This window comes from Viridibacillus arenosi, assembly GCF_001955655.1.
GTDB classification, from domain to species: Bacteria; Bacillota; Bacilli; order Bacillales_A; family Planococcaceae; genus Viridibacillus; species Viridibacillus arenosi.
Window position 1 is genome coordinate 288,358 of sequence record NZ_MSPW01000002.1, and the last position, 115,343, is coordinate 403,700.

Below are 115,343 nucleotides of genomic sequence, written 5' to 3' on the forward strand. Positions count from 1 at the left end.
GACACTATTAAACCAATGATGATCCGTGATGTGCACCAAGATGACCGCCCAAGGGAACGATTAAAGCGACAAGGAGCAGAGAGTTTATCGAACCAGGAGCTTATCGCAATATTATTACGGACAGGAACGAAGGAAGAATCTGTTTTACATATTGCAAATCGAGTTTTAACTTCTTTCGAACAGCTTCACGAATTAAAGCATGCAGCCATTGAGGAAATCATGGCTGTTAAAGGAATCGGGGAGGCAAAAGCGATTCAACTGCTAGCTGCCATTGAGCTCGGCAGAAGAATTTCGCAACAGCGAATAGAAGATCGCTATACTATTCGATCTCCTCAAGATGCAGCTACATACTTAATGGCTGATATGACTGCTTTACTACAAGAGCATTTCGTAGTGTTGTTTTTGAATGTTAAAAATCAAATTATTCATAAGCAAACGATCTTCATTGGTAGTTTAAATGCTAGTATCGTTCACCCACGTGAAATTTTTCGTGAAGCTGTTAAACGCTCTGCTGCTTCGCTTGTTTGTGCGCATAATCATCCCTCAGGCAACCCCGCTCCTTCACCAGAAGATATTGAAGTTACAAAACGAATCCAGGAAGCCGGCTATATAATAGGTATAGAGCTTTTAGACCATGTCATAATTGGGGACCACCAATTTATAAGTTTAAAGGAGAAAGGGTACATGTAACACTGTAATTTTTCATTCCTTTCCGTTATAATAAAACTTATGATTTTATGACAGCTAAGAAAGTTATGGCTATAGAGAAAGGAAGAACATAATAGTGTTTGGATTAGGTGGGAAAGATGTCGGGATTGACCTCGGCACAGCAAATACATTGGTATTTATTAAAGGAAAAGGAATCGTACTCAGAGAGCCTTCTGTAGTTGCGAAAAATACAAAAACAGGTGAAATCGTAGCAGTAGGTAACGATGCAAAAAATATGATCGGACGTACTCCAGGTTCAATCGTAGCAATCCGCCCAATGAAAGATGGCGTAATTGCTGATTTTGATATTACTACTACTATGATTCAATATTATTTACGTGAGGCTATGAAATCTTCTGGTGGTAACTGGAAAAAGCCGAATGTGATGATTTGTGTACCTTATGGTATTACATCTGTTGAACAACGTGCTGTTATAGATGCATCTCGTCAAGCAGGCGCGAAAGATGCTTTCACAATTGAAGAACCATTTGCAGCGGCGATTGGTGCTAACTTACCAGTATGGGAACCAACAGGTAGTATGGTTGTTGATATCGGTGGTGGTACTACTGAGGTTGCTGTTATCTCATTAGGTGGTATTGTGACAAGTGAATCTGTACGTGTTGCGGGTGACGCAATGGATCAAGCCATTACAGCTTATATTCGTAAATCATATAATTTAACAATTGGTGAACGTACTTCTGAATCTATTAAAATGGAAATTGGTTCTGCAAGCACTGAAGGTCCAGAAGAGCGCATGGAAATTCGTGGTCGTGATTTAGTAACTGGTTTACCAAAAACAATTGAAATTTCTTCTATCGAAATTGCTGAAGCATTACGTGAATCTATCTCTGCTATTATCGACGGCGTGAAGAAAACATTAGAGCAAACTCCTCCAGAGCTTTCTGCTGATGTTATGGAACGCGGTATTGTATTAACTGGTGGTGGAGCTCTACTGAAAAGCTTAGATAAAGTTATCAGTAGCGAAACAAATATGCCGGTATTTATTGCTGAAAACCCGCTAGATTGTGTTGCGATTGGTACTGGTATGGCGTTAGATCATATTGATTTAGTACGTCGTCAACAAACGAAAGGTTAAGGAGGTTTAGGCAATGCCACAGTTTTTCTCGAATAAGCGATTAATTTTGCTGCTTGTCGGCGTAATTTTCCTAGTGGCATTGATTAGCTTCTCCTTACGCGATCGTCAAAACGCCTCGCTTCCTGAACAAATTATTAAAGATACAGTCGGTTTTGGACAATCTCTAGTGACCAAACCGGCTCACTACATAACAGGAATCTTTAATAATGTCGATGCATTATTAAACACGTATGATGAAAATAAAAGATTAAAATCGCGTTTGGAAGAATTTGCAGTACTGCAGGGCGAAGTCAATGATTTGAAGATTGAAAACGACAAGCTAAGAGCTATAATTGACAAAAAAGAGGATTTAAAGAAATTTAATCCGATTCAAGCAACTGTTATTGCACGAAATCCAGATCAATGGGAAGAAAAGTTAATTTTGGACCAAGGTACGATGGATGGGATTAAAGTCAACATGGCAGTTAGAACATCTGAAGGCTTAATTGGTAAAATCGTGCAAACGACACCGTATACATCAGAAGTAGAGTTATTGACTACCAATAATCCGAACTATCGTGTATCAGCGGTTGTTGCAAATAAAAAACAAGTATTTGGTCTAATAGAAGGTTTTGATGAGAAACGTAACGAATTAATACTAAAACGTATTGACTCTAGTTTGAAAGTGAAAAAGGGCGATAAAGTTATGACATCTGGTTTAGGTGGTATTTTCCCGAAAGGTATTTTAATTGGGGAAGTAACAAAAGTTACTACAGATGATTATGGTTTAACAAAACTTGCTTATGTGAAACCAGCTGCTAACTTTTCTATGCTTGATCATGTCATTATTGCGAAAAGAGATTCTATTAATATTGATGGTTCTGATGGTAATAGTACAAACAATGACGAAACAAATAAAACTACTACTAACACGACTGGGGATGGAGAATGATGGTACGTTTTCTAATTCCTCTAGTCGCTGTTGTTTTGTTCTTTTTGGAAACTGAATTCGCCCTATTCTCACCGATTAAATGGAATGGTGAATTAGCTTATTTAGTACCAAGATTTTTGATATTATATTTGATATTTCTTTCGATATACTACAATCGAAAACGAGCTATGCTATATGGATTAATTTTTGGCCTCTTGTATGATATCTTCTACATTGATATTATTGGATTATATTCATTTTTGTACCCATTTATTTGTTTTATAGCAGGTTCTACAGTAAAATATATCCATCAGCATTTGTTTGTAACAACAACATTATCGCTACTATTAGTCGCGTTATTAGAGATTATCTTACATCAATTTTTCTTATTAATTTCATTTACGACTATTCCATTTTCAGAATTTTTAAATCAGCGTTTAATACCAACAATGATAGCGAACTCGATTTTCCTAATTATGCTTGGTTGGACGTTTAGATATTTAATACAAGCGCGCGTATTGCAAAAAGCAAATCAATCCATTTTATAAAAAATCGTGAGGTGACGCATTTGTCGACAAAGCAGCTAGTCTATATTAAAGGTACGAAGGATGGACTTGTGCTTCGACTAGACGATCAATGCGCTTACTCAGAGTTAATCGATGAACTTAAGCGTAAGGTGTCCGAAGAAGGTATGGAAGGTCAAGCTGAAGTACAGATTCAATTAGGAAATCGTTATTGTGATGAAGAACAATTAAAAGAAATATTGCATATTGTTCAGAAATCCGAGCATTTAAAAGTTTCAAAGATTAAGAGCGATGTAATTTCTGTAGAGGAAAGTAATCGTAGAGTGGTAGAAAGCAGATCAGCTACTTATGTTGGTATCGTACGATCGGGACAAACGATTCGTGCAGAAGGTGACTTAGTAGTTGTTGGAGATGTTAATCCTAACGCTAGAGTTGAAGCAGGCGGTAGTATTTTCGTCTTAGGGCGTTTGAAAGGAATTGCTCATGCTGGTTCAAAAGGCAACCGCGAAGCAGTTATAGCAGCGTCTTGGCTTGAAGCAACCCATCTACTGATTGCTGACTTGATGGAACTTATGACAAATGAATTAGCCGTTTTGTCCGAAACACCTGAAATGGAATGTGCGTACATACATTCAAATGGTCATATTACGATTGACCGCTTGCAAGATTTGCGTTTATTTAGACCAAATCTGTCAACGTTTAAAGGAGGAAGCTAATGTGGGAGAAGCAATTGTAATAACTTCTGGTAAGGGAGGCGTTGGTAAAACAACGACTACTGCAAATCTAGGAACTGCATTGGCCCTTCAAGGAAAAAAAGTATGCTTAGTTGATACAGACATCGGTTTACGCAACCTTGATGTTATCCTTGGATTAGAAAACCGCATTATTTATGATTTAGTAGATGCTATTGAAGGACGATGTAAAATTCACCAAGCGCTTGTTAAAGATAAACGCTTTGATGAATTATTGTTTTTATTACCAGCTGCTCAAACGACAGACAAGACAGCAGTAACACCACAACAAATGAAGCAGTTAATTGGTGAATTAAAAAGAGATTATGATTTTGTGTTAATTGACTGTCCAGCTGGAATTGAACAAGGTTATAAAAACGCTGTTGCGGGTGCAGACAAAGCAATAGTTGTAACAACACCTGAGATTTCAGCGGTACGTGATGCAGATCGCATTATTGGTCTGTTAGAACAAGAAGAAATAGAACCGCCTAAATTAATTATTAATCGGATTCGTCCACATTTAATGAATCGAGGCGATACATTAGATGTGAACGAGATTACTACACACTTATCAATTGATTTGGTAGGAATTATCCCGGATGATGAAAATGTGATTAGCTCATCTAATAAAGGTGAGCCGATTGTGATGGAGCCAACTACGCAAGCGGCTTTAGCATATCGCAATATCGTGCGAAGAATCCTAGGTGAATCAGTTCCACTTATGACTTTAGAAGGTGAGAGTAAAGGCGTTTTCGCTAAACTCAAATCACTATTTTCTAAGTAAGTTCTGAAGATGCTCGTCCATAATAGACAAGCCTTGAAGCCTGGTAAATAATGTTCTCGATTAGTTAGACTACTCAACACATAAAATGTGATGAGTAGTCTTTTTGTTTGGTAGGGAATATGTAAGGTGGAAATAGAACTTGAATTTCAGAGATAGTACAAAAAAGTACTATTAATTTAATTTATTTCTCTCTCTAATTAAAGTTAATATATTACATGTAAATGAATGAAGTACCTTCTCTACTCATATATTGCAATAAAGAATACTATGAGGTGAAGCGTTTGAAGAATAAATTGAAGTGGATTTTGGCATTCCTCATTACACTTTGTGTTGTCATGATTTCAACACTTGAAAAAAACGGCACGATGCAGACGAATATTAAGCAAATTACAAGTACTGGTGAAGATTTTGTAGTGCTACGAAATTGGACAAAGGGTTTGCTTAATCCAGATGCTAAAGAAGTTGATTCAATAACTGTTACAGCTCCTTTATATGAGGGAGAGCTCGCTACATTTTCCACTTTACAGCCGTTCTCGAACGGTACTTTACTGTCTTATAAAGAGAATATAAGTATACGTGCCAAACAAGATGGACTTGTCATTTTCACTGGCCATACGCAATCACTTGGGAAAACGATGACAGTTATTTATGAGAATGGAGAAAATGTTACGTATGGCTTTTTAGACGAATTGACAATATTACCGTATACCTCAGTTAAGGAGGGAGAAACAATTTCGAATTTAACATCAGGGCGTCTTTATTTACAAGTTGAGAAAAAAGGAACTATGCTTGATTCAACCGCGATAAAAGAGTGGTTGAAGTGAGAGAGAAATTAAGCGTATTGAAATTTCGGATACATCCTACAATGATACCGATAATCATTATATTATTGTTATCAGGCAATGTAGCACATTATGCCATGATTCTCGGTTCATTGCTTTGGCATGAATGCGGACATTTAATAGCAGCTAACAAATATAAGCTTAAAATTGAAGGCTGCACGATCATGCCTTATGGAGGGGAAATTAGACTTGCAAAAACACAGCTGATTCGTAAAAAGTATAGGTTGGTTGTTGCGGCTGCAGGGCCGATAGCTACTTCTTTTCTCTTGATTTTAGCTCTGTTCATGCCAGGGGCGATTCAAGAACCGCTGGTATACATACAGTTCTTTATTTTATTTATTAATCTATTGCCTATTTGGCCGTTGGATGGTGGTCGTATAATCGAAATCTTATTAAGTGGAAAACGACCTCTATATGAAATACATGAGTTTTTTTTAAAGTATTCGATTATTACGTGTTTAGCGGTTTTACTGTGCTGTATATTATTATTACCAAAATCGGTATTTTTGCTCTTTTTATTTCTTTTTATTTTATTTCAAAATATAAAAGAATGGCGATATCGGAAATATACTAAAGCATTTGAAAAGTATGCGTTGAATATATTGACGTAATAGTTTCTATGTGGTAGTATTTTAATGTTATTGTTTGTAGCACCCGTGCTACTACAACCGCGCTGAAAAGGTTTTAAGTATCTTTCGGGATCACCTGATTGAGGGCGAGTCTGAGTTATAAGAGGAGGTGCAGATATGTACGCAATTATCGAAACTGGTGGTAAACAAATCAAAGTTGAAGCTGGCCAAGAAATCTACGTTGAGAAATTAAACGCAGAAGATGGTGAAGTGGTTACTTTTGACAAAGTTTTATTCGTAGGTGGCGAAGCAGTTAAAGTTGGTGCTCCATTCGTGGAAGGCGCTACTGTAACAGCTAAAGTTGAAAAACACGGTCGTCAAAAGAAAATCGTTGTTTTCAAACTTAAAGCTAAGAAAAACTACCGTCGTAAACAAGGTCACCGTCAACCTTATACTAAATTAGTAGTTGAAGCTATCAACGCTTAATAGTGAGGTGATTAAATGATCCAAGTAACGATTAATCACGATGAAAAAAGACATGTATCTTCATTTGAAATGAAAGGTCACGCAGATTTTGATGAATCAGGGAAAGATTTAGTGTGTGCAGGCGCATCAGCAATTGCTTTCGGCACTGTTAATGCCATGTACCAACTATTAAATGTGGAACCTACAATTCAGCAAGAGGGTGAAGGTGGATATCTCCACGTCACATTGCCAGCCAATCTAGATGAAGAATTAGACAGTCGCTTACAATTAGTTGTTCAAACAATGGTTGCACAGTTGTATACAATTGTGCAAAGTTACGGACAATATATTCAGATATCATATTCCCAAATGTAGGAGGTGGAACAGATGATGTTATTAACTTTAGATCTTCAGTTTTTCGCTTCGAAAAAAGGGGTAGGTTCTACTAAGAACGGTCGTGACTCTGAGTCAAAACGCCTTGGAGCTAAACGTGCCGATGGTCAATTCGTTTCTGGTGGATCAATTCTTTACCGTCAACGCGGTACTAAAATTTATCCAGGTGAAAACGTTGGCCGCGGTGGAGACGATACACTTTTCGCAAAAGTTGACGGCGTAGTTAAATTTGAACGCTACGGTCGCGACAAGAAAAAAGTAAGTGTATACCCTGTCGCTCAAGAAGCTTAATTTCAAAAGCTAAGGACTGCATTTATTGCAGTCCTTTTTTAAATGAATAAGCAAGTATATATCTTTTAATCATGTCCAGGCATTCGCGCCACCCTCGAGGTCGTTTCAATTCCTCTAATGAAAGTAGGAAAGACAATTTCGTTTTCGGGCGTTCCAACGCTTCTCGGAGGTGAACGGGCACGATTGCGCTTTTATTATTCACTGGTAAAAAGTATGTTTTTAGTAACCAGTTCCTGTTCTAAATCGGCTTTCGCTCAAGTTAGCGGAAGCCTTGTTTTTCTAATGCGAGAAAAACCGATGAAAAATTGGTATACTGAAGACTGAACATCTTATTGGAGGAGTGTGTACAATGACTGAAAAGCCTCTCACCGTAAATGAAGTGCTACGCTTTGCACACCATGATTTTTTAAATCAGCTTCAACTAATAAAGATTAATTTGGATATGGGTCGTGTAGAGGATTCGAAGGAAGTAATTTCTGGAGTGGCCGAACAATGTCGTATCTTTTTCAATATTAATCAATTAGGATTACCAAAAACGATTGAATGGTTACACACATTGAAATGGCGTTATCCGTCCTATCAAGTAACTATTCAAAGTAACGTTGATTCTGAGGTGGATATAGCATTAGATGGACCGATCAAAGAACATTTAGAGCGGACTGTCTCCTATGTATACTCTTCATTAAACCCATATATAGAGCAAAATCTATCACTTCATATCAACTCAACGCAAGAACAATTAGAAATTTCATTTCATTTAAAAGGCTTATGGGATATGGAGCCATTCAAAGAAAAATTAGATCATCAATCCATAATGATTAAAAATAATCATTATACAAATGAAGATTGGTGTTATTGCATAGAAGCAAGCAAGGAGGGTATTTAAATGTTTGTAGATCACGTTAAAGTGTTTGTTAAAGGTGGAGACGGCGGAGATGGTATGGTGGCTTTCCGTCGCGAAAAATTTATACCAAATGGTGGCCCAGCAGGTGGCGATGGTGGTAACGGTGGAGACTTAATCTTTATCGTTGAAGAAGGACTACGTACATTAATGGATTTCCGCTATAAACGTCATTTTAAAGCAGAACGCGGTAATCATGGTATGAGTAAAAACCAACACGGTAAAAATGCGGAAGATTATTATGTAAAAGTGCCACCTGGTACAATCGTAACTTCTGAAGAAGATGGTAGAGTAATTGCTGATTTAGTAGAGCATGGTCAAACGGCAGTTATTGCTCGTGGTGGACGTGGAGGACGAGGAAACTCTCGTTTTGCTACACCTTCAAATCCAGCGCCAGAACTTTCTGAAAAAGGCGAGCCAGGACAAGAACTTAATGTTATATTAGAGTTAAAGGTATTAGCAGATGTAGGTTTAGTCGGTTTCCCAAGTGTAGGTAAATCAACATTACTGTCAGTTGTTACTGCAGCAAAACCGAAAATTGGTGCATATCATTTCACAACAATTGTGCCGAACTTAGGTATGGTTGAAACAGAGGACGGCCGTAGTTTCGCTATGGCAGATTTACCAGGATTAATCGAAGGAGCTCATCAAGGTGTAGGATTAGGACATCAATTCTTACGTCATATTGAACGTACGCGCGTAATCGTGCATGTGATTGATATGTCTGGTATGGAAGGTCGCGATCCTTACGACGACTACTTAACGATTAACAAAGAATTAGAACAATATAATCTACGTTTAACAGAGCGTCCACAAATTATTGTTGCCAATAAAATGGACATGCCTGATGCGGAAGAAAACTTACAAGCTTTCCGTGAAAAAGTTGGAGAAGATGCGAGAATTTTCGCGATTTCTGCTGTTTCACGTAAAGGATTGAAAGAATTACTATTCGCTGTAGCAGACTTATTAGAAGTAACACCTGAATTTGCATTGAACGATGTGGAAGAAGAAGAAACGGATGCGACTGTTTTATACAAACATGAATCACAAGGTCCGGACTTCGAAGTTTCACGTGATGATGATGGTTCTTACGTATTAAGCGGCTCTTCTATCGAAAGATTATTCAAAATGACTGACTTTAGTCGTGAAGATTCAATTCGACGCTTTGCTCGTCAATTACGCGGAATGGGCGTTGACGAAGCATTAAGAGAACGTGGCGCTGAAAATGGCGATATTGTTCGATTACTTGAATTCGAATTTGAATTTATAGAGTAAGAATTTAGGGGGAAAAGAGATGAAAAATGTAGCAGATCAACGCTATTATTTAGTACGCGAAGATGTTCTAACAGATGCCATGCAAAAGACACTTGATGCAAAGTATTTATTACAGACAGGTGCCGTTTCATCAATATGGGATGCTGTTAAGCAAGTAGATTTATCTCGTAGTGCATTTTATAAATATCGAGATGCTGTTTTCCCCTTCCACTCTATCGTTCAAGAACGTATTTTAACTGTTTTTTTACAGCTAGAAGACCGTAAAGGGACATTAGCACGTCTATTATCGACTGTTACAGAAACACATTGTAATATCTTAACTATTCACCAAACGATTCCGATTCAAGGAAGAGCGAACGTGACATTATCGTTAGATGTGACAGCGATGGATATAGAGTTAGATGATTTAATACAGCAACTAAAAAAATTAGATTTTGTAGAGTCAGCAGAGGTAATTAGTTCAGGAGCATTATAAGGGGGCTTTTTTGAATTGACATCAAAAGAGTGGGAAAATAGAGTGGCTTATTTAGGCCCAACAGGCACGTTTACGTATTTAGCTACGCAAGAGTTATTTCCAAACGAATGGCTTATTCCTTACAAAACAATTCCAGAGTGCATTGAAGCGGTCGCATCCAATCAAGTGGATTTAGCAGTAGTACCTGTAGAAAATGCGCTTGAGGGATCTGTACCGTTAACGATTGACTATTTATATCATGAAGCGGATTTATATGTAGTTGGAGAAGTTTTATCTCCAATTGCACAACATTTAATGGTAAATCCAAAATTTGCTGATCATTGGGAAGGTATTGAGGGTATATATTCACACCCTCATGCACTTGCTCAATGTCATAAATATTTGTACTACAGATTTAGAGGAATTCAGTTAAATCCAACGACATCGACGGCAGCGGCAGCACAGTATATAGCTGAAAACCCAGATCAATGTATTGCTGCAATTGGTAACAGTTCGGCAGCAGAAACTTATGGCTTAAAAATTGTTCAAGATAATATTCATGATTTCCATTTTAATCATACACGCTTTTTTGTTTTATCTAGAACCAATCAACGGATTGAAAGAGATCATCGTGATGAACAGATAAAAACAACGGTAATGATTACATTACCTAATGACCGTTCAGGAGCATTACATCAAGTACTATCCGTATTTGCATGGCGTCAAATCAACTTAAGTAAAATCGAGTCAAGGCCGTTAAAAACAGGACTGGGTGACTATTTCTTTATCGTTGACGTGTTAGAAGATGAAAATGCACCAATGATGAGAGGTGCGATGGATGAGCTATCTGCATTAGGATGCTCAGTGAAATCACTCGGCACTTATTATACATACCAAAATAGCCATGACTGATATACGAGAAAAAACTCTTAGCATCTTTGCTAAGAGTTTTTTTGTATGCTGGTATTTAATTTGTCGTAATTAAAAAGCCTTTCGATTGTAATTGCTGTATAGCAAAATCTATTTTTTCTTCAGAGGAAGCAGAAATAAGATGGATATGAATTCCTTCTGTTAATTCCAATAGAAGATTCGAATTTGTATCGGCAAGCTTTTGCATAAATTGTTGAACGTCATGACGACTAGAGACCATAATGGAAGCGGTAATCTCTCCATATACGGCATGTTCTACAGTAACGTTTTTGACTGTGACTCCCGCATCGACAAATATATTTAATTCTTCTTCTGTATCGGCAGATGTATGACGACATGCAATCTGACGTTCACAGCAGGTTGTATCTTCATTAGAAGTAAATAGTATATACCCTTGGCTTGTCGCCATAATCGGTATGTTACGTGCTTTTAATAAGGCCATATCACTGACAATAACTTGTCTCGAAACGCTGGTGCGTTTAGCAAGTTCAGTACCCGTAATTGGTTGTCCCTCTTGCTTTAACATGTCTAAAAGAATATCTCTACGTTCTTCTCCTAATAATTTTTTCATCTAAATCACCTCGAATACAAGCATAAATTGCCCTTCTCAACTCATAGTGTAACATGAAAGGCACTCACTGAAATATAAAATCGGGTGACCAATTGTGAAAGCTTTTCATATGATAGAAAGACGGAAGGAGGAAAAAAATGCGCACTCATACGGTCCAAAAAGGCGATACTTTATGGAAAATCGCAAGACAGTATGGCATTTCTTTTGAAGATTTGAAACGCTTAAATGCTCATTTGGCGAATCCGGATTATATCGTACCGGGTATGGAAATTTTCTTGCCTGCTGTACCAAAGAAGGAAGCGCCGAATCACTCACATAAGGAGCACCCAGTGAAAGAAGCACCAATACATCAGCCAGTAAAAGAAGCACCGATACACCATCCGGTGAAAGAGGCACCGATACACCATCCAGTGAAAGAGGCACCGAAACATCACCCGGTGAAAGAAGCACCAAAACACCAACCGGTGAAGGAAGCACCAAAACATTATCCTGTAAAAGAAGCACCAAAACATGTACCAGTAAAAGAAGCGCCGAAACATGTACCAGTAAAAGAAGCACCTATTGTAGAGCCGGCACCAATTCCACATATGCATCCACATGTGCAACAACGTCCAGTCAAAACACGTATAGAGTTTGTTGAACAACATGAGGAGGAAATAATTATTCAACCGTTAGTAGAAACTAAACCAACAAAACCTATACAAACAAGCCCATCAGGGGAGATGCCACCAAGTCCACCACCACCAATTCCGCCAATGGGAATGCAGCCATGTCCACCGGAAATGCCGTCATGGCCACAGATGGGGATGCCACCATGTCCACCGGAAATGCCGTCATGGCCACAGATGGGGATGCCATCGTGTCCGCCGTCAGGAATGCCGCAGTGGGGTGGTGCAGAACAAATGCCGATGCCTATGCCAATGCCGCAAGTACCAAATTGGCAAAATCAACAGCCTTGGCCACCAATGGGAATGCAATCAAGCCCACCGATGGGAATGCAACCAAGCCCACCAATGGGAATGCAACCAAGCCCACCAATGGGAATGCAACCAAGCCCACCGATGGGAATGCAACCAAGCCCACCGATGGGAATGCAACCAAGCCCACCGATGGGAATGCAACCAAGCCCACCGATGGGAATGCAGCCAAGTCCCCCATCAGGTTGGCAAATGCCTGAATCAACTAGAGATTGTGGATTTGATGAGTCTCCATTTATGGGACATCATCATGGTCCGCTACAACCAATGCAGCCGCAATGGCAACAACCAATGCAACCAGAATGGCAGCAACCAATGCAGCCACAGTGGCAACAATCAATGCAACCGCAGTGGCCGGTTCAGGGACAACAATGGCAGCAACCTGACATGATGATGCCAAGTATGCCAATGCAATTCTATCCAACGCCAATGCCGATGCCGATGCCGATGCCAACGCCAATGCCAATGCCAATGCCAATGCCAAATTGGAATACTTCTCCGTGCGGTTGTCAGCAACCACAACCGTACCCGCAGCCGAGAACCTCTGTAGACTATAATTGATGTGAATCAAAGCGGTATTTTCAGGAGGGTTAAGCCAAACGTTTGGCAATGGACTATTAATGGGCATAATTATTCGATTAAACGCTACACGAATAAAGGGACGGCTGACAAGGTTCGTATTGTTCATCAACAATTAAAAAAGGCTAAATTTCCGAATATATTACCGGTTATTGCAAGTGATGATCCTACTGCTATTGTGCAACCGTGGGCATCTAATGTGCGAGCGGTAAAATTTAATCGTATGCAAGAACGTACTAAGACGTTAGAATTATTATATAAATTACATGCAACAAATAGTGACATTAATTGGCCTGAGTTTGGGGTATTTTTGCCACAATATGATTTACAGTTAAAATGGCAGGATCGTTTATCAAAATTCAAGGCTAAAAAAGAACAAATAGCCCAGTTTTTGGGCGTCCCAGCTGTAGATCAGCTTATTATTTATGCGGAACAAGCTTTAAAAAGTATGCAACTAGTAAAAAATAAAAAAACAACAATTTTGCATGGAGATGTTGTGCATCATAATTTTCTAATGACGGAGAAAGGCAAGGTGTATTTGATTGATTTTGATTTAGCAGCAGTTGGTCATGCTGAAGATGAAATCATCATGTGGATGCATCGTGTACTTCCTCATGTAGATTATAATTTGCCTAAACTTTTAGAGGAGCAGCCACTTTTGCAGGGATTTCCGAAAGAGCAATTACTGGCGATTCGTTATCCTAATGAGCTGTTAAGAGAATGGTTATATGTTGATGTCATTGCTACACAGCGCAAAGCGGCTTTCATCGAAGAACTTGTGGCATTTACGAATGTGGCGCTCTCATCTTGGCCAAAATTATGGTATGATAGTGGAAGTCTGGAATAGAATAGGTGTTTGTCTTTTTTGAGAAAAGAAAATGACAAATAAAGCTTCAGATAGGTCGTTTAGGCGATCTATCTTTTTCTACTGCCATTTGGACAAAGGTCCGACATCCTAATGTAACAAATAATATGCTATAATCATAGCGTTGAATATAAGGGGAATTGCCATGTATGACTACATAATTGGACAAGTAACAAGAGTTACTCCAGAATATATTGTCATGGAGCAGCAAGGGATTGGCTGGCAATTATATACGCCAAATCCGTTTGCGTTTCATGTTCAAGAGGAATCACTGCAAGTCTATACGCATCATCACGTAAGAGAAGATGCACATCTACTATTTGCTTTTAAATCGTTAGAGCAACGTGAACTATTCCGCAAACTGATACAAGTATCAGGTATTGGACCTAAAGGAGCAATGGCCATTTTAGCAAGTGGCAACCCATCTCAAGTTATCCAAGCAATTGAGCAAGAAGATGAAGTTTTCCTTGTAAAGTTCCCAGGTGTCGGAAAGAAAACTGCTCGCCAAATGATTCTAGATTTAAAAGGAAAACTAGATGCTTTACTTGAAAATGTTGAGTTACCAAGTGGAGAAGATGAATTGCCGCTATTCGGAGTGAATCCGAATAAACATGAATTAGAGGAAGCTTTACTAGCGTTAACGGCATTGGGATATTCGGAGCGTGAGTTAACGAAAATTCGACCGCAACTTGATGAAGATAATCAGCTTTCATCAACTGACGCCTATATGAAGAAAGCCTTACAACTATTATTAAAACAAAAATAAAAGAAAGGAGGAATAGTTATGGACGAGCGTGTTGTATCGAGTGAAGTATCCAATTTTGATGAACAATTTGAACAGTCATTAAGACCTCAAAATTTGGTTCAGTATATTGGTCAGCAAAAAGTAAAAGACAATTTGAAGATATTTATCGAAGCAGCGAGAATGCGGGAAGAAAGTCTTGATCATGTGCTTTTATACGGACCTCCAGGGCTCGGTAAAACGACTTTAGCGGCTGTTATTGCTAATGAGATGAATGTCCAAATTCGCATGACGAGCGGACCAGCAATTGAGCGTCCAGGAGATTTAGCTGCAATCGTCAGTTCTCTTGAGCCAGGGGATGTCCTATTTATCGATGAAATTCATCGTCTACCCCGAGCGATTGAGGAAGTATTGTACCCCGCAATGGAAGACTTTTGTTTAGATATTGTCGTAGGGAAAGGTCCTGCAGCGCGCTCTGTTCGACTTGACTTACCTCCTTTTACATTAGTAGGAGCAACTACAAGGGCAGGCGCATTATCAGCTCCCCTTCGAGATCGCTTCGGCGTGTTGTTAAGATTGGAATATTATGACGAGCTTTCATTAACAGAAATTGTTTGTAGAAGTGCTGTGCTATTTGATGTGAACATTGATAAAATAGCAGCAAGAGAAATTGCTCGCCGGTCCCGTGGGACACCCCGTGTCGCAAACCGATTACTAAAAAGAGTTAGAGACTATGCTCAAGTTATTGGAGACGGGGATATTACACTAGAAATGGCACAAGCTGCACTAGAGTTGTTACAAGTCGATCCGTTAGGTTTAGATCATATCGATCACAAATTAATTTCTACGATGATTGAACGTTTCCGAGGCGGTCCTGTTGGTTTAGATACGATTGCAGCAAGTATTGGGGAAGAATCAATGACAATTGAAGATGTCTATGAGCCCTATTTAATGCAGATTGGTTTCATCCAGCGAACACCAAGAGGACGCTTAGCGACTACATTAGCTTATGAGCATTTTGGCTATCCATTGCCATCACAAACATAAAACAAAAGGAAGTTAACAATGAAATTAGAAGACTTTGATTTTGAATTACCAGAAGAGTTAATCGCACAAACACCACTAGAAGACCGCACCTCAAGCCGTTTAATGGTAGTAGATCGTGATTCAGGTGAAGTGACACATCATACTTTCCGTGATATTATCGAAGAACTACACGAAGGTGATTGCCTTGTCTTAAATGATACACGTGTATTACCTGCACGTTTAATGGGTGTGAAAGAAGAAACAGGCGCGCATGTTGAAATATTACTATTAAAACAAACGTCAAATGAAGATGAATGGGAAACGCTAGTGAAACCTGCAAAACGTGTGAAAGTAGGAACTGAAATTACTTTCGGTGAGGGCCTGCTAAAAGCGACGTGTACAGGTGAGTTAGATCATGGTGGAAGACTATTTAAATTCAACTACGAAGGAATCTTCTATGAAATCTTAGACCAACTTGGAGAAATGCCTCTACCACCATATATTCGTGAAAAATTAGATGATCAAGATCGTTATCAAACGGTTTTTGCGAAAGAACGTGGTTCAGCAGCGGCTCCTACAGCAGGTTTACACTTCACAACAGACTTATTAGATGAAATTCGTGCAAAAGGTGTTAAAGTTGCTTTCTTAACATTGCATGTTGGATTAGGAACATTCCGTCCTGTTAATGTTGAGACGATAGAAACACATGCAATGCACTCTGAATTTTATAATCTAACAGAAGAAACAGCAACTATTATCAATGATACTAAAAGAAATGGTGGTCGTGTAATTGCAGTAGGTACAACATCTACTCGTACACTTGAAACAATAGCAGAACGCCATGATGGTAACATTGTAGCTGATAGTGGTTGGACTTCGATTTTCATCTACCCAGGTTTTGAATACAAATCAATTGATGGTTTAATCACAAACTTCCATTTACCAAAATCAACGCTAGTTATGTTAGTGAGTGCATTAACAACCCGTGAAATAATATTAAATGCTTACAATATCGCAGTACAAGAACGCTATCGCTTTTTTAGCTTTGGCGATGCGATGTTTATCCGTCCAAAAGCAAAGAAAGGAAATTAATCAATGTCTCAAGCAATCAGATATGAGCTAATTAAAACAGATAAGCAAACAGGCGCACGCCTTGGTATTGTGCATACTCCGCACGGTTCATTCGAGACACCAGCATTTATGCCGGTAGGTACTCAAGCTTCTGTTAAAACAATGTCTCCAGAAGAAGTAAAAGATATGGGAGCAGGAATTATTTTAAGCAATACGTACCATCTATGGCTTCGTCCAGGTCACGAAATTGTTCGTGAAGCAGGAGGTCTCCATAAATTTATGAACTGGGATCGTCCAATTTTGACAGATTCGGGTGGCTTCCAAGTATTTAGCTTAAGCCATATTCGTAAAATTGAAGAAGAAGGCGTTCATTTCCGTAATCACTTAAATGGTGATAAACTATTCTTAAGCCCTGAAAAAGCGATGGAAATTCAAAATGCACTGGGCGCAGATATTATGATGGCATTTGATGAATGTCCTCCGTTCCCAGCTACTTTTGAATATATGAAAGCTAGCGTGGAACGTACTTCTCGCTGGGCAGAGCGTTGTTTAGAAGCTCATGCCCGTCCACAAGACCAAGGTCTATTTGGTATCGTCCAGGGTGGAGAATTTGAAGAGCTACGTAAGCAATCTGCAAAGGATCTTGTATCTATGGATTTCCCGGGCTACGCTATCGGTGGTCTATCAGTAGGGGAACCAAAAGATATCATGAACCGTATGCTTGAATATACAACACCGTTATTACCGGCAGAAAAACCTCGTTATTTAATGGGAGTAGGTTCTCCTGACTCATTAATCGATGGTGCAATTCGCGGAATTGACATGTTTGACTGCGTATTACCAACACGTATTGCTCGTAATGGTACATGCATGACAAGCGAAGGTCGATTAGTGATCAAAAATGCGAAATTCGCAAGAGACTTTGGTCCACTTGATCCGAACTGTGATTGCTACACTTGTCGCAATTATTCACGTGCGTATATTCGTCACTTGTTGAAAGCGGAAGAAACATTTGGAATCCGATTAACTTCTTATCATAATTTATATTTCTTGCAAGATTTAATGAGAAACGTAAGACAAGCGATCCGTGAAGATCGACTTGGTGATTTCCGAGAAGAGTTTTTTGAAGCATATGGTTTCAACAAACCAAATGCAAAAAATTTCTGATTCTTGTATACTATTGAAAGAAATAGAAAGGGGGATTTTATTCAATGGAATTTTTAACAGGTATTGGCCCGATTATTCTTATGTTTGGTGTGATGTATTTACTATTAATCCGTCCAGCACAAAAACAACGTAAGAAAACATCTCAAATGCAAAATAGTTTATCACGTGGCAATCAAATCGTGACAATCGGTGGATTGCACGGTGAAGTTGACGCAGTTGACGATACAACAGTTGTCATCAAAGTTGCTGATGGCACAAAACTTCGTTTCGAGCGCGCGGCGGTAGGTCGCATCGTTGAAGATGCAACTAACTAATAAATGCGTTCAAAAGGACTATTCCACACTTATGTTGTGGAGTAGTCTTTTTTTATGCACAATATTTAAATAAGTATGTAACTGAAATTTGTAATAAGAGATTTTAAAGATAGTGTAGAACAATTAACTTTTTTAAATTAATTAGACGATAGTTTAAAAAGTAATATTTTAGATACTAATGTTTTTCGTATAAATCGTTCAATCTTACACATTCTATAATAAAAAAGGAGTCGTGTATGAACGATTTATTGATTATCGGATTTCGTACCGTCTTTTTATATTTTGTTATTTTGATTATTTTTCGCCTCATGGGAAAACGGGAGGTTGGCGAGCTAAGCATGATTGATCTCGTCATATTCGTACTCATCGCTGAAGTTGCAGCATTTGCTATTGATGACCCGCAACGTAAGTTATTTGAATCTGTTCTGCCGATGATTATGCTGCTCGTTATCCAAGTTGTTTTGTCATTTATAACTTTAAAAAATAAAAAGATTCGTGATTTAATTGATGGTGGCCCGGTTACGATTATTCGAGATGGCGTTATTATGGAAAAGGAAATGAGGAGGTTGCGATATAATCTAAATGATTTATTCCAACAGTTAAGAGAACAGCAGGTAGGATCTGTTCAGCAAGTTGCTTACGCATTTTTAGAGCCATCTGGTAATCTTTCTGTTTTCGTAAAAAATGAGGACACCCCTGTTCTACCATATATTGTTGATGGGGAAGTACAAAATCGCAATCTCCAGTTAACACAAAGAACGGAAGAATGGTTAAGGGAAAAACTATTAGAGCAAGGTATTACTGACATTACGGAAATATTTTATTGCTGTTTTGAGGAGAATGAATTGCACATACAAAAAAAGGAAGCGGCATCATAGCCGTTTCCTAATTGTTCTTGTTAAATACATAAAGTCACGCCATCTAATTTGATTGAAAAGCATTAAAAGTACAGAAAGTATACCTAAGGTTATAGCACTATTCCAGATAACAGAAAGACCTGCAGTAGGCATTAGAATGGTACGAAATACTACTACGAAAATGAATATGCCATATGGGACGACAAATAATCGGAAGCCGGTATGCAAATATTTCTTCTGACGAATAGTTGCGATATGTAAAAAGGATGTGACGAGAACGCCGAAACCAATCGCAATGACCGCACCTTTTTCCTGTAAACCTGATTGAGAAGCAAGGACGAACATAATAAACAATTTACCAATACCGCCATACACAGCATTCATCATAGCTGCATTCGCCTCATCTACTGCTTGTAAAATTGAATTTAGTGGACTTTGAATATAATAAAAGAAAAAGACAGGCGATAATAATTTCACATAGCCACGATTTTCTTGTAGGTGAAAAAGTTTCATCGCAAGTTCATCACCGTGAATGAAAAAATATGTAGCCGCAAAACAGCCTACAAGCGTCGATAATCGAAGTGAAATTTGGACACGATCTTTTAATAACCGGTGATTGCCACGAGCAACAGCATCACTTACAGCAGGAATGAGCACAACTGATAGAGCAAATGGTACAAAAGCTGGGAATAATAATAATGGAACAAGTACACCAGAAATGACCCCATATAATTTTGTTGCAACGACGGTTGTCATTCCGGCTAAGGTTAGCGCCTTTAAAAAGATAATGGGCTCTAAAAACCATGTAAATGTACCAAAAATTTTACTACCAGTTGAAGGAAGAGCTACTTTTAATATTGGATTTGGTGGATAATACTCTTTTGATGGCTGTAGAACATCAGAACGCTTTACTTTTCGATAATGCCAATACAGATAGAGGAAAGCGACGGCTTCAGCAATTGCTGTAATGACCATAGCAAACCCTGCAGTTAGTGCTGGCTCTTCTACATTTACACCATAAGGTAATAAAAAAGTAATAAGAATAATACGGATAACCTGTTCCATTGTTTGAGACCAAGCCGTTTCAGCAATGCGTGCTAGTCCTTGAAAGAAAGATTTGAGCAGTGCGGATGCTGCGGCAACTGGAACCGTTGCCAAGCCAACATATAAAATAAGCATGGTCTGTCCGTCATGAAGTAAATTGTTGGACAAATACGGAATGAAAAGCATTATCAAAGGAAATAAGATAATACCTGCAAGAAAGGTCAATAAAGTAGCTGTTCTCATTACAGCACTTAATTGTTCTTTCTTTTTTTTCGCGTGCAGTTCAGCGATGATTTTCGCTACAGCAATTGGAATGCCGAGTTGGACTAGGGATAGGAAGAAAATAAAAGCCGGATATGCAGCCATATATGTGCCCACTGCCTCTTCGCCCGCAACCCTCATAAATTGCATTCGATACAAGAAACCCAAGAGCTTAGATAAGAACACAGCACCCATTAATAAAAAAGTGCCATGAAAAAAAGAAGTCAATACTATCCCTTCCTTCTCAATTCAAGAAAATTCGTATACAATTATCCTATGCAAGAACAGAAGCGGATAAAACTACCATAAAGGAAGTGAAATGATGGCAATCGAGTACGAGGCTTTATTTCAAAAGTTTTTACCAGCTTTAATTAGTAAAAGAAATGAATTTATCATGCAAGGTTTTAAAACGGTAACAGTGGAGGATATATGGGATGTATGTGTAAAAAAGAAATGGCGCAAGCGCAATATTCAGACATTGCGTCCTTATGAAATGGTTGAGGATTTATTTTCTTTAAGTACTGCACAATATATGACCTATACTCAAATCGAAGAATCAAAGACATCTAATTGGTTCTCAGAATTAAATCAAGACGAATTACAACTGCTATTACATGGGAATGGTAGTGAAGAACCTTAAATAAAAGTAAGAAAAGTTTTAAATAAATAATAAAAGGGTCAATTTGACAGTGGAGTCTACCTGTTTCATAATAGACCTGTTAAGTTTTAAAATTTGATGTTGTACGAATGAAACAAATTTTTTTACTAAAAAGCATTTTACGATACTTTTTATATCAGTTTTCATAAGGTATGAGCATTTAGTCTCGAAGTTTTTACAAGCTTTATGAATAAATTCGTGTCATAATATAGATTATTAAGTAAAATGTTTTATAAGTCATACCGCTGTATTTGTTTGAGGAGGAAGTTTGAATGAAATTAAGAAGCCGTATCGTTGCTTTTTTACTACTAGTAGTTGTTTTAGGTGCAACGATGAGTACGACTGTTCAAGGAGTCTTGAACAATATTAAACTAGGCCTTGATTTACAAGGTGGTTTTGAAGTTCTTTATCAAGTTGAGCCGTTAAGTGGTGGTCCGGAAATTACAGAAAATGATGTAAAGGATACAGCACAAGCACTATCACGACGTGTAAACGCACTGGGTGTTAGTGAACCGAGCATTCAAATTGAAGGTAAGGACCGCATTCGTGTTCAGTTAGCAGGTGTGGACGATCAAGAATCTGCTCGTGAATTACTTTCAACTGAGGCTAATTTAACATTCCGTGATGTTAACGATAACATCTTGTTAGACGGAAATGATTTGAAACAAGGCGGTGCATCTGGTTCCTTTGACGATAAGAATCGTCCTATTGTTACTTTGAAATTAAAAGATCCAGCAAAATTTGCTGAAGTAACAGGGAAAATTGCAGCTATGGGAGAACCAAATAACTTATTAGTCATTTGGTTAGACTTTGAAGAAGGTAAAGACTCCTACGCAGAAGAAGTTAAAAAGGCAAAACCTAAATTTGTTTCTGCCCCAGGAGTATCGCAAGTCATCAATTCATCAGACGTTCAAATTTCAGGCGCATTTACTGTTCAGGAAACAAAAGATTTATCTGGTATTTTAAATGCTGGTGCATTACCTGTTAAATTAGTTGAGAAATATTCAACTTCAGTAGGAGCACAATTCGGTGACCAAGCGCTGAAAAGTACGGTTTTTGCAAGTCTAGTTGGTATTGGGTTAATCTTTATCTTTATGCTTGTATATTATCGTCTACCAGGATTGGTAGCGAATTTAACATTAGTTGTTTTCACATTTTTAGTACTTGTTATCTTTGACTGGATTAATGCAGTTCTTACGCTACCAGGTATCGCAGCAATTGTACTGGGGGTAGGTATGGCCGTAGATGCCAATATCTTAATGTACGAGCGTATTCGTGAGGAATTACGAGTTGGTAAGTCCATTAAGGCAGCGTTTAACTCAGGTTCGAAATCTTCATTCTCAGCTATTTTCGATGCCAATATTACAACGCTTCTTGCGGCAGCTGTATTATTTATCTTCGGGACAAGCTCTGTTAAAGGTTTCGCAACAACATTAATGATTAGTATTTTAGTCAGCTTTATCACAGCTGTTTGGGGAACTCGTATTTTACTAGGCTTACTAGTAAACAGCGGATACTTCGATGGGAAAACAGGTTGGTTTGGCGTAAGTAAAAAGAAAGTACACAAAATTGAAGAAGGCGTAGATACATTAGATTTAACAACACGCTTTGATAAATTAGATTTTGTTCATAATCGTAAAAAATATTACGCAGCTTCGTTAATCTTTATTATTGTAGGGTTTACCATTTTAGGAATCTTCAAGCTGAACTTAGGAATTGATTTCTCAAGTGGTACTCGTGTGGAAGTTAAAGCTGAGCAACAGTTAACGAAAGAAGAAGTTTCTGATTTCATCAAAAAAGCTGGATTTGAATCAGAGGATATTGTAATTTCTGGTGAAAACAAAGACATTGGTGTTATTCGATATAAAGAAGACTTCTCAAAAGAAGAAATTAAAACAGTTAAAGCTGAATTTAAAAAAGAATTTGGTCACGAACCAAGTATTAGCACAGTATCTCCAACAGTTGGACAAGAGTTAGTAAAAAGTGCAATCAAAGCATTATCAATTGCAGCTCTTGGAATCATCATATATGTTGCCTTCCGTTTCGAATGGCGTATGGGTGTAGGTGCGATTGTATCATTACTGCATGACGTATTCTTTATGGTCGCGTTATTTAGTTTCTTCCGTCTCGAAGTAGATATTACATTTATTGCGGCTGTATTAACGATTGTTGGTTATTCAATAAACGATACAATTGTAACGTTTGACCGTATTCGTGAAAACTTACATCGTGTTGGTAAAATTAAAGATTCTGAAGACCTTGCCAACATTGTTAATAAATCGCTTCGTCAAACTTTAGGACGATCTGTAAATACAGTATTAACAGTAATTATTGTAGTAGTTGCATTATTGTTCTTAGGTGCACCTTCAATCCAAAACTTCTCGATTGCATTACTAATCGGGTTAATTACAGGTATGTATTCGTCAATCTTTATCGCAGCTCAAGTTTGGTTCTCGTTGAAAAAACGCCAAATGAAAAAGCAAGGTAACTTAGACGTTGGTAAAAAGAAAAAACAATGGGGCACTGACGAACCAGTCGTATAATTGAATACGAAAATGTTCAGCTCACTTAAACTACTCTGCACTTTAAAAGTGTAGAGTAGTTTTTTTGGATTTATAGCTATAGTTAAAGCTTGTTTTATCAATATCGAAAGTAAATGATTTAATATGTTTGGACATGTAGGCTTAATTATTTCATCGACTAACCTAACAGCTTCTTTGTCTAAAGGTTTTTTTCGTAAGTTAAATTAGGTATAATGAAACGCGTGAGGAAGTGACGTAAATGGTAATGACAACAAAAAGATGGCGAATCGAAAGACCAGATGAAATGCTTGTAAAAACATTTCAAAATGAACTAGGTATACCTGCAATTTCAGCCAAAATATTAGTGGCACGTGGTTTTGATACAGTCGAATCTGCACGTGCTTTTTTAAATATTGACCATCAATCTTTAAACGATCCATTCCTAATGCATGGGATGCAACTAGCGGTCGATCGAATTCATAAAGCAATCAATAACGATGAGAAAATACTTGTTTACGGCGATTACGACGCTGATGGCATAACGAGTACAGCTGTTATGATGACCGTTTTGAGAGACTTAGGTGCAAAAGTAGAGCACAAAATTCCTAATCGATTTACTGATGGGTATGGACCTAGTGAACGATTATTCCGCGAAGCTCATGAGCAAGGTTTTAAGTTAATTATCACAGTTGATAATGGTATTTCAGGTAATCATGAAGTACAAGTGGCAAAAGAGCTTGGTATGGATGTCATTGTGACAGATCACCATGAAATTGGAGAGGAATTGCCCTCAGCCGATGTCATCATTCACCCGAGACATCCAGAAGGGGAGTATCCTTTTGGCGAGCTTGCAGGTGTTGGTGTAGCATTTAAAGTGGCACATGCTTTGTACGGTGAATTTCCAAAACATCTGCTGGAATTTGTAGCCATTGGAACAATAGCCGATTTAGTGCCTTTATTAGATGAAAACCGTTATTTAGTAAAGCAAGGTATTCAAGCCTTGCAGAAATCACCAAGACCTTCGATAAAGGCATTATGTACAGTAGCGGGAACAAAGCAAAATGACATTACAGAAGAGACTATTGGTTTTGGGTTTGGACCAAGATTAAATGCATTAGGACGCCTTGGTGATGCCAATCCTGGTGTGGATTTCTTACTTGAAGAAGACGAGGCAAGTGCAGCGACAATGGCGAGCCTTTTAAATGATAAAAACAAAGAGCGCCAAGGAATTGTTTCAGATATTACTGAGCAAGCAGTTGCTATGGTTGAAAATATAGATGAAATCCGTAATTCACAAGTACTTGTTATAGCCGAAGAAGGCTGGAATCCAGGAGTAGTTGGAATTGTAGCTTCAAGACTTGTAGAAAAATATTATAAGCCGACAATAATATTGTGCATTGATATTGAAAAAGGGATAGCAAAAGGCTCAGCACGTAGTATAGAAGGCTTTAATATGTATCAAGAGCTTGCAAAAAACCGTGACATCTTACCAGCATTCGGTGGGCATCCAATGGCAGCCGGTATGACATTAGCAATGGAAGATGTAGATGAATTGCGAGAACGATTAGATATACAAGCTAGAGAGTGCTTGACAGAAGAAGACCTAATTCCAATTCTTCAAGTAGATATTCCTCTGAAAATAGATGAGATAGATACCGATTCAATTGCAGAAGTAAGAGATTTAGCCCCGTTTGGAATGAGTTTTCCAAAACCCATTTATAGTATTGAAAATGAACACATTCAATCGATGCGAAAAATAGGTGCCAATGAAGATCATTTGAAGATGGAAATTGGCCAACCCGATGCTACCATCGATGCAGTTGGATTCCATAAAGGATACCTTGCTGATGAGCTAACATATGGTATAAATGTTTCTTTTGCTGGTGATTTACAAATTAATGAATGGAATGGAAGAAAGAAGCCGCAGTTTATGATTTCAGATGTACGTACGGATGAATGGCAGCTATTCGACTTAAGAGGAATACGACAAGTTGCTAGATGGTTGCAAACGATACCTGTAGAGGAATCTACATTTATAGCGTTTAAGCCTGATACAATGCAGTACTATGAATCTTTAATTCCGAAAAAAATAATGCCATACAATGAAGAACTTTCACTAGAACAGGTTAGCCCGTATGTCGTCTTATTAGATATGCCGCAAGATGTTCAAATGTTAGAGGACCTTTTAACGAAAGTGAAACCGACTCGAATATATGCTCATTTTTATATTCCAGATTCGCATTATTTTGATGGTATGCCAACGCGTGAACAATTTGGTTGGTACTATACGTTTTTAAATAAACGACGTGAATTCCATCTGAGACAGCATTTGAATGATTTAGCAAAGCATAAAGGATGGAGTCGTGATATGTTAATTTTCATGACCCAGGTGTTTTTTGAACTTGGATTTGTTACAATAGAAAACGGACTTGCAAAAATTGTAGAAGGTGCTCCTAAAAAACAATTATCAAGTGCAAATGTTTATAAAACACGCGCACAACAAATGGATTTGGAACAGACTTTGTTGTATGCACCATATAAAGATTTAAGACAGTGGTTTGATGCGAGATTATCCGCTCAAACAGTTTCTGAGGAGGAACAGTAATGGATTTAAAACAATATGTAACTATCGTTGAAAACTGGCCGAAAGAGGGCATTTCTTTCAAAGATATTACGACAATTATGGATAATGGAAAAGCATATAAATATGCAACAGATCAAATCGTGGAGTATGCAAAAAAAGTAGGCGCTGAATTAATCGTTGGTCCCGAAGCACGTGGGTTCATTACTGGATGCCCTGTTGCTTATGCTTTAGAAATCGGTTTTGCACCTGTTCGCAAACCAGGTAAATTACCTCGTGAAGTAATTAGTGCTGATTACGGTTTGGAATATGGTAAAGACACATTAACAATGCACAAAGATGCTGTTAAACCTGGTCAAAAAGTATTGATCGTGGATGATTTACTTGCAACTGGTGGAACTGTAGAAGCAGCTATCCAACTTATTGAAGAATTAGGCGGAGAAGTAGTAGGTTGTGCATTCTTAATCGAATTAGAAGAGCTTAACGGCCGTGATAAGATTAAAGGGCATGATATATTTACATTAATGCAATACTAATAAATTGACCTCTTTGTTTTTAACAAAGAGGTTTTTTATCATATAAATGGAGTTATTATGATTGCCAACCGCTTTTGACGCAAATAGCCTTTACAACAAGGCTGTTTTTTTTATACAATAAAAGTTAAATCTAATCGGAAAAATTATGGAATAGGGTGGCTAACATGGCGAAGGATCAAGTGATGACAGTAGAAGACGTTTTTGCAACTCTTTCTTCTTATATGAATACCGAACATGTTGCTTTTGTACAAAAAGCATATGAGGTTGCGAGAGAAGCGCATAAAGAACAGTTTCGAAGCTCGGGGGAGCCTTATATTTTACATCCCATTCAAGTAGCAGGTATTTTAGCTGAACTTCAAATGGATCCAGAAACAGTATCAGCAGGCTTTCTACATGACGTTGTAGAAGATACGCCCGTAACACGTGAAGATCTTGTAGAAGCGTTCAGTGAAGATGTTGCTATGCTTGTGGATGGTGTTACAAAGCTAGGTAAGATTAAATATAAATCGAAAGCAGAACAGCAAGCTGAAAATCATCGCAAAATGTTTGTCGCAATGGCGCAAGATATCCGTGTAATTTTAATTAAATTAGCGGATCGCTTACATAATATGCGTACATTAAAGCATTTACCTGTTGAAAAGCAGCGACGTATTGCAAAAGAAACGCTTGAAATTTTCGCTCCATTAGCTCATCGCTTAGGGATATCAGCTATTAAATGGGAGTTAGAAGATACTGCACTTCGTTATTTAAACCCACAGCAATATTACCGTATCGTTAACTTGATGAAGAAAAAGCGTGTAGAACGTGAAGCTTATTTATCATCTGTTATGGGGGAAATCCATACACAGCTAGATGATATTGAAATTAAGGCTGATCTATCAGGACGACCAAAACATATATATAGCATTTACCGTAAAATGGTTATGCAAAATAAGCAATTTAGTGAAATTTATGATTTGCTTGCTGTCCGTGTGATCGTCGATAGTATAAAAGACTGTTATGCTGTTTTAGGTATAGTGCATACTCTTTGGAAGCCGATGCCTGGTCGGTTTAAAGACTATATCGCAATGCCAAAACAAAACTTATATCAATCGTTGCATACGACAGTAATTGGACCTTACGGTGACCCATTAGAGGTGCAAATTCGTACGATGGACATGCATAATATTGCAGAATACGGGGTTGCTGCACACTGGGCTTATAAAGAAGGTAAGAATATCGATATGAGTAATTCGAATATCGATAGCAAACTAACATGGTTCCGAGAAATTTTAGAGTTCCAAAACGAATCTTCTGATGCAGAAGAATTTATGGAATCATTAAAATTTGATTTATTTTCTGATATGGTCTATGTTTTTTCTCCAAAAGGTGACGTCATGGAATTACCTGCAGGATCTGTACCGATTGACTTTGCGTATCGCGTACACTCTGAAATAGGTAATAAAACTATCGGATCAAAAGTAAATGGAAAAATGGTGCCGCTCGATACACCTTTAAAAACTGGCGATATTATTGAAATCATGACATCAAAGCAATCATTTGGTCCAAGCCGTGATTGGCTGAAAATTGCACAATCTTCACAAGCTAAGCATAAAATCAAACAGTTCTTTAAAAAGCAATTGCGTGAAGATAATGTTGTAAAAGGTCGCGAATTAATTGAAAAGGAAATTAAAGAGCAAAACTTTGATCCTAAGGAAGTCTTAACTACTGAAAACTTTAAACGCGTTTGTGAAAAGATGAATTTTGCCAGCGAAGACGATTTAGTTGCAGCAGTAGGCTTTAATGGTATGACGGCACAACAAGTTGTAAATCGTCTTGCGGAAAAAATTCGTAAACAGCGCGATCATGAAGAAGCGTTAGTTAAAATTAACAAGGAAATGAATTCACCTGAAAAGAGAAAATCTACGGAGTCAGGCGTCGTTGTAAAAGGGTTAGAGAATCTACTAATTCGTCTTTCACGTTGCTGTAGCCCAGTGCCAGGTGATGATATTGTTGGTTTTATCACAAAAGGTCGAGGTGTTTCTGTTCACCGTGCAGATTGTCCAAATGTGCAATCGAACGAAGAACAAGAGCGCTTAATCGATGTTGAATGGGACTCTGCTTTTGCTGATGAGAAGAAAGAGTATTCTGTTGATATCGAAGTATCAGGCTATGATCGTCCAGGCTTATTGAATGAAGTGATGCAAGTTGTGAATGAAGCTAAAACGAATATAAGCGCTGTGAGTGGTAGAGCTGATAGAGATAAACTAGCAACTATTAACTTAACAATTCGTATTCGTGATATTGCTCATTTATATAAAGTTGTAGATCGTATTAAACAAATTCCTGATATTTATTCTGTACAACGTGTGACAAACTAAGATAGGAGTTTTCATTTTGAAGGTAATACTGCAACGTAGTAAAAAAGCAACTGTCACTGTAGATGGACAAGTTACAGGTGCCATTGAGCAAGGATATGTATTGTTAGTTGGACTTACACATGGTGATACAAAAGCCGATGCTGACTATATCGCAAATAAAATTGCGAAAATGCGTCTATGGGAAGATACTGATGGCAAAATGAATCATTCAATTTTAGATCACGGTGGAGCTATTTTATCTGTATCGCAATTTACTTTGTATGCCGATATACGCAAAGGAAATCGTCCTAGCTTTATTGAAGCTGCACGACCTGAGGAAGCAGAGCCTTTGTGGGAGTATTTCAATGAAACACTTCGTAACTTAGGTTTACATGTTGAAACAGGGGTTTTTGGTGCTATGATGGATGTCCAATTAACAAACGATGGACCAGTTACGATAATCATTGAATCAAAATAATAATGGTCATAATATAAGAAATTATTCACTTAGAATATGGGGATGAAAGAATACACATCACATATTTTACTATTGTGAAAGTAATAAAACCTCGGATTCTCTCATACAATTTTGTATGGAAGCATCCGAGGTTTTTTTCAATTGAATGGATTAGTTAGATTTTGATTCAAAAAACAGCCTTACTCTAGTTTTCTTGCAAAAAACTAATAAGGCTGTTAATGGTTAATAGTTATTGCATTTGGAAGTAATTGTGGATACCTTGTGCAATGCTCCTGCTGACATTATTTTGGTGAGTAGCATTGATAAGTTTACTACGATCCTCAACATTTGAAATAAAGCCGACTTCTAAAAGAATAGAAGGAACAGTCGCCATTCTATTTACATAAAAGACATTCGTTTTAACGCCCCTATTGGTACTACCCATTGTAGGTTGATAAGCGTTATGAACAGCACTTGCTAATTGTCTGCTTCTTGTTGGATATGGATTACCTGAAGCAGCGTAATATGTTTCAGTTCCTTTTGCAGTAGAAGTTGCAGAGTTCATATGGATACTAACAAAAATATCTGCTTTTTTCGTTTTCGCAACATTTACTCGACATTGTAAATCTACTGTTTTATTAGTAGATGAAGAGCAAGCGGAATATTGACCACGTGTTGTATATACGGTATAGCCCATACTCTCAAGATGGCTCTTTGTCTTTAAAGTAAAAGCGTATGTGAGTGCGGCTTCATTGTAGCCTCCGCCACCTGAACCAGGGTCTGAACCGCCGTGCCCAGCATCTAATACAATCGTTTTATTTGATTCAGCAGGAGGATTAGTAGCTGGATTTGTTAATGTTATATAACTATTAGACGTATTATTTGAAACCCAACCTGTTTTTCCAGTAGCATACATTACTTCAACCCATTCATTTGATGGATAAGTTGCATATTGCAGCACCGTATAGTAATCTCCAGCAGAGGCTTCAGACAATATATTTCCTTTTGTATTTGGTTTTGAACGGATATTCAAGTAACCAGATTGTATAACGATATATTCTGTTTTTGAAGGTTTAGTATAAACGACATTATCTTCAGGCGTATCAGTTGGTTCCTCAGGTGTTGGATTTTCGGGCTCTGAAGGGTCCGGTGTCGGTTCAATTTCTGTATCTTCATCTTCTTCATCTGGTTTGTTTGGGTTTGATGTTTGTGAAGTATGTTTTTTTGAACTAATTTTCCCATATACTGACTTGGCAGAAACCCAACCTTTTTTAGTAGTCGTATATTGAATTTGTACCCATGTACCAGATTCCTTTAAAATTTTAAATTCATTACCTTTTTTTACTGTGCCAATAATAGCAGTGCTAGTTGATGAAGAGGCTTTTTCTCGTACATTTAAACTAGCAATTGTAATGTAGTAATATTTCCCAACATTACTAGCTGTATTGGAAGAAGTAGTTGATTTAAACGTTACATAACTTTTAGAAACCCAGCCTGTATATTTGGTTGTTTTAATCTTCACCCAACCACTTTTTTCATCTAAAACTGTGCCTTTTGTGCCTTTTGCTAATTTCCCAAGACTTTTATAGCTAACTGCAGCACCGGAGCGAATATTAAGATTACTAACATTTGTCGTTACTGTTTTCGAAGTAGCAGCAGTATTAACGTTTGTAGTTACTTTAGATAAGTATTGTGAAGAAACCCAACCTGTCTTCCCGCTGTATTTTACTTTAATCCAAGAGCCTTTAGATGAGATTTTTGTTAATTTTGTGCTCTTTGGAATTAACGTAATTTTTTTTGTACTTGTACTAGGACCTTCACGTAAAGTAAGTTGACTAGCCGTTACTTTATATGATATTGAAGAAGATGCCTCCGTATGTATAGGTTGGTAAAAATATGAGCATATAAGCGTGGTGCAAAGCAAAAAAATACTAAACATTTTAACTAATTTTGTTTTCATGCTAATCCTCCTTTTTATCTATTGTAAAAGGAAATGACATGAAAAATCTATAGTTTTTCAAAATAGTTGACATATTTGTTTGTAGTGGGTAAGATATTTAGTAATCTGAATTTATTTATGATCACCTATGACCGAGCAAGTAACTATATTTTTAAGGCTGATAAGAGAGGAAAAGACGAGGCTGAAATCTTTTCTACAGTACAGTATAGTGAATAACACTCGAGAGGTTTTTCTTCGAAAGGCATTGGCTTATTAGGAGAAAACGGAATCGGCCGTTATCCGAATGAGAGGATTTAGTTATACTAGATCAACTAGGGTGGAACCGCGGAAGCTTATACAGCTCTCGTCCCTTGCATTTATTGCAAGGGGCGAGAGCTTTTTTAGTTTCATCATAGAAAATCGTGAGATAAAGGACAGCGTTTGTCCACAGTTAATCTGAATTTTTGAAAGGAGTAAATGTGATGAATTATAAAGTACCTAGAGGCACTCAAGATATATTACCTGGACAGTCTGAAAAATGGCAAAAGGTTGAGGAAATCATTCGTCAGCTTTGCCAAGTATATAGATATCAAGAAATTCGCACTCCAATTTTCGAGCAGACGGAATTATTCCAACGTAGTGTTGGTGATACGACTGATATCGTGCAAAAAGAAATGTACACATTCAAAGATAGAGGAGATCGTTCTTTAACACTTCGTCCAGAAGGTACAGCGGCTGTTGTACGTTCTTACGTTGAACACAAAATGTTCGGTCAACCTGATCAACCAGTAAAATTATCTTACATTGGTCCTATGTTCCGCTATGAACGCCAACAAGCTGGGCGTTACCGCCAATTCGTCCAATTCGGAGTAGAAGCAATTGGTAGTAAAGATCCTGCGATTGATGCAGAAGTAATTGCACTTGCAATGGATGTGTATGAAACAGCTGGATTGAAAAACTTAAAATTAGTGATTAACTCTTTAGGTGATGCAGATGTTCGTGCAGCTCACCGTGATGCATTAATAAAACATTTCGAACCACATATCGATGATTTCTGTTCAGATTGTCAAAATCGTCTAGAAAAAAATCCATTACGTATTTTAGATTGTAAAGTAGATCGCGAAAATCCTTTAATGGCTACTGCGCCAGCACTAACAGATTACTTAAATGAGGAATCTGCAGCATATTTTGAAGCAGTTAAAAAATACTTAGATGTGTTAGGCATTACCTATGTAGTAGATCCAAACTTAGTACGTGGCTTGGATTATTATAACCACACGACTTTTGAAATTATGAGTACAGCAACGGACCTAGGCGCAATTACTACTTTATGTGGTGGTGGTCGCTATAACGGTTTAGTTGAACAAATCGGTGGTCCAGAATCACCTGGTATTGGCTTTGCAATGAGTATCGAACGTCTATTACTTGCGCTTGAAGCAGAAGGACGTTCACTTGATACAGACAATGCGCTTGATATGTATATTGTTGCAATGGACGATCAAGCGAAGTTGAAAGCAGTAGAATTAGCAAGTTCATTTAGAGCAAAAGGTATTTCAACTGAGCTTGATTATGCGAGTCGTAAAGTAAAAGCGCAGATGAAATCAGCAGATCGTTTAGGTGCTAAGTGGGTCATCGTACTGGGTGAGTCAGAATTAGAGGAACAGGCTGCTAATGTGAAAAACATGGAATTGGGTAGCCAAGAAAAAGTACCATTCCATGACTTAGTGAACTATTTAACAAAACATAAGGTACAATAATTGGAGGAAATAATCATGGCAAAAAGAACGCATGAATGTGGTATTTTACGTGGCGCTCATGAAGGCGAACGCGTTGTATTAAAAGGATGGGTACAACGTCGTCGCGATTTCGGCGGACTAATTTTCGTTGACCTACGTGATCGTACAGGACTTGTACAAATCGTTTTCAACCCAGAAAATTCTCAAGAAGCACTAGATATTGCGGATTCTCTTCGTAGCGAATTCGTTGTAGAAGTAGAAGGTGCTGTAGCATTACGTGATCCGGAAATGATCAATCCAAACATGGAAACTGGTATGGTTGAAGTTTTAATTGATCAAATAACAATCATTAACAAAGCTAAAACACCACCGTTTGCAATTGAGGATCGCACTGAAGTAAACGAAGATCTTCGTTTAAAATACCGCTACTTAGACTTACGTCGTCCAGTAATGTTCGATACATTCAAACTTCGCTCTGACGTGACAAAAGTAATTCGTAATTTTTTACAAGATGAAGGCTTCCTAGAAGTTGAAACACCAATCTTAACAAAGTCAACTCCAGAAGGCGCACGTGACTATTTAGTTCCTTCACGTGTACATGAAGGTGAATTTTACGCTTTACCACAATCACCACAATTATTTAAACAATTATTAATGGTTGGTGGATTTGAGCGCTACTTCCAAATCGCACGCTGCTTCCGTGATGAAGATTTACGTGCTGATCGTCAACCTGAATTCACTCAAATTGATATGGAAATGAGTTTCATGTCACAAGATGAAATCATCGAATTAAACGAAAAATTAATTCAAAAAGTTATGAAAGAAGTTAAAGGAATTGATATTCCAGCTCCATTCCAACGTATGACTTATAAAGATGCAATGTCTCGTTACGGTTCTGATAAGCCTGATGTTCGCTTTGACTTAGAACTTATTGAATTAAGCGATGTTGTTGCAGGTTGTAACTTTAAAGTATTTGCAAGTACTGTTGAAAATGGAGGCCAAGTAAAAGGTCTTAATATCAAAGGTGCAAACGACAAATACTCTCGTAAAGATCTTGATGAACTAACAAAATTTGTTGGTCGTTACGGTGCGAAAGGTCTTGCGTGGATTAAAGTAACTGAAGAAGGATTAACTGGTCCAATCGGTAAGTTCTTTGATGATGAATTTGGTGAAAAACTTGTTGAACGTATGCAAGCTGAACCAGGTGATACATTAGTATTCGTAGCTGATAAAAAATCAGTTGTTGCTGATTCACTAGGTGCTTTACGTAAAAAACTTGGAAAAGACCTTGGATTAATTGATGAATCTCGTTTTGCATTCCTATGGATTACAGAGTGGCCATTACTTGAATACAGCGAAGATGATGACCGTTACTATGCAGCGCATCACCCATTCACTCGTCCATTTGATGAAGATCTTGAAAAAATGGTTACTGAACCGGGTGCAGTTAAAGCACAAGCGTATGACATCGTATTAAATGGCTACGAACTTGGTGGCGGATCATTACGTATTCACGAAAAAGATTTACAAGAAAAAATGTTCAAAACACTTGGTTTCACTGATGAAGAAGCAAAAGAACAATTTGGTTTCTTAATGAATGCGTTTGAGTATGGAACTCCTCCACACGGTGGTTTAGCATTCGGTCTCGACCGTTTCATTATGTTACTGGCTGGTCGTGACAACTTACGTGATACAATTGCATTCCCTAAAACTGCAAGTGCAAGTTGTGTTTTAACAAATGCGCCAAGTACAGTATCATTAGCGCAATTGGATGAGTTAAATATCCGCACAAAAACATTGGCTGACGAGAAGTAAATCTTTTGAATTGTCAGAATTAATATGGTAATATGTAATTAAAGCGAATCCTGATGTGTTCGTTATAAGCTTATCAGTTTTGACCGAACATTTTATCGTTGGGAGTTCACATTTTGAAATGGCGAACATGCCTGTCATGGGACGTTTAAAATTTCGAAGAGAACACCCACCTGCTTATTGCGGGTTCAAAACGATTAGATTTTTAGACGGCACAATCGGGATTCGTTAACTATTAAATCACCCCCTCTCAAAGAAAATTGAGAGGGGTTTTATTTTACTTTCAAACATTAATTTTCGATTTAAATACTATAAAATTGATTTTATTGTAAAATTTATATAATTATATTAATTCGTTTGAATTATTTTTTCGACTAAGGATATTAAAGTGTGAAATCGATCATTTTTTCATTACTATTGGTATAATATTGGAAAAATAAACATTTTTTTATTTTTTTGTTGGCTTCCATAGAAATAATGGTTTAAAGTGTAAGTAAATAAATTGAAATGAGAAGGTGTATTAATGGAGATGAGTAATCACATAAAAACAGCATTAAAGGTTGAAACGATTATTGATTTAGATACATTATATGATCGAGCATTTAACGTTCTAAAAGAGGCGGTACATAACGGTTCCAAAAACTTTGGTTTGGCTACAGGTGGAACTATGCTTCCTCTTTATGAGCGGATTCGTAATAGTGAACTTGATTTTACTCAGTGTGAAAGTGTTAACTTAGACGAGTATGTCGGACTTCCGAAAGCGCATCCTGAAAGTTATATATCGTTTATGAAACAACAGCTCTTCAATGAAAAGCCATTTAAAAAATCTAATTTACCTAATGGAGAGGCACAAGATCCACATGAAGAAGCTGCTCGTTATGAAGCGCTTTTACAAAAAATGAAGTTAGATTTCCAATTACTTGGAATTGGAGAAAATGGGCATATAGGTTTTAATGAACCTGGCACAGCGTTTGATAGTGAAACACATGTTGTTGAACTTGAAGAATCGACTAGAATAGCAAATGCAAGATTTTTTAATTCTCTAGATGAAGTACCTACTAAGGCAATTACAATGGGTATTTCTTCAATCATGCGTGCAGAACAAATTTTATTAATTGCGGTTGGCGAGAAGAAACGTACTGCTTTAGAAGCGTTGTTAAAAGGTGAAGTGACTGAAGAAATACCAGTAACAATCTTGAAAAAACATCCGAATGTTACTGTGTTAACTGATTTAGTAATCTAAATAGAATGTTTAAATGAAGCTTTCAAGTGAATGGGCGTTGTTTCCTATGGGCTCTTGAAAGTTTTTTGTAAAACGAAGATGAAAAAAGTGTAGGTAAGAGTAGTAATTGTTCCTGAAAGAGAATATATTTTAAATATAAGAGAATCATTTTTGATGAAATGCTGTATGATTCAACTTATTATTTAAGAGTTTGAATTAAGAAAAGAAGCTATTAAACAAATTGTTATACCTTTAAAATATTTACTATTCTATTTATTCAATAAATTAAAGGAATTAAGAACTTTTGCTTTTCATTTATATGGAAACGTTTTATAATTGGTATAGACAACTATACCATTTGGTAATTTGGGAGATATATAGGGAAGGTTTTAAATTAGAGTTCCTGCATAAAAATGGATAAGTCTTCGAAGTTCTCAATTCAATATATTCTTTTGTAATGATCGGTTTCCGCTATAGGAAGCTCTTTCAGATAGAGATGGTTATTATCAAAGAACAAAAAATGCATAAAATAAGCATTGAAATACTTCGATTAATTAATAGCTAGCTGAGGTAAGGTAGGATACTGAAAATCAGAAAGAAGGGATGATTTTTTCTGGTTTTAATTAGGAGATATTGTACATGAGTGAAACAATTCTAATTTCAAATGTAACGATCGTTAACTATGACCAAGATGCATTTGTAGGTGATATTTACCTGGAAGAAGGTAAAATTACGAAAGTAGGTAAGGGATTAAGTATTCAAGCACAGCATACTATTGATGGGACCTCTAAAGGATGGATTGTTTTCCCCGGATATATTGATATGCATATACACGGATCAGCTGGTTTTGACGCCATGGACGCAACAGAAGAAGCATTGCGAGGCATAGCTCGTTCGTTACCTAAAGAGGGGACGACAAGTTTTCTTGCAACGACTATGACGCAGTCAGTAGATGCGATTGAAGCAACTTTAAAAAATGCTGCAACTTTTAAAGGGACTTTAAATGAGGCGGAAATGTTAGGGATACATGTTGAAGGTCCATATATATCAAAGGAAAGAGCCGGGGCACAACCGATACAATATATTATTGAACCGTCTATTCAGCAGTTTCATCACTGGCAAGAACTTAGTGAAGGTCGCATAAAACAAATTACAGTAGCTCCCGAAGTAAATAATGGTTTTGAATTTATCGAGAAAATTAGTAAAGAAAGAATCGTTGTATCATTAGGTCATTCAGATGCTATATCTGATGAAATAGAGCATGCCGTTGGAATCGGCGCAAAACAAGCAACTCACTTATATAACCAAATGCGTCCTTTTCATCATCGAGAACCAGGTGTTGTTGGAGATGTATTACTAGAAGATGATTTGAAGGTAGAAATTATAGCAGATTTCATCCATAGTCACCCTAAATCTGTTATATTCGCTTATCGATTAAAGGGAGCATCTCGAGTTATTTTGATAACTGATGCCATGAGGGCGAAAGGTCTGGATTATGGTGTTTATGATTTAGGCGGCCAAGCGGTACATGTAACTGAAACTGGTGCACATTTATCCGATGGTACGTTAGCTGGAAGTGTACTAACAATGGAACAAGCTGTGAAAAATATACATGCTGTCACGAAATGTACATTGCAGGAATTAGTAGCTATGTCTTCCAACAATGCTGCTAATCAGCTTGAATTACCATCCAAAGGGTATATCGGTAAAGGGATGGATGCAGATCTAGTTATTTTAGATGAAGATTTAAATGTACAAAAGACTATCTGTCGCGGTAAAGTTGTATATGAAAAAAATAACAAGCTGTAGTTTTGGTAGGGGCTACATGAAAGGTGGGGAAATGCTTGTTAGATAAAAATTCACCAGTTCCAATGTATATACAAATTGAAGAATTTTTAAAAGGTAAAATTTTCGAAGAGGAATATAAGATAGGTGAGAATATTCCTTCTGAAAGAGAGTTTTCTGAACAGTTAGGTGTAAGCCGTATGACCGTAAGGCATGCCATCACAAATTTAGTAAATAGTGGCTTGCTTTATAGAGAAAAAGGACGCGGTACATACGTAGCGAATCCAAAATTAGAGCAACCATTAAGCGGATTGACAAGTTTTACAGAAGATATGCGTTCAAGAGGCTATGAGCCAAGTAATAAACTTATTCGCTTTGAGAAAATTATACCTCCAATTGATATTGCAAAGGCATTGCAAATGAAAACGGGAGATGAAGTATTTTCAGTTGTCCGAATTCGTAACGCAGATCAGCTACCAATGGCTATTGAACGAACGTATATACCAGTAGAAATCATTCCTGACTTAGATAAAAGTATGGTTTTGGGTTCGTTATACTCTCTAATAGAAGAAAGACATCATCAAAAGATTGGTCATGCTTCGCAGTTAATGGAAGCGGCACTAGTAACAAAAGAAGATAGTAAGCTATTGAATATTGAGCAACCATCAGCTGTATTAATTATTGAACGAAAAAGTTATTTAAGTACTGGAATACCGTTTGAATTAGTGCGTAGTACATATCGTGCAGATCGCTATAAATTTATTAGTGAAATACAGAGGTGATAACATGCATCAATATTTTCAAGAGGTTCAACAATTATTAAATGTAATAGTAGAAGAAGAACAATCAAATATGACAAAAGCAGCCGAATTGATAGCTGAGCGTATCCAAAACGGAGGTATATTACAACTATTCGGTTGTGGTCATTCCCATATTCTAGCACAAGAAGCTTTTTATCGTGCTGGTGGATTAGTACCAGTACGTCCCATATTCATTGAGCCATTGATGTTACATAAAGGTGCACTGACCTCTTCTGCAAATGAGAAGGATCCAAATTTCGTTTCGCAACATCGTCATCAATTTGAATTCAATCCACATGATGTATTAATAATTGTTTCCACATCAGGAAGAAATGTTGTACCTATTGATGTTGCATTACTAGCAAAAGAAGCTGGGGTGCGTGTTATTTCATTACAGTCACTTCATTATAAAGAGCAAGTTTCAAAACATAGTACAGGAAAACGCCTAGAAGAAATGGCAGACTTCGTATTAGATACGCATATCCCAATAGGTGATGGGTTATTGTGGAAAAATAGCGTGCAGTATGGTCCCGCATCTACGACTATCGGTTCTGCTATCTTGAATACTACACTATCTCAAGTGATTGAAATTTTAGCTAGTGAAGGAGTCGAGCCGCCAGTATTTGAAAGTGCAAATCTAGACGGTAGTAAAGAAAAAAATGATTGTATGATAGCGAAGTATAGTAGAAGAATAAACTTCGAATAAATATTAGTATGGGGGAGATTAATATGGAAAAAACTTATAAAATTACTAGTTCAGTAGGATTACATGCACGTCCATCAACGGTATTGGTTGCAGGTGTAACACCTTTCGCATCAGATATACAGCTTGAGTACAAAGGAAAAACAGTCAATTTAAAATCTATTTTGGGTGTTATGTCATTAGGTGTTCCAACCGGTGAAGTTGTTACTATTAAAGCAGAAGGTTCAGATGCAGAAGCAGCAATCGCAAAAGTTTCAGAATTAATGATTTCAGAAGGCCTAGGACAAGAATGTTAGAGATTAAAGGTATTGCTGTCTCAAACGGAATTGCTATTGCGAATGCGTACTGCTTAGTAGAACCGGATCTAACCTTTGACAAATTGACTATTACTGATATAGAAGCGGAAAAATTACGCTTTAAAGAAATTGTTTCTAAAACGAAAATTGAACTTGAAGCAATTCGTGAAGCAGCGGAAAAAAAATTTGGGCACGATAAAGCAGAAATTTTCTCTGCGCATTTATTAGTCCTGCAAGACCCTGAGATGTTAAATGCAATTGATGTTCAGCTAAGTGAAGGTGTAAATGCTGAATTTGCTTTGCAAGAAACAACAACTATGTTTATCGAGTTATTTGAATCTATGGACAATGAATACATGCAAGAACGTGCAGCTGATATTCGTGATGTAGCAAAGCGATTATTAGCGAACTTATTGGGCATTGAATTACCTGATTATAGTCGTTTATCAAAGGATGTTATTATTGTTGCTGATGATTTGACACCATCGATGACTGCACAGCTTGATAAAACGCATGTGAAAGGCTTTGTGACAAATATCGGGGGACGTACATCTCACTCGGCTATTTTAGCAAGAACTATGGAAATACCCGCTGTTGTAGGGACAAAAATAGCAACTACAGATATACCCCACGGAGCTAAGATCATATTAGATGGTACAAAGGGAACAGTTTTATTAGATGCTAATGAAGAAATAATTGCTGAGTATTTATTAGCTCAAGAAGAGCAAGCAGCAGAGAGTGCAATGTTCCAGCAATTTGTAACAGCGGAAAGTATAAGTGCTGATGGATTTCATGTAGAATTAGCGGGCAATATTGGTAAGCCAGAGGATGTAGACAATATTTTAGCTAACGGCGGTGACGGCATTGGCTTATTCCGTACAGAGTTTTTATATATGGATCGTCAAGAATTGCCGTCAGAAGAAGAGCAATATATTGCTTATAAAACAGTACTTGAAAAAATGGGCCAAAAACCAACTGTTGTTAGAACGTTGGATATAGGTGGAGATAAAGAATTACCGTATTTGAAATTGGAGCCAGAAATGAATCCCTTCTTAGGGCATAGAGCTATAAGACTTTGTTTGGAACAACAAGATATTTTCCGTACACAGTTACGTGCACTTCTCCGTGCAAGTGTCTACGGTAATTTGAAGATTATGTTCCCTATGATTGCAACACTTGATGAATTCCGTAAAGCAAAAGCTTTATTGGAAGAAGAAAAAGAGAAGTTGTTAAGAGAAGGAATTGAAGTTTCAAGAGAAATTGAGATTGGCATGATGGTAGAAATCCCTTCAGCTGCGCTTATTGCAGATTTATTTGCTAAAGAGGCAGATTTCCTTTCTATTGGTACAAATGATTTAATCCAATACACTTTAGCAGCAGATCGTATGAATGAAAAAGTTGCCTATTTATACCAACCATTCCATCCTGCCATTTTACGTCTTGTGAAAATGGTCATTGATGCTGGCCATGCGAATGGTAAATGGGTAGGTATGTGTGGAGAAATGGCCGGAGATGAAATAGCTATACCTATTTTACTCGCTTTAGGTTTAGATGAATTTTCAATGAGTGCCTCTTCTATTTTGCGCGCACGTGCGCAAATTTCAGACCTTTCAAAATTAGAATTAACGCAACATTTAGATAAGATACTATCACTTTCAACTTCCTTGGAAGTAGAACAATATATGACAAAACTATTAAACACGAACAATTAATCTGGCTATTACAAGAAAGCAATTTCTTAGTCGCCAATAGAATGTCGGCAACCCCTGAAGATTGGAATTGTCGGCATTTTTTATACAAAAAATGTAAAATAAATAATATTTATTCTTAAAATTAAAAGATTTAACATAGTTGTGCTCTTAAGGGGGAGAAGCTGATGATTCAATTAGTACCACTAGAAGACAGTGAACAAGTTCATCGTTTACGAGATTATAGTTTTTCGAATAAATATATTGGTGAAAAAAGAGATGATTTTCAATATTGGGTAGAATATAGTACAACAATTGGAGCATATGATGGAAGAAAATTAGTTGGTCAATTGCTTGTGCTACCCCTAAACATGACAATCCACCAAACCACATACAAAATGGGCGGTATTGGATTTGTATGCACTTATCCTGAGTATCGAAATAGAGGGATTATGAAAAAATTGATGACTCGTGCTTTGGAAGAAATGCGAGAAAATGGTCAATGTATCTCTGTATTAGCACCATTTTCTGTCTCCTTTTATCGTTATTTCGGTTGGGAATTATTTTTTGATAAGCTGAATTATTCAATACCTACTGAAGCCTTCCCTAATTTCGGTAATCAGTTAGATGTTGTAAAAAGATTTAGTTTTGAATGGCTTGATGAACAGCTTTTTGATGAGGTATGTACTTTTTATAATGACAATGCAGGGATAATGAATGGCTTTATGAAGCGTGATACAGCTTGGTGGAAAAGAATTCAGCGTAGAGAGCCCGACAGTCATTTTGCAGCTTATTATAAAGACGATGAAATCCAAGGTTTCGTACGCTATCAAATTCAAAATCTCACTTTTATTATTAAAGACTTTGTTGTAAAGGATCATTTTGCTGAGAAGGCAATGTGGCGCTATATTTCGTCTCATAGTGCAAGTGTTTATCACATTACTGGTAATACAGCAGGAACAAGTCATTTCGGATTCCACTTTAACCAACCACAATTTAAGAAAGAGCTTGTTCAAGATTGTATGGTGAGAATTGTTGATGTTGAAGCATTTTTAAAAGAATACAATTGGGCAGAGTTAACGGAAAAGTTGTATTTACGTATTCAGGACCCGTTTGCCCAGTGGAATGAGAAGCTTTACTGTATCAATCGAGAAGGTCAAACAGAAGTAATTGAAATGGATAGCATACCTAATGGCCAAATTCTATCTTTGTCGATTAATATTTTTTCAGCTCTAATAGTTGGATATTTAAGCATAGCAGAATCAATGCTATACGCTGATCATCAACTTGATGATTCAGCCTTAATGCTTTGGAACAAAGCGTTAAGAACAGAAAAACCGGCATTTTATGAATATTTTTAATGTGTTTTTAAACGAATATAAAGTTTATCAAAAAAATTTTGAAAAAAACTTTGGACTATACCAGTTATTAGAAAAATCAGTGAATTCAAGCTATTTATGAATATGCCAATAATAAAATGCGAATAAAAGGAAAATAAAGCGCGTTTAAGGTATTGTGGTATAGACCAATTTCTGCTATTCTCAATTTAGGAGTTAAATTACAAAAAAGGGGTGCTCTTCATGAAGAATATTATGCTCGTTTGTGTGGCAGGTATGAGTACTAGTTTACTAGTAACTAAAATGCAAAAAGCTGCTGAGGGACAAAATTTAGCTGCTGATATTTTCGCAATTTCAGAAAGTGAAGTTGATTCTACATTAGCAAATAAAAATATCGATGTCTTATTATTGGGACCTCAAGTACGCTATTTAAAGGGACCATTTGAAGCGAAATATAAAGCTAAAAACTTCCCAATCGAAGTAATTAATATGAGTGATTATGGCATGATGGACGGCGAAAAAGTGTTGCAACATGCACTTAATTTAATTGGATAATCAAGGAGGTTTACGGTCATGCAAGAAACAGATTTATTACAGTCAATTATGGGGCTGATTTTACACAGCGGTAACGTAAAAAGTGATTGTATGGAAGCGATTCAACTGGCTAAACAAGGAAATGTAAGCGCTGCTAAAGAGAAAATTACATTAGCTAATAAATCTTTAATAGAAGCACATCACTCTCAAACAGCGTTATTAACACAAGAAGCTAGAGGAGAAAAAGTAGAGGTTTCTATCATGTTAGTCCATGCACAGGATCACTTGATGAACGCTATTACTTTTAAAGATTTAGCAATTGAAATTATTGATTTATATGACCGTCTACAAGGGGCTTAACATCAGTTTTGATGTTTACCATATAAATAATCTATAACACAAGGGAGTGTGGAGAGGGATGTTTCGTTTTTTAGAGGAGAAGTTCGTTCCAGTAGCAGCAAGGGTTGGGAATCAGCGACATTTAGTTGCAATCCGTGACGGCTTTATTACAATCATGCCACTGACAATTATCGGTTCATTAGCGGTATTATTCAATGGTTTACCAATTAAAGCATATCAAAAACTAATGGACTCTATTTGGGATCATGGAACATGGACGCAATGGGGCGGCAATATGTGGAATGCTACATTTGCTATTATGTCCTTGCTTCTTGCCTTTACAGTTTCATATCACTTAGCTAAGAGCTATGGTAAAGATGGATTGACTGCAGGGGTAATCAGTTTATCTTGTTATATGACTTTCGGAACATTCGGTGAAGGCGGCCTAAGTGGATTAACCACCGGGACCGGGGGGATATTCGTCGCATTAATAGTTTCTCTGTTATCTTCAGAACTATTTTCAAGGTTATCAGGTAACAAACGTTTATTGATTAAAATGCCAGATGGTGTTCCACCTGCAGTTTCAAAATCTTTTGCAGCTTTATTACCTGCTATTATTACAATTGCAACATTTGCGTTGGTAAGAACAGTTATTTCAACAAGCTTTGATATTCCAGATATTATATCTTCATTCTATACAACGATTCAAGAACCATTTATGGGTCTAACAAATACATGGGCTGCAGGTTTGCTATTAGCTTTCGTACCTGTATTCTTATGGTCATTCGGTATTCACGGTGCGAACATTATCGACCCATTCATGCAAACTATTAATCTTCCAGCTATTGCTGAAAACCTTAAAGCAATAAATGCGGGTGAAGCTGCACCATATATTATTAACAAGCCATTCTTTGATGCCTTCGTTAATATGGGTGGATCAGGAACAACAATTGCTTTAGTAATCGCAATAATTCTTTTTGCTAGAAAGAATAAGCAATATAGTACGGTAGGTAGAATAGGTGCAGCACCAGCATTATTTAATATTAATGAACCTTTAATGTTCGGTCTACCTATTATTTTAAATCCAATTTTAGTTATTCCATTTATTCTTACTCCAATGGTCAATGTAACAATTGCCTATTTCGCAACAAAATGGGGCTTCGTACCAGCTGCGACAATTGCAACACCTTGGACAACACCACCAATTATTAATGGTTGGTTAGCAACACAATCATGGACTGGTGGATTACTGAGTGTAGTATTAATAACAATCTCAGTATGTATTTATCTACCATTTGTAATGATGTCATCAAAAGCTGCTAAATTAGATAAAACAGAAGGCACACAAGAAACGAAAAAAAATCAATCAGTAGTGATGAAAAAAGAAGTAGCAGAAAAAGTAGAAGTTTAATAGATGGTAAGCGGAGGTATTCAAATGAGAAGATTAGGAATTTCAATTTATCCTCAACATAGCACACTAGAGGAAATGCAAAACTATATCCAACTAGCTCATGATCACGGTTTTAGTCGGATATTCACTTGTCTAATGTCTATGAAAAATAATGAGGAAAAAGAAAAGTTACAACAAATTAATCAATTTGCGCAACAGCTTGGCTTTGATATTTCCGCTGACATCGCTCCGCAAGTTTTTGAGGAATTAGGCTTAACTTATAGAGATATCGCATTCTTGAAAGAGCAATATCACTTAGCCGCTTTACGCTTAGATATGGGATTCTCAGGACAGGAGGAGGCGTTCATGTCATTGGACGTTTCTAACTTAAAAGTCGAGCTTAATATTAGTAACGGTACAAAATATGTAGAAAATATTTTGTCTTATCAACCAAACCGTGAAAATATTATTGGCTGCCATAATTTCTATCCAAGAAAGTATACAGGTCTTTCGAGAGAACATTTTATTAAATCTTCAAAGTTATTCAAAGATAATCATATTCGTACTGCGGCGATGATTTCTTCGAATTATGCGCAGTATGGACCTTGGGAGGAAACACCGTACGGCTTACCTACATTAGAAGAGCATCGCGGTTTACCTATCACAGTTCAAGCAAAAGATCTTTGGCATACTGGCTTAATTGATGATTTGATCATTGGGAATATGTATGCAACTGAAGAAGAACTACAAGCATTAGGAAAACTGAATCGTCAAAAATTAGAACTTGATATTGTACCATCAGCGGAAAATTCAGAGGTGGAAAATAAAATCATCTTTGAAGAACCTCACTTTAACCGTGGTGATGTCTCTGAATATGTGATTCGCAGTACACAATCTCGAGTTAAATATAAAGCGGAGCAATTCAAACCGCATGATGTATTTGATATTCAAACAGGGGATATCACGATAGATAATGATGAGGATATCCGTTACAAAGGTGAGTTACAGTTAGTGCTAAAGGATATACCGAATTCAGGAAGTACGAATATTGTAGCCAAAGTAGTACAGGAAGAAATTTATTTGCTTGAGAAAATTCAACCATGGGAATCATTTGGATTTAATATGGTAGAGAAAAAAAGTTAGAATGAGTAAAAGGGTTGAGTGCTATGTTCTATAGTTCTCAATCCTTTTTACTTATCTTTGATGAAGTAAGTAGCTAGGGGGATAAAGATGTTTGTATTAGCGATTGATGGCGGCGGCACCAAAACATGTGCTGTTATTAGTGACGAAAGCGGACATATACATGCAATGGTGACAGTCGGTAAAAGTAATCCAACGACAATGAGTCAAAAAGAGTTTGAACAGGTAATCGATCAAGTATTAATAATATTAAAATCACAAAATCCAATAGCTTTTGCGCAAATTGCAAGTTGCTTTGCAGGTATGGCTGGGGTGAAAGAAAAACAATATGATTCAATACTAATAGATGTTTTACATAGTCACTTACCAAAAGAGGCGACGATTGAAATAGCAAATGATGCAACTAATGCATTATATGCTGGCACTTTAGGTTCTGAAGGAATTGTGCAAATTGCAGGAACTGGAGCCATTACATTAGGGTTAGATGAACAACACCACATTATACGTACATCTGGGTGGGGGTATTTGTTTGATGATGAAGGAAGTGGCTATGATTTAGGGGTACAGGCTTTAAAAGCTGTATTTAAAGCTTATGATGGCAGGGGATATCAAACCAATCTAACAGCTAGGTTGTGTCAGCACTTTCAAGTAGACGGGGTTCCTCAAATAATTGACCAAGTCTACGGAGAAAGGCATCCAAGAACCGTTATTTCTCCACTTAGTAAGTATGTAAGCGAAGAAGCACTTAAAGGAGATATAGTAGCTCGCATCATTATTCAAAAGGCATGCGAGAAATACTTCCAATCCATTAAAGCATGTTTAGATCAAATGGTTTGGTCTAAAGAAAAAATTCCTGTTGTGTTGGCAGGTGGTGTGTTCTCGAATATAGAACTTTTCATTCCGCTTCTTCAAAAATTGGCACAAAAAGAAGTTATAGAAATTCAGTTTTACCCTTCGCTTATGCCACCAATTGGTGGAGCAGTTGTAGGTGGCTTGAAAAAATGTGGACAATACATAGATCCACGTTTTGTCGAGATATTTAATGAACAAATGTTGAAATCTGGTAGTGAAGTTTAAGTATTATTTATCCCGTAAATTGGCTATTTTTTTCTAGCAGCGAATTTACGGGATTTGTTTGATATTTGTTTTTGAATTTATCGAATTTCAAATTTACTATGAACTTTCCATACGTCAACCCTTGCAATCGCTTAGGTTTTTGTATATATTTTTCACGATACCTATTTTCTTACTAATAGGATAGGATTACTTACAAAATATAAATTAAACGGAGTGAAAGGTATATGTTACATCAATTTTCACGTAATGAATTAGCCATTGGAACAGATGGAATAGATAAACTAAAAAATACTACTGTAGCGATTTTAGGTATTGGCGGTGTTGGATCATTTGCTGCTGAAGCTTGTGCAAGAAGTGGTGTTGGTCGCATCATCTTAGTAGATAAAGACGATGTAGATATTACGAACATTAACCGTCAACTAGTTGCTTATATGTCGACAATTGGTCGCTCTAAATCAGCTGTTATGAAGGAGCGAATTGCTGATATTAACCCTGATTGTGAAGTCATAGATTTGCATATGTTCTACACAGAAGAAACGTATGAAAAGTTCTTCAGTTATGAACCAGATTATGTGATTGATGCGTCAGATACAGTGATTTATAAAATTCATATTATGAAAGAGTGCTTAAAACGTGGTGTTAAAATAATTGCAAGTATGGGTGCAGCAAATAAAATGGATCCAACACGTTTCCAAATTGCTGATATTTCCAAAACACATACTGATCCATTAGCGAAAGTAATTCGTGTGAAATTACGTAAAGAAGGTATTAAAAAAGGGATTCCTGTAATCTTCTCTGATGAGAGCCCGATTGTCGTGCGCCCAGATGTTGTACAAACAGTTGGTAAACCAGAAGCAGAAATTCGTAAAGCGCAATTGCCACCATCATCAAATGCGTTCGTACCATCTTCAGTGGGATTAATCGCGGCTAGTTGGGTAGTACGAGATATTTTGAGTGATATTGAGATTAAAACGGTAAGAGATTAATTTAGCTCGTCAAATGAAATAATAGCGAAAAAACTATTGTCTAATTGCCCGAGTTGTAATGATAAATGTTTAGAAACTAATTTCGGTAATGAAAATGATAAAGTTAGCTATGGTTTAAAGGTTGATATAGGTTCTAAATTGAAATTAAAAAACTTCATGTGAATATGGAGAGATTAAAATGCAAAAGCTTATGAGCTTTTGCTTTTTTTTGTTAAAAGGGATGAAAATTAATAAATGGATAAAAATGTTTAAAATTCAATTGAAAAGTATATCGACTGCTGATATAATTTATGTATCGGCTAGCGATATAATTGCTGTTGATGTAAAGAGGTGATTTTATATGCAACAACATGGACCTTTAACAGAAGGTGTGTATTATATTTTGCTGGCGTTATATGAACCAAGGCATGGATATGGCATTATGCAATTGGTAGAATCATTGAGCAAGGGGCGTGTACAGCTTGGACCAGGCACTTTATACGGAGCTCTTAAGTCCTTGGTTGAGAGAGGTTGGATTGAAACTGTTGAGGCTGAAGAGTCAACCAGAAAGAAACAATATATGATTACTGCTCAAGGAAAAAGTGAAGTGGAAGCTGAAATAATTAGGATGAAAGAATTAATAATGAATGGAGAATTGATGATAAAAGGAGGGATTGAATAGGTGAAGGGCGCATATAATTGTTTTTGGGACTTTGAAAAGGAAGAACAATGGTTAAACTCACAATCTAAAAAAGGTCTACAACTAAAAAAAGTGAATTATTTTCGATATACGTTTGAAGAGGATGCAACCGTAAATTATAACTATAGGCTAGAAAAACTTAAAGACAAAACAAATCATCGAGATAATAAAGAGTATATCGAGTTTTTACAAGATAGTGGTATAGAACATGTAGATACTTACTTTGGATGGGTCTATTTAAGAAAAGATGCGAGTGAAGAACCTTTTGAACTTTATACTGATACGGCATCTAAAATGGCTCATTATAATCGAATTATCGCAATTCCAAGTGCTATTATCGTATTCAATGTACTCATATTTTTCATCAATCTTTTCTTGAGTAAAGAATCGGATGTTACAAATTTTATTATTGGTATTAATCTGGGTATGGCAGTTACCTTATTTACTTTTATTCTATATACATTTAATAAAATCAGGAAACTAAAAAAATCTCAGATATTGTTTCATATTTGAAAAAAATGTAAAACTAGATTGCTAGTAAAATGTAAATGCATTTAGAAAAGGAGACTTTCAATGGCATTAGTAATTAAAGAAGTAACGAAGAGATATCAGAATTTTGTGGCGGTGGATAATCTTTCTTTTACAATTGAAAAAGGTGAGATTTTCGGTCTGATTGGCCAAAATGGTGCAGGGAAAACGACTACTTTCCGTATGATTTTAGATTTGCAGGAAACAACAGCTGGGACAATTTCATGGAATGGTGAGTCAATACACGCAATAGACCGTGATTTACTTGGTTATTTACCAGAAGAGCGCGGTATTTTCCCAACGATGACAGTGGAGGATCAGTTATATTTCTTTGGCGAACTAAGAGGACGTAAGAAAAAAGAGTTAAAAGAAGATGTGAACTATTGGATTGAACGTTTTGAGCTAGAGGAAAAACGTAAGGCTAAAGCAGAGACGCTATCAAAAGGAAATCAACAGAAAGTTCAGCTTATCGCAAGTTTCATACATAAGCCGGAGTTTTTGATTTTAGACGAACCGTTCAGTGGATTAGACCCTGTGAACAAAGATTTATTAAAAGAAGCGATCTTATTTTTGAAGGAAAATGGTACGACGATTCTATTTTCAAGTCATCAGATGGAAAACGTCGAAGAGTTATGTGATCATCTGTGTTTGTTAAAACGAGGAGTATCATTGTTTTCTGGTAGTTTGTTAGATTTGAAGAAACAATATGGTAAAACGAAGTTAACAGTGAGAACACATATGGCAGTAGAGGAACTTACGGCTTTACCAGGAGTGAAAGATGTATCTATTGGCAAAGAACAATACACGCTTACATTAGAGGATGAATCATATGCAAAAGGAATCTTCGATATCGTGTCAAATGGTAGTTACATCGAAAAATTCAGCCTGGATTATTTATCATTGGATGAAATTTTCAAAGATAAGGTAGGTGGCGGCAATGTCTAAGTTTTGGATATTAGTAAAGCAACTTTATACGCAAAAGATTAAAGCAAAGTCATTTATTTTCTCTATTCTGTTATATCTTGTCGTCATTAGTTGTGTGATGTTCTGGTCAGATATTAAAGAGGCACTGTTTTCGGAAGAGCCTTTAAAAGTTGCAGTTTTAAACGATACGGATGCAGATTTCAAAGCACTTTTTACTTCCAGTGCAGATACTGAATTTTCATTCCCAAAAGAGGATGAAAGCAAAGTCGAGAAAAAGGTGAAAGAAGGAGATTTAGATGCTGCGATTTTCATTCAAGATAAGGCAGGATCATTAGTAGCTGAAATCGCAACATTTAATCCGCTTAAGTTTAATGATCAGCAAAGTTTATCGTCTAGTATCCAATATGCAGGGAAGCTTTATGAAGTGCAACAGCTCAATTTAACTGCAGAGCAAGCAGATAAGATTTTACAATCTGAGACAATGATTACAACGAAAAACTTGAATGAAGAAGCTGCTGGTGGTAAAAGTGAAGATGAGAAGTCCGCGGGTATAGGCGCATCAATGATAGTTGGATTCATCATCTACGGGTTTGTAATGTCGTTCTTATCGATGATTACGACGGATGTAGCTTCTGAGAAAGGGTCACGTGTTCTAGAAGTACTTCTTGCGAGTATTAAACCAGTGACACATTTCCTGGCGAAATTAACAGGAACATTTTTACTTGCGGTAACGCAAATTGTTATATTATTTGTAGTACAGTCGTTACTATTTATATTAGTAGATGGCGGTGAAAAATGGGATACAGTAATTGAAGTAATCAATAGTCTGTCAGCTGGATATGTCGCATATGTACTGGCGTTTTTAATATTAACCATATTATTATTCCTAATTATGGGTGCGTTACTTGGATCACTTGTGTCAAAAGTAGAAGAGTCAGGTCAAGCGATGATGCCTGCAATGATGGTTGGTGTTGGTGGATTTTACGTCCTATTATCAGGAATGTATAGTCCAGATACAATATTAGTAAAAGTGTGTTCTTATATTCCGTTTACTTCAGGAATGGTAATGCCGCTTCGAATTGGTGCAACCGATATTGCAGCTTCAGAACCGATTATTTCACTAGGTATACTTATTGTGACTGTAGTTTTGTTATTCATGCTAAGTCTATCATTCTACAAACGTAGCGTATTAACTTATAGCACGGGTGGTATTATCCAAAAAATTAAAACAGTATTAAAAGTTACGACATAATAAGCTGCTAATAAGTTTAGAAATTTTGTAGGTGGATAAAAATAATTTATAGGAGTAGCCCCCTTAAGCTTTAATTACTAAAGTAAGGGGGTTCCTTTGTTTATATAACTATATCTGCATTTTTAATTGGATTTTCTGTGTTCAAGTAATGTTCTTCTCCTAACCAGTATCTCCTTTTATATTTTAAAAGTATTGCTTGTTTATCCCCAATATAAGAATCTCGATTTAAAACTCTTTCATACCTTAATTCACGAGGACAATCTAAAAATATAGTATAGTCATAAAACTCTCGCCATTCTTTTCTTTGAAGAAATATACCTTCTATAAGAATGATACTATCAACTGCAACAGTAATTTGTTTAGCTGAGATGGTATCGGAAGATTTATCATAGAATGGTAAAGTGATGTTCTTTTTATTGTTCCTTAATCCTTCGAATAAACTTGTAGTTAACATCTTAATGTCCCATTGTAAGTAGTAATATTCATACCATTCCTCACGTCCTGTTTCATACCTCTTATGCTTTTTCTCAATATGATCATCAATATGTAAAATGACTACTGAGCTGTTATTGTTACTCAATTCCTGTTCAATTTTTTTTACTAATGTGGATTTACCTGCTCCACTTAACCCGTCAATTGCGACTATAAAAGGACGGTTTTTATATGTACGTGTAGCAAATTGAAGTAATATTTTTTTTGCTAATTCTTTAATGGTCATATATTCCATTCTCCCTAATCTGAGTATTTATTAAATAGAAGTGTTCTCTAGTTGAATAAGAAAAGCTCCTTCAATTTTATGTTAATTATTTCTGTTAATAAAACGATTTCCTTGCATGCATCGACAAAACTTCCTTAATAATTGTGCGTGAAAAAGTGATCATTAATTTAGAAAAACTGAATTTAACAACAAAAGGGTTACCTTACAAGTACTAGACAAGTAGGTAACCCTTTGCGCTATTTTTTAAAAGATTTCAGTTTATCATAAATTCCAGCCATGCGCTTTTCTTCCCCAGCAATAACGGGTTTATAGTACTCAATGCCGACAAGTTCTTCTGGTAAATATTCTTGGTCGACCCATCCACCAAAAGTGCCGATAGGTGTGTTATGTGGATATTGATATCCTTCTACGCCCAATGTTTTTGCACCAGCATAATGAGAATCCCGTAAATGCATAGGAATATCTCCTGTTTTTCCTGCTCGAATATCAGCGATGGCAGCGTCAATTGCTGATATCGCAGAATTTGATTTGGATGCTAAGCACATCTCAATTACGGCTTGTGCTAATGGGATACGTGCTTCAGGTAAGCCAAGGCGCTCTGCTGCTTGTACTGCAGCTAGAACATGTCCACCTATTTCAGGGTTTGCAAGACCAATATCTTCATAGCCCATAACGAGCAATCTACGAGCAACGGCGACTAAGTCCCCATTTTCTAAACAATGGGCTAAATAGTAGAGTGCAGCGTTCGTATCACTACCTCTTACTGATTTTTGTAATGCAGATAATAGATTATAAAAATGTGAACCTTTTTTGTCTCCAAAAACTCCGATACGTTCTGCTAGATTTTTGACCGTATCATCCTGTACAATCGTTTCATTATTCACTTCATCAGAAGCGTAATAAATGGACTCTAACAATGTTAATGCTTTTCGCGCATCTCCGTGTGCTGCAACCACTATTTTATCACGTTGTGAATCGCTTAATCTTATTGTATAACGACCAAGTCCACGTTCTTTATCTTCTAGAGCGCGTAAAACAAGTGCGTCAATATCTTCATATGTTAATCTTTTAAGCTGCTTAATCTCGCCGCAGCGTGAGCGAATGGCGGGGTTCACATCATGATATGGATTTTCAGTTGTTGCACCTATTAATACAATAGAGCCATTTTCAACATGGGGTAATAATGTGTCTTGTTGTAATTTGTTGAAACGATGTATTTCATCTAAAAACAGCAACACTTTACCTGTTATCTGTGCTTCTGCTACTACATCTTCAACATCTTTCTTTCCTGCGCGTGTCGCATTGAGTGCAAAGAATGGAAGATGAGAAGTACCTGCAATAGCATAGGCAATCGATGTTTTCCCGATACCGGGTTCACCGTATAGTAATATGGAAGGGACATGCCCATTTGAAATCATTTTATATAATGTAGTATTTTTTCCTATAATGGATTGTTGACCGACGACTTCATCTAAGTTACGTGGCCGCATGCGGAATGCGAGTGGTTCATTTGGCAAAACAATTGCCTCCTCTCGTACGTTTGTTCTGTTTTTCTACTTGTAACATTTATGATAAAGCATTCCCGAGTAGAATGGAAGGAAATATGCTATACTTTAACGTATAAATGTAAGCTACTATATAGAGGTGTATACTTTGAAAATCTCAACTAAAGGCCGTTATGGTCTAACAATTATGATCGAATTAGCCAAACAATACGGGCAAGGTCCAATTCCTTTGCGACAAATTGCAGCAGATAATGATTTGTCAGAAGCTTATTTGGAACAGCTTGTTTCCCCCCTAAGAAACTCAGGTTTAGTAAAGAGTGTTCGTGGGGCTTATGGTGGCTATATGTTATCTAAACCACCGCATTTAATTTCAGCAGCTGATGTCATTCGAGTGCTTGAAGGACCGATTCAACCAGTTGAAGGAATAGAAAACGAAGCTCCACCTCAGCGACAGCTATGGATGGGAATTCGTGATGCAGTGAAGAATGTATTAGATACAACTTCATTAGAGGATTTAGCTGCTTATAAAGAACAAGATTCTGATGACGGCTATATGTTTTATATTTAAATGAATTAATCTCATTGTTTTTATGTGATGAGATAAATTTAGTCGATGTATATAATTCAATTGGGATATAAAACCCAGTTGAATAAAGTTAAAGCCTTGGGCAAGCGTCCGCGCTTTATCTCGAGAAATATTTTCTAAGACGAAAACAAAGCGTCAGAAATAAATCTCCCAAGGCGAATTTGATAGGAGTTTTTTACGATGAAAGAAATTTATCTAGACCATGCAGCCACTTCTCCTATGCATCCAGAAGTTATTGCAAAAATGACTGAGCTTATGGGTTCTGTATACGGGAATGCATCTAGTATTCATAGTATTGGACGTCATGCAAGAAAATATTTGGACGAAGCCAAAATGCTACTTGCACAATCAATTGGTGCTAAAGATCAAGAAATCATTATGACAAGTGGTGGTTCTGAAGCAGATAATTTAGCTATTTTCGGTACGGCATATGCGCGCCGTAATGAAGGTCGTCATATTATTACGTCTCAAATTGAACATCATGCAGTATTGCATACGTGTGAGCGTCTTGAAAAAGAAGGTTTTAAAGTAACGTATTTACCTGTCAATGCACAGGGGGTTGTTTCTGTCCAAGATGTCCAACAGGCATTAACGGATGAAACGATCTTAGTAACAATTATGTATGGTAATAATGAGGTAGGATCTATTCAGCCGATTAAAGAAATCGGATCACTATTAAAAAACCACAAAGCATCATTCCATACTGATGCAGTACAAGCTTATGGTATAGAGAAATTTGATGTGGAAGATTTACAAGTAGATTTACTTTCGGTTTCTGCTCATAAATTGAATGGACCAAAAGGGATAGGTTTCCTATATCACCGTGAAAATACACCATTACAATCTACCTTGCTTGGTGGAGAACAAGAGCGTAAACGTCGAGCAGGAACTGAGAATATTCCTGCAATTGGTGCGTTTGCAGAAGCAGTAAGAATTGCACAAGCAAATTTTGAAGCGAAACAGCAAGAATTTATTAGCTTCCAAGAATTATTTTTAAATACATTAGACAAAGATAAAATTTCTTATCATATTAATGGTGATACAATTAACTCTTTACCACATGTATTGAATATTAGTTTTACAGGTATGGATGTTGAATCCTTCCTAGTAAATTTAGATATGGCAGGTATCGCAGCTTCAAGTGGTTCTGCATGTACGGCTGGATTAATAGATCCATCGCATGTGTTGGTTGCAATGTACGGAAAAGGTGCACCAGAACTACGCAATTCAATTCGTTTTAGCTTCGGACTTGGGCTCTCTTTAGAGGATGTTCAATTAGCTGCTGACAAAACAGTTGAAATTGTTGAGCGCTTAGCGAAATAAAAGAAAAAAGGTGAATGTTATGAACGCAACAAAAGACCCCTCAAAAACACGCGTTGTTGTCGGCATGTCTGGAGGAGTCGATTCTTCAGTTGCTGCGTATTTATTGAAAAAACAAGGCTATGATGTAATTGGCATCTTCATGAAAAACTGGGACGATACAGACGAGTTTGGTGTTTGTACTGCAACGGAAGATTATGATGATGTTATTAAAGTATGTAACCAAATCGGAATCCCTTATTATGCTGTAAACTTTGAAAAGCAATATTGGGATAAAGTTTTCACGTACTTCTTAGATGAATATAAAGCAGGACGCACACCAAACCCAGACGTGATGTGTAACAAAGAAATCAAATTCAAGGCATTCCTTGAACACGCATTAAAACTGGGCGCTGACTATCTAGCAACAGGTCATTATGCTCAAGTAGCGGAGCGCGACGGTGAAACAATCATGTTACGCGGAAAAGATAATAATAAAGACCAAACATATTTCTTGAACCAACTATCACAGGAACAACTTTCAAAAGTAATGTTCCCAATTGGTCATTTAGAGAAACCAAAAGTACGTGAAATCGCACTTGAAGCAGGATTAGCAACTGCTACGAAAAAAGATTCAACAGGTATTTGCTTCATTGGTGAACGTAATTTCAAACAATTCTTAAGCCAATACTTACCAGCTCAACCAGGCAATATGGAAACAATGGATGGGAAGGTTATGGGTAAACACGACGGTTTAATGTACTATACAATTGGACAACGTCACGGCTTAGGTATTGGTGGCGACGGTGAACCTTGGTTTGTACTTGGTAAAGATTTAGAAAAAAACGTGTTACTAGTTGGACAAAACTTCCATAATGACAAACTGTATTCTCATAGCTTAACAGCAGTGAAATTAGGTTTTACTTCAAATAAGCCAAAACAAGAGAAATTTAGTTGTACAGCTAAATTCCGTTATCGCCAACAAGATACACCGGTAGAGGTTGAAATGTTAGGTGATGATAAAGTGCGTGTTACTTTTGAAGAACCAATACGTGCTATCACACCAGGACAATCTGTCGTATTTTATGATGGTGATGAATGTCTAGGTGGCGCAACGATTGATGAAGTCTTTAAAGACGGTAAAAAATTAACGTATGTAGGTTAATAGGAGTGGAAATATTGGATTTTAACGAACAAGGTATAAAAGCTATTCAAGAAAAGCGTTACGAAGACGCTGTCAAAGCTTTTACACAAGCAATAGAAGAAGAACCAAATAACACAGTAGGTTACATCAACTTTGGTAACCTACTTGCTTCTATGGATGAAACTGAAAGAGCTGAGCGTTTTTTTCAAAAAGCAATTACGTTAGATGAAAAAGCAGCAACAGCTTATTACGGGTTAGCTAATTTATATTACAATAGCGAGCGTTTTATGGAAGCAGCTAAATTATATGAAATTGCCATTCGCCTAGGTATTGAAGGTGAAGATGCATTCTATATGCTTGGAAAAAGCTTTGAACGCGCTGGTGAAACAAAATTGGCGTTACCTTATTTACAAAGAGCAGCAGAGTTGGCTCCTGAAGACGTACAAGTTCGTCTAGCATACGGGATCTTACTTTGCTCATTAGAAATGTTTGATGTAGCACAAAAAGAATTACAATATGTTATCGATCAAGACTGGAATAATGCTGATGCTCACTATAACTTAGGTGTACTATTTGCAGTGTCAACTGAGCGTACTGAAGATGCCTTATATCATTTGAAACAAGCATTTACATTACAACCTGAGTTTGAACAAGCGCGTTATATTCACGATATGATTGCTATGAAGCACCAATAAAAAGGAGGGGACAGCGTTGACTGAAAATGTATCATTGTTTCAAGAAGAACAGCTATTTATAGTCGGTCGGCCTGTCGTCTCTATCTTCCATAATCCTCAGAATTTATTTTCCATCATTAAGTTGAAAATTCAAGAAACGAATACAACATATCAAGAAAAAGAAATTATCGTGACAGGTTTTTTTCCGTCTGTCGTTCAAGAAACGTTGTATCGTTTTACTGGACAATTGAAACAGCATCCTAAATACGGCATACAATTTCAAGCTAATACTTTTGTTAAAGAGATTCCTGGTACTGAACAAGGTGTCGTACATTACTTATCGAGTGATTTATTCCCAGGAATAGGTCATAAAACGGCTGAGACAATCGTTAAAAAGCTAGGAAAAGACGCCATTAAAATTATTATCAATAATCCAGATGCGCTTGATGAAATTCCAAGACTTACAGAAGATAAAAAAGAGACATTACGCTCCGTACTAGAGCAAAATCTAGGGTTGGATCGTATTATGATCCAATTAAATGACTGGGGCTTTGGCCCACAACTAGCAGTGCGTATATACCAAATGTATGAAAATGAAACAATTCAACTGTTAACAGAAAATCCTTACAGACTTATTGAAGAAGTTGAAGGTGTAGGTTTTCAACGTGCAGATGAATTAGGGGCTAAACTACATATTACAGGGGATCATCCAGATCGTATTAAAGCTGCAGTGTTACACCTTTTAAATGCTGGTGCTTTGTCAGAGGGACATGTATATATGGAAGCGAAGGATATTTTGCCACAAGCGAAAAGCCTACTTGAAATGAGTCAGGCATATGAAATTCCTTTTGAGGCGATTTCAAAAGCCTGTATCGAACTTCGTGAGGATAATAAAATTTGTGGTGAAGAAACACGACTCTATATGCCATCTCTGTATTTTTCTGAGATTGGTATTGCTTCAAAAATTACAGAGTTAGTTCAAAAAAATGCTGAACAATCCGCGTTCCCTACATCTGAAATCCGAAAATTCATCGGTGATGCTGAGGAACGTTTTGGTGTTTCATACGCAGAAACGCAAGTGGACGCCATTGAGAAGGCGATTAACTCAGCGGTTATGATATTAACAGGTGGACCTGGTACAGGGAAAACGACGGTAGTTCGGGGAATTGTAGACGTTTATGCAGAGCTTCATGGCTTAACTTTGAATCCAAAAGACTATGTAGAAAAAGACGAGCCTTTTCCAATCGTGTTAGTGGCACCAACAGGAAGAGCTGCAAAACGTCTTAGTGAATCAACTGAATTACCGGCGATGACTATCCACCGTTTACTTGGCTTCACGGGGCAAGAAAAGGAAGAGGAAACGGAGAAGGAAGTTGGAGGGCGGCTCATCATAGTTGACGAAATGTCGATGGTTGATACTTGGCTCGCTCACCAGTTGTTGAAATCGTTGAACGATGATTGCCAAGTTATTTTTGTTGGTGACCAAGATCAATTACCACCTGTAGGTCCTGGACAAGTGCTAAAAGATTTACTCGCTTCTAAAGCAATTCCAACTGTTGAGTTAACAGATGTTTATAGACAAGCGGACGGATCATCTATTATTGAACTTGCCCATCAAATGAAAAAAGGCGAGATGCCGCAAAATATGCTTGCTAAAACATCCGATCGGTCTTTTATCCAAGCTAGCTCCGACCAAGTAGCTGATGTCATCAAACAAGTCGTATCAAGTGCTGTGAAAAAAGGTTTCTCCATTCATGATGTGCAAATTTTAGCACCTATGTATAGAGGTCCTGCAGGTATTGATGCTATTAATAAAATGATTCAAGAACTTGTTAATCCGAAGAAAACTGAAAAGAGTAAGGAAATAACATTTGGTGATGTGACGTATCGTATTGGAGATAAAATTTTACAGCTTGTCAATCAACCAAATAGCAATGTCTTTAACGGTGATATGGGGGAAGTAATTAGCATTATCAAAGCGAATGAGACAATTGAGAAACAAGACTTACTTGTAGCTTCATATGATGGCATTGAAGTAACTTATCAACGCGGTGATTTGAATCAGATCACTCTTGCTTACTGTTGTTCAATTCATAAATCACAAGGCAGTGAATTCCAAACAGTTATTATGCCAGTAGTACGTGGTTATTCTAAAATGTTGCGTAAAAACTTGTTGTATACAGGAATTACGAGGGCAAAAAACTTCCTCATACTTTGTGGTGAAATTGATGTGTTTAAATATGGTATGCTAAGAACAGATGATCTTCAAAGAAACACTACTTTAGCACAGCGCCTTCAAATAGAAGAAGTACTAGAAGCGGTTAAAGATTCTGTTGAGCCAGAATTGACGCAAGTGTCAGAATCAACTGATTCATCAACTTTCATACCACAAGAAGTGCAACTATCCATGGAATCTCAATCTCTGAATACTGAAAATTATTTAGATATTCACCCATTAATCGGCATGAAGGGAATTAGTCCTTATGATTTTATTGAAGAAGAGATTTGACAGATACAAAGACCTTTTTTAAAATAAGATTGAGTCGATATTTGAAGACAATCGTGTTTTCGAATATTTATAACTAACAATATATATATCGCTTAAAACTACGAAGGATAAAAGTACATTATGTAATGTGCACAGAAAGAGGTTCCTAGGCTGCAAGAACCTTCACAAAACATTTTGGAAAGCTCATCCCGAGTACAGCTAATCCCTGTCGTTTGCCGCGTTAAGGCTTAATGAAGAGACAATAGACGCAAGACCGGTCTATTGTAACTAGGGTGGTACCGCGAATTTTCAACCTTCGTCCCTTTTATAGTGGATGAAGGTTTTTTATTGTCTAAAGGAGGAATAAGCAAATGCAAACAGCAGCAGAAATTCGTCGTAAATATATTGAGTTCTTTGAAGAAAAAGGACATAAACAAGAGCCAAGTGCACCACTTGTGCCTATTAATGACCCATCATTATTATGGATAAACTCAGGAGTAGCAACATTAAAGAAATACTTTGATGGACGTGTTATTCCTGACAATCCACGTATCGTAAATGCACAAAAGTCTATCCGGACAAACGATATCGAAAACGTGGGTAAAACAGCACGTCACCATACATTCTTTGAAATGTTAGGAAACTTCTCTATCGGTGATTACTTCAAAAAAGAAGCTATCCACTATGCTTGGGAGTTCTTAACTGATGCAAAATGGATGGGCTTTGAACCTGAAAAACTTTCAATTACTATTCACCCTGAAGATACTGAAGCATATACAATCTGGAAAGATGAAATCGGCATTCCTGAGGAGCGCTTAATTCGTCTTGAAGGAAACTTCTGGGATATCGGTGAAGGTCCAAGTGGTCCAAACTCAGAAATTTTCTATGACCGTGGAGAATCATACGGTGCAGACGAATCAGACCCTGAACTATATCCAGGTGGAGAAAATGAACGTTACTTAGAAATCTGGAATCTTGTATTCTCAGAGTTCAACCATAATCCTGATGGCACATACACACCGCTACCAAAACAAAATATTGATACTGGTATGGGGCTAGAACGTATGGCTTCGGTTGTACAAAATGTACCGACAAACTTTGATACGGATTTATTTATACCAATTATCGAGCATACAGAACGTATTTCTGGTGAAAAATATCATGTTGATGTAAACAAAGATGAAGCGTTTAAAGTAATCGCTGATCATATTCGTACAGTAGCATTTGCTATAGGTGATGGAGCACTTCCATCAAACGAAGGACGTGGTTATGTATTACGTCGCTTACTACGCCGTGCCGTTCGTTACGCAAAACAATTAGGTATCGAAAAACCATTCATGTATAATTTAGTACCAACTGTGGGCGAAATTATGGTGGACTTCTATCCAGAAGTAAAAGAAAAACAAGATTTCATCCAACGTGTTATTAAAAATGAGGAAGTTCGTTTCCACGAAACATTAGACGGTGGTTTAGCTATTTTTAATGAAGTAGTTGAAACACAAAAAGCTGCAAACTCAACTATCGTGCCAGGTAAAGACGCTTTCCGCCTTTATGATACTTATGGTTTCCCTGTTGAATTAACAGAAGAATATGCTGAAGAAGTAAATATGACTGTAGACCACGAAGGTTTTGAAAAAGAGATGGAAGCACAACGTAACCGTGCTCGCGCAGCTCGTCAAGACGTCGATTCAATGCATGTTCAATCTGAGGTATTAGCTAATTTAAACCAAGAAAGTACATTTGTTGGTTATGAAACATTAACAACTCATTCAAAAGTAGTTGCAATAGTAGCAAATGGACAAGAAGTGAAAGAAGCTTCTGAAGGTGAAGAAGTTCTAGTTATTCTTTCGGAAACGCCATTTTATGCAGAGTCAGGTGGTCAAATTGCTGACCTTGGTACGATCTCAAATGACTCATTCACTGCTTCAATTAAAGATGTACAAAAATCACCGAACGGTCAAAATTTGCATACAGTTATTGTAGAAACTGGAGAAATGCATATTGAAGATGCTGTTCATGCAGTTGTGAATCGCGATGCGCGCAATCAAACGATTAAAAACCATACAGCGACTCACCTTTTACAACGTGCATTAAAAGACACATTAGGTGATCATGTAAACCAAGCAGGTTCTTATGTAGGACCAGATCGTTTACGTTTTGACTTCTCTCACTTCGGTCAAGTAACAAAAGAAGAGTTAGAAACAATTGAGCAAATTGTGAACGAAAAAATTTGGGACGATATCGCTGTTATTATTGAAAACAAAGCAATCGATGAAGCAAAAGCAATGGGTGCAATGGCTTTATTCGGTGAAAAATATGGTGATGTAGTTCGTGTTGTACAAGTGGGTGACTATTCATTAGAACTTTGCGGTGGTATTCACGTAGACCGTACATCACAAATTGGTTTCTTTAAAATTGTTTCTGAGAGCGGAATTGGAGCAGGTACTCGTCGTCTTGAAGCCGTAACAGGTAAAGCAGCTTTCGTTGCAGCAAAAGAAGAGCAACATATTCTAGAGCAAGCAGCTGCACTATTAAAAGCTAATCCAAAAGATCTAGTTGCTCGTGTTGAAGGTTTACAACATGATTACAAAGAACAACAACGCGAAAATGCAGCACTATCTTCTAAAATTGCAAACGCTCAAGCGTCTAACATTTTATCTGCTGCAAAAGAAATCGGTGAAGTCACAGTTCTTGCTACTAAAGTAGAAGCAAAAGACAACAATCAATTACGACAACTAATGGATGATCTAAAAGAAAAAATGACGAACAGCGTTATTGTTTTAGGTGCAACTGAAGGCGATAAAGTAATGCTTATTGCAGGTGTTACAAAAGACATAGCTGGTGGGAACTATCACGCTGGAAATATCGTTAAACAAGTAGCAGAACAATGCGGTGGTAAAGGTGGCGGTCGCCCAGATATGGCGATGGCTGGGGCAAAAGATGGCTCTAAACTTGCAGAAGCGCTTGAATCTGTTTATGATTATGTAAAATCTATTTAAAAGGTAGCTCTAATACGTTATACTTACTATGAATAGAAGATTTTTTATACTTTCAAAAACTTAAAGTGAGGTGCTGAGCATGAGTTCGTTCGATCAAACGATGAAATTTAATTTTCCCGAAGAATCTATGGAACAAGAAGTAAAGCAAACTATGCTTCATGTTCATGCGGCACTAGAAGAAAAAGGGTATAATCCGATTAATCAGATTGTTGGTTACCTGCTGTCAGGTGATCCGGCATATATTCCTCGTCATCAAGAGGCTCGTAACAAAATTCGCAAGCTTGAGCGTGACGAAATACTAGAAGAACTTGTGAAGTTCTACATTAAAAAGAATAACGAGGCATAATGATGAGAATAATGGGTTTAGATGTTGGTTCTAAAACAGTTGGAGTAGCAATTAGTGATGCACTAGGTTGGACTGCTCAAGGAATTGAAACTGTAAAAATCGACGAAGAAAACGAAGAATTTGGTATTGACCGAATTCGTGAACTTGTCCAATCATATGGAGTAACGGAATTCGTTGTTGGATTCCCCAAAAATATGAACAATACTGTCGGCCCTAGAGGAGAAGCTTCTCAACGCTATAAAGAGCTGTTAGAGGATACCTTCTCTTTAAAGGTAACATTATGGGATGAGCGTCTAACAACGATGGCTGCGGAGCGCTTGCTGATTGAAGCAGATGTCCGTCGCAAGGATCGAAAAAAAGTTATTGATAAGATGGCTGCGGTTATGATCCTTCAAGGGTATTTAGACCGAAAATAATTATGAGGTGAATATATTATGACAAACGAAAACGAACAAGAACAACGCAATATCACAGTGGTAGATGAAGAGGGCAACGAACAATTGTGTGAAGTACTTCATACATTTGACTCAGAAGAATTCGGTAAATCTTACGTACTTTACTACGTAATTGGTACTGAAGATGAAGAAGGCGAAGTAGAAATCTTTGCATCAGCATTCACACCTTCTGAAGATGGTCAAGACGGTGAATTAGCACCAATCGAAACTGAAGCTGAATGGGATTTAATCGAGCAAGTTGTAAATGAGCTTGATGAAGATATCGACGCTGAATAATTTTTAATTTAAACAAGAGGTGAAAAGCATGTCAAATGAACAAGAACACGATCACAAACATATCCATCTAATCGATGAAGAAGGCAACGAACACACATATGCCGTGCTTTATGAATTTTCAGTAGATGCTACTGAACAATCATACGTTCTTTATTATGAAGAGGGCGTTGCAGAAGGTGAACAAGTAGAAGTTTTCGCTGCTAAAACTATATTATCAGAAGACGGTGAACTTGAATCGATTGAAGAAATTGAAACAGATGAAGAGTGGGATATGGTTGAAGAAGTATTGAACACGCTTGACGCTGAATTCGGTGAAGAGTAATCTGTAAGCCTTTATGAAAGCGGAATGGTTTTTTTCATTCCGCTTTTTATTTATGATAATAGTTTAGATAGGTAATAGGAGGACAGCTAGTGGACCAGGAATCTCAAAAAAAAGCAATGTTAGAGAAAATGAAAGAACATAAAAAAGAAGTAAAAACCGTTCGGAAAATTGTTTTCATTATTGCTTTAATCGTTATTATTGTTACAGCCATAATTGGTACGAGCGTGTATTTTTATGTATCTAGTGCATTAAAACCTGTTGATCCTGATTCTAACAAGACAGTGAAGGTTGAAGTGCCAATTGGTTCTAATCTCGATTCTATCGCTACCACGCTTGAGAAAAAGAACATCATTAAAGATGCTAAAGTTTTTAAATACTACACAAAGTTTAAAAATGAATCAGAGTTCCAAGCAGGGTCGTATAAATTAACAAAATCAATGACAATCGATGAAATTATTCAAAGTTTGAAAACAGGTAAGGTATATCGTCAGCCAGCTTTCTCTCTTATCATTCCAGAAGGCTTGACAATAGATCAAATTGGTAATCGCGTTGCTAAAAGTACACAGTACTCATCAGATGAATTTATGAAGCTTGTAACAAGCAAATCTTTCGTTAAGAAGATGAAAGCTAAGTATCCAGAACTGATTACGAAAAAAGTAAGTAACAAAAAGATTCGTTACGCGTTAGAAGGATATTTATATCCAGCGACCTACGCATTCTTTGAAGAAGAACCTACTTTAGAAGAAATTGTAGATCAAATGATTGCTCAAACAAATACGGTTGTAACGCAATATAGTGAACAGTTAAAAGAAAAAGGTATGTCTGTTCATGAATTTTTAACATTTGCTTCATTACTTGAACGTGAAGCTACTGCTAAAACTGACCGAGAAACAATCGCAAGTGTTTTTAATAACCGACTTGAAGCGGGTATGCCTTTACAAACAGACCCGACAGTTTTGTATGCATTAGGTGAGCATAAGGATCGTGTCTTATATAAAGACTTAGAGGTAGATAATCCTTATAACACTTATAAAGTGAAGGGATTACCACCAGGACCGATAGCCAATGCAGGTAAAGAATCATTAGATGCGGCAATTAGCCCTGCTGAAACGCCATACTTGTATTTCTTAGCGGATAAAAATGGTATCAATCATTTCGCTGAAAAGTACGAAGAACATCTAAAGAATGTTGACAAATATATTAAGTAACAAACTGTAGAAGAAAAGCACTACTCGCTTTTCTTCTATTTTCATGATAATATAAAGTGTATTTTTGATACTTAAGGAGCTATGAAAGTATGAACATTTCGGATTCATATATTCAAACCTTCATCCAACCAAGATCAGAATTGCTAATGGAAATGGAACGCTTCGCTGAAGAGAACCATGTACCAATTATGCAATTACCTGCAATCGAGATATTGCTTCAAATGCTGCGTATACAACAGCCATCATCTATATTAGAAATAGGGTCAGCTATTGGCTATTCCGCTATTCGTATGGCAGAGACATTACCACAATGCCAGGTTGTGACGATTGAACGTGATGCCCTACGCATTCAACATGCAAAACAATTTATCGCACAATCGGTTGCTAAAGAGAATATTGAGTTACTTGAAGGGGATGCGTTAGAAGTGGATGTGGAAAGTAATCATCCAACTTTTGATGCTGTTTTTATTGATGCGGCAAAAGGTCAGTACCAACGCTTTTTCGACAAATATAGTCCCCTAGTTCGTTCTGGCGGTATACTATATATCGATAATATGTACATGCATGGCCTATCAGATTTAGATATGAAAGAAGTACCAAGACGAAAAAGAACGATGATCCGTAACCTACATCATTTTGCAGACTGGATTATTAATCATCCTGATTACAAATCCACATTTTTCCCAGTAGGGGACGGTTTATTGATATGTATAAAGAGGTGACCATTCATGAAGAAACCTGAATTACTCGTTACACCACAATCTGTTGAGCATGTTGAAGCACTCATCCAAGCTGGAGCGGATGCTTTTTTAATAGGTGAACAACAATTCGGTCTACGTTTAGCAGGTGAATTTTCAATAGAACAAGTAGCTGCAGCAACTGAGAAAATTCATGCAGCAGGAAAAAAAGTATATGTAGCGATGAATGCTATTTTCCATAATGACAGAGTAGACGCACTTGCACCATATATGCGAAAATTAGCGGAAATTGGCGTAGATGCAATCGTTTTTGGCGATCCTGCTATGATTATTGCGCGACGTGAAGCAGAAGTGACGATTCCGCTACATTGGAGTCCGGAAACTATTGCAACAAACTGGTTCCAAGCTGACTATTGGGGCAAACGTGGAGCAACGCGTACAGTTTTAGCTCGAGAGTTAAGCATGGATGAAGTAATTGAAATTAAAGAAAACACAAAATTTGAAATCGAAGTACAAGTTCATGGTATGACTTGTATGTTCCAATCAAAACGTTCATTACTGGGTAACTATTTCTTATATCAAGATAAAGCAATGGAAGTTGAAAACCGTAAAGAAAATCGTAATATGTTTTTACATGATGACGAACGTAATAACAAATATCCAATTTATGAAGATTTAAATGGTACGCACATTTTCAGTCCGAATGATTTATGTATTATTGATGAATTAGATGAGTTATTTGAAGCGGGAATTGATTCATTTAAAATTGAAGGTGTGCTACAATCACCTGAATATGTTGTTACTGTGACAAAATGTTACCGTAAAGCAATCGATGCTTATGCGGAATCAGCTGACAGTTATTTCGATATTAAAAATGACTTATTAGCAAAAATTGAAGAAATTCAACCAGCAATTCGTCCATTAGATACTGGATTCTACTTTAAGGAAACAGTCTATTAAGAAAGGAGAGGTTCACTTTGACAATAATACAAAATGATCGCATCAGCGAAATCATTGATGGCAAAAGAGTCATCGTGCGAAAACCTGAATTATTGGCACCAGCAGGTAGCTTAGAGAAATTAAAAATAGCTGTACACTATGGTGCAGATGCTGTTTTCATCGGCGGACGCGAATTTGGTTTACGTTCAAATGCAGGCAACTTCTCCATTGACGAAATGCGTGAAGGTGTTGAATTTGCAAAGAAATATGGCGCTAAAATTTATGTCACAACAAATATCTTTGCTCATAATGAAAACATGGACGGTCTTGAAGAATACTTACGTGACCTGGAATCAGCAGGTATTACAGGTATCATCGTGGCAGATCCACTCATTATTGAAACATGTCGTGAAGTGGCACCAAAGATTGAAATTCATTTAAGTACACAGCAATCTCTATCCAACTGGAAGGCAGTACAGTATTGGAAAGAAGAAGGTTTACACCGAGTTGTATTGGCTCGTGAAACAAGTGCTGAGGAAATCAAACTTATGAAAGAAAAAGTGGATATCGAAATCGAGTCGTTCGTTCATGGTGCGATGTGTATCGCCTATAGTGGACGTTGTGTGTTATCTAACCATATGACAGCACGGGATTCTAACCGCGGTGGTTGTTGTCAATCATGCCGTTGGGATTATGACTTATATGAAGTAGAAGATGGCGTTGAAAAACCATTATTTACTGAAGACGATGAAGCATTTGCCATGAGTCCAAAAGACTTAAAACTAATCGAATCTATTCCTAAAATTATTGAGCTTGGTATCGATTCATTAAAAGTAGAAGGTCGTATGAAATCCATTCATTACGTAGCAACCGTGGTAAGCGTATATCGTAAAGTTATGGACGCATACTGTGCAGACCCAGATAACTTCAAAATCGATAAAGCTTGGTTAGAAGAATTAGATAAATGTGCAAATCGTGAAACGGCCTCATCTTTCTTTGAAGGAGAGCCAAGTTACGAGCAACAAATGTTTGGAGAGCATGGTAAACAAACGAAATATGATTTCGTCGGTATGGTGCTTGATTATGATAAAGAAACAAAAATGGTTACATTGCAACAACGTAACTTCTTCAAACCAGGTGAAGAAGTGGAATTTTTCGGTCCTGAAATTGAAAATTTCCGAGTAACACTAGATGAAGTTTGGGATGAGGACGGCAATGCACTAGACGCAGCACGTCATCCGTTACAAATTGTTCGCTTTAAATGTGAACAAGAATTATTCCCACATAATATGATGCGTAAGGAGACCCGATAATGAGTAAAAAACGTCCTGTTGTAATTGGGATTGCCGGTGGTTCGGGTTCAGGTAAAACGAGTGTTACACATGCTATCCATGATGTATTTAAAGAACACTCAGTTGTTGTTATTGAACAAGACTATTATTATAAAGATCAAAGTCATTTAGAGTTTGAGCAACGTTTATCTACAAACTATGATCATCCAAATGCCTTTGACACAGATTTATTAATTGAAGATGTCAAACGTCTTTTAAATAGACAAGCTATAGAAAAACCAGTGTATGACTATGCTCTACATACACGTGCAAAAGAAACAATTCACATCGAACCACAGGATGTAATTATTTTAGAAGGAATTTTAGTTTTAGAAGATGAACGTCTACGTGATTTAATGGATATTAAATTATTTGTGGATACTGATTCTGACTTACGTATTATCCGTCGAATAGTTCGTGATATAAATGAGCGTGGCCGCTCAATCGATTCTGTCGTTGACCAATACTTATCTGTTGTTCGTCCAATGCACAATCAATTCATCGAACCTACAAAACGATATGCTGATATTATCATCCCTGAGGGTGGTCAAAATGAAGTGGCAATCGATTTAATGGTTACAAAAATTAAAACAATTCTTGAATCTGAAACTATTGTGTAATATGATATTTATGGATTGGCAATATTTTCATAAAAACTATGTCGCATTCTTTTCATAGAAGCGGCATAGTATTTTTATTAAGTAGTGAATTATCTAAGGAGTGAAATACTTTGTCAAATGAAAAACAATACCCAATGACAACAGCGGGTAAACAGAAATTACAAGATGAACTAGAGTACTTAATCTCAACGAAACGTAAAGAAGTAGTAGAGCGTATTAAAATAGCTCGTAGTTTCGGTGACCTTTCTGAAAACTCTGAGTATGATGCAGCGAAGGATGAACAAGGATTTGTTGAAGGTCGTATTACGATTCTTGAAGCAATGATTCGTAATGCTGTTATCATCACAGAAGACCAATTAAGTAATGACTTTGTTGCAATTGGTAAAACGGTTACATTTTTAGAACTTCCAGATGGCGATGAAGAAACTTACACAATCGTAGGTTCAGCAGAAGCAGATCCTATCGAAGGTCTTATTTCAAATGACTCACCAATTGCTAAAGGTCTTCTAGGCCGTAAAGTTGGAGAAGAGTTAAAAGTTACTACGCCTGGTGGAGACATGGACGTACGTATCATCACAATCAAATAAAATGATTATGCAAAAAGGCTTATTCTAAATGGATAAGCTTTTTTTGTTTGGGACAATGAAACAATTCGTGTTACTCTATAATAGAGATTTTATATAGGGGGAATCAAAATGGCTGAGACGAAACGTCGATACAACCCACAACCTAATCGACCACAAGATAAAAAGAAAAAAATGGATAAATTATTAAATGGACTAATAGGAGTCGTTGTACTACTTATACTTGTAGTAGCGACTATGATCATACTAGGTGACAAATCCGACGACAAAGACACTGCAAAAGAGACGGATAAAATACAGCAAGAAAAACCTGTTATTAAACAACCTGCAGAAGAAGAGGAAGATGAGTCAGACGAACCGGAAGAACCGGAAGAACCAACTGAAACGGAAGACAATGAAGAAGAGAATAATAATGTAGATGATACTACTAGTACGGAAGAAGATACAGAGAGTAATAACTCAGTAGATCAAACACAAACTGATAGTAGCACTTCTACAGATAACAACTCAAATTCATCAGAAGATAAAACAAATAGCTCAACAGCGAAAAAAGAAGATTCGGATGATCCTATTGTCAAAGAAGTCATCAAAGACTCTAACTGGAAACCAACTGCTACAGCTCAAAAGGAATCAGGTGCACAGCATAATTCTAGTTACGATTCTAATTCAATAGACTGGAAAGAGAAGGTCACAACACTGGCTTCAACAACTGGTCTAAATGAAGATGATATGATTGTTTGGTTTATTAAAAATGGTGGGAGTCCAGATACGGCAATAGGGACTGTTTCTTCAAAGGATAAAAAAGATAAGTACCGTGTGTATATGAAATGGGTAAAAAACAAAGGATGGAAACCAACGAAAATGGAAGTTCTAAAGACTTTACCAAGTGCAAATCAATAAACTCTTTTAAGAAAATGAAAAGGCGTCATCCTCGTTCTTGACGGATGGACGCCTTTTGTTTTATGTTTAAAGAAGTGTCGAAAAAAGAAAGGCGGAGAAATATGAAAATCGCAGTTATTGGTGCAATGGAAGAGGAAGTAGAACTTCTACGTGCAACTCTTGAAAATACAACTTCAACAACAATCGCAAATAGTGAATATACAACAGGTACATATAAAGGGCATGATGTTATTTTACTTAAAAGTGGAATTGGTAAAGTCAATGCAGGGATGTCTACGACAATTTTGTTACACCAATTTAAACCTGATGTTGTGATTAACACAGGTTCAGCAGGTGGCTTTGATGAGAACTTAGAAGTTGGAGCTGTTGTTATCTCTGATGAGGTACGTCATCATGATGTAGATGCTACTATCTTCGGTTATGAAATGGGTCAAGTACCACAAATGCCTGCTGCTTTTAAATCGGATGAGATGCTACGTAAAGTAGCTGAGGAAGCCGTAGCAGAGCTTGGAGAGCATCAATTTGCAACTGGGCTTATTTCAACAGGAGATTCATTTATGAACGATCCTGGACGTGTAGCGCTTGTTAGAAGCCATTTCCCACAAATGAAGGCTGCTGAAATGGAAGCGGCAGCAGTAGCGCAAGTATGTCATCAATTCGGTACACCATTCGTCGTTATTCGAGCGTTATCTGATATTGCAGGTAAAGAATCGAATATTAGTTTTGAGGAATTCTTACCAGTGGCTGCAAAACATTCAACTGAAATCGTTTTACGTGTTATTGAAAAACTTTAATGTTCACAATTACGCCTATTATTTGACAGAAGTTGTTCATATATCATCTGATCTAAATAACATCCTAATGGTAAAATAGTTGTAGGGATGCTACACATTAATCTAGGGATGTTAGGGGGACTTGGCATGGTATTTTTAATGGCAGGAGCAATGGCGATTACAGCAATTGCTAGTTTAATTATTACAGCTGAAACAACTGACTAACTTAAATAACTAGTAAGCTCTCTCTGAGATGCCTCTCAGAGGGAGTTTTTTTCATGTTTAAAATATTGATAGAGTTTTATTAATGCTCGTTTTTCAATACGAGAAACGTAACTTCTCGAAATACTTAGTTTTTTTGCGATTTCTTTTTGAGTCAAAGGTTCAAAGGTACCTAGTCCATATCGATTTTGAATAATTTCAAGTTCCCGTTCATCCAATTTATCGAGATGTCTATATAAATGCTGTTCTTCCTCCTGTTGCTCAATCTGTACATCAGTTGGTCGTTCATCACTTTGCAGTAAGTCTGTAATTTCTAATGCATTCCCGTCTTTATCTGTACCGATTGGTTCATATAAAGAAACATCCTTCTGTACTTTTTTCTGAGCTCTTAAGAACATCAGTATTTCATTTTCAATACAGCGTGCGGCATAAGTAGCTAGGCGTGTTTTCTTATCCGGTGTAAAGCTACTAACAGCTTTCATTAAACCAATAGTACCGATAGAAATGTAATCATCAAGTTGCTCGTGTTTCGGATGAAATTTTTTCACGACATGGGCGACAAGACGCATATTTCTTTCGACAAGCTCGAGCTTCGCTTGTTCATCGCCTGCTAAATAGCGTTCCAAACAAAGGGCCTCTTCTTCCTTTGAAAATGGTTGAGGGAACGCCTGACCTTTCAAATAGCCGACAATTGAGGGAATCTCCATCCAAAATTGGATGATGGCTGTTAATAATGTACTCATTTCAGACATCCTTTCTGTCATCGTTCATCAATATATGACAGCTTGTGGTTGTCTAAGTACGTAAAAAAGCGCCCAATTTAATTGGACGCTTTAGACATTTCAATTTCATTAAACTTTTTTCAAAGAAAAGGTACTAATCATTAAAATAGATAAAATCGGGAACAAAAACATGTAAAATACCGTTGAAAGTATAGATATAAAAAAGAATGAGGCAGTTAAGATAGCACCTGCAGCTGTAATAGGCAGGCCAGTGAAAAAGCCATTTGATTCTGTAATGTTAAAACGGGCTAGTCTAAATGCGCCGCAAGCCATGTACATGACAGTCACTACCATTCCTACTGTACCAAATTGGCTTAACACCACTTCGTACATTAATAACGCAGGGGCAACGCCGAATGATATAATATCACTCATCGAGTCAAGTTGTTTACCTAATGCCGATTCCTGGTTATATTTTCGTGCTACTTTACCATCGTAGCGATCTAGCAGGGCAGCTATAAAAATAAATAACACACTGTATTCGTATGATTCATTGATGGTAGCCATAATTGACGCACCACCAAAAGATAGATTTCCAATAGTGATTAAGTTTGCTAAATGTGATTTCATTTTTTTAACTGTGGTATCCACCATGTGAAGTAAAAACAATGGACAACACTCCTTTGTTATTCAGTATTAGAACATTATACTTCTTTTATAAGTTTCCGTAAATCTTTTTTGGAATGGAGGACAATGCATGATGAAAGAAAAACTTTATCAAAAAGCGATTGAACTAACGAATGGTAAATGGTCTTCGGTGCTTTTAAAACGCTTTACCACATCGGCTATAAGTAAGAAGATAATACCGTCCTATATTGATATATACGATATTGAAACGGGCGAGGTTTCAAAAAACATGCAATCTTTTACGAGTTTACATGATTTCTTCACACGTAAGCTCGTATCAGAAGCAAGACCAATTGATCATAATCCAGAAATGTATGTAAGTCCTGTTGATGCAAAAATTGAATCGTTTGGAACGATAGAAAATAATACATCGTTTTTTGTAAAAGGGAAAACCTATGATTTAGTTGATCTTTTAGGTAAGGAAGAGCATGCGAAAACATTTGAAAATGGTCAATACATTGTCTTTTACTTAAGTCCTAGAGATTATCACCGTATTCATAGTCCGATTGATGGGAAAGTTGTTCGCCAATATACACTTGGTGCGAAGTCATATCCAGTTAACGGCACTGGTCTTACATATGGTAATAAACCGATTTCTGGCAATTACCGTAGTGTTACAGAGCTAAAAACGAGTAGTGGCGCACATTGCGAAGTGATAAAAGTTGGCGCAATGTTCGTAAATTCTATTCAATTGACGAATACGTCTGACACTTGGGAAAAAGGCGAGGAAGTTGGTTATTTCACTTTCGGTTCGACTGTTGTCATGATTTTTGAAAAGAATCGTGCGGCATTCCTTGAAAATGTTGTGAAAGATGGACGGATTCGTGTGGGAGAAGCGTTCGCACATATGTTATAATCGATAAAGTGAATTAAAGAGAATACGTCTAGTTTAGTGAGCAAACACTAAATAACGTTGACTATGATAGATAAGGGGAACATGATTTGTATAACTTTTTAATGCCAAAAGAATTTGTCACATCGATTTATCAAATTACACCTGACAAACTAAAGCAACTTGGTGTTCGTGGAATTATTACAGATTTGGATAATACACTTGTCGAATGGGATCGTCCAGATGCGACTGAAAAGCTAATCGAATGGTTGAAAACTATTCGTGAAGCGGGTATTCAAGTAATGATCGTTTCAAATAACAAAGAGCTTCGTGTAAAAGCATTTGCAGATCCTTTAGAGCTACCATATATCTTCAATGCTCGTAAGCCTATGGGTAATGCATTTAAGCGAGCTTTAAAAAGACTGAATATGCAGCGACATGAAGTTGTCATGGTAGGCGATCAAATGCTGACGGATGTCCTTGGTGGAAATCGTCTTCGCATACACACTATTCTTGTGAAGCCAGTTGCACTATCTGATGGCTTTGTCACACGCTTTAATCGCATGGTCGAAAGACGTGTCTTTAATTATTTGAAAAAACATGGTGTCAAAACTTGGGAGGAATAAATAAATGAATGAAATGCCAAATTGTATCGGCTGTGGAACAATTATTCAAACAGACGATTCAAAAGCGCCAGGTTATGCACCGGCTTCATCTCTTGAAAAGGAAAGTATCATCTGTCAACGATGCTTCCGTTTGAAAAATTATAATGAATTACAACCGGTAGCATTAACAGATGATGATTTCTTACGTATTTTAAACGGTTTAGGTCAACAAAATGGCTTAATCGTTAAAATTGTAGATATTTTTGATTTCAATGGAAGCTGGTTACCGGGCTTACACCGTTTTGTAGGCAATAACCCTGTATTATTAATTGCAAACAAAGCAGATTTACTACCAAAGTCAGTGAAAAAACAAAAAGTTGTTAACTGGCTAAAGCAAGAGGCAAAGAAATTAGGTTTAAAACCAATTGACGTTATGCTTGTTAGTGCACATAAAGGAATGGGCATGCAAGAAGCAATGGCTGCTATCGATGAATATCGTCGTGGACAAGACGTATATGTAGTTGGGTGTACGAATGTTGGTAAATCAACTTTTATCAACCGTATTATTAAACAGGCAACAGGTGAAAAAGAAGTGATTACAACATCTTATTTCCCTGGGACAACTTTAGATATGATTGAAATTCCTTTAGAGGATGGTAAAGCAATCTTTGATACTCCAGGAATTATTAATCATCATCAAATGGCACATTATTTAGACCCGTCTGAACTTAAATATATTATGCCGAAAAAAGAAATAAAACCAAAAGTATTCCAATTGAACGAAGGCCAAACACTATTTGTTGGAGCATTAGCACGCTTTGATTTTATACAAGGTGCTCGTGCTGCATTCACTGTTCATATTGCAAATGATTTACAGATTCATCGTACAAAATTAGAAAAAGCAGATGACTTATATGAAACCCATAGAGGTGAGTTATTAGCTCCACCTTCTGAAAAGTATATCGATCAATTGCCAGAATTAGTGCGTTATGAATTCTCTATTAAAGAAGCAAAAACAGATATCGTCTTTTCTGGTTTAGGTTGGATTACCGTTCAAAATGCAAATGTTGTCATTGCAGCATATGCTCCTAAAGGTGTGGAAGTTCAAATTCGTCCATCTCTTATTTAGGAGGATTTTGATATGAAAAAATGGTTTGCAGTTATTGGAGACCCTATCGAGCATTCGATGTCTCCAGCAATGCACAATCAGTGGTTCTCAGCAGAAAATTTAGATGCAGCTTATTTACCAATCCATGTGTTATCTGAGCAATTAGAAGAAGCTATAAGTTCTTTGAAAATGCTTGGAGCAAGTGGCTGGAATGTGACGATCCCACATAAAACTTCGATTATCCCATATCTAGATGAGCTTGATACAATGGCGGAAAAAATGGGTGCTGTGAATACGGTTGTTCGACAAGCGGATGGCAAGTTAAAAGGCTATAATACAGATGGTCTTGGCTTTGTGCGTTCATTAGAAGAGGCAATTGGAGACGCCCACCGTGATGGCCGTGTGCTATTAATTGGAGCTGGTGGAGCAGCGAGAGGTATTGCCTTTGCGCTGAAACACACTGGTTATCAAACGATTACGATTGCCAACCGCACTGTAGCGAATGCAGAACAAATCTGTAAGGAGTTAGGTAGTAGTGCAAATGCAATTTCACTGAAGGAAGCAGAAGCAACTTTAGGTGATTATGATATTTTAATTCAAACAACACCAGCTGGTCTAAAAAATGGTACATTACAACTGCCATTTGAACTAGATCAGCTCTCAACTAAAGCAATTGTTGCGGATATTGTGTATAATCCTTTAATGACGCCTTTTTTACAGGCGGCAGAACAACGTGGGGCAACCGTGGTGACAGGATTAGGAATGTTCGTTCATCAAGGTGCTTTAGCATTTAATTATTGGTTAGGACAGTTCCCTAATACGACTTCTATGAAAGAGTCGTTAACGGAACAATTAGGAGGAAATAATGTTAACAGGTAAACAAAAACGTTTTTTACGTGCGGAAGCACATCACTTAAATCCAATTTTCCAAGTAGGTAAAGGCGGAGTGAATGACGCATTAATCAAACATATTAAAGAAGCAATTGAAGTACGCGAATTAATGAAAATTCGTATTTTAGATAACTGTGAAGAAGATAAACATGAAGTAGCAGAAGCATTAGCAAAAGGTGCTCGTGCAGAACTTGTGCAATTAATTGGATTAACAGTTGTATTATATAAAGAATCTCGTGATAACAAACGTATTGAATTACCAAAATCTAAATAAGGATTTGGTTTTATGCGACGAATTGGATTATTAGGTGGTACGTTTAATCCACCTCATATTGGACATTTAATAATGGCAAATGAAGTATATGATGCACTTGGTCTGGATGAAGTAAGGTTCATGCCTAATGCCATACCACCTCATAAGCAAACGACTAACGATGCCACTGCTGAAGACCGTCTGAAAATGACGGAGCTTTCTATTGCTTCGAATAAGCACTTTAAACTTGAGCCTTTTGAGATAGAGAGTGGTGGCATTTCATATACGTATGAAACGATGAGGAAGCTCACTGCAAGTGAACCAGACTGTGAATTTTATTTTATTATCGGTGGCGACATGATAGATATGCTTGATCACTGGTATAAAATTGATGAACTACTGGAGCTTGTGAAGTTCGTTGGTGTTAAACGTCCTCATTCGAAAGCAGAAACAACATACCCCGTGCAAATAATAGATGCGCCACTTATTGAGTTATCTTCAACTATAGTTCGTGAGCGGGTGCAGACAAATCGCACAATTACTTTTTTAGTACCAACAGAAGTTGAACAGTATATACGAGAGGAAGGGTTATATGGAACGCGATGAATTATTATTAGCGATGAAAGACCGTATGCCCGAAAAACGTTATATCCATACAATTGGTGTTACTGAAACGGCAATTACATTGGCAGAACGCTTTGGGAGCGATCCGAGAAAAGCAGAAACTGCAGCAATTCTTCATGATTCATGCAAGTATGCTGATCGAGATTGGATGAAATCGAAAATTATCGATAAAGAGATGGATCCGACTCTATTGAAATACCATCATGAACTTTGGCACGCACCAATGGGAGCTTATGTTGCGAAAAAAGAATTTAATATAGATGATCAAGACATACTAAACGCTATCTGCTACCATACAACAGGACGTAAAGGGATGAGCGATTTAGAGAAGATTGTCTATATTGCAGATATGATAGAACCAAATCGTCGATATCCTGGTGTAGAAGACTTACGTGCTGCTGCAAAAGATGAGGATTTAAACGAAGTGATGATTGCGTGTATACGTCATTCCATCATGTTTTTAATAAATAAAAATCAACCGGTATTTCCGGATTCATTCAAATGTTATAACGATTTGATGTTAAAGAGAGGACAAGTGAAAGAATGACTAAAACTTTACTACAGCTTGCATATAAAGCGGCAGACGATAAACGTGCGGAGGATATCATCGTAATGAATATGCAAGGAATTTCACCATTAGCAGATCATTTTATCGTTTGTCATGCCAATTCTGATCGTCAAGTGCAAGCAATTGCACGTGAAATGGTAGATGTAGCACATAAAGAAGGCTATGAAGTAAAACGTATAGAAGGTTTTGACGCAGCTCGTTGGGTATTAGTAGATATGGGTGATGTTGTGGCACACGTATTCCACCGTGATGAACGTACTTTTTATAACTTGGAACGCTTATGGGGAGATGCTCCATTCGTCGATGTTGATGAGCTATGAGTAGTTACCAGCGTTTTGCCGAAGTATACGATACATTAATGACAGATATCCCGTATGATCAGTATGTAGATTGGGTAGTGAAACATGCACCGAGCACAACTGCACCAAAATTATTAGATGTTGGTTGTGGTACGGGCGTAACGGCTGCAAAATTTGCACGACAAGGATATGCTGTTAGTGGTGTCGATTTATCGGAAGAAATGCTAGCGATTGCAAGTGAACGCTTTATGGAAGAACAACTAACTATTCCATTGTTTTGTCAATCAATGGACGAGCTAGATGGGTTTTCTGATTTAAATGTTGTTACGATTCCAATTGATTCCTTGAACTATTTAAAAGATGAAGAGGCTGTGGTAGCTACATTTGAACGCATTTATGAGTCACTTTGTGATGGTGGTCATTTATTCTTTGATGTTCATTCTTTATTCAAAATGGATGTCATTTTCTTAGATGGTCCATTTACGTATGATGACGGAGAAATTACTTATATTTGGGATACAGAATCAGGGGAAGCTCCGCATTCAGTTCACCATGATATGACGTTTTACGTACAAGCAAATGAGCAACTTTTCGAACGATTTGAAGAGTACCATTACCAACGTACATTTCCTGTTGAGCAATACGTTAAATGGCTTAGTGACGCTGGATTTTCTAATGTGTCAATTACAGCAGATTTTACGGAAGAAGCACCAGAAGCAGAATCTGAACGATTATTCTTCCACGCTGTGAAATAATCTCTTTTCAATTACTAAAAAATACTATAATATGGAATTAGCTTCGTATGTTATGCCTTCTGAAAAGAAAGGATGGTGCGGACTAATTCCTTCTTTTTTGAAGCAGTATGGCAAAAAGTATCTCCTCCCAGGGATCTTGATTTTGTCGTGCTTTTTTTATTTCTACTTCTCCCAAAACCAGTCGGACACTCCCCAAACCGACATTTTCGAAACAATCCCAGAAAAAACAAAAGTGGAAGAACCATTAAATACAGAGCAACAAGAGTTACAAGGTATTATTGCGGATACATCCATAATTGTGGATGTCAAAGGTGCAGTCAAAAACCCTGGTGTTTACTCATTATCTGCAGACAGTCGAGTGATTGACGCAATTTTACTTGCTGGAGGCTATTCAAAAAATGCTAATTCAGTAAGTATCAACCATGCTCAAAGGTTGCAAGATGAAATGGTTATTTATGTACCCAAAATAGGTGAAGAACCTTCGGAAATACAAGCCATTGCTAGTGTTCAACAATCGACTCCCACCCCTTCTACTCAAACAGGTAGTGGTAGTCAAACTGGCAGTCAGTCAGATAAGGTCAATTTAAATACGGCTGATGAAGCAACACTAATGACTTTAAATGGTGTCGGACCTTCAAAAGCAAAAGCGATTTTAAGTTATCGTGATGACAGCGGTCCTTTCAAAACGATAGAAGATTTAAAAAATGTCACGGGAATAGGCGATAAAACGTTCGAAAATTTACGAGACTTTATTACCGTTCAATAAATGATCCATTGACGGTTCTAGTTGGTTATGGCTAAATTTATAGTAGAACGATTTATTCAGGAGGCATTCATATGGAGCGTATTACTTGGGATCAATTTTTCATGGCACAAAGCCATTTATTAGCATTAAGAAGTACATGTACAAGATTAGCTGTTGGTGCGACAATCGTGCGTGATAAACGTATTATTGCAGGGGGCTATAACGGTTCGATTTCTGGAGATGATCATTGTATCGACAAAGGATGTTACGTTGTGGACAACCATTGTGTTCGTACAGTACATGCAGAGACAAATGCATTATTGCAATGTGCAAAATATGGCACATCAACAAATGGAGCAGATTTATATGTGACACATTTTCCTTGTTTACCTTGTACAAAATCTATTATTCAATCAGGAATTCATAATTTATATTACGCAACGGATTACAAAAACAACGAGTATGCTATTGAATTGTTTAAGCAAGCTGGTGTTAATGTTGTACATGTTCCTTTTGATGATCGTAAGATTGACTTCTTAAGCAATGAGAAAATGGCGCTGTACGTCGAATTATTAAATAAGCTACGTGACAGCGGTGCTTCCAATGAGGAATTGGCCCCTTTTGAAGAGAAGGTGAAAGAGCTATTTGGCTTACAAATATCCGACATAAAATAATCTATTTTGCTTTGCCGGTTCTATTAGCAACGATAGCTGCTCATGAATCGGCAAAGTTACTATTTATACTAATCCCCTATAGTATTTGGCTATATTTAAAAAAAGAAAAAGTAGCCATAATGTTATGTATCGCTATTGTTACTCTCTCCTCTTATAGTTATTTCTCACATATTTTATCTACAAGACTTACCCCTATTCCACACGTTACAAATATTACTTGGACTGATCAATATAAGGTGAATGGACAAAAGCTAAGAGGCTTTGCGAAATTGCCGAATGGTCAAAGAGTATATATTATTTTCACTATCCAATCAGAACAGCAAAAGAAGAAATTTGAAGGACAATCATTAAGTGGCTCAGTTTTTCAAGTTTCAGGCGAATTAGTCCAACCCTCGATGCCTGTACATCGTTACGCTTTTTCTATGGCAAACTATATTGAAAGTAATGGTGCGCAAGGTATTTTTGAAGTGAGAAGTTTTCAATTTGTGAAAAAAGAAAAATCACTCTCTACATTTTTTGCAGAACAAAGGTTCAAAGTGAAAAAACATATAGAAAATACATTTCCAGAAAGTTTAGTAGCTGAAGCACAGTCTCTAATAATTGGTGAACGTGAAAATGTCGAGACAGATGTTGAGCGAGCATATCAGAAACTTGGTATAACACACCTCTTTGCCATCTCAGGCTTGCACGTTGGGCTCGTTTCGGTGCTTGTGTATGAATTATTGCTGAGGTTTCATATACGTAGAGAACATGCGACATGGGTTCTTATCATTGCGTTACCTATTTATGCTTGTTTAGCGGGTGGTGCACCGTCTGTATGGCGAGCGGTGTCTGTCGTAGAACTAGTAATGCTAAGTAGAATTGTCTCGAATCGCTTAGCAATTGATGATGCGCTAGCGTTGAGTTTTATTGGATTTGTGCTATTACAGCCAAGTGTTGTGTTTCAAATTGGCTTTCAGTTATCTTATCTGGCTACTGTGTCGTTATTGTTTTCGGGGAAGATATTTTTGTTAGCGAGAAATACCTGGCAACAATCATTTGCGATTACTTTTGTTTGTCAGTTACTCGTCTATCCCTTACTTTTGTATCATTTCTTTGAAATCAGCTTGTCTTCATTCATTGCAAATATCTTTTTTGTTCCGTTATTTTCATTTGTCGTGTTGCCTGCAAATTTATTATTGTTACTGCTAACATATGTGGCTAAACCATTGGCATGGCTTTGTTTTCTCATTTATGAACCTGTTCGTGGGTTATTGTCCGTATGTATTATGTCGTTACAGGCTATTCCGTATCAAATGTGGACGCCTGGAAGACCCTCATTGTGGCTCCTACTTCTAGCATTTGTTAGTGTCATTGTAGTATTACTGCAAGTAGAACAGAAGAAACATTGGTTCCTGATTACCTTGACACTTTTAATTCCTGCTTTTTTTATTCATGAAAGTCCTTCTTGGCATCAGAATTTGAAAATTACATTTTTAAGTGTCGGACAAGGAGACTGTACTATAATTGAATTACCATTTCGTAAGGGAATTTATGTAATAGACACAGGAGGAGTACTAAGGTTCGATCAGGAGGCGTGGAAAGAGTCTAGAAAGCCTTATGAAGTTGGCAGAGGTATTGTTGTTCCTTATTTAAAAGGAAGTGGTATAGGAGCAGTAGATAAGCTTATATTGACACATGCTGATGCAGACCATGCTGAAGGTGCCGAAGAGGTTATGGAGGAAATTCGAGTTAAGGAAATTCATGTGTCCCCAAACTCTTGGCAAATGTCAGTTATGAAAGATGTTGTAGACTTCGCACAAAAGAAGAGAATCCCAATTCGTGAACAGATTGCAGGGAGGAGTTGGAAACACGGGGACACTACATTATCTTATTTATCTCCAACTGATTTGATTTATGAAGGCAATGATGACTCACTAGTTTTAATATTACAACATTCTGGTTTTCAAGCTTTGTTCACAGGTGATTTAGAACAATCAGGGGAATTGACCTTGGTAGATAATTATACTGAGGCTATTTCGGATATGGACATTTTGAAGGTGGGACATCATGGCAGCAAAACGTCTTCAACTAAACCTTTCTTAAATTTAGTACAGCCTCGATTATCGATATTTTCTAGTGGGTTAAATAATCGATACGGTCATCCGAATAAGGATGTTGTTGCGAGGTTTGAGGAGATGAAGTTACCAACTTTAAATACGGCTGAGGTGGGAACAATTGAAGTAACGGTTACAAAGAATGGGTTTACAGTGTTTAAGACAATTAATCTGCACAAACAGAAAAAGACATCATCAAAATGACAATGTCTTTTTAACTGTATCTTATAAAGCTGCGTAATCGATGACAGTCGCAATGATGAAAATAAGTGCGAAAAATACGAATGATACGCCAAAACCTACTCCTGAATCGATTGCGTCGTTACGCTTTGATTGTACATTTTCTTCAAATGGATTCATTGCTACCCCTCCTAATTCTCATTAATTATACGGTATGCCTATTAAAAAAGCTATATTGAAAAGGTAAAAATAGATGCCTGCTCTAGATTGACACAATTTGTTCAAACTCACAAAATGAGAAAATTACGGTATACTATAATCAATGTCAATTTGAGGTGAGACTATGTTTTCAACATTATGGAAAAGTATAAAAAAGGGAGATTTACAGCCAGTCTATTTACTTGCGGGCGCAGAGTCTTATTTTATAGATGAAACAATCAGGCGTATTAAAACGAGACTTGAAGAAGATGGAGATATTGAAACAATCACTATTGATTTAGATGAACAACCAGTTGATTATGTGATTGATGAATCTGATACGATCCCATTTTTCTCAAGCCAAAAACTAATCATTGCAAAAAATGCATCGTTCTTAAAAGCAACGGAAAAGGGTAAAGAGAAAATTGACCATGATCTAAAACGCTTAGAAAAATGGTTAGATCACCCGTCAGATACATCGATCACAATTTTCATTGCCCCTTATGAAAAGCTTGATGAGCGTAAAAAAGTTACAAAGTTAATGAAAGATAGAGCTGTTTATATGCTTGCTGAAACACCGAAAGAAAATGATTTAATGGTTTGGGTGCAAAATGAAGTAAGCCAGCAACAAAAAACTATTGAACAAAATGCCATTAGTAAATTAATTGAGCTAGTAGGTATGGACATGCTTCATTTACAATCAGAGATAGAAAAGCTGAGCTTATATTTAGGTGATGAAAATACAATTACGCAAGCTCTTGTTGAAGAAATGGTTGCGAAAACGCTAGAGCAAGATGCTTTTAAGATGCTCAATGCATATTTACACAGAGATGTTTCTAGCGCTTTAACGATTTACCATGATCTTATTCGTCAAAAGCAAGAGCCTATTGCGCTAGTAGCGTTACTTGCATCTCAGATTCGTTTAATGTCGAATGTTTATTATTTACTGAAAAAGGGATATCATTCGCAACAAATTGCAAAACAACTAAAGGTTAATCCTTATCGAGTAAAACGAATTGTTGAAGAGCGTCGTAAAATTTCAGAGGATAGTTTACTAAAAGCATTATTTGGATTAAGTGAAGTTGATTATCAGTTAAAAACAATGAGCGGTAGAAGAGAGCGTTATTTAGAATTATTTATGATGAAACCAATATAAGAGGAAAGCACTCTTTGTTGTAAGTGCATCAGTTTGTAGTCAAAAGGCATTCAGAATAGTCATATTCTGAATGTCTTTTGTTATTTTTATATATTTTGGTAATTTAAGAACTTCTTTTTCTTTTTGGATTTTTTACATCCATTATTTTCTATATAGTTATTTTTATTACATGTGTAGTTGATTGGAGCGGAGGTGGTGACTCCTGCGGGAAAAGCGGACAGTCCAAGACCCTGCAGGAGCATAGCGACGAAGCGACTTGGCGCCAGCCCGCGGAAAGCGTCCACCGTAGCGGAAATCAACGGTCTTATCTGATTAGAATGGAAAATGGACCGTTGATGACGTGAATTTCTTCAAGTTTATCTATTTTCTGAAGCACTTACAGATAGGAGTTTATAAGTCTTAATTGCTATTTTCTATAAAAAGAATAAATCGTTAAATTTTATAAGAACTTTTTTGCTAAATAATCCTTATGTACCTAATATAGCTGTTACTGCAATACTCCATACAATCAAAAGAAATGATGTTGTAAGCCAAAATGTATTCGTAGCAGTTTTTTCATCTCTCTTTATTTTTTTTAGGATTGCCACGAGATTTAGACAAAAAATAATGCTTAAAATTGGAGTTAAGTAAAAACTAATGAAGATAAATGTTATATCCATGCACAACACCTTCTTTCCAAATAAGTCCCTAAAACCGTACGAAGTACCTTTTGGTAATGAATTATAGTTTTTATTATAACAATATTTCCTTATATTGAAAGATTTATGGAAAATGGTTAATTAGAGTTTATTTGAATAAAATAATGCGAAGGTGATTACATGAATCCAAATAGCAACAAATAGTGTTGAAGATCTTTCGGTATACTAATACGAAATCACTTTATGTCGCCAAGTTGTACGGAGTTGTTCGTATTTCGTTAATAACAATATGCTTTAATGTAACTCTTGAAAAATATAAAAATTTAAACACAAAAAAAGACTAGAGAATTATCTCTAGTCCCTTTGAATCCATAATGGATTAAGCTTTTTTCATTAAACGAGCTTTTTGACGAGAAGCTGCGTTTTTGTGGATTAAGCCTTTAGATGCTGCTTTATCTAATGATTTAACAGCTACGCTTAAAAGTTCTTTTGCGTTATCTTCTTTAGCAACTAAAGCAGTTTCAGCTTTTTTCACAGCAGTACGCATAGCAGATTTCACTTGCGAATTTTGTGCATTAACTTTTGCGTTAGTTTTTACGCGTTTGATAGCAGATTTAATATTTGGCATTAACTTTCACCTCCTAAAAAGGATCGAGATGAGTAAATTCTCAACTGTTTCAAGTGTCTATACAACAGTCATCATTTTAGCAAATCATAGTATAAAAATCAAGCATCAAATGCAAAGAATATTTACTTGACAGTTAGAGCAAAATAAAAAGTGAGGTGATTAGTTTGGAAAATAATAAATGGTATCGAACAGATTTAGTAGATGAGACGGAAGAATTTATTAATCATAAGACCGCAGAAGAGCGTGAAACATTACGTGAATCTACAGGTATTAAGGTATTAGAGGAAGAGCGCGGACGCGTTAAAATTACACGTGTAGATGTTGATTCGAGTGGCGCAGAAGAAATAGGAAAGAAAGAAGGGACTTATTTTACTTTTACCGTTCCGACATTAACACCAGATGATGAGGAAGGGTTCAAGCAACTGGGAGAAGTTTTAGCAGAGGAATTGACAACACTTCATCCTTTTATTAAAGATAACAAGGATGGCAAAGTGCTTATCATCGGACTAGGGAATAAGACGATTACACCCGATGCAGTAGGGCCGCTAGCTATTGATGAGTTACAAAATAGTGCAACATCCATTCAAGAGCGTTGTATTATTTATGCTCCCGGAGTAACAGGACAGACTGGCTATGAAACGAGTTCATTTATAAAAGCATTAGCTGAGCAAATAAAACCTGAACTAGTTATTGTTGTAGACGCACTTGCAACAAGAGCAAGTAACCGACTTTGTAAAACCATTCAAATGACAGATACGGGAATTCATCCTGGATCTGGTGTAGGTAATATGCGTAAAGAAATTTCAAAAGAAACAATTGGTTGTCCTGTAACTGCAATAGGCCTACCGACTGTTGTCGATGGGCCAGTACTTATCGCAGATGCTGTCGATACACTTTTCCAATCTATTGCAGCCAAAATACAGGAAAAAAATAGTCCATCCTCCGCTTTGTCCGTAACACCATGGAGACCATCAGACACGTCAAAAGTAGATTTAGAAGTGATTAAACCAATTTTTGGTGAATGGTCGACTTGGCCGAAAGAAGAACGTCTACAGCTATTTGAAGAGTCTCTCGTAGGGCACGACCGATTATTCGTAACACCGAAAAACATAGATGAGTGGGTACACAACTATGCATATCTGATTTCTGATACGTTAACGGAATGGATTGAAAGTACGTAGAATGTTCTAATTAGCTCCCCTCCTCCATACATTGATAGGAGGAGGGGGATGTTATATGCGACGGAAAATGCAAATGTGGATTGGTCTTCTATGCTTTTTCTTTATGCTTCCAATTATTACTGTGAAGTTACCAATCTGGCCACAACAAGAGGCAACAACAACATCATCAAAACAAGATACGAAAATAGTCTATGCTGCCAATACTGCCACTGAAAAAAATGCTTTGATAAATAATAAGGACGCTTCATTTAAAACACTAATATATTTCACACATTCCCATGAAGCTTACTATCCTATTTTGAAAAGCCAAAAACAGAAAATAACAGCCTATCATAACGCAACTAATGTTTTACAACTAGGTTCAGTCATTGAAGCTCATTTTAAACAAAATGATCTCTCAACTGATATTTTAGAAGTTGATACGATGACAGAAATGCAGAAGAAAAATATATCATTATATAAAGCGTATGATGCTGTAAGGCCATATGTGAAAAAACAATTAGATAAAAAAGAATATGATTTGGTGCTAGATATCCATCGTGATTCAGCAAATAAAAAAGCTACAACCACAACCTTAGATGGCGAAAAGTACGCACGTATCGCTATTGTTCTTGGTGCTGAAAATAAACAATACAAATTTAATGAAGCCTACGCGGACCAATTATCTGCGCAATTAAATCAACTAGTTCCTAATATCTCTAGAGGTGTTATGAAAAAAGAAGGTTCGGGTGTAAATGGTATATATAACCAAGATCTTTCGAAAAACCTGCTAGTCGTTGAATTAGGTGGAGTAGATAATACAGAAGACGAATTAAACCGTACTATTGCTATTTTAGCAAGAGCAATTTCGGAAGCATTTTCAAATCAAACTTCATCATAATATTGCATAAAATAGCTGTTCACTGCTATAATTCAAAATAGTTTATATAGGAGTGGACACGCATGAACAGAGAAGAACGTTTGAAACGACAAGAAAATATTAGAAATTTCTCCATTATTGCTCATATTGACCACGGGAAATCAACATTAGCAGACCGTATATTGGAAACTACCAAAAGTTTAACTTCCCGTGAGATGAAAAATCAGCTTCTAGATTCTATGGATTTAGAAAGAGAACGTGGCATTACCATCAAATTAAATGCAGTTCAATTACATTATCAAGCTAGAGATGGAGAGATTTATACATTCCATTTAATCGATACCCCTGGACACGTCGATTTCACATACGAAGTATCTCGTAGTCTTGCAGCTTGTGAAGGTGCTATTTTAGTTGTCGATGCAGCTCAAGGTATTGAAGCACAGACACTTGCGAACGTATATTTAGCATTAGACAATGATCTTGAAATTCTTCCTGTTATTAATAAAATCGATTTACCTTCGGCAGATCCAGAACGTGTACGTCAAGAAGTAGAAGATGTCATCGGGTTAGATGCATCTGAAGCAGTACTTGCTTCTGCTAAAGCAGGTATCGGTATTGAAGATATTTTAGAACAAATTGTTGAAAAAGTACCAGCACCTACAGGCGATCCTGATGCACCTCTAAAAGCTTTGATTTTCGATTCTTTATATGATTCATATCGAGGTGTAATTACTTACATCCGAGTTGTAGACGGAACAGTTAAAGCAGGCGATAAAATTCGTATGATGGCAACTGGAAAAGAATTTGAAGTTGTTGAAGTTGGAGTATCAACACCTAAGCCAACACTATGCAAAGAGCTAACTGTCGGTGATGTAGGTTTCTTAACTGCATCTATCAAAAACGTAGGGGATACGCGCGTAGGGGATACAATTACTTTAGCAAACAATCCTGCAACGGAACCATTAGCTGGTTATCGTAAGTTAAATCCTATGGTTTACTGTGGTTTATACCCAATCGATACTGCTAAGTACAATGATCTTCGTGATGCATTAGAAAAGCTAGAGCTAAACGACTCAGCATTACAATATGAACCTGAAACTTCACAAGCTTTAGGCTTCGGATTCCGATGCGGTTTCTTAGGTTTACTTCATATGGAAATCATTCAAGAGCGTATTGAACGTGAATTCAAAATCGATCTGATCACTACTGCACCTAGCGTAATTTACCATGTGCAGATGACAGACGGTTCTGAAGTTCAAGTGGACAATCCGTCAATGATGCCAGATCCACAAAAAATCGACCGTATTGAAGAACCATATGTAAAAGCAACAATTATGGTACCTAACGATTATGTTGGAGCTGTTATGGAAATTTGCCAACGCAAACGTGGTAATTTTATGACAATGGATTATATTGATTCAACTCGTGTAAGCATTTACTATGAGATTCCACTTTCTGAAATCGTTTATGATTTCTTTGATCAATTAAAATCAAGTACGAAAGGCTATGCTTCTTTCGACTACGAATTAATAGGCTATCAGCCATCTAAATTGATGAAAATGGATATCCTTTTAAATGGTGAACAAGTCGATGCACTTAGCTTTATTGTACACAACGATTTTGCATATGAACGAGGTAAGGTCATCGTTGAAAAGTTAAAAAATCTTATTCCACGTCAACAATTTGAAGTGCCAATTCAAGCTGCAATAGGACAAAAAATTGTGGCGCGATCAACTATTAAAGCGATGCGTAAAAACGTTTTAGCTAAATGTTACGGTGGCGATATTTCTCGTAAACGTAAACTTTTAGATAAACAAAAAGAAGGTAAAAAACGTATGAAACAAGTAGGTTCAGTTGAAGTACCTCAAGAAGCATTCATGGCTGTACTTAAAATGGACGATGACGCACCTAAAAAATAATATTAATTTATCAGCATGATGAATGAACATTAAGCGGTTATGCAGCATGGAGGTTTAATCCACCATATTGCATAACCGCTTTATTTATTTAAAACTGAAACTAAGATATTTTTTCTTAAAGAACAATTTTTAGGTTTAATGTGGGTTTAAAAGGGTAAATACATAATAAGAGTAAGAAAGTAAAACAATATCTGGATAAATTTCGACATTATTCGCTAAAAAGTGATATTTGAGGTATTCAAAATACAAAAGATTTGATAAGCTTAGTAAACACTATATATATAGTGAATTTATGAATTAATAAATGTAAGGAGTGAGTTCAAATCGAATATCGTGATGGAAACGACCGTTTGGATCGCTTAATGGCAACGTTAGAAGCTGAACTTTTGGCTTTTGAGGCGCGAGTGGCACATATGCAAGATAAATTGAATGAACTTAAACAAGTAGAACCAAATATACAGCAAGAGCAAGAGCTTATTAAATATAAAAAAGCAGTGTAGAGAAGTTACAGTGGGTATTATTATCGCTGTAACTTTTTTTATGTTTAAAAGAGATATTAATTCCATTGTTTTGCGTTTTAACTTAAATACTATAGAATGAAGCTACGTGTTTAATGAGTTAAATTACAAAAAAACGGACAGTTTTCGACAAGAAAGAAGGAATCAAATTGGCTAGAGGCGTTTATATACACATTCCATTTTGCCATCAAATTTGCAATTATTGCGATTTTAATAAAGTATTTTTCAAAAACCAGCCGGTGGATGAATATATAGAAGCATTAGGTATGGAGATGAAATTATGGTCTGAAGACAAAAAAGCTTTCAGTCATATAGAAACAATTTTTTTAGGTGGAGGAACGCCAACATCTTTATCACCAGCTCAACTCTCAAGACTTTTAACATTGATCAAGATGTACATTCCAATGGAACATGTAACAGAATTCACATCGGAGGCAAATCCCGATGAATTAACGAAAGAAAAATTAGAAGTGCTTTTTAACGGTGGTGTAAATCGACTAAGTCTTGGTGTACAAGCGTTTCAACCAGAGTTATTGAAAAAACTAGGGCGTACTCATTCCAATGATGATGTTTTTGAAACAATTAAGGCAGCAAAAAAAGTAGGTTTCAATAACATCAGCATTGATTTAATGTACGGACTACCTGGTCAAACGATGGATGAATGGAAAGAAACACTAAAAATTGCTTTTGACTTAAATCTACCACATTACTCAGCCTATTCGCTTATTGTAGAATCTAAAACGATTTTTTATAACTTGATGAACAAAGGGAAATTGAGTTTACCAGGTGAAGATAAAGAGGCAGATATGTATGAAGAATTGATGCAACAAATGGAAGCACACGGCTGGCATCAATACGAAATAAGTAATTTCGCCAAAGATGGACATTCTTCTATCCATAATCGTATTTATTGGGACAATGATGAATACGCTGGTTTTGGTGCAGGAGCTCATGGTTATGTCAATGGCATTCGTTATTCAAATCATGCACCATTAAAAAAATATATAAGTACATTAGAATCCGGTGAAAAACCCATACTAAAAACGCATGAAGTGACACATAACGAAAAAATTGAGGAAGAACTGTTTTTAGGTTTACGTAAAACAGCTGGAATTTCGAAATCTCATTTTGAAGAGAAGTTTGGCTGTACGATTGAAAGCGTTTATAGTGAAAAACTGCAATTGCTTGTTTCAGCAGGTCTTATTTCGAATGATGAAGTAGCTGTAAAGTTAACGAAAAAAGGTCGTTTTGTTGGAAATGAAGTTTTTGAAGAATTTTTATTATAAACACATGCGTTTCCGTTGACATAAAATAATAGATTTGATAAGTTAATTATAGTATTAGCACTCTTCTTGAGTGAGTGCTAACAGAGGTGATGATCATGCTAACAAATCGGCAGTTACAAGTATTGCAAGTAATCGTAGATGACTTCATTATGTCAGCTCAACCAGTTGGCTCTCGACAAATCTCGAAGAAGGAAGGCATTACTTTTAGTCCGGCAACCATTCGTAATGAAATGGCGGATTTAGAAGAACTAGGTTACCTAGAAAAAACGCATACTTCATCGGGACGAGTTCCGTCTGAAAAAGGTTACAGATTTTATGTGGATCACTTGCTAAAACCTCAAATAATTACAACAAATGAGATTCACAAAATCCAATCTGTTTTCCAAGATCGGATTATGGAAACTGAACAAGTCATTCGGAAGTCAGCTACGATTTTATCTGAATTGACGTCGTACACATCTATATTATTAGGACCAGATGTGCAGTTGCACAAAGTTAAACGATTTTCAATTGTACCTTTAACAGCTGATTCAGCAGTCGCTATTATCGTTACTGATAATGGACATGTTGAAAACCGTATTTTCTCTTTACCTTCGGATTTTTCACCGTCGGATATTGAGAAGGTTGTCAACATTTTAAACGAACGACTGATTGGCGTTCCGTTAGAGCAATTACAAATGAAGCTCGAACTTGAAACAGCAGCGGTTATAAAACAACATCTTGGGACATATGACGGATTACTTTCGTCATTAATAGACGTGACAGCACATCAATCAGAAGGTAAAATTTTCTATGGTGGCAAAACGAATATGTTCAATCAACCTGAGTTTCATGACATAAACAAAGTACGAATGCTTATGGAACTAATGGAAAAAACTACTCAAATCCAATCCATTTTCCCGTTGAACCAATCTGGGATTCAAATCCGTATTGGTTCTGAAAATAATCATTTAGCTATGGAAGATTGCAGTGTTATCACAGCATCTTACTCGGTAGGTGAGGGACAAAGTGGTTCAATAGCTATTATCGGGCCAACAAGGATGGATTATCGACGTGTCGTTGCATTACTCGACTTTATGAGTGGCGATTTAACGCGCCAACTGACACAAAAACCGAGGTAGAGAGCGACATTATAGGAGGATGAAAAGTGTCTAAAGCAAATGAATTTAAAAAGCAAGCAGTAGAAGAAAACACAGTTGTAGAAGAACAATTAAATGAACAAGAAGAAAACGTACTAGACGCTGAAGCTGAAGAAGTTATACCTGAACTAACAGTTGAGGAACAACATCAGGCGGAAATCACAGCTCTAGAGCAAAAGTTGGACGAATCAGAAAGTCGTTTCCTTCGATTACGTGCTGACTTTGACAATTTAAAACGTCGCGCACAAACTGAGCGCGTAGCACAAGAAAAGTATCGTGCGCAAAATTTGTTAACGGAATTACTTCCGGTATTAGACAATTTCGAACGAGCTTTACAAGTTGAGGCAACAACGGAAGATGCCGAATCCATGAAAAAAGGGATTGAAATGGTATACCGTTCACTAATAGAAGCAACAACAAAAGAAGGCTTAGAACCTGTAGCATCTGAAGGCGAAGCGTTTGATCCAAACATTCACCACGCAGTTATGCAAGAACAAGATGATTCTAAAGAGCAAGGAATCGTTTTACAAGAGCTCCAAAAGGGGTATAAGTTGAAAGACCGTATCTTACGACCAGCAATGGTTAAAGTTAATGAATAAAAAAATAAAATGAAAAAATGAATCAAATCTAGGAGGACTATGAAATGAGCAAAATTATCGGTATTGACTTAGGTACTACAAACTCATGTGTATCAGTATTAGAAGGTGGCGAACCAATCGTTATCGCTAACAAAGAAGGCGCACGTACTACACCATCAGTTGTAGCATTCAAAAACGGCGAACGTCAAGTTGGTGAAGTAGCAAAACGCCAATCAATTACAAACCCAAACACAATCATGTCTATTAAACGTCATATGGGTACTGACTACAAAGTAGATGTGGAAGGTACGGAATATACTCCTCAACAAGTTTCAGCAATGATCTTACAACATTTAAAAGACTTTGCTGAAGACTATTTAGGTGAAAAAGTAACACAAGCTGTTATTACAGTTCCTGCTTACTTCAACGATGCGCAACGTCAAGCTACAAAAGACGCTGGGAAAATTGCTGGTCTTGAAGTTGAACGTATTATCAACGAACCAACAGCAGCAGCACTTGCTTACGGCTTAGAAAAAACAGATGTAGATCAAACTGTTTTAGTATTTGACCTTGGTGGTGGTACATTCGACGTATCAATCCTTGAATTAGGTGATGGCGTATTTGAAGTAAAAGCAACAGCTGGTGATAATGCTCTTGGTGGAGATGACTTTGACCAAAAAATCATCGATTTCTTAGTTGCTGAATTCAAAAAAGAAAACGGTATTGATTTAGCTAAAGATAAAATGGCGTTACAACGTTTGAAAGACGCTGCTGAAAAAGCGAAAAAAGAATTATCTGGTGTAACAACAACTCAAATTTCACTACCATTCATCACTGCTGGTGAAGCTGGTCCATTACACTTAGAAGTTTCTTTATCTCGTGCAAAATTCAATGAAATTACTGCTGACTTAGTTGAACGTACTATGATCCCAACTCGTCAAGCATTAAAAGATGCTGGATTATCTGCTTCAGAAATCGATCAAGTAATCCTTGTTGGTGGTTCAACTCGTATTCCTGCAGTACAAGAAGCAGTGAAAAAAGAAACAGGTAAAGAGCCGCATAAAGGTGTAAACCCAGATGAAGTAGTAGCTATGGGTGCTGCAGTACAAGGTGGCGTATTAACTGGTGATGTAAAAGACGTTGTACTTCTTGACGTAACTCCATTATCACTTGGTATCGAAACAATGGGTGGCGTGTTCACTAAATTAATCGATCGTAATACAACAATCCCAACTTCTAAATCACAAACTTTCTCAACAGCTGCAGATAACCAACCTGCTGTAGATATTCACGTATTACAAGGTGAACGTCCAATGGCTGCTGATAACAAAACTTTAGGTCGCTTCCAACTTTCTGATATCCCTGCTGCACCACGTGGCATCCCTCAAATCGAAGTAACATTCGATATTGATAAAAACGGTATCGTAAACGTTAAAGCTAAAGACCTAGGAACTCAAAAAGAACAAACAATTACTATCCAATCTGATAGCTCATTATCTGATGAAGATATCGAACGTATGGTAAAAGAAGCTGAATTACATGCTGAAGAAGATAAAAAACGTAAAGAAGAAGCTGAACTTCGCAATGAAGCAGATCAACTTGTTTTCCAAGTAGATAAAACAATCGCTGACCTTGGTGAACAAATTACTGAAGATGAGAAAAAATCAGTAGAAGATGCTAAAGAAGAGCTAACAAAAGCAATTGAACTTGGTGAAATCGAAGGCATCAAAACTTCTAAAGAAAAATTAGAAGGTATTCTTCAACCACTTGTGATGAAAGTGTATGAGCAAGCAGCTCAACAACAACAAGCTGCACAAGGCGAACAAGGCCCAACAGCTGATAAGAAAGATGACGGTGTAGTTGATGCAGACTTCACTGAAGTTGACGATAACAAATAATGCTAAAAAATAGAGCGCATCTTTAATGGCGCTTGAATAGTGTATATTAATGTATGCATTGTTGTTTTGAAAGAAGCCAAAGACCGCCTCGGGCTTTGGCTTTTTTCAATGTTTTTTGCCATTTGTTCTTTCCATGTTACAATATATTTTATGCAAACGGAGCGGAGTGTGAAAAATGAATAAACGAGATTATTATGAAGTCTTAGGCCTTCAAAAATCAGCATCAAAAGACGAAATTAAAAAAGCTTATCGTAAATTATCTAAACAATATCACCCTGACTTGAATAAAGAGGCTGGGGCAGAAGAAAAATTTAAAGAAATTGCTGAAGCTTATGAAGTATTAAGTGATGACCAGAAAAAAGCACGCTATGACCAGTTCGGACATCAAGATCCAAACCAAGGATTTGGTGGCGGTGGCGGAGATGGCTTCGGTTTCGAAGACATTTTTAGTTCATTCTTTGGCGGTGGTGGCGGAAGTCGTCGTCGTGATCCGAATGCACCAACAAAAGGCGATGATCTGCAATATCGCATGACAATTAGTTTTGAAGAAGCAGTATTTGGTAAAGAAACTGAAATCGAAATCCCTCGTGATGAAACTTGTGATACTTGTCATGGATCTGGTGCAAAACCAGGTACTTCAAAAGACACATGTTCTCACTGTAATGGCCAAGGTCAAATAAATGAGACAGTTTCAACACCATTTGGTCAAATGGTAAACCGTCGTACTTGTGGTTACTGTAAAGGTACTGGCCAAATTATCAAAGATAAATGTTCAACTTGTCACGGTGCAGGAACAGTTAAAAAACGTAAAAAAATCAAAGTTACGATTCCAGCAGGTGTTGATGATGGTCAACAATTGCGCGTGAGTGGTCAAGGTGAAGCGGGTACTAACGGTGGTCCAGCAGGTGACTTATACATCGTATTCCATGTTCGTGCACATGATAAATTTGAACGTGATGGTGATGATATTTATTTAGAATTACCAATTACATTCGCTCAAGCGGCTCTTGGTGATGAAATCGAAGTACCAACAGTTCATGGTAAAGTGAAGATGAAGATTCCTACAGGTACACAATCTGGTGACAGATTCCGCTTAAAAGGAAAAGGTGTCAAAAACGTTCATGGTTATGGCACTGGCGATCAACATGTAATCGTAAGCGTTGTAACACCGAAGAAATTAACTGAGAAACAAAAACAATTATTGCGCGAATTTGCTAGTATTTCTGGAGATATTCCAGAAGAGCAAGGTAGCACATTGTTTGATAAAATTAAAAACAAATTTAAAGGTGAATAAGGGAGTTGGCTACAAGTGAAATGGTCGGAGGTATCCATCCATACAACGAGTGAAGCGGTTGAAGCGATTTCGAATATTCTACACGAAGCTGGAGCAAGTGGTGTCGTAATAGAGGATTCAGAGGATTATGGTAAAGAACGTGCAGATCAATTTGGTGAGATTTACGCTTTAAATCCAAAAGATTTTCCTAAGGATGGTGTCATTGTAAAAGCTTATTTAGCTGAAACAAGTTTTTTAGGTGAAACTGTTGAAGAAATTAAAGTTGCTATTAATAATCTGGTAAACTATGACATTAATATTGGTCACAACGAAGTGACAATCAATGAAGTGAATGAGGAAGATTGGGCAACTGCATGGAAAAAGTATTATCATCCGGTGAAAATTTCTAACCGTTTCACAATTGTACCAACTTGGGAAGAGTATGAACCTGTAAACAGTGATGAGCTAATCATTGAACTTGATCCTGGTATGGCCTTTGGTACAGGAACTCATCCTACAACTGTATTATGTTTACAAGCATTAGAAAAAACAATAAAAGATACGGATTCAGTAGTAGACGTTGGTACTGGCTCTGGTGTTTTAGCTATCGGAGCAGCTTTGCTTGGAGCAAAGAATGTTCATGCACTTGATTTAGATGAAGTAGCGGTACGCTCTGCAATTGAAAATGTTCAGCTAAATAAGGTTGAAGACTCTATTGATGTTATGCAAGGGAATCTATTAGATACTGTAAAAGAACCTGCGGATGTTGTAGTTGCGAATATCTTAGCTGAAGTAATTATGACCTTCACAGATGATGCCTATACAATTGTTAAACCAGGCGGCCTATTTATTACTTCAGGAATAATTGAACCGAAGAAGGATGATGTGAAAGCATCTCTTGAAAAAGCAGGCTTTATTATCGAAGAAGTAATGATGATGGAAGATTGGGTAGCAATTATATCACGAAAATCAGTAAATTGATGGAGTGTTACTATGCAACGATATTTTATAAATGAATCCTTTGACAATCAATTAGCCATAATTAGTGGTGAAGATGCGCATCATATAACAAAAGTAATGCGCATGCGTGTAGGCGATGAAATCATTGTAGTTCATAATGGTGAGGCAACAATTAGTCGTATTTTGGACTATACTGAAGATGGTGTTCAGGTAGAAAAAACCGACAATGTATTGCCTTCACCAGAACTACCTATTCAAGTGACGATCGCTTGTGGTTTACCAAAGGGCGATAAGCTAGATTTAATTGTCCAAAAGGCAACTGAGCTTGGTATGTATGCTTTACTTCCTTTTGAAGCAGAACGATCAATCGTCAAATGGGATGGGAAAAAAGGTAAAAAGAAGCAAGAGCGCTTACAGAAAATTGCGAAGGAAGCAGCTGAGCAATCGCATCGTACGCATATCCCGACAATTGAAGAGCCAGTGAACTTCACGCAGTTACTAAAAAAAGTACCTGAATTTGACGTTGTCTTTTTAGCCGATGAAGAGGATGCAAAGCAACTAGAACGAACTCGGTTTGCTGATCAATTAAAAAAGGTATATGAAAATAAGTCAATCCTTGTTATATTTGGTCCTGAAGGCGGTATTTCTCGAAAAGAGGCTACGGCTTTACAAGGATTAGGATGTCAATGTATTTCACTAGGACCAAGAATTTTACGTGCGGAAACAGCACCACTGTATGTTCTTTCCGCAATTTCTTATGAATTTGAATGAAAGAGGTGACGAGCCTTGTCTTCAGTGGCTTTTCATACATTAGGATGTAAAGTGAATCACTATGAAACAGAGGCAATTTGGCAACTGTTTAAAGATGAAGGTTATGAACGCAAAGAATTTGATCATCAGGCAGATGTCTATGTAATTAATACTTGTACAGTTACGAATACAGGAGATAAGAAAAGTCGCCAAGTTATTCGTCGTGCAATAAGACAAAACCCAGATGCCGTTATTTGCGTAACAGGATGTTATGCTCAAACTTCTCCAGCAGAAATTATGGCTATTCCCGGTGTAGATATTGTAGTTGGGACGCAAGACCGTACGAAAATGATTGGCTATATTGAACAATACAAAAATGAACGTCAGCCTATCAATGCTGTACGTAACATTATGAAAAACCGAGTATATGAAGAGCTAGACGTTCCTTATTTCACTGACCGCACTCGTGCGTCATTGAAAATCCAAGAAGGTTGTAATAACTTCTGTACATTCTGTATAATCCCTTGGGCGCGTGGTCTAATGCGATCTCGTGATCCACAAGAAGTCGTGCATCAAGCACAACAACTTGTAGATGCAGGTTATTTAGAAATTGTTTTAACAGGTATCCACACAGGTGGTTATGGACAAGATTTAAAAGATTATAATCTAGCGCAACTATTACGTGACTTAGAAGAGAATGTAAAAGGCTTAAAACGTTTACGTATTAGTTCGATTGAAGCAAGTCAGTTAACCGATGAAGTGATAGAAGTTTTACGCGATTCTAATATCGTCGTAAATCATTTACATATTCCTATTCAATCGGGCTCTGACACTGTACTTAAGCGTATGCGACGCAAATACACGATGGAATTCTTCGGTGAGCGTTTAGACCGTTTACGTGAAGTGTTACCGCATTTAGCAGTTACTTCTGATGTAATCGTTGGTTTTCCTGGTGAGACAGAAGAAGAATTTATGGAAACATATAACTTCATCAATAATCACAAATTCGCTGAACTGCATGTTTTCCCATACTCTAAACGTACTGGAACACCAGCAGCCCGCATGGAAGATCAGGTAGACGAAGAAGTGAAAAATGAACGTGTACACCGCTTATTAACACTAAACGATCAACTAGCTAAAGAATATGCTTCTCAATTTGAAAATGAAGTATTAGAAATCATTCCTGAAGAACGCATTAAAGAGGGAAAAGATGCAGGGCTTTACGCTGGTTATTCAGACAATTATTTAAAAGTTATCTTTGAGGGCAATGAAGACATGATCGGTAAACTAGTAAAAGTGAAAGTAACAAAAGCTGGTTATCCGTCTTCTGAAGGTCAATTTGTGCGTGTATTAGAAGAAGTACAAGCAAACTAAACTAGATAAATAACTATAAAATTGATAAACCCCAAAAACGGAATGTAATTTCGTTTTCGGGGTTTTACTTTTGAGAAAAACTAAAAATAATAAACGCATATTGTTTTAATTATAAATATTATAGTGTTAAAATAAATAGTGTTAGGTTATAATATAACGATAAATTAAGAGTATGATAGGCTTTTGTTATTACATACTTATATTTTCGCTTATTACAGGAGGAATTTTTCATGAAACGTGTAGAAGGTAAAGTAGCTCTTATCACAGGTGGAGCATCAGGAATTGGTTTATCAGCAGCAACATTAATGGCTAGAGAAGGCGCAAAAGTAGTTATTGCTGACTTTAATATAGAAGGTGCAAAAGAGCATGCAGCTGCTTTAGTAAAAGAAGGATATGAAGCTTCAGCAGTATTCCTGGATGCAGGTAATGCAAAATCAGTAGAAGAAGCAGTGGATTTCACTGTTGAGCAATACGGTACAATTACAGTACTATTTAATAACGTTGGTTTAACAAATATTCATAAAGATTTAGATGTTGTTAATATTGACCTAGATGAATGGGATCGTTTAGTTAACGTGAACTTAAAATCAGTATTACTTGGTAGCCGTTATGCAATTCCTCATATGCAAAAAGCAGGTGGAGGTTCTATTATCAACACAGCTTCAATGGCTGCATTTGCTAGTGACCAAATCCGTACAGCTTATGGCGCTACTAAAGCAGGTGTTGTGAACATGACTAAATATATTGCAACTCAGTATGGTAAAGATAAAATTCGTTGTAACGCAATTGCACCAGGTCTTATTTTAACTCCAGCTGCAAAAAATAATATGCCTGCTGAATTGTTAGATATCTATACAAAATATCATGCACTACCATATCACGGCGAAGCAGACGATATCGGTTATGCAGTAGTATACTTAGCTTCTGAAGAATCAAAATTCATGACTGGTCAAACACTTCAAATTGAAGGTGGGCATTATATTGCAAACCCAACAATCGAAGATCAAAATGCTTGGGCAGCTTCACAAAAATAATTTTAACATAGGGGATGTTAAAATAAGTAAGGTTACTTACTTTCCTTGTACTAAATTTTAAACGATACAGTATAAAACTGTACTTGTGGAGATAATATATATAATGATTAAAAAAGTCATGCCATTTAATATAATGGCATGACTTTTTTAATCAAAATCAATTGATTTATAGCAGTTGGCTAATGTTTCACATAACAGTGGAAAGAAAACTATAATCCGTGGTAAAATAAAGAGGTACGTACATCTATTAAATAAAAGGAGTTTTCATTCATGACTAAAGACTACGCGTTATTAATTGACCATACACTATTAAAGCCTGAAGCGACAAAAGAACAAATTGCAACACTTTGTCAAGAAGCTAAAAAATATGATTTTGCTTCGGTTTGTGTCAATCCTACATGGGTAGCAGATGCAGCAAAACATCTTGAAGGCGCTAAATCAGTTGTTTGTACTGTTATCGGTTTCCCATTAGGAGCTCAAACAAGCGCTACAAAAGCATTTGAAACAAAAGATGCTATTGCAAATGGTGCTAGTGAAATCGATATGGTGATTAATATAGGTGCCCTTAAATCAGGTCAACTTGATGTTGTTAAATCTGATATTCAAGCTGTTGTTGATGCAGCTAACGGTACTTTAGTAAAAGTTATCATCGAAACTTGCTTGCTAACGGACGAAGAAAAAGTAGTTGCTTGCCAACTATCTAAAGAAGCAGGCGCTGATTTTGTGAAAACTTCTACTGGATTTTCAACTGGTGGAGCAACTGCAGCTGATATAGCATTAATGCGCAAAACTGTTGGACCAGAAATGGGTGTAAAGGCTTCAGGTGGTGTTCGCAGTCTGGAAGATCTAGAAGCTATGGTTGAAGCTGGGGCTACTAGAATCGGTGCAAGCTCTGGTGTGAAAATTATGAACGGATTAAAATCAGATTCTGAATATTAATTCGAGCATGAGTATTGACCAATTTGTATCAATAAGGTATAATTTTTTAGTACACAGCATTAACATATTTGCTTATGATAATGTTCGTATTTGATGTGTGTTCGGAGGGAGGGAAAGAGAGATGTCAAAAACTGTCGTTAGAAAAAACGAATCGCTTGAAGATGCTCTTCGCCGCTTCAAACGTACTGTTTCTAAAAGTGGTACAATTCAAGAGGTTAGAAAACGCGAATTCTATGAAAAACCTAGCGTAAAACGCAAAAAGAAATCAGAAGCTGCACGTAAACGTAAGTGGTAATTTAATTTCCTAGACAATCCCTACGTTCAAAACACGCAACATCATGATTGATTTAAATTGCAAATGACCTAAACCGAGAAATCCTTGTGATTTCTCGGTTTATTTTTGTGCATTTTTTTAGAGTGTAATCGTTAGTAAAGTAAAGACATGATCGTGAAAATGGTTGTACACTTTGATTGCTAGTTTAGAGGAATCTGCTATTTAAGAAACTAAAAGAGATATGCATGTCAAAATAGATATCTAGTATTGAGATTCAAATTATTATAATAGGAACAAATAAATAACATGAAGCAAATATATAAAAGGATCTTGAAAGAGTTGTAACTAAATTACAAATGTTATAAGACTCTTTTTTTATTAATTTCATATTTTTGTATTTTTTGTTTGAATTGTTGAAAATATTTGGTATTATCAAATAAAACAAAAAAATAGGACATAAACAAAGGAGAAACCACATGTTAAAATATATAAAATCCTGTATTTCGCCTGAACTATTAAAAGTTTTGATGGAAATGGGGCATAGTGATGAAATAGTTCTAGCGGATGGAAATTTTCCAGCAGCCTCACATAATGATAAAATAGTGCGATTAGATGGAAATGACATACCATCCATTTTGGAAGGGATATTGTTCTTAATGCCATTAGACACTTATGTTGAAAATCCGATTTGCTTAATGATGCATGGTGAAGAAGTTGAACGTCCACAAATTTGGAAGGAATACGAAGAACTTGTAACAAAAAGTGAGAATGTCTTTAAAGCAGAATATTTATCAAGGGAATCATTTTATGAACGTGCGAAAACAGCGTATGCAATTGTGACTACAAGTGAAAAAGCATTATATGCCAATATCATATTAAAAAAAGGTGTCATTGTTGAAGGATAGGAGTGTTGAATATGTTAGTGCCTGAAAGACATAAAAAAATTGTTCAAATTATTAATGATAAGAAAAACGTAAGAGTAAATGAATTGAGTAAGCTATTTGCTGTAACAGAGGAAACAATTCGCCGAGATTTAGAGAAGCTTGAAGCAAAAAATAAACTTCAGCGGACTCATGGTGGTGCTGTAGCCATGGATGATTCAGATGATGATGAAATTCCTTTTAATGATCGTCAAGTATTGAATAGAAATGAGAAAATGGATGTTGCCAAAGTAGCAGTGTCTCTTATTGATGAACAGGATATTATTTTTTTAGATGCAAGTACAACAGCTCTATATTTAGCGAAGCTACTTCCAAATATGGAACTTACGGTACTTACAAACTCATTATTAGTTGCAAGTGAATTGGCGAATAGATCCAAAATTCAAGTCATCATGACAGGTGGTACTTTATCGAAAACGTCCTTATCACTAGTAGGACCAACAGCTATCCGTTCAATTGAACATTTCTATGTAGATAAAGTGTTTTTCTCATGCAAAGGTTTCCATAAGGACTGGGGCATCAGTGATTCGAATGAGCAACAGGCTAACGTCAAACGAGAGATGATTAAAATGTCCGAGCAAGTCATTTTATTACTCGATTTTTCAAAGATTAATCAAAAATCATTTGCTTATATCGAAGATAAATCAGTGTTGGATTGCTTAATTGTAGATCAAAAAGCAAATGTAGACTATTTGCAATCGATTGTAGATGAACGTACTAGAGTAATAATTGGATAAAATATTTTCTGAATATTCATTATTTTTGTTGATTTCGAATAAAATGTCTCTTATAATCAACATAAACAAAGAAAAACAAATACAAATACAAATAAAAGAGGTGAATGAATGAGTAAGCTGTTGGAGATGCAGAATATTTCAAAGAGCTTTCCAGGAGTTAAAGCTCTTTCGAATGTATCACTTGATTTACATCATGGTGAAGTATTGGCTTTAGTCGGAGAAAATGGTGCTGGAAAGTCAACGCTGATGAAGATTCTAACGGGGATATATGAAAAAGATGATGGTGAAGTTTTTCTAGAAGGTCAGAAGATTAATGTTACATCTACTAAGCAAGCACAAGAATTAGGTATTTCGATCATTCATCAAGAACTAAATTTAATGAAAGATTTATCTATCGCTGAAAATATTTTTATCGGTAGAGAACCAAGAGGGTTGTTAAACTTCTTTATAAAGGATCATGAATTACATAATAAGACGAGGGAATTATTTAAACGACTCTCCATAGATTTAAATGGGAAAACAAAAGTAAAGGATTTAACAGTTGCAAAACAGCAAATGGTTGAAATTGCGAAAGCGCTATCATTCGATTCGAAAATTTTAATTATGGATGAGCCCACTACTGCATTAACAGATGCGGAAATAGATGTACTGTTTGAAATTATTGATAATTTAAAAGCCAGTGGTGTTGGAATTATTTATATATCCCATAGGATGGATGAGTTAAAACGAATCTCAGATCGGATTACGATAATGCGAGATGGAGAGTATATCACAACGCTAAATACGAAGGAAACGGAAATGAGTAAAGTGATTCAATTGATGGTAGGAAGAGAGCTTTATATTGAATCAAAACCAACTATTTCAGATAGTAATAGAGATACTGTTCTAGAATTAAAGAATGTTAGTACCAATACAAATTTAAAGGATATTTCTTTTGAACTCAAAAAAGGAGAAATTCTTGGCTTTGCAGGTTTAATGGGTGCTGGTAGAACAGAAGTGGCAAATGCTATTTTCGGAGTTGATAAGATAAGGACTGGGGAGATTATTTTACATGGGAAAAAGGTGCAAATAACATCACCTAGTCGCGCTGTTAAACAAGGTATTGGCTATTTATCTGAAGATCGGAAACATTTAGGTCTTGTTGTTGATATGGATGTAAAGACAAATATAGTCATGTCTTCGATAAATGATTATCAAACACTTGGGTTTGTTAATAATCAGAATATAGCAAAGGTATCAGAGGAGTATGTCGAGCGCTTAAAAGTGAAAACGCCTTCAATTAATCAACAGATAAAATTTTTATCTGGGGGGAATCAGCAAAAGGTTGTAATTGCAAAATGGCTACTACGTGATTGTGATATTTTAATTTTTGATGAACCAACAAGAGGTATCGATGTTGGAGCCAAAGGTGAGATTTATAAATTACTAGATGAGCTAGCGGAAAAAGGGAAGTCCATTATTATGATTTCATCTGAATTGCCAGAAGTATTAAGAATGAGTCATCGTATTGTCGTTATGTCAGAAGGCCGAGTTACGGGGATTTTAAATTCAGAGGAAGCGAACCAGGAGAAAATCATGGAGTTAGCTACAGCATACCGTGAAGGTTAGGGAGGGATAATATGAAAGCGGATACATTAGATCAAATAACAGTGACTAAGAAAAAGAATAAGGGAATTCCATCCAATACATTACAACAAGTTCTAGCTTTTAGTAGTTTAGTAGTATTGGTTATTTTTTTCTCGTTTGCATCATCCAGTTTCATGCAATGGAGTAACATAGTGGGAATATTGTTATCTACGGCAGTTATAGGGATATTAGCACTAGGTGCAACCTTTGTCATTATTACAGGAGGAATTGACTTATCTGTAGGAACTGTCATGACCTTGTCATCTGTGATTACGGGTATAATTGTCGTCAATTCAGATCTGCCAATTGTAATCGGTGTCATTGGTGGTATTTTAACAGGTGCACTTTGTGGTTTGCTGTGTGGTATTGCCATTACTAAATTAAAAATACCACCATTTGTTGCAACATTGGCGATGATGATGATAGCGAAAGGATTAGCGTTAGTTATATCAAAGGCTGCGCCAATCTACTTTACAGATAAGCCTATGTTTACAAAAATTGCTTTAGGTTCAATTATTCCAGGCGTCAATATTCCAAATGCTGTATTAATATTCTTTGTCCTTGGCATTATAGCAGCAATTATCTTATCTAAAACTATATTGGGGCGTTTTAATTTAGCCATTGGTAGTAATGAGGATGCAACAAAGCTTTCTGGCGTGAATGTAGATTACTGGAAAATGACGATTTATACACTAGCGGGTGCTTTTACAGGTATCGCAGGCGTGTTAATGGCATCACGATTAAATTCTGCTCAACCTGCATTAGGTCAAGGGTATGAATTAGAAGCAATTGCTGCTGTTGTAATTGGTGGTACTTCGCTTAGTGGAGGAAAAGGAACTATTATCGGAACTATTATCGGTGCATTAATTATGAGTGTCTTGACGAATGGATTACGAGTATTATCAATTCCACAAGAATGGCAAACAGTAGTGATTGGTTTTGTTATTATCTTAGCGGTATACATGGATATATTACGTAGGGGTAAAAGCTAAGTGTGATATGAGGTCGTTCTAGACTTGATATAAATTAAACAAAGGGGGCAAAGAAATGAAAAAGAAATCGATTTTTCTAGGTGGATTATTAGCAGTATCGATGTTACTTGGTGCATGTAATGATAAAGAGGGAGCGACAAGTGAAGGTGAAAAAGAACCAGTAAGCTCTGATAAACCTTATGTAGCGATTGTATCAAAAGGTTTCCAACATCAATTTTGGCAAGCTGTAAAACAGGGTGCTGAAAAGGCTGCTGATGAGTTTGATGTAAAAATTACATTTGAAGGTCCCGAAACTGAAGCGCAAGTTGATAAACAAATTGAAATGTTACGTGCAGTTTTAGATAAAAAACCAGCTGCTATAGGCTTTGCGGCATTGGATTCTAAAGCATCAGTGCCGTTATTAGATGAAGCTAAGGAAAAAAATATTCCGATTGTTGCGTTTGACTCAGGTGTGGAAAGTGAAATCCCTGTTGCAACTGCATCTACGGACAATAAAGCAGCTGCAGCATTAGCAGCTGATAAGATGGCCGAGTTTATAGGTGGCAAAGGGAAAATTGCCCTAATCGTACAAGATCAAACTTCATTAACTGGTAAAGGTCGTAGAGATGGCTTTAAAGAGCAAATCGAAAGTAAATATCCAGATATTAAAATAGTTGATATTCAATATGGTGATGGTGATCATTTGAAATCAACTGACTTGGCAAAAGCTATTATGCAAGCACATCCGGATTTAAAAGGCATTTTCGGCTCTAATGAAGGTTCTGCAATTGGAGTAGTAAACGCAGTACAAGAGATGAATAAAGTAGGCAAAATTGTCGTTGTTGGTTTTGACTCAGGTAAACAGCAAATTGATGCGATTAAGAGTGGATTAATGGCAGGAGCTGTAACTCAAAATCCAGTTGGTATTGGTTATGAAACTGTTAAAGCTGCAGTTGCTTCAATCAAAGGCGAGAGTGTTGAAAAATCAATCGATACTGGTTTCTATTGGTACGACAAAGACAATATTGACACGGATGAAATTAAAGCAGCGATTTACGAATAATTATTGGTGTTTCTAAATAAATCTACTTTTCTTATAAATTAGTTGAAGAAAAATCTATTTATTAAAGGTTAATAAGGGCTGTAAAAACAGCCCTTTTCTAAAGGGGGCATACAATTGACGATTAAATGGGGCATTTTAAGTGCAGCGACTATTGCTAAAAACTATGTTATGCCAGCAATCCAAGAAGCAGGGGGAAATATTCTTGCAATCGCAAGCCGTAGCCAAGATTTAACTGAAATCCAACAAGCATTTCAGATACCCTATACACTGAATGATTACAATCAGCTCCTTGATATGGACGAAATTGATGCAGTTTATATTGCGTTACCTAATAGTTTTCATTTCGAATGGATTATGAAAGCAATTGAGCATGGCAAGCATGTATTATGCGAAAAGCCAATAGTCTTGTCGCTAGAAGAACTTCAAATAATTCAACAAAAAAGTATCGAGAAAAAAGTAAAAGTGATGGAAGCTTTTATGTATCGTTTTCATCCACAAATTATAGAGACTAAAAAGCTATTAGAAGAAGGCGCAATAGGCGAAGTATTAACTATTAGAAGTCAATTTCATTTTACATTAGAAAATTGGACAGATGATATACGTGTAAATCCCAATCTTGGTGGTGGTACTTTGTATGATATCGGCTGTTATTGTATAAATGTCCAACAATTTTTACTTGATAAAAAGGTAGTTACATACCATGTACTGCAAGGGCGTAAAAGTAATGTGGATGTCCATTTAACAATTCAAGTGCAATATGAAGATGGCATTCTTGGACTAATCGACTGCAGTTTTTTAGGTGAGTTTTCACAATCAGTCGATCTAATTGGAACAGAAGGTAGTCTCAGATTACCCTTTGCCTTTCGTACAGATTTAAATCAGGATTTTGGAGTTATTCAATTGATTCAAAATGGGCAACTAAGCTCGCAACATATTGAGGGGAATGCCTATAAAAATCAAATTGAACATTTCCAAAAAAGCATTGAGCAAAGGGAGTTTCAGCCCTATTCTTTCGATTCCATGCTAGAACAAGTAGCGATTCTAGAAGAATTCCAAACAACATTAAAAAGGGAGGGCGTGATTGGATGACTAGTGTAATTCAAGATCTACAAAAGTACGCAATAGAATTAGTGCAAAGTGGTTTAGTGGTTGGTGCGGGTGGCAATTTAAGTATGAGAGATGGGGAGTATATGTATATTTCTCCAAGTGGTTATGACTTAAAAGAAATAGCAGATGAAGAATGGGTTAAGGTTCATATTGAGTCCGGTGAAATCGAGGGAGATTTGCGCCCTTCATCAGAAGTTTTAATGCATTTAACATGCTTTAGAGATAATCATGAGATTCAAGCTGTTCTACATGCACATCCAACTTACTCGGTAGGCGTATCCTCAGCAGGACAAAACATTCCACCACTCTTTCCGGATTTCCCTGCTATGGTGAAAAAGGTTGGTTATATCGATTACGTCATTCCAACTACTCATGAATTGGCTGAGAAAGTATCTGAACTTGTTTTGGATCATGATGTGATGATTATGAGGAATCATGGTGTACTAACTGTCGGGAAAACAATGAAGGAAGCGTATTTTTTCATGCAACTAACAGAGGAATCGGCCAAAGTATTTACCATTAGTACAATTTTTGGTGGCCCTAGAATTTTAACGGACGAAGAATGCTTGGCGTTAAGAAATCTATCTTCAGAGAAATATCGCTCGAAATTACTTCGAGAATAGAGGTGATTGTTTATGACTACAGTTCTTGCATATGACTTAGGCTCTTCAAGTGGAAGATTAATAGCTGGAAAATTTGATGGTAATACGATTTCTATTAAGGAGATTCACAGATTTAACAATAAGCCACAAATAGTTCAAGGCCATTATTATTGGGATTACCCTGCACTTATAAAGGAATTAAAAACGGGTTTGCAAAAGGTTGATTTTCCAGCTGCTTCAGTTGGTATCGATACATGGGGTGTCGATATAGGCTTACTAAATAACGAGTATGCACTGTTATCATTGCCCTTTTCATATAGAGATACACATTCTGAGCCACAGCTTCAGAAGTTGAAACAACTAATAGATCCTTTTGAGTTATTTAAAAAAACAGGAAATGAAATCTCCACTATTAATACCCTATTTCAACTTATGGCTATTTACGAAAAATCCCCTAACTATAGAGAGCATTGTAAGTCTATCTTGATGATGCCTAATTTATTGTTGTACGGATTATCGAATGTAGCGTTAAACGAGTATTCTATATCTTCTACGTCACAGTTAGTGAATCATGAGAGCAAGCAATGGGATGAAGGACTTATGCAACTTGTTTTTCAACAACAACTACCTTTAGCATCCATTGAAATGCCACATCAAATGATAGGAAATGTACTAGATTTTCCGTCAATAAAAATGGCTTTAGTACCAGGTCATGATACAGCTTGTGCATTATCAGCATTGCCAATAAATCGTAGAAATGCTGTTTTCATGAGTATTGGTACTTGGTGCTTAGTTGGCAAAGAAGTCGACAAACCGATAGTTAGTTTAGCTGCATTTGAAGCAGGCTTTACTAATGAGGGTACGAGTGAAGGAGCAATTCGTTTTCAAAAGAATGGAATGGGTTTTTGGATTTTACAAAAGTTGCGTGAGGAATGGAATGCATCAGGAATGAAAGTATCATATGACATTGAGCGTCAAGGATTTTTGGAAGCAGCAGCTTTTAAAACAATTATCGATCCAGAAGATCCTCTATTCTTTAATCCTAAATCGATGACCTTAGCAATCGAAACGTATTGTGCGAAAACGGCCCAAGAGACACCTAGTACAATTGGAGAATATGTACGTTGCTTTACTGAAAGTGTAGCTATTAGTTATGCGAAAGTGATTAAAAACATAGAGCAATTATCATCTCAACCTACATCGGAAATTTATATTGGCGGAGGTGGAGCTCAAAACGAAACACTATGTCAATTGATTGCCAATGCAACAGGGAAGGTTGTATTGGCAGGGCCCATTGAAGCGAGTTCAATTGGTAATGGTCTATCACAGTTAAGAGCTTTAGGAGAATTAAATTCGATAGAAGAAGGAAGAAATCTTGTCTCACGCTCATTTCATCCGGATGAATTTATACCACAGGATCAAGCACGCTGGCAGGAGATACTAGAACAATATAAAACTTTCATTTAGGAGGTAATAGAAATGATGAGTAACAGATATATTGGAGATTTACCTAAGATTGGCATTCGGCCAGCAATTGATGGGCGAAGAAGAGGGGTAAGGGAATCACTTGAGGAAACAACAATGGGTATGGCTAAAGCTGTAGCAAAGTTGCTAAGTGAAAATTTATCTTACTATAATGGGCAACCAGTAGAATGCGTCATCGCAGATAGTTGTATAGGAGGCGTAGCAGAGGCAGCGAGAGCAGCAGAAAAGTTTAAAAAAGAAGGTGTCGGTATATCGATTACTGTCACGCCATGTTGGTGTTATGGTAGTGAAACAATGGACATGGATCCACATCTCCCAAAAGCTGTTTGGGGTTTTAATGGAACTGAAAGACCCGGAGCAGTGTATCTAGCTGCAGTCTTAGCTGCATACAATCAAAAAGGGCTACCGGCTTATGGCATATATGGTGAAGACGTGCAAGATGCAGGAGATTCAGAGATTCCTAAAGATGTACAACAAAAATTATTGAAATTTACAAAGGCTGCAATAGTAGTTGCAACCTTAAAAGGAAAATCGTATTTAGCAATGGGTTCTGTGTCTATGGGGATTGCAGGAAGTATTGTAAAGGATGATTTCTTCCAAGAGTATTTAGGTATGCGCAACGAATACATTGATATGAGTGAGTTTGTTAGAAGATTGGATTTAAATATTTTTGACGAAGAAGAATACGATAGAGCTTTTAAATGGGTTAAGGAAAAATTCATTTTCGGTCAAGATAATAATAAAGAAGAGTTTAAGCGTACAGATGAACAGTTAGCAAAGGATTTAGAAACGTCGATAAAAATGACATTAATCACGAAAGATTTAATGGTTGGTAATGACAAAATTGCTGCAAAAGGTTGGGAAGAAGAAGCTTTAGGTAGAAATGCATTAATAGCAGGTTTCCAAGGGCAACGTCAATGGACAGATCATTTCCCTAACGGTGATTTTATGGAAACGATTTTAAATTCGTCATTTGATTGGAATGGTAAGCGGGCACCCTATCTACTTGCAACTGAAAATGATAGTTTGAATGGGGTAACGATGGCTTTGGGGCATTTATTGACGAATACGGCACAAGTATTTGCAGATGTCCGGACGTATTGGAGTCCTTCAGCAGTTAAACGTGTGACAGGTAAAGAGCCGGTTGGAAAAGCGGCAAATGGTTTTATTCATCTGATTAACTCAGGTTCAGCAGCACTCGATGGAACTGGCCATCAACAAATAGATGGTAAGCCTGCGATTAAACCATTCTGGGAAGTAACGGATGAAGAAATCGAACAATGTATAAAAAATACAAAGTGGAGACCAGCTTCAACAGAATATTTCCGTGGCGGTGGTTACTCGACCGATTTTACAACAAAGGGTGAAATGCCTGTAACGATTGCACGATTAAATTATGTCAAAGGGCTTGGTCCAGTGTTGCAACTAGCGGAAGGTCATACTGTCGAGCTTGAAGAAGATATGCACGATACATTGGATCTTCGTACAGATCCAACTTGGCCAACGACATGGTTTGTACCAAATATTACGGGTGAAGGTGCGTTCACAGATGTGTATTCAGTGATGAATAATTGGGGAGCAAACCATTGTGTTTTAACATACGGCCATGTAGGTGCCGAATTTATCACATTAGCATCGATGCTTCGTATTCCAGTCAACATGCACAATGTAGCTAATGATAAATTGTTTAGACCGAGTGCTTGGAATATGTTTGGTACACAGGAAAGCGAACAAGCAGATTTTAGAGCATGTCAAAATTTTGGACCTCTTTATAAATAAAGGAGGAGCTGAAGATGAACTATGTAATTGGTATAGATTTTGGCTCAGAATCTGGTAGAGCCGTCTTAGTGGATAGTGAAAATGGAGACATCATTAAAGTAGCTGAAATGACTTATCCAAATGGGGTTTTGACGAAATCATTAAATGGCAAACCCATTAAAGCTAACATGGTGCTACAAAATCCTAATGACTATGTAGAAGTGTTAAATGCAACTATAAAGACCTTACTAAAAGAAACGAAAGTGGATCCTAACAATATTAAGGGAATGGGCGTCGCTTTTACAAGCTGTACTTGTTTACCAGTGGATCAGCAGTTAACTCCATTATGTAATAAGGAGATGTATGTAGATCAACCTCATGCATTTGCAAAGTTGTGGAAGAGTCATAGTGCAGAGAAAGAGGCGCAGTTTATAACTGAGAAGCTGGCCGACCATCCTTATCTCGGAAAATATGGTGGAGTCATTTCTTCTGAGTGGTTACTTCCAAAATTGTTAGAGATTTCAAATGATACACCTGCCCTTTTTGAGAATATGGATTATTTTTTAGAAGCTGGTGATTGGATTGTTTCGCTATTAACGGGGAAAGTATCTAGAAGTACTTGTTCTGCAGGATATAAAGGAACTTGGCAAAAAAAAGATGGGTATTTAGATAAAGAGATACTTCATTCTATCCATCCGAGCTTAGCAGACGTCTACACCCGCCAACTAAAAGGTGAAATTATCTCAGTAGGCTGTTCTGCAGGAACGTTAACACCTTATTTTGCTAATTTACTTGGCTTATCAGAAAATACAGCTGTTGGTGCAAGTATTATTGATGCGCATGCGGCAGTACCTGGAGCTGGCATCTATAAACCTGGAATTCTCCAAATCGTTATGGGTACATCTAGCTGCCATTTACTATTAAGTGAACAAGAGATTACTATACCAGGTATCTCAGGAGTCGTGGAAGATGGTATTCTCCCGGGTTTATATGCATATGAGGCAGGGCAAGTAGCAGTTGGAGATATTTTTGCAAGTTTTATAAAAAACCAAGTACCGACAAATTATATACAGGAATCGAATGAGAGAAATTTAACTGTCTTTCAGTTATTAAACGAAAAGGCGGAAACACTAGATGTAGGTGAAACAGGGATGGTAGCACTTGATTGGCATAATGGAAATCGCACACCGTATGTTAATTCAAATTTTTCGAGTGTATTCGTGGGTGAAACATTGCAAACAGAAGCTCACGAGAAATATCGTACCTTACTTGAAGCAACAGCTTTTGGTACAAAAGTGATTGTCGATTTATTCGAAGAAAAAAATATAGACATTCATCAAATAGTCGTAACTGGTGGGATTCCAAAAAAGAATCCATTCCTTATGCAAATATATGCAGATGTCTTACAAAAGGAAATCTTAGTTGTTGATCATCACCAAATACCGGCTCTAGGAGCGGCTATTTTAGGTGCAGCAGCAGCCCATGACAAAGCTGATGAAAAGTATTCTCTAAATAGTGCAATTCAAAAGATAGGTTTTAAAGATTATATACAATATTCACCGAATAAAAAACATGAAAAGATCTACAACAAACTATATGGCATATATAGAAACCTTAGCCATTATTTTAGCAGCAATGATGATTTTTTAACTTTACACACATTAAAGACGGGGAGGGAAATGAATAATGGTGCAAAATTTATGGAGTCAATTAAATAGACCTGCTGTCAATGAGGTTGAGGAATTAACATACCGCTCCAATTTATTAGGAAGCGATCGACGTGTATGTAACTGGGGGGGAGGAAATACTTCCTTTAAAACAACGGCAAAAGATTTTAAGGGTGAGGAAGTAGAAGTTATGTGGGTAAAAGGGAGTGGATCTGACCTAGCAACTATGGGTGATCAAAACTTCACAGCTTTAAAACTTTCGGATATGCAACAACTAATTGAACGAGAGGCAATGACAGATGAAGAAATGGTCGCGTACTTAGAGCATTGTATGCTGTCTAAAAAGCAACCAAGACCTTCTATTGAAACACTTTTACATGCCTTTTTACCATATAAGCACATTGACCATACACATCCAGATGCAATCATTAGCATATGCTGTGCCCCTAATGGTAAAGAGATAGCTAAAAAGATATTTGGAGATAGCTTTGTTTGGGTTCCTTATTTAAGACCAGGATTTTTGTTGTCTAAAATAATTGCTGAAGGCGTGCAAAACAACCTAAATGCCGAACTTGTTTTAATGGAAAAGCATGGTTTGGTTGTATGGGGAAATACCGCGGAAGAAAGCTATACAAGAACAATTGATGTGATTAACAAAGCAGAAGCTTATATCGACTCAATTGCTGCCACTCAGGAGCCATTTGGAGGGCAGCTTATAGAGCCTATAGAAGCGGAAACTAGACAACGGTTACTAAGCAAGGTTTTACCTGGTATACGTGGAATAGCTTCAAAATATGAAAAAGTGATTACAAGCATCGATCAGTCTGAAGAGGTCCTTACCTTTGTTAATAGTCGGAAAATTGAGACATTGTCTAATGTAGGAGCAGCATGCCCAGACCATTTAGTACATACGAAGCGTGTACCGTTATTTATTGAATGGGATGGCAACGAAGATACTTTAGAGGTGGTAATTCAAGAAAAGATTGCTGCTTATCAATCTGAATACAAAGAGTATTTTAACCGCTTTGCAAATGCTGATGACAAAATGTTTAATCCATCTCCAAGAGTAATTTTGATTCGCGGGCTTGGGATGATTACAACAGGGAAAGATATACAAGCTGCCGAGTTAAGTCAGGCCTTGTATCATCGTGCAATTTCAGTGATGAAAGGGGCAGATGCTATAGGTGGATTTACTTCACTATCGGATGAAGAGTCATTTGCCGTTGAGTATTGGCCATTAGAACTTTATAAACTGAGTTTAGCACAAGCGGAAGCCGAGTTTTCAAGACACGTGGCCTTAATTACAGGAGGCGCAGGGGGAATTGGTAGTGCTACATGCCGATTACTTGCCTCTCAAGGTGCACATATCGTAATTGCTGATCTAAATAAAGAAGGTGCTGAGAAAGTAGCATCAGAGTTGAATCAGAAATACGGTGAAGGACGTGCATTTTCGGTAGTGATGGATGTTACGGATGAAACCCAAATCAAAGAAGCATTCGAACAAACTGTTTTGAAGTATGGAGGCGTAGATATTCTTGTGAATAATGCTGGATTAGCAACTTCTAGTCCATTAGAGGAAACAACTTTACAAGAATGGAACCTTAATATGAATGTATTAGGAACGGGATATTTCTTAGTTTCCCGCGAGGCGTTTACAATTATGAAAAAGCAGTTACTAGGGGGCAGTATGATTTTTATTGGCTCTAAAAACTCAGTTTATGCAGGTAAAAACGTTTCAGCGTATAGTTCTGTAAAAGCGTTAGAAGTACATTTAGCTCGTTGTATAGCAGCAGAGGGTGGCGACTTTGGTATTCGTGCTAATTCAGTGTTACCAGATGCTGTACTACAAGGATCTGCAATTTGGGGGTCGAAGTGGCGTGAGGAACGTGCAGCGGCTTACAACATTCATCCAGATGAGCTAGAAAATCATTATAAGGATCGCACAGTATTAAAAGAGAATATTTATCCAATAGATATTGCTGAAGCAATTGCCTTTTTCGCATCGAAGAAAGCAGCAAAAACAACAGGATGTATGGTAACTGTTGATGGGG

116 protein-coding genes, 1 other RNA gene and 3 other annotated features (3 of these 120 cut by a window edge) are annotated in these 115,343 nt (G+C 36.9%); of the genes, 107 read left to right on the forward strand and 10 right to left on the reverse strand.

Features of this window, described 5'->3' with window-relative positions; all coding sequences use genetic code 11:
• On the forward strand, window positions 1-2 hold a 2-nt sliver of the coding sequence (locus BK137_RS05230) for a Maf family protein (RefSeq protein WP_051448774.1). The gene continues 610 nt to the left of window position 1, outside the view; just 2 of its 612 coding nucleotides fall inside the window; the start codon falls outside the window, past its left edge; the stop codon is cut by the window's left edge — 2 of its three bases fall inside, at window positions 1-2.
• Window positions 1-690, forward strand: partial view of a RadC family protein gene (radC, locus tag BK137_RS05235; RefSeq protein WP_038187417.1) — the 3' portion only. Its footprint begins 9 nt before the window's first position; the window shows 690 of its 699 coding nt (coding positions 10-699); its start codon lies beyond the left edge, outside the window; it ends in the stop codon at window positions 688-690. Before BK137_RS05230 ends, radC begins: the two co-directional genes overlap by 11 nt.
• 94 nt (window positions 691-784) lie before the next feature.
• Entirely contained in the window at window positions 785-1,804 is a 1,020-nt protein-coding gene (locus BK137_RS05240) for a rod shape-determining protein (protein ID WP_038187415.1), read from the forward strand.
• A gap of 13 nt (window positions 1,805-1,817) precedes the next feature.
• The gene (gene mreC, locus BK137_RS05245; protein WP_038187412.1) at window positions 1,818-2,735 is read left to right on the forward strand and encodes a rod shape-determining protein MreC; all 918 of its coding nucleotides are present in this window, start codon (window positions 1,818-1,820) and stop codon (window positions 2,733-2,735) included.
• Entirely contained in the window at window positions 2,735-3,262 is a 528-nt protein-coding gene (gene mreD, locus BK137_RS05250) for a rod shape-determining protein MreD (RefSeq protein ID WP_038188313.1), read from the forward strand. Before mreC ends, mreD begins: the two co-directional genes overlap by 1 nt.
• A gap of 20 nt (window positions 3,263-3,282) precedes the next feature.
• Window positions 3,283-3,954 (forward strand): septum site-determining protein MinC, encoded by a 672-nt coding sequence (gene minC, locus BK137_RS05255; RefSeq protein WP_038187409.1) that lies wholly within the window; start codon window positions 3,283-3,285, stop codon window positions 3,952-3,954.
• Window position 3,955: 1 nt separating this feature from the next.
• Entirely contained in the window at window positions 3,956-4,753 is a 798-nt protein-coding gene (gene minD, locus BK137_RS05260; RefSeq protein WP_038187406.1) for a septum site-determining protein MinD, read from the forward strand.
• A gap of 281 nt (window positions 4,754-5,034) precedes the next feature.
• On the forward strand, window positions 5,035-5,577 hold the full coding sequence (locus BK137_RS05265; protein ID WP_038187405.1) for a peptidoglycan DD-metalloendopeptidase family protein: 543 nt from the start codon (window positions 5,035-5,037) through the stop codon (window positions 5,575-5,577).
• Window positions 5,574-6,206: a site-2 protease family protein gene (locus BK137_RS05270; protein WP_051448773.1), complete on the forward strand. Its 633-nt coding sequence runs from the start codon at window positions 5,574-5,576 to the stop codon at window positions 6,204-6,206. The genes BK137_RS05265 and BK137_RS05270 overlap by 4 nt, the downstream gene beginning before the upstream one ends.
• Before the next feature lie 45 nt (window positions 6,207-6,251).
• Window positions 6,252-6,328 (forward strand) — a sequence feature (ribosomal protein L21 leader region).
• Window positions 6,329-6,341: 13 nt separating this feature from the next.
• Window positions 6,342-6,650 (forward strand): 50S ribosomal protein L21, encoded by a 309-nt coding sequence (rplU, locus tag BK137_RS05275; protein ID WP_038187403.1) that lies wholly within the window; start codon window positions 6,342-6,344, stop codon window positions 6,648-6,650.
• Window positions 6,651-6,665: 15 nt separating this feature from the next.
• The gene (locus tag BK137_RS05280) at window positions 6,666-7,004 is read left to right on the forward strand and encodes a ribosomal-processing cysteine protease Prp (protein WP_038187401.1); all 339 of its coding nucleotides are present in this window, start codon (window positions 6,666-6,668) and stop codon (window positions 7,002-7,004) included.
• 15 nt (window positions 7,005-7,019) lie between these two features.
• Window positions 7,020-7,313, forward strand: a complete 294-nt coding sequence (gene rpmA, locus BK137_RS05285; RefSeq protein ID WP_038188306.1) for a 50S ribosomal protein L27 — start codon at window positions 7,020-7,022, stop codon at window positions 7,311-7,313.
• 349 nt (window positions 7,314-7,662) lie between these two features.
• The gene (locus tag BK137_RS05290; RefSeq protein WP_038187388.1) at window positions 7,663-8,199 is read left to right on the forward strand and encodes a Spo0B domain-containing protein; all 537 of its coding nucleotides are present in this window, start codon (window positions 7,663-7,665) and stop codon (window positions 8,197-8,199) included.
• The gene (obgE, locus tag BK137_RS05295) at window positions 8,200-9,489 is read left to right on the forward strand and encodes a GTPase ObgE (protein ID WP_038187386.1); all 1,290 of its coding nucleotides are present in this window, start codon (window positions 8,200-8,202) and stop codon (window positions 9,487-9,489) included.
• 19 nt (window positions 9,490-9,508) lie between these two features.
• Window positions 9,509-9,964, forward strand: a complete 456-nt coding sequence (locus tag BK137_RS05300) for an ACT domain-containing protein (RefSeq protein WP_038187384.1) — start codon at window positions 9,509-9,511, stop codon at window positions 9,962-9,964.
• Window positions 9,965-9,979: 15 nt separating this feature from the next.
• On the forward strand, window positions 9,980-10,855 hold the full coding sequence (pheA, locus tag BK137_RS05305; RefSeq protein WP_038187381.1) for a prephenate dehydratase: 876 nt from the start codon (window positions 9,980-9,982) through the stop codon (window positions 10,853-10,855).
• Between the two features lie 55 nt (window positions 10,856-10,910).
• Here pheA and BK137_RS05310 read toward each other — a convergent pair whose 3' ends face one another.
• Complete coding sequence (locus BK137_RS05310; protein ID WP_038187377.1) at window positions 10,911-11,444, reverse strand: transcription repressor NadR; 534 nt, start codon at window positions 11,442-11,444, stop codon at window positions 10,911-10,913.
• Between the two features lie 137 nt (window positions 11,445-11,581).
• On the opposite strand from BK137_RS05310, the gene BK137_RS22505 reads away from it, so the two are divergent.
• From BK137_RS22505 to BK137_RS05350, 8 genes are all read left to right on the forward strand, one after another.
• The gene (locus BK137_RS22505; RefSeq protein WP_076066811.1) at window positions 11,582-12,982 is read left to right on the forward strand and encodes a LysM peptidoglycan-binding domain-containing protein; all 1,401 of its coding nucleotides are present in this window, start codon (window positions 11,582-11,584) and stop codon (window positions 12,980-12,982) included.
• A 1-nt stretch (window position 12,983) separates the two neighbouring features.
• Window positions 12,984-13,847 (forward strand): phosphotransferase, encoded by an 864-nt coding sequence (locus BK137_RS05320; RefSeq protein ID WP_051448771.1) that lies wholly within the window; start codon window positions 12,984-12,986, stop codon window positions 13,845-13,847.
• 163 nt (window positions 13,848-14,010) lie between these two features.
• On the forward strand, window positions 14,011-14,631 hold the full coding sequence (gene ruvA, locus BK137_RS05325) for a Holliday junction branch migration protein RuvA (protein ID WP_038187374.1): 621 nt from the start codon (window positions 14,011-14,013) through the stop codon (window positions 14,629-14,631).
• Window positions 14,632-14,649: 18 nt separating this feature from the next.
• A complete protein-coding gene (ruvB, locus tag BK137_RS05330; protein WP_038187371.1) occupies window positions 14,650-15,654 on the forward strand; it encodes a Holliday junction branch migration DNA helicase RuvB in 1,005 nt (334 codons plus the stop codon).
• 18 nt (window positions 15,655-15,672) lie between these two features.
• On the forward strand, window positions 15,673-16,725 hold the full coding sequence (queA, locus tag BK137_RS05335) for a tRNA preQ1(34) S-adenosylmethionine ribosyltransferase-isomerase QueA (protein ID WP_038187368.1): 1,053 nt from the start codon (window positions 15,673-15,675) through the stop codon (window positions 16,723-16,725).
• Between the two features lie 3 nt (window positions 16,726-16,728).
• Entirely contained in the window at window positions 16,729-17,871 is a 1,143-nt protein-coding gene (gene tgt, locus BK137_RS05340; protein WP_038187365.1) for a tRNA guanosine(34) transglycosylase Tgt, read from the forward strand.
• 44 nt (window positions 17,872-17,915) lie between these two features.
• The gene (yajC, locus tag BK137_RS05345) at window positions 17,916-18,185 is read left to right on the forward strand and encodes a preprotein translocase subunit YajC (protein ID WP_038187362.1); all 270 of its coding nucleotides are present in this window, start codon (window positions 17,916-17,918) and stop codon (window positions 18,183-18,185) included.
• A 236-nt stretch (window positions 18,186-18,421) separates the two neighbouring features.
• Window positions 18,422-19,063: a DUF421 domain-containing protein gene (locus tag BK137_RS05350; protein ID WP_038187359.1), complete on the forward strand. Its 642-nt coding sequence runs from the start codon at window positions 18,422-18,424 to the stop codon at window positions 19,061-19,063.
• Here the strand turns inward: BK137_RS05350 and BK137_RS05355 are convergent.
• A complete protein-coding gene (locus BK137_RS05355) occupies window positions 19,058-20,575 on the reverse strand; it encodes a putative polysaccharide biosynthesis protein (protein WP_038187356.1) in 1,518 nt (505 codons plus the stop codon). The genes BK137_RS05350 and BK137_RS05355 overlap by 6 nt on opposite strands.
• A gap of 94 nt (window positions 20,576-20,669) precedes the next feature.
• On the opposite strand from BK137_RS05355, the gene BK137_RS05360 reads away from it, so the two are divergent.
• From BK137_RS05360 to dtd, 6 genes are all read left to right on the forward strand, one after another.
• Window positions 20,670-20,987 carry a post-transcriptional regulator gene (locus tag BK137_RS05360; protein ID WP_038187354.1) on the forward strand — a complete coding sequence of 106 codons (318 nt, stop codon included), beginning with the start codon at window positions 20,670-20,672 and terminating at the stop codon, window positions 20,985-20,987.
• Between the two features lie 290 nt (window positions 20,988-21,277).
• Entirely contained in the window at window positions 21,278-23,548 is a 2,271-nt protein-coding gene (gene secDF / locus BK137_RS05365; protein ID WP_038187351.1) for a protein translocase subunit SecDF, read from the forward strand.
• 238 nt (window positions 23,549-23,786) lie between these two features.
• The gene (gene recJ / locus BK137_RS05370; RefSeq protein WP_038187346.1) at window positions 23,787-26,132 is read left to right on the forward strand and encodes a single-stranded-DNA-specific exonuclease RecJ; all 2,346 of its coding nucleotides are present in this window, start codon (window positions 23,787-23,789) and stop codon (window positions 26,130-26,132) included.
• On the forward strand, window positions 26,132-26,644 hold the full coding sequence (locus BK137_RS05375) for an adenine phosphoribosyltransferase (protein WP_038187343.1): 513 nt from the start codon (window positions 26,132-26,134) through the stop codon (window positions 26,642-26,644). The genes recJ and BK137_RS05375 overlap by 1 nt, the downstream gene beginning before the upstream one ends.
• A gap of 164 nt (window positions 26,645-26,808) precedes the next feature.
• A complete protein-coding gene (locus BK137_RS05380) occupies window positions 26,809-29,004 on the forward strand; it encodes a RelA/SpoT family protein (RefSeq protein ID WP_038187341.1) in 2,196 nt (731 codons plus the stop codon).
• 16 nt (window positions 29,005-29,020) lie between these two features.
• Window positions 29,021-29,461 carry a D-aminoacyl-tRNA deacylase gene (gene dtd / locus BK137_RS05385; protein ID WP_038187338.1) on the forward strand — a complete coding sequence of 147 codons (441 nt, stop codon included), beginning with the start codon at window positions 29,021-29,023 and terminating at the stop codon, window positions 29,459-29,461.
• A gap of 229 nt (window positions 29,462-29,690) precedes the next feature.
• Here dtd and BK137_RS05390 read toward each other — a convergent pair whose 3' ends face one another.
• Window positions 29,691-31,400, reverse strand: a complete 1,710-nt coding sequence (locus BK137_RS05390) for an N-acetylmuramoyl-L-alanine amidase family protein (protein ID WP_038187336.1) — start codon at window positions 31,398-31,400, stop codon at window positions 29,691-29,693.
• Window positions 31,401-31,518: 118 nt separating this feature from the next.
• Window positions 31,519-31,754 (forward strand) — a binding site (T-box leader).
• Window positions 31,755-31,861: 107 nt separating this feature from the next.
• Here BK137_RS05390 and hisS point away from each other — a divergent pair.
• The 20 genes from hisS (at window position 31,862) to BK137_RS05490 (ending at window position 51,607) form a co-directional block, all read left to right on the forward strand.
• Window positions 31,862-33,136, forward strand: a complete 1,275-nt coding sequence (gene hisS / locus BK137_RS05395) for a histidine--tRNA ligase (protein WP_038187334.1) — start codon at window positions 31,862-31,864, stop codon at window positions 33,134-33,136.
• Window positions 33,137-33,151: 15 nt separating this feature from the next.
• The gene (aspS, locus tag BK137_RS05400; RefSeq protein WP_038187331.1) at window positions 33,152-34,930 is read left to right on the forward strand and encodes an aspartate--tRNA ligase; all 1,779 of its coding nucleotides are present in this window, start codon (window positions 33,152-33,154) and stop codon (window positions 34,928-34,930) included.
• 44 nt (window positions 34,931-34,974) lie between these two features.
• A non-coding RNA gene (gene ssrS / locus BK137_RS05405) (6S RNA) lies at window positions 34,975-35,156 on the forward strand.
• A 294-nt stretch (window positions 35,157-35,450) separates the two neighbouring features.
• Entirely contained in the window at window positions 35,451-36,170 is a 720-nt protein-coding gene (locus BK137_RS05410) for a glucosamine-6-phosphate deaminase (RefSeq protein WP_281489739.1), read from the forward strand.
• 618 nt (window positions 36,171-36,788) lie between these two features.
• Complete coding sequence (nagA, locus tag BK137_RS05415; protein WP_038187328.1) at window positions 36,789-37,958, forward strand: N-acetylglucosamine-6-phosphate deacetylase; 1,170 nt, start codon at window positions 36,789-36,791, stop codon at window positions 37,956-37,958.
• Window positions 37,959-37,993: 35 nt separating this feature from the next.
• The gene (locus BK137_RS05420; RefSeq protein ID WP_038187327.1) at window positions 37,994-38,716 is read left to right on the forward strand and encodes a GntR family transcriptional regulator; all 723 of its coding nucleotides are present in this window, start codon (window positions 37,994-37,996) and stop codon (window positions 38,714-38,716) included.
• A gap of 4 nt (window positions 38,717-38,720) precedes the next feature.
• On the forward strand, window positions 38,721-39,440 hold the full coding sequence (locus BK137_RS05425; protein WP_038187325.1) for a sugar isomerase domain-containing protein: 720 nt from the start codon (window positions 38,721-38,723) through the stop codon (window positions 39,438-39,440).
• Window positions 39,441-39,463: 23 nt separating this feature from the next.
• The gene (locus tag BK137_RS05430; RefSeq protein WP_038187323.1) at window positions 39,464-39,733 is read left to right on the forward strand and encodes a phosphocarrier protein HPr; all 270 of its coding nucleotides are present in this window, start codon (window positions 39,464-39,466) and stop codon (window positions 39,731-39,733) included.
• Window positions 39,727-41,445 carry a phosphoenolpyruvate--protein phosphotransferase gene (ptsP, locus tag BK137_RS05435; RefSeq protein ID WP_038187320.1) on the forward strand — a complete coding sequence of 573 codons (1,719 nt, stop codon included), beginning with the start codon at window positions 39,727-39,729 and terminating at the stop codon, window positions 41,443-41,445. The genes BK137_RS05430 and ptsP overlap by 7 nt, the downstream gene beginning before the upstream one ends.
• 164 nt (window positions 41,446-41,609) lie before the next feature.
• Complete coding sequence (locus BK137_RS05440; RefSeq protein WP_235175758.1) at window positions 41,610-42,782, forward strand: GNAT family N-acetyltransferase; 1,173 nt, start codon at window positions 41,610-41,612, stop codon at window positions 42,780-42,782.
• 219 nt (window positions 42,783-43,001) lie between these two features.
• Window positions 43,002-43,313 (forward strand): PTS sugar transporter subunit IIB, encoded by a 312-nt coding sequence (locus BK137_RS05445; protein ID WP_038187317.1) that lies wholly within the window; start codon window positions 43,002-43,004, stop codon window positions 43,311-43,313.
• An 18-nt stretch (window positions 43,314-43,331) separates the two neighbouring features.
• Complete coding sequence (locus BK137_RS05450) at window positions 43,332-43,652, forward strand: PTS lactose/cellobiose transporter subunit IIA (RefSeq protein WP_038187314.1); 321 nt, start codon at window positions 43,332-43,334, stop codon at window positions 43,650-43,652.
• Between the two features lie 58 nt (window positions 43,653-43,710).
• Window positions 43,711-45,042, forward strand: coding sequence for a PTS sugar transporter subunit IIC (locus tag BK137_RS05455; RefSeq protein ID WP_038187311.1), 1,332 nt, complete (start codon window positions 43,711-43,713; stop codon window positions 45,040-45,042).
• A gap of 24 nt (window positions 45,043-45,066) precedes the next feature.
• Window positions 45,067-46,164 (forward strand): DUF871 domain-containing protein, encoded by a 1,098-nt coding sequence (locus BK137_RS05460; protein WP_038187308.1) that lies wholly within the window; start codon window positions 45,067-45,069, stop codon window positions 46,162-46,164.
• 87 nt (window positions 46,165-46,251) lie between these two features.
• Complete coding sequence (locus BK137_RS05465) at window positions 46,252-47,238, forward strand: N-acetylglucosamine kinase (RefSeq protein ID WP_038187305.1); 987 nt, start codon at window positions 46,252-46,254, stop codon at window positions 47,236-47,238.
• Between the two features lie 224 nt (window positions 47,239-47,462).
• A complete protein-coding gene (locus tag BK137_RS05470; RefSeq protein WP_038187302.1) occupies window positions 47,463-48,224 on the forward strand; it encodes a tRNA threonylcarbamoyladenosine dehydratase in 762 nt (253 codons plus the stop codon).
• Between the two features lie 340 nt (window positions 48,225-48,564).
• The gene (locus BK137_RS05475; RefSeq protein ID WP_038187299.1) at window positions 48,565-48,885 is read left to right on the forward strand and encodes a PadR family transcriptional regulator; all 321 of its coding nucleotides are present in this window, start codon (window positions 48,565-48,567) and stop codon (window positions 48,883-48,885) included.
• Complete coding sequence (locus tag BK137_RS05480) at window positions 48,886-49,416, forward strand: DUF2812 domain-containing protein (RefSeq protein WP_051448770.1); 531 nt, start codon at window positions 48,886-48,888, stop codon at window positions 49,414-49,416.
• Between the two features lie 60 nt (window positions 49,417-49,476).
• Window positions 49,477-50,376, forward strand: coding sequence for an ABC transporter ATP-binding protein (locus BK137_RS05485; RefSeq protein WP_038187298.1), 900 nt, complete (start codon window positions 49,477-49,479; stop codon window positions 50,374-50,376).
• Window positions 50,369-51,607: an ABC transporter permease gene (locus BK137_RS05490; RefSeq protein WP_038187295.1), complete on the forward strand. Its 1,239-nt coding sequence runs from the start codon at window positions 50,369-50,371 to the stop codon at window positions 51,605-51,607. Before BK137_RS05485 ends, BK137_RS05490 begins: the two co-directional genes overlap by 8 nt.
• Before the next feature lie 100 nt (window positions 51,608-51,707).
• On the opposite strand, the gene BK137_RS05495 is transcribed toward BK137_RS05490, so the two are convergent.
• Window positions 51,708-52,325: a kinase gene (locus BK137_RS05495; RefSeq protein ID WP_038187292.1), complete on the reverse strand. Its 618-nt coding sequence runs from the start codon at window positions 52,323-52,325 to the stop codon at window positions 51,708-51,710.
• Window positions 52,326-52,561: 236 nt separating this feature from the next.
• On the reverse strand, window positions 52,562-53,842 hold the full coding sequence (locus tag BK137_RS05500; protein ID WP_038187289.1) for a replication-associated recombination protein A: 1,281 nt from the start codon (window positions 53,840-53,842) through the stop codon (window positions 52,562-52,564).
• A 136-nt stretch (window positions 53,843-53,978) separates the two neighbouring features.
• On the opposite strand from BK137_RS05500, the gene cymR reads away from it, so the two are divergent.
• The 18 genes from cymR to mtnN all read left to right on the forward strand — a co-directional run bounded on the left by cymR (window position 53,979) and on the right by mtnN (window position 71,493).
• Complete coding sequence (cymR, locus tag BK137_RS05505) at window positions 53,979-54,398, forward strand: cysteine metabolism transcriptional regulator CymR (RefSeq protein WP_038187285.1); 420 nt, start codon at window positions 53,979-53,981, stop codon at window positions 54,396-54,398.
• A gap of 198 nt (window positions 54,399-54,596) precedes the next feature.
• The gene (locus BK137_RS05510; RefSeq protein WP_038187282.1) at window positions 54,597-55,739 is read left to right on the forward strand and encodes a cysteine desulfurase family protein; all 1,143 of its coding nucleotides are present in this window, start codon (window positions 54,597-54,599) and stop codon (window positions 55,737-55,739) included.
• A gap of 19 nt (window positions 55,740-55,758) precedes the next feature.
• On the forward strand, window positions 55,759-56,880 hold the full coding sequence (mnmA, locus tag BK137_RS05515) for a tRNA 2-thiouridine(34) synthase MnmA (protein WP_038187280.1): 1,122 nt from the start codon (window positions 55,759-55,761) through the stop codon (window positions 56,878-56,880).
• 14 nt (window positions 56,881-56,894) lie between these two features.
• Window positions 56,895-57,554 (forward strand): tetratricopeptide repeat protein, encoded by a 660-nt coding sequence (locus tag BK137_RS05520; protein WP_038187277.1) that lies wholly within the window; start codon window positions 56,895-56,897, stop codon window positions 57,552-57,554.
• Window positions 57,555-57,570: 16 nt separating this feature from the next.
• A complete protein-coding gene (recD2, locus tag BK137_RS05525; protein WP_038187275.1) occupies window positions 57,571-60,042 on the forward strand; it encodes an SF1B family DNA helicase RecD2 in 2,472 nt (823 codons plus the stop codon).
• 91 nt (window positions 60,043-60,133) lie between these two features.
• Window positions 60,134-60,348, forward strand: a binding site (T-box leader).
• Window positions 60,349-60,392: 44 nt separating this feature from the next.
• Complete coding sequence (gene alaS / locus BK137_RS05530) at window positions 60,393-63,020, forward strand: alanine--tRNA ligase (protein ID WP_038187272.1); 2,628 nt, start codon at window positions 60,393-60,395, stop codon at window positions 63,018-63,020.
• A gap of 79 nt (window positions 63,021-63,099) precedes the next feature.
• On the forward strand, window positions 63,100-63,366 hold the full coding sequence (locus tag BK137_RS05535) for an IreB family regulatory phosphoprotein (protein WP_038187270.1): 267 nt from the start codon (window positions 63,100-63,102) through the stop codon (window positions 63,364-63,366).
• A 2-nt stretch (window positions 63,367-63,368) separates the two neighbouring features.
• Entirely contained in the window at window positions 63,369-63,782 is a 414-nt protein-coding gene (gene ruvX, locus BK137_RS05540; protein ID WP_038187267.1) for a Holliday junction resolvase RuvX, read from the forward strand.
• Window positions 63,783-63,800: 18 nt separating this feature from the next.
• Window positions 63,801-64,097 (forward strand): DUF1292 domain-containing protein, encoded by a 297-nt coding sequence (locus BK137_RS05545; protein WP_038187264.1) that lies wholly within the window; start codon window positions 63,801-63,803, stop codon window positions 64,095-64,097.
• 28 nt (window positions 64,098-64,125) lie between these two features.
• Window positions 64,126-64,419, forward strand: a complete 294-nt coding sequence (locus tag BK137_RS05550) for a DUF1292 domain-containing protein (protein ID WP_038187247.1) — start codon at window positions 64,126-64,128, stop codon at window positions 64,417-64,419.
• Between the two features lie 89 nt (window positions 64,420-64,508).
• Window positions 64,509-65,627 carry an endolytic transglycosylase MltG gene (mltG, locus tag BK137_RS05555; protein WP_179078244.1) on the forward strand — a complete coding sequence of 373 codons (1,119 nt, stop codon included), beginning with the start codon at window positions 64,509-64,511 and terminating at the stop codon, window positions 65,625-65,627.
• Window positions 65,628-65,716: 89 nt separating this feature from the next.
• Complete coding sequence (locus BK137_RS05560) at window positions 65,717-66,349, forward strand: O-methyltransferase (protein ID WP_038187244.1); 633 nt, start codon at window positions 65,717-65,719, stop codon at window positions 66,347-66,349.
• Window positions 66,350-66,355: 6 nt separating this feature from the next.
• Window positions 66,356-67,285, forward strand: coding sequence for a peptidase U32 family protein (locus BK137_RS05565; RefSeq protein ID WP_038187242.1), 930 nt, complete (start codon window positions 66,356-66,358; stop codon window positions 67,283-67,285).
• Between the two features lie 17 nt (window positions 67,286-67,302).
• A complete protein-coding gene (locus BK137_RS05570) occupies window positions 67,303-68,577 on the forward strand; it encodes a peptidase U32 family protein (protein ID WP_038187239.1) in 1,275 nt (424 codons plus the stop codon).
• Window positions 68,577-69,215, forward strand: a complete 639-nt coding sequence (udk, locus tag BK137_RS05575) for a uridine kinase (protein WP_038187236.1) — start codon at window positions 68,577-68,579, stop codon at window positions 69,213-69,215. The genes BK137_RS05570 and udk overlap by 1 nt, the downstream gene beginning before the upstream one ends.
• A gap of 110 nt (window positions 69,216-69,325) precedes the next feature.
• A complete protein-coding gene (greA, locus tag BK137_RS05580; RefSeq protein WP_038187233.1) occupies window positions 69,326-69,802 on the forward strand; it encodes a transcription elongation factor GreA in 477 nt (158 codons plus the stop codon).
• 108 nt (window positions 69,803-69,910) lie between these two features.
• Window positions 69,911-70,699, forward strand: coding sequence for a YrrS family protein (locus tag BK137_RS05585; RefSeq protein WP_038187231.1), 789 nt, complete (start codon window positions 69,911-69,913; stop codon window positions 70,697-70,699).
• 101 nt (window positions 70,700-70,800) lie between these two features.
• Complete coding sequence (mtnN, locus tag BK137_RS05590) at window positions 70,801-71,493, forward strand: 5'-methylthioadenosine/S-adenosylhomocysteine nucleosidase (protein ID WP_038187228.1); 693 nt, start codon at window positions 70,801-70,803, stop codon at window positions 71,491-71,493.
• 239 nt (window positions 71,494-71,732) lie between these two features.
• Here the strand turns inward: mtnN and sigK are convergent, their stop codons facing one another.
• Both sigK and pssA read right to left on the reverse strand, forming a co-directional pair.
• The gene (gene sigK, locus BK137_RS05595) at window positions 71,733-72,437 is read right to left on the reverse strand and encodes an RNA polymerase sporulation sigma factor SigK (protein ID WP_038187226.1); all 705 of its coding nucleotides are present in this window, start codon (window positions 72,435-72,437) and stop codon (window positions 71,733-71,735) included.
• A gap of 108 nt (window positions 72,438-72,545) precedes the next feature.
• Window positions 72,546-73,085, reverse strand: a complete 540-nt coding sequence (pssA, locus tag BK137_RS05600) for a CDP-diacylglycerol--serine O-phosphatidyltransferase (RefSeq protein ID WP_179078245.1) — start codon at window positions 73,083-73,085, stop codon at window positions 72,546-72,548.
• A gap of 91 nt (window positions 73,086-73,176) precedes the next feature.
• On the opposite strand from pssA, the gene BK137_RS05605 reads away from it, so the two are divergent.
• The 12 genes from BK137_RS05605 to BK137_RS05660 all read left to right on the forward strand — a co-directional run bounded on the left by BK137_RS05605 (window position 73,177) and on the right by BK137_RS05660 (window position 82,757).
• Entirely contained in the window at window positions 73,177-73,959 is a 783-nt protein-coding gene (locus BK137_RS05605) for a phosphatidylserine decarboxylase (RefSeq protein ID WP_038188258.1), read from the forward strand.
• An 86-nt stretch (window positions 73,960-74,045) separates the two neighbouring features.
• Window positions 74,046-74,561 (forward strand): YqeG family HAD IIIA-type phosphatase, encoded by a 516-nt coding sequence (locus BK137_RS05610; protein ID WP_038187223.1) that lies wholly within the window; start codon window positions 74,046-74,048, stop codon window positions 74,559-74,561.
• Between the two features lie 4 nt (window positions 74,562-74,565).
• The gene (gene yqeH, locus BK137_RS05615; protein ID WP_038187220.1) at window positions 74,566-75,669 is read left to right on the forward strand and encodes a ribosome biogenesis GTPase YqeH; all 1,104 of its coding nucleotides are present in this window, start codon (window positions 74,566-74,568) and stop codon (window positions 75,667-75,669) included.
• Window positions 75,670-75,681: 12 nt separating this feature from the next.
• Window positions 75,682-76,527, forward strand: a complete 846-nt coding sequence (gene aroE / locus BK137_RS05620; protein ID WP_038187218.1) for a shikimate dehydrogenase — start codon at window positions 75,682-75,684, stop codon at window positions 76,525-76,527.
• Window positions 76,514-76,813 (forward strand): ribosome assembly RNA-binding protein YhbY, encoded by a 300-nt coding sequence (gene yhbY / locus BK137_RS05625; RefSeq protein WP_038187215.1) that lies wholly within the window; start codon window positions 76,514-76,516, stop codon window positions 76,811-76,813. The genes aroE and yhbY overlap by 14 nt, the downstream gene beginning before the upstream one ends.
• A gap of 12 nt (window positions 76,814-76,825) precedes the next feature.
• Complete coding sequence (locus BK137_RS05630; RefSeq protein WP_038187203.1) at window positions 76,826-77,398, forward strand: nicotinate-nucleotide adenylyltransferase; 573 nt, start codon at window positions 76,826-76,828, stop codon at window positions 77,396-77,398.
• Entirely contained in the window at window positions 77,385-77,963 is a 579-nt protein-coding gene (gene yqeK, locus BK137_RS05635) for a bis(5'-nucleosyl)-tetraphosphatase (symmetrical) YqeK (protein ID WP_038187200.1), read from the forward strand. Before BK137_RS05630 ends, yqeK begins: the two co-directional genes overlap by 14 nt.
• Complete coding sequence (rsfS, locus tag BK137_RS05640; protein ID WP_038187197.1) at window positions 77,960-78,304, forward strand: ribosome silencing factor; 345 nt, start codon at window positions 77,960-77,962, stop codon at window positions 78,302-78,304. The genes yqeK and rsfS overlap by 4 nt, the downstream gene beginning before the upstream one ends.
• Entirely contained in the window at window positions 78,301-79,038 is a 738-nt protein-coding gene (locus tag BK137_RS05645; protein ID WP_038187194.1) for a class I SAM-dependent DNA methyltransferase, read from the forward strand. Before rsfS ends, BK137_RS05645 begins: the two co-directional genes overlap by 4 nt.
• Before the next feature lie 232 nt (window positions 79,039-79,270).
• Complete coding sequence (locus BK137_RS05650; RefSeq protein WP_235175757.1) at window positions 79,271-79,804, forward strand: helix-hairpin-helix domain-containing protein; 534 nt, start codon at window positions 79,271-79,273, stop codon at window positions 79,802-79,804.
• A gap of 71 nt (window positions 79,805-79,875) precedes the next feature.
• Window positions 79,876-80,457, forward strand: coding sequence for a ComE operon protein 2 (locus tag BK137_RS05655; RefSeq protein WP_038187191.1), 582 nt, complete (start codon window positions 79,876-79,878; stop codon window positions 80,455-80,457).
• 119 nt (window positions 80,458-80,576) lie between these two features.
• Window positions 80,577-82,757: a DNA internalization-related competence protein ComEC/Rec2 gene (locus tag BK137_RS05660; protein WP_235175756.1), complete on the forward strand. Its 2,181-nt coding sequence runs from the start codon at window positions 80,577-80,579 to the stop codon at window positions 82,755-82,757.
• Between the two features lie 21 nt (window positions 82,758-82,778).
• Here BK137_RS05660 and BK137_RS05665 read toward each other — a convergent pair whose 3' ends face one another.
• Window positions 82,779-82,913 carry a YqzM family protein gene (locus BK137_RS05665; protein ID WP_038187184.1) on the reverse strand — a complete coding sequence of 45 codons (135 nt, stop codon included), beginning with the start codon at window positions 82,911-82,913 and terminating at the stop codon, window positions 82,779-82,781.
• Between the two features lie 163 nt (window positions 82,914-83,076).
• On the opposite strand from BK137_RS05665, the gene holA reads away from it, so the two are divergent.
• A complete protein-coding gene (gene holA / locus BK137_RS05670) occupies window positions 83,077-84,087 on the forward strand; it encodes a DNA polymerase III subunit delta (RefSeq protein WP_038187182.1) in 1,011 nt (336 codons plus the stop codon).
• Window positions 84,088-84,554: 467 nt separating this feature from the next.
• Here the strand turns inward: holA and BK137_RS05675 are convergent, their stop codons facing one another.
• Window positions 84,555-84,746 carry a hypothetical protein gene (locus tag BK137_RS05675; protein WP_038187180.1) on the reverse strand — a complete coding sequence of 64 codons (192 nt, stop codon included), beginning with the start codon at window positions 84,744-84,746 and terminating at the stop codon, window positions 84,555-84,557.
• A 358-nt stretch (window positions 84,747-85,104) separates the two neighbouring features.
• Complete coding sequence (gene rpsT, locus BK137_RS05680) at window positions 85,105-85,353, reverse strand: 30S ribosomal protein S20 (protein ID WP_038187177.1); 249 nt, start codon at window positions 85,351-85,353, stop codon at window positions 85,105-85,107.
• Between the two features lie 164 nt (window positions 85,354-85,517).
• Between rpsT and gpr the strand changes: the two genes are divergently transcribed.
• From gpr to BK137_RS05805, 26 genes are all read left to right on the forward strand, one after another.
• Window positions 85,518-86,534 (forward strand): GPR endopeptidase, encoded by a 1,017-nt coding sequence (gpr, locus tag BK137_RS05685; protein WP_038187175.1) that lies wholly within the window; start codon window positions 85,518-85,520, stop codon window positions 86,532-86,534.
• 55 nt (window positions 86,535-86,589) lie between these two features.
• Window positions 86,590-87,414: a stage II sporulation protein P gene (gene spoIIP, locus BK137_RS05690; RefSeq protein WP_038187173.1), complete on the forward strand. Its 825-nt coding sequence runs from the start codon at window positions 86,590-86,592 to the stop codon at window positions 87,412-87,414.
• 62 nt (window positions 87,415-87,476) lie between these two features.
• Entirely contained in the window at window positions 87,477-89,312 is a 1,836-nt protein-coding gene (gene lepA, locus BK137_RS05695) for a translation elongation factor 4 (protein WP_038187170.1), read from the forward strand.
• 350 nt (window positions 89,313-89,662) lie between these two features.
• Complete coding sequence (locus BK137_RS22215; RefSeq protein ID WP_155981197.1) at window positions 89,663-89,812, forward strand: hypothetical protein; 150 nt, start codon at window positions 89,663-89,665, stop codon at window positions 89,810-89,812.
• 167 nt (window positions 89,813-89,979) lie between these two features.
• A complete protein-coding gene (hemW, locus tag BK137_RS05700; RefSeq protein WP_038187166.1) occupies window positions 89,980-91,116 on the forward strand; it encodes a radical SAM family heme chaperone HemW in 1,137 nt (378 codons plus the stop codon).
• A 95-nt stretch (window positions 91,117-91,211) separates the two neighbouring features.
• Window positions 91,212-92,237, forward strand: a complete 1,026-nt coding sequence (gene hrcA, locus BK137_RS05705) for a heat-inducible transcriptional repressor HrcA (RefSeq protein WP_038187163.1) — start codon at window positions 91,212-91,214, stop codon at window positions 92,235-92,237.
• A gap of 26 nt (window positions 92,238-92,263) precedes the next feature.
• Window positions 92,264-92,854, forward strand: coding sequence for a nucleotide exchange factor GrpE (grpE, locus tag BK137_RS05710; protein ID WP_038187160.1), 591 nt, complete (start codon window positions 92,264-92,266; stop codon window positions 92,852-92,854).
• A 44-nt stretch (window positions 92,855-92,898) separates the two neighbouring features.
• Window positions 92,899-94,731 carry a molecular chaperone DnaK gene (gene dnaK / locus BK137_RS05715; protein ID WP_038187159.1) on the forward strand — a complete coding sequence of 611 codons (1,833 nt, stop codon included), beginning with the start codon at window positions 92,899-92,901 and terminating at the stop codon, window positions 94,729-94,731.
• Window positions 94,732-94,906: 175 nt separating this feature from the next.
• Entirely contained in the window at window positions 94,907-96,025 is a 1,119-nt protein-coding gene (dnaJ, locus tag BK137_RS05720) for a molecular chaperone DnaJ (RefSeq protein WP_038187156.1), read from the forward strand.
• Window positions 96,026-96,040: 15 nt separating this feature from the next.
• Window positions 96,041-96,985 carry a 50S ribosomal protein L11 methyltransferase gene (prmA, locus tag BK137_RS05725; RefSeq protein WP_038187155.1) on the forward strand — a complete coding sequence of 315 codons (945 nt, stop codon included), beginning with the start codon at window positions 96,041-96,043 and terminating at the stop codon, window positions 96,983-96,985.
• A gap of 12 nt (window positions 96,986-96,997) precedes the next feature.
• Window positions 96,998-97,735, forward strand: a complete 738-nt coding sequence (locus BK137_RS05730; protein WP_038187152.1) for a 16S rRNA (uracil(1498)-N(3))-methyltransferase — start codon at window positions 96,998-97,000, stop codon at window positions 97,733-97,735.
• Window positions 97,736-97,750: 15 nt separating this feature from the next.
• Window positions 97,751-99,088, forward strand: coding sequence for a tRNA (N(6)-L-threonylcarbamoyladenosine(37)-C(2))-methylthiotransferase MtaB (mtaB, locus tag BK137_RS05735; protein WP_038187149.1), 1,338 nt, complete (start codon window positions 97,751-97,753; stop codon window positions 99,086-99,088).
• 230 nt (window positions 99,089-99,318) lie between these two features.
• Window positions 99,319-100,122, forward strand: coding sequence for an SDR family NAD(P)-dependent oxidoreductase (locus BK137_RS05740; RefSeq protein ID WP_038187147.1), 804 nt, complete (start codon window positions 99,319-99,321; stop codon window positions 100,120-100,122).
• A 270-nt stretch (window positions 100,123-100,392) separates the two neighbouring features.
• Window positions 100,393-101,061 carry a deoxyribose-phosphate aldolase gene (gene deoC, locus BK137_RS05745; protein ID WP_038187143.1) on the forward strand — a complete coding sequence of 223 codons (669 nt, stop codon included), beginning with the start codon at window positions 100,393-100,395 and terminating at the stop codon, window positions 101,059-101,061.
• A gap of 121 nt (window positions 101,062-101,182) precedes the next feature.
• Complete coding sequence (gene rpsU, locus BK137_RS05750) at window positions 101,183-101,356, forward strand: 30S ribosomal protein S21 (protein WP_004227078.1); 174 nt, start codon at window positions 101,183-101,185, stop codon at window positions 101,354-101,356.
• A 455-nt stretch (window positions 101,357-101,811) separates the two neighbouring features.
• On the forward strand, window positions 101,812-102,240 hold the full coding sequence (locus BK137_RS05755) for an RbsD/FucU family protein (RefSeq protein WP_038187128.1): 429 nt from the start codon (window positions 101,812-101,814) through the stop codon (window positions 102,238-102,240).
• A gap of 11 nt (window positions 102,241-102,251) precedes the next feature.
• On the forward strand, window positions 102,252-103,013 hold the full coding sequence (locus tag BK137_RS05760; RefSeq protein ID WP_038187125.1) for a DeoR/GlpR family DNA-binding transcription regulator: 762 nt from the start codon (window positions 102,252-102,254) through the stop codon (window positions 103,011-103,013).
• Between the two features lie 108 nt (window positions 103,014-103,121).
• Window positions 103,122-104,621, forward strand: a complete 1,500-nt coding sequence (locus tag BK137_RS05765) for a sugar ABC transporter ATP-binding protein (RefSeq protein ID WP_038187123.1) — start codon at window positions 103,122-103,124, stop codon at window positions 104,619-104,621.
• Window positions 104,622-104,632: 11 nt separating this feature from the next.
• Complete coding sequence (locus BK137_RS05770; protein WP_051448769.1) at window positions 104,633-105,631, forward strand: ABC transporter permease; 999 nt, start codon at window positions 104,633-104,635, stop codon at window positions 105,629-105,631.
• A 55-nt stretch (window positions 105,632-105,686) separates the two neighbouring features.
• Complete coding sequence (locus tag BK137_RS05775; protein WP_038187120.1) at window positions 105,687-106,673, forward strand: ABC transporter substrate-binding protein; 987 nt, start codon at window positions 105,687-105,689, stop codon at window positions 106,671-106,673.
• A 114-nt stretch (window positions 106,674-106,787) separates the two neighbouring features.
• On the forward strand, window positions 106,788-107,762 hold the full coding sequence (locus tag BK137_RS05780) for a Gfo/Idh/MocA family protein (RefSeq protein ID WP_051448768.1): 975 nt from the start codon (window positions 106,788-106,790) through the stop codon (window positions 107,760-107,762).
• Window positions 107,759-108,403 carry a class II aldolase/adducin family protein gene (locus BK137_RS05785; protein WP_038187118.1) on the forward strand — a complete coding sequence of 215 codons (645 nt, stop codon included), beginning with the start codon at window positions 107,759-107,761 and terminating at the stop codon, window positions 108,401-108,403. Before BK137_RS05780 ends, BK137_RS05785 begins: the two co-directional genes overlap by 4 nt.
• 12 nt (window positions 108,404-108,415) lie before the next feature.
• Window positions 108,416-109,849, forward strand: a complete 1,434-nt coding sequence (locus tag BK137_RS05790; protein ID WP_038187105.1) for a rhamnulokinase — start codon at window positions 108,416-108,418, stop codon at window positions 109,847-109,849.
• Between the two features lie 12 nt (window positions 109,850-109,861).
• Window positions 109,862-111,646 (forward strand): L-fucose isomerase, encoded by a 1,785-nt coding sequence (locus tag BK137_RS05795; RefSeq protein WP_038187103.1) that lies wholly within the window; start codon window positions 109,862-109,864, stop codon window positions 111,644-111,646.
• Window positions 111,647-111,660: 14 nt separating this feature from the next.
• Window positions 111,661-113,343: a ribulokinase gene (locus BK137_RS05800; protein ID WP_038187100.1), complete on the forward strand. Its 1,683-nt coding sequence runs from the start codon at window positions 111,661-111,663 to the stop codon at window positions 113,341-113,343.
• Window positions 113,312-115,343 carry the 5' portion of a bifunctional rhamnulose-1-phosphate aldolase/short-chain dehydrogenase gene (locus tag BK137_RS05805; protein WP_038187092.1) on the forward strand. Its footprint extends 26 nt past the window's final position, so 2,032 of the gene's 2,058 nt are visible here — the first part of the coding sequence; its start codon is at window positions 113,312-113,314; its stop codon lies off the right edge, out of view. The genes BK137_RS05800 and BK137_RS05805 overlap by 32 nt, the downstream gene beginning before the upstream one ends.

Excerpts from the sequence above, each read along its gene's own strand:
- BK137_RS05775 (WP_038187120.1), top strand. The coding sequence starts at position 105,687 with ATGAAAAAGAAATCGATTTTTCTAGGTGGATTATTAGCAGTATCGATG.
- hisS (WP_038187334.1), top strand. The coding sequence starts at position 31,862 with ATGAATTATAAAGTACCTAGAGGCACTCAAGATATATTACCTGGACAG.
- BK137_RS05740 (WP_038187147.1), top strand. The coding sequence starts at position 99,319 with ATGAAACGTGTAGAAGGTAAAGTAGCTCTTATCACAGGTGGAGCATCA.
- rpsT (WP_038187177.1), bottom strand. The coding sequence starts at position 85,353 with ATGCCAAATATTAAATCTGCTATCAAACGCGTAAAAACTAACGCAAAA.
- BK137_RS05730 (WP_038187152.1), top strand. The coding sequence starts at position 96,998 with ATGCAACGATATTTTATAAATGAATCCTTTGACAATCAATTAGCCATA.
- BK137_RS05290 (WP_038187388.1), top strand. The coding sequence starts at position 7,663 with ATGACTGAAAAGCCTCTCACCGTAAATGAAGTGCTACGCTTTGCACAC.
- BK137_RS05490 (WP_038187295.1), top strand. The coding sequence starts at position 50,369 with ATGTCTAAGTTTTGGATATTAGTAAAGCAACTTTATACGCAAAAGATT.
- aspS (WP_038187331.1), top strand. The coding sequence starts at position 33,152 with ATGGCAAAAAGAACGCATGAATGTGGTATTTTACGTGGCGCTCATGAA.
- BK137_RS05495 (WP_038187292.1), bottom strand. The coding sequence starts at position 52,325 with ATGACCATTAAAGAATTAGCAAAAAAAATATTACTTCAATTTGCTACA.
- rsfS (WP_038187197.1), top strand. The coding sequence starts at position 77,960 with ATGACTAAAACTTTACTACAGCTTGCATATAAAGCGGCAGACGATAAA.
- BK137_RS05375 (WP_038187343.1), top strand. The coding sequence starts at position 26,132 with ATGGATTTAAAACAATATGTAACTATCGTTGAAAACTGGCCGAAAGAG.
- nagA (WP_038187328.1), top strand. The coding sequence starts at position 36,789 with ATGAGTGAAACAATTCTAATTTCAAATGTAACGATCGTTAACTATGAC.
- queA (WP_038187368.1), top strand. The coding sequence starts at position 15,673 with ATGAAATTAGAAGACTTTGATTTTGAATTACCAGAAGAGTTAATCGCA.
- rpsU (WP_004227078.1), top strand. The coding sequence starts at position 101,183 with ATGTCAAAAACTGTCGTTAGAAAAAACGAATCGCTTGAAGATGCTCTT.
- BK137_RS05770 (WP_051448769.1), top strand. The coding sequence starts at position 104,633 with ATGAAAGCGGATACATTAGATCAAATAACAGTGACTAAGAAAAAGAAT.
- BK137_RS05300 (WP_038187384.1), top strand. The coding sequence starts at position 9,509 with ATGAAAAATGTAGCAGATCAACGCTATTATTTAGTACGCGAAGATGTT.
- BK137_RS05440 (WP_235175758.1), top strand. The coding sequence starts at position 41,610 with ATGATTCAATTAGTACCACTAGAAGACAGTGAACAAGTTCATCGTTTA.
- sigK (WP_038187226.1), bottom strand. The coding sequence starts at position 72,437 with ATGAGTACATTATTAACAGCCATCATCCAATTTTGGATGGAGATTCCC.
- BK137_RS05280 (WP_038187401.1), top strand. The coding sequence starts at position 6,666 with ATGATCCAAGTAACGATTAATCACGATGAAAAAAGACATGTATCTTCA.
- BK137_RS05475 (WP_038187299.1), top strand. The coding sequence starts at position 48,565 with ATGCAACAACATGGACCTTTAACAGAAGGTGTGTATTATATTTTGCTG.
- BK137_RS05790 (WP_038187105.1), top strand. The coding sequence starts at position 108,416 with ATGACTACAGTTCTTGCATATGACTTAGGCTCTTCAAGTGGAAGATTA.
- tgt (WP_038187365.1), top strand. The coding sequence starts at position 16,729 with ATGTCTCAAGCAATCAGATATGAGCTAATTAAAACAGATAAGCAAACA.
- BK137_RS05430 (WP_038187323.1), top strand. The coding sequence starts at position 39,464 with ATGGAAAAAACTTATAAAATTACTAGTTCAGTAGGATTACATGCACGT.
- BK137_RS05655 (WP_038187191.1), top strand. The coding sequence starts at position 79,876 with ATGGAGCGTATTACTTGGGATCAATTTTTCATGGCACAAAGCCATTTA.
- mreD (WP_038188313.1), top strand. The coding sequence starts at position 2,735 with ATGGTACGTTTTCTAATTCCTCTAGTCGCTGTTGTTTTGTTCTTTTTG.
- obgE (WP_038187386.1), top strand. The coding sequence starts at position 8,200 with ATGTTTGTAGATCACGTTAAAGTGTTTGTTAAAGGTGGAGACGGCGGA.
- mreC (WP_038187412.1), top strand. The coding sequence starts at position 1,818 with ATGCCACAGTTTTTCTCGAATAAGCGATTAATTTTGCTGCTTGTCGGC.
- lepA (WP_038187170.1), top strand. The coding sequence starts at position 87,477 with ATGAACAGAGAAGAACGTTTGAAACGACAAGAAAATATTAGAAATTTC.
- alaS (WP_038187272.1), top strand. The coding sequence starts at position 60,393 with ATGCAAACAGCAGCAGAAATTCGTCGTAAATATATTGAGTTCTTTGAA.
- BK137_RS05545 (WP_038187264.1), top strand. The coding sequence starts at position 63,801 with ATGACAAACGAAAACGAACAAGAACAACGCAATATCACAGTGGTAGAT.
- BK137_RS05565 (WP_038187242.1), top strand. The coding sequence starts at position 66,356 with ATGAAGAAACCTGAATTACTCGTTACACCACAATCTGTTGAGCATGTT.
- BK137_RS05360 (WP_038187354.1), top strand. The coding sequence starts at position 20,670 with ATGGCAATCGAGTACGAGGCTTTATTTCAAAAGTTTTTACCAGCTTTA.
- mnmA (WP_038187280.1), top strand. The coding sequence starts at position 55,759 with ATGAACGCAACAAAAGACCCCTCAAAAACACGCGTTGTTGTCGGCATG.
- BK137_RS05765 (WP_038187123.1), top strand. The coding sequence starts at position 103,122 with ATGAGTAAGCTGTTGGAGATGCAGAATATTTCAAAGAGCTTTCCAGGA.
- ruvB (WP_038187371.1), top strand. The coding sequence starts at position 14,650 with ATGGACGAGCGTGTTGTATCGAGTGAAGTATCCAATTTTGATGAACAA.
- BK137_RS05310 (WP_038187377.1), bottom strand. The coding sequence starts at position 11,444 with ATGAAAAAATTATTAGGAGAAGAACGTAGAGATATTCTTTTAGACATG.
- yhbY (WP_038187215.1), top strand. The coding sequence starts at position 76,514 with ATGTTAACAGGTAAACAAAAACGTTTTTTACGTGCGGAAGCACATCAC.
- recJ (WP_038187346.1), top strand. The coding sequence starts at position 23,787 with ATGGTAATGACAACAAAAAGATGGCGAATCGAAAGACCAGATGAAATG.
- BK137_RS05795 (WP_038187103.1), top strand. The coding sequence starts at position 109,862 with ATGATGAGTAACAGATATATTGGAGATTTACCTAAGATTGGCATTCGG.
- BK137_RS05485 (WP_038187298.1), top strand. The coding sequence starts at position 49,477 with ATGGCATTAGTAATTAAAGAAGTAACGAAGAGATATCAGAATTTTGTG.
- yqeH (WP_038187220.1), top strand. The coding sequence starts at position 74,566 with ATGAATGAAATGCCAAATTGTATCGGCTGTGGAACAATTATTCAAACA.
- BK137_RS05665 (WP_038187184.1), bottom strand. The coding sequence starts at position 82,913 with ATGAATCCATTTGAAGAAAATGTACAATCAAAGCGTAACGACGCAATC.
- BK137_RS05550 (WP_038187247.1), top strand. The coding sequence starts at position 64,126 with ATGTCAAATGAACAAGAACACGATCACAAACATATCCATCTAATCGAT.
- rpmA (WP_038188306.1), top strand. The coding sequence starts at position 7,020 with ATGTTATTAACTTTAGATCTTCAGTTTTTCGCTTCGAAAAAAGGGGTA.
- aroE (WP_038187218.1), top strand. The coding sequence starts at position 75,682 with ATGAAAAAATGGTTTGCAGTTATTGGAGACCCTATCGAGCATTCGATG.
- secDF (WP_038187351.1), top strand. The coding sequence starts at position 21,278 with ATGAAATTAAGAAGCCGTATCGTTGCTTTTTTACTACTAGTAGTTGTT.
- BK137_RS05585 (WP_038187231.1), top strand. The coding sequence starts at position 69,911 with ATGGCTGAGACGAAACGTCGATACAACCCACAACCTAATCGACCACAA.
- BK137_RS05390 (WP_038187336.1), bottom strand. The coding sequence starts at position 31,400 with ATGAAAACAAAATTAGTTAAAATGTTTAGTATTTTTTTGCTTTGCACC.
- BK137_RS05800 (WP_038187100.1), top strand. The coding sequence starts at position 111,661 with ATGAACTATGTAATTGGTATAGATTTTGGCTCAGAATCTGGTAGAGCC.
- BK137_RS05605 (WP_038188258.1), top strand. The coding sequence starts at position 73,177 with ATGAAAGAAAAACTTTATCAAAAAGCGATTGAACTAACGAATGGTAAA.
- BK137_RS05760 (WP_038187125.1), top strand. The coding sequence starts at position 102,252 with ATGTTAGTGCCTGAAAGACATAAAAAAATTGTTCAAATTATTAATGAT.
- BK137_RS05510 (WP_038187282.1), top strand. The coding sequence starts at position 54,597 with ATGAAAGAAATTTATCTAGACCATGCAGCCACTTCTCCTATGCATCCA.
- yqeK (WP_038187200.1), top strand. The coding sequence starts at position 77,385 with ATGGAACGCGATGAATTATTATTAGCGATGAAAGACCGTATGCCCGAA.
- mtnN (WP_038187228.1), top strand. The coding sequence starts at position 70,801 with ATGAAAATCGCAGTTATTGGTGCAATGGAAGAGGAAGTAGAACTTCTA.
- BK137_RS05465 (WP_038187305.1), top strand. The coding sequence starts at position 46,252 with ATGTTTGTATTAGCGATTGATGGCGGCGGCACCAAAACATGTGCTGTT.
- udk (WP_038187236.1), top strand. The coding sequence starts at position 68,577 with ATGAGTAAAAAACGTCCTGTTGTAATTGGGATTGCCGGTGGTTCGGGT.
- BK137_RS05660 (WP_235175756.1), top strand. The coding sequence starts at position 80,577 with ATGTTATGTATCGCTATTGTTACTCTCTCCTCTTATAGTTATTTCTCA.
- dnaJ (WP_038187156.1), top strand. The coding sequence starts at position 94,907 with ATGAATAAACGAGATTATTATGAAGTCTTAGGCCTTCAAAAATCAGCA.
- BK137_RS05470 (WP_038187302.1), top strand. The coding sequence starts at position 47,463 with ATGTTACATCAATTTTCACGTAATGAATTAGCCATTGGAACAGATGGA.
- yajC (WP_038187362.1), top strand. The coding sequence starts at position 17,916 with ATGGAATTTTTAACAGGTATTGGCCCGATTATTCTTATGTTTGGTGTG.
- BK137_RS05410 (WP_281489739.1), top strand. The coding sequence starts at position 35,451 with ATGGAGATGAGTAATCACATAAAAACAGCATTAAAGGTTGAAACGATT.
- BK137_RS05380 (WP_038187341.1), top strand. The coding sequence starts at position 26,809 with ATGGCGAAGGATCAAGTGATGACAGTAGAAGACGTTTTTGCAACTCTT.
- BK137_RS05785 (WP_038187118.1), top strand. The coding sequence starts at position 107,759 with ATGACTAGTGTAATTCAAGATCTACAAAAGTACGCAATAGAATTAGTG.
- BK137_RS05425 (WP_038187325.1), top strand. The coding sequence starts at position 38,721 with ATGCATCAATATTTTCAAGAGGTTCAACAATTATTAAATGTAATAGTA.
- hrcA (WP_038187163.1), top strand. The coding sequence starts at position 91,212 with ATGCTAACAAATCGGCAGTTACAAGTATTGCAAGTAATCGTAGATGAC.
- BK137_RS05630 (WP_038187203.1), top strand. The coding sequence starts at position 76,826 with ATGCGACGAATTGGATTATTAGGTGGTACGTTTAATCCACCTCATATT.
- BK137_RS05645 (WP_038187194.1), top strand. The coding sequence starts at position 78,301 with ATGAGTAGTTACCAGCGTTTTGCCGAAGTATACGATACATTAATGACA.
- BK137_RS05535 (WP_038187270.1), top strand. The coding sequence starts at position 63,100 with ATGAGTTCGTTCGATCAAACGATGAAATTTAATTTTCCCGAAGAATCT.
- BK137_RS05560 (WP_038187244.1), top strand. The coding sequence starts at position 65,717 with ATGAACATTTCGGATTCATATATTCAAACCTTCATCCAACCAAGATCA.
- ruvA (WP_038187374.1), top strand. The coding sequence starts at position 14,011 with ATGTATGACTACATAATTGGACAAGTAACAAGAGTTACTCCAGAATAT.
- BK137_RS05460 (WP_038187308.1), top strand. The coding sequence starts at position 45,067 with ATGAGAAGATTAGGAATTTCAATTTATCCTCAACATAGCACACTAGAG.
- BK137_RS05350 (WP_038187359.1), top strand. The coding sequence starts at position 18,422 with ATGAACGATTTATTGATTATCGGATTTCGTACCGTCTTTTTATATTTT.
- deoC (WP_038187143.1), top strand. The coding sequence starts at position 100,393 with ATGACTAAAGACTACGCGTTATTAATTGACCATACACTATTAAAGCCT.
- BK137_RS05675 (WP_038187180.1), bottom strand. The coding sequence starts at position 84,746 with ATGGATATAACATTTATCTTCATTAGTTTTTACTTAACTCCAATTTTA.
- BK137_RS05445 (WP_038187317.1), top strand. The coding sequence starts at position 43,002 with ATGAAGAATATTATGCTCGTTTGTGTGGCAGGTATGAGTACTAGTTTA.
- dnaK (WP_038187159.1), top strand. The coding sequence starts at position 92,899 with ATGAGCAAAATTATCGGTATTGACTTAGGTACTACAAACTCATGTGTA.
- BK137_RS05455 (WP_038187311.1), top strand. The coding sequence starts at position 43,711 with ATGTTTCGTTTTTTAGAGGAGAAGTTCGTTCCAGTAGCAGCAAGGGTT.
- holA (WP_038187182.1), top strand. The coding sequence starts at position 83,077 with ATGTTTTCAACATTATGGAAAAGTATAAAAAAGGGAGATTTACAGCCA.
- spoIIP (WP_038187173.1), top strand. The coding sequence starts at position 86,590 with ATGCGACGGAAAATGCAAATGTGGATTGGTCTTCTATGCTTTTTCTTT.
- ruvX (WP_038187267.1), top strand. The coding sequence starts at position 63,369 with ATGAGAATAATGGGTTTAGATGTTGGTTCTAAAACAGTTGGAGTAGCA.
- BK137_RS22505 (WP_076066811.1), top strand. The coding sequence starts at position 11,582 with ATGCGCACTCATACGGTCCAAAAAGGCGATACTTTATGGAAAATCGCA.
- BK137_RS05755 (WP_038187128.1), top strand. The coding sequence starts at position 101,812 with ATGTTAAAATATATAAAATCCTGTATTTCGCCTGAACTATTAAAAGTT.
- BK137_RS05450 (WP_038187314.1), top strand. The coding sequence starts at position 43,332 with ATGCAAGAAACAGATTTATTACAGTCAATTATGGGGCTGATTTTACAC.
- ptsP (WP_038187320.1), top strand. The coding sequence starts at position 39,727 with ATGTTAGAGATTAAAGGTATTGCTGTCTCAAACGGAATTGCTATTGCG.
- rplU (WP_038187403.1), top strand. The coding sequence starts at position 6,342 with ATGTACGCAATTATCGAAACTGGTGGTAAACAAATCAAAGTTGAAGCT.